Here is a 115,343-nt window from a genome sequence, read left to right on the forward strand (position 1 = left end):
GCAAATATTTATCTAAACAACCTGGCTGGTAACGCGTTTGGTGAATTTGCGTATGTGGATTCGAATGGGAATTTGGTTTTCCAGCAGTGTTTTGTTGCGGGGACGTTGGTTCATACGAAGACGGGACTCAAGAAGATCGAAGAGATTCAAGTGGGTGACGAGGTTCTTACAAAAGACGAAGAGACTGGTGAAGTGTTCTACAAACCCGTAACGGAGACGATGAACCATGACGGAGACGCATTGTATGAAATCAGTCTTGGAACGGGAGAAACGATCGTTAGCACTTGGAATCACCCTTACTTTACATCGAAATCGGGTTGGGTGAAGGCGAAAGATCTTTTACCTGGAGATCAGTTGATCGGAACGAAGGGAGAGTATATTAGCGTATCGGATACAAGAGAGCTTTCACAAAGTGAGAAGGTTTACAACTTCGAAGTGGAAGAAACACACAGTTACTTTGTGGGAGAGAAGGGTGTTTGGGTTCACAACTATGAGAACACAAGCGCGTATGAACTTTCGCAAGGTCAGAATCGAATGGATACGAATCAAAAGATATTCGATGCTATGCGCACAACGTTGCCAGCAAATGACAAGACTCTAATTGGGAATTTGCTGGATGCGCGGAAACAAATCGCAGAAGGGGATTCGAATCGAATCAAAATTGCCCAAGAACAAGCAGCTCAGGATCCGGAATACAAAAGACTGTCTGAAAAAAATACAGCGTCGAAAAAGGCGTATGATGCGCTGAAAGTGTCGGTGGACAATGCGATCCGATTGGCTCCAGATGATCCGAGTACTAAAAAGCTTAATAGTCTTTTGAATAAAATCAAGGCGGATATCGATACTTCACAAATAGGAATGCAGAATCGAGTGGCCGCGTTAGCTGATAAGATCCCGAACTCTCAAGCGCTTGCGGGAAGAATTTTGTTACAAGCGACTCAGGACTTGAGTAAAGATTCCAATTATCTGAAGAATATAGACGAGATTGCAAAACTGAGAGCGCAAAAAGAAAATGATATTACGGGATCGATCTTAGGGTCGACTTGCGGAAGCCTTTGTGTGGATACCTCGGTGATTGACGGAAAGATCGCTCAATTAGAGTCTCAGAACGCGGCGTTACTTGAAGGTTACAAGAAGGCAAACGAAGCAAATATCGCCTTGTATCAAAAGACGCTTGGAACGGATGGGTTAAAGAGGATAGACAATACGATTTCTAACCTACTTCAAAGTTCGTTACAGACGGGTTTGAAGGCAGCCTATTCGAAGCTGGATAACGGGAATTTCCCTGCAGGAAGTATCTTTGCAAACAATAACGTAACGCCGCAAGTGGAGGCGGTTCAAGGAGCGAATTATTTTGATCCGACCAATGGAATTGCAAGAAGCATTAATGAAGGAAGCCCTGGTAATCCGCGAAATGCAAACGGAATGCCGTATCAAAGTGAAGTAAACGATGTAATCGCAAATCGTTTGAATCAATCTCCGCCTGGAACGATGAATGCAACAACGTATGCGGATGCGTTAAACGCGCCGTTTAAAAAGCTACCTGCGGTGACAGATGCGAATCGAAGTCAGATGGGCTTGAGTATGACAGAGCCGAGGTTAAACAATCAGGGACAGAATAACAGTATGGCGGTTCAAGCGTCTGTGATTATGGATGTAATTCGTAGCGGTGGAAAAGACAATTTTCAAATGGATCCGCAGTTGAAGTCGCAATTCGACCAAGCAACGAATCAGTTTAATAATGACAGATCGAATCTGCAGAGTCAATTCCAGAACGGCTCGCTTACACTTGCTCAATACAATACGAAGTTAGATACATTACAGAAGAACTTCAACGCATCGGACGTGATCGTGAGGGGCAAAGAGTTTCAAGCGATCAAGGACTGGGTTTTTTCCGGTAACAGTTCGATGCAGCTTGGTAACGCGATGGCGGCGGCGATTTGTAAGATGAATACGAATTTTACCCAAGCGTATTTAGACAACAAAACAAACCTGAGTTTTGGAGAGTATGTGATCAACAAGTTCCGCAATGCTGACGTGAGATTTAACGGTAACAATGCGCCGATCTATGACATGAACGGCTTTCGCGGTTATGACACGAAGATCGTGAATGCGGTGGATTCGAGCGGCAACCGGATCTCGAACAACTTTGAAGGGATGAAGGTCGATCCTACTACTGGAAAAGTAACCGGAATTGTAAACCCGTTAACCCCGGATACGATCTCGAATACGATTTCGCATCTAAAGCCTGGATCGATTGTTCAGATCTATTGGGATACGGATATTAATGCGGGTCCGAATCATTTTTCTTTAGCAGAGGTTGGACCCAACGGGGAGTTGTTTGATTTGAACAATAATGGGGAAAGAAACAATGGGGCTGCGTCAATAATAGATAAGACAAAGCTGATTTACGGAATTTATTACAATCAGAGTAATGTAAAATAACGAGAAAAAAAGAGGAAATGGAATATATGCAGAAGCTATTTAACATTGTAACTTTATCGGTAATGCTTTTGATCAGCGTTGGGTGCAAAGGAAAAGAACCTGAAAAGTCGGATTTTGAGAAATACAATAACCCTAATTTTAAACTTTCGGATCATCCGAAAATTCAAGGGGTTTACATAATTGCAAAATCGGAAAAGCTATTGGAATATTTTGGAATATTAAAAGGAAATGAATCTTTATATACTGATGAGTGCACTGAATTCGACTCTCAGAAGAGTTTATTAAAGATTCGCCCTATAATGAAAAAGAAGGATGTTGAGATTAAAATAATCAATTTGATAGATGATAACCTTTATTTAAGCGTAGGAGAAAAGGTCGTAAGAGCGAAATTATTTTACAAAGATGAAAACTTGGCTCATTACGTCGTATATCCAATTGATAAGCGAACAGATTTAAAGGATCCTGAGACTTTGAAAGAGCTGCAATGGGGTGGTGCAAATATTCGTAACTACTTAGCATGGGGACAAGGAGGAATTGCTCCAGAAGGTTATTACGAAGAGTGCATTAAGCGTCGTGAAGAAATGTATGAGTCATCGGAAGTTGAAGCGAAACAAACCAAAGGTATGGGACCGATGTAAAGATGAAGAAAGAGCTTACAATTTTTGTGTTAGCAATGATGGTTTTGACAAGTTGCAAGGGGAAAGAACCTGAGAAGTCGGATTTTGAGAAATACAACAATCCAAATTTTAAACTCTCCGATTATCCAAAGATTCAAGGCGTATATACGATGACTCCAGATGATTTTTTACAGGCTCTGGGGGTCAATGTTTCTTTTGGAGAGGTTTGTGCTGAGTTTGTTCCTGCAAAAAATACATTAAAAATGCGTTCAGGACTGGAAGGAAAAGATCAAGAAATTCAAATCATCAATGTGATCGGTGATGAAATGTATTTCAGTGAAAATGGAAAAGTGCTGAAAGCTAAGTTAATTTACAATGATTCCGGAAAGTTAAGAAAATTTGAAGTTTACAAATTAAATGAATCTGATCCGAGAAAGGCTTTAGATTGGGGACAAGGTCCAAAGGGTAACTATGAAGAATGTTTAAAGCGTAAGGATGAAATTATGGAAAATAACAGACAGGAAGCTGAGCAACTGAAAGGCATGGAAGCGATGTAAAGATGAAGAAAAAATTTATACTATTTATATTAGTTGGCGCTTTGTCTATGACAAGTTGCAAGGAAAAAGAACCGGAGAAGCCAGATTTTGAGAAATACAACAATCCGAGTTTCAAACTTTCAGATCATCCGAAAATTCAGGGTGTATTTACAATGGCTCCTGATAAGTTTTTGCAGGCTTTGGAAATCAACATTTCTTTAGGAAAAGTATGTTCAGAATTTATTCCGGAAAAAAATGTGTTACGAATGCGTTCTGGATTTAAAGGAACAGATTTAGAAATTAAAATTATTAATGTGATCAATGATGAATTGTTCTTTTCTGCAAATGGAAATGTAGTTAAAGCGAAACTGATTTATAAAGCAAACGGTGAGTTAAGAAAATATGAAGTATTTTATATAGGAGAAACTGATCCTAAAAATTCATTAGCGTGGGGTCAAGGTAGTGCAGCTCCTGCCGGTTATTATGAAGAATGTTTAAAGCGTCGGGATGAGATTATGGAAAATGACAGACAGGAAGCGGAGCAACTGAAGAGTATGGAAGCGATGTGATCATTAAGGATCATATCAATTCACTGAGGCTCGCAAAAACTAAAATTACAGATGAATTTCTAATATAATGAATCTCTGAATTAGCATGAACTCAGTTTTTAACTCAAAACCGATTGTTTTGAAAAAGAAATCAGAAATCGAGTTCTGATGATTCGCGGGATTCAAGAAGTTCGAACCCAAATAGTGTGGTTTTCGAAGTGAAATTTTAACTCAATGGCCGGCGAGAGCATAAAGGATAAATTAGGAATTTATTATTAACAATAAATAAGGAGTAAAATTTGTGAGTTATTTAAAGAAAAAGAATGTTAATGCGATCTGTTTGGTGGTCGCATTTTTGTCTTTCGGAGCTTTGTTAACGAGTTGCGATGAAAAAAAGATACAATGCCAGAGGCGATTATGCAACTGCTTGTAGTGAACTCCGCACCGAAGACTATCAATGTGTCAATCGGATCGTGTGCACTTTGTAGCAATGTAATTCTCCGTCTATATTCTGGCGCGGATTGTACGGGGAGTGCCGCTCAAACAATATTGAGTGTTACACCGGGAAGCACTCGGAGTTTTCCAGAACAAGTTTCCGGTCAATATAGCTTACAAGTATCAGACAATACAACGACGCTTTGTTCGAATACGATAACTACGAGTGGATTTAAGGGAACTCCTTATTGCCAAGTGTCTTATTCCGGAACAACGCTTTCTCGTGTTAACTGCCTTTTCTGAAAAAAGCTGTTACATCTTTTAACCTCTATTGGTCCGATCTTCCGTAAGACGATCGGACTTTTTTGTAATGAAGAAGAATAATATTTAATAAGGAATGATGATGAAAGAGGAAAATGTATTTTATTTTCTCGTTGGAGCTGCAGCATTGGTGCTTTTCACAAGCTGCGTAAGTTTTGGACAGGACAAGGTCGAATCGGCGAGCATAATCGCTCCACAAAAGAAATTGGAAAAGACGTATTTCGTTTACACGATAAAAAACTACAATGCTTTCGGAGTCGACATTGGAGTTGGAAAACTTGAAACGGATACTTTTGAAAAAACGATAAAGAGTGAAATTGATTCATGCGCGTGTTTTAAGGAATATGAAGTCGTTTATTTAAAAGAAAACAACAAAGAGCAACTACCAAAAGATAAGAGTGTGATCTTCTATGATATAAACTATAGAATTACTTCGAATGCCGGCCTAATAACTTTGTTGAACTTTTTAAGCATGGGAACATTGGGAATAATTCCTTCCGGATATCGATTTGAAGTTACTGCGGATATTAAACTTCTAGATAAAAAACAGCAGGAAGTTAAAACTCAAACCTACAAAAATCAGGCAATATTGGTAGGCGGAACGTTGATGATATTTGTAGCACCATTTCGAGAAAAATCTCCGTATATCCTTGAAAAGATAACCACTAATTTCTTATCCGCTATTGTCGGTTCGAATTTGATCGCAATAGTTAAATAAGCAAAGCTGAGGCTCGCAAAAACTAAAATTGCAGATGAATTTCTAATATAATGAATCTCTGAATTAGCATGAGCTCAGTTTTTAACTCAAAACCGATTGTTTTGAAAAGGAAATCACAGTCCAAAAGTAGAATTGAGTGATATTCGGTTCAATTTTTAGAAATGAAAGGAGAGTCAGCCCATGGGTAGGCTGACTCGTTTTCAGAATGAGTTTTCAAAAATCAAAGAACGTTAAGCCACGTTTTCGTAGGAATATGTATGATACAGACCGCCGAGAACGGGAGTAGAAACGAGTTTCATATTACCGTCGTTTGGCGGTTTCAGAATCGGGGAAGGCACAGGCGAATCTTTGTTCAAGGCGATATGAGTTCGATGATGATTGTAAAAATCAATAAACTCGCCTAACTTTTTTTCCAAATGGTATTGACTGATTGGAATCAAGAAATCCAAAAACTCATTCCTACAAGTTTTAACCCAACGCTCTGCATAGCAGTTTTGCCAAGGCGACCGAACGGCCGTCTTCTTGTGTTTAATTCCAATCCGTTCTAAGTATTTAGAGAACCTTTTTCCAAAAATTGACTCGTTGTCGGACAAAAAATATCGAATCCTCTTCTTTCCTGATTTACTTTGTTTGCGAATTGCGTATTTCAAAACTTTACGCATCCACTTAGTGGTAGGATTCGTATGAATGTCAAAGTGAATGATCTGCCGTGTGCCAATGTGAAGAAAGAAAACTACACGAAAGATCTTTCTAAAATTAGAAGAATAAACGGAGAACGTATCCGAGACGACCATCGTATCCGCGTGAAAAGAGTAGAACCTTTTCCAGGAAAGACGTTTTTTAGGATCGGTAGGACGTTTTGGAATATATTTTGAAACGGTTCTTTCGGAAAGGTTATGACCTAACTTTAAAAGCAAACCGTGAAGCTTAGTAGCGCCCCAGATTTTGTTTTCTTTTTCGACTCTGCGAATGAGTTTGATTAAGTTCCAAGGGGTATTTGGTCTTCCTTTTTTCTTTCTCTTAGAGATCATTTTCCAAAAGATTTTAAATTTATTCTTTCTCCATTGGAGAAGAGTGTTGGGAGAAACGATGATCAGATTGTTCTGCGGAGGGCCTTGTGGGAACGATTCCGAAATTTTCCTTTAACAGAAAATTTCTCTTTTGTAAATCATAATTCCAACCCGCAAACGTTGTCGTACCTACGACAGACAACGTTGCGGCGTGTGCCGTTTTACAGTCTCTCGAACAGCCAGGTCCGCAGTTGATCTACGGGAATTCTTTCCTGGTTCATGCTGTCCCGCTCGCGAACGGTGACCGTATTGTCCTTTAGAGTATCATAATCTACTGTTATACAATACGGAGTTCCGATCTCGTCCTGTCTGCGATAGCGTTTTCCGATCGCACCGCCGTCGTCATATTCTATGTTTCCCAGTTTGGAGAGGTCCGCAAAGATCTCTCTGGATTTTTCGGGAAGTCCGTCCTTTTTCATCAGAGGGAAAACCGCCGCTTTCACGGGAGCGATTTTCGGAGAAAAACGAAGCACGGTTCTGGTTTCTCCGTCCGGAAGTTTTTCCTCTTCGTATGCGTCGGTCACGACTGCGAGAAAAAGTCGATTCACGCCTAACGCGGGTTCGACGACGTACGGAACATACTTCTGATTGTTGACCTGATCCTGATACTTCAGATCTTCCCCGGAAAATTTTTGGTGTTGGTTCAGATCGTAATCGGTTCTCGAAGCGATTCCCCACAATTCTCCCCAACCGAAGTTGTATTTGAATTCGATATCGGAGGTTCCTTCGCTATAAAACGAGAGTTCTTCCTTTTCGTGTTCTCTGACTCGTAAGTTTTCCTTTTTGATTCCCACTTGTTCCGTGAGCCAGCGCATACAATAGTCGACCCAGTGTTTGAACCATTCCTTTTGTGTTCCGGGTTCGCAGAAGAATTCCATTTCCATCTGTTCGAATTCTCTCGTTCTGAAAACGAACTGACGCGCCATGATTTCGTTTCGGAAGGATTTTCCGATTTGTGCGATTCCGAACGGAATCTTTCTTCTCGTGGTGGAGACGACGTTTTTAAAATTCAAAAAGATCCCTTGTGCGGTTTCGGGTCTGAGGTAGATATCCAACGCGTCTTCCGCGCTCGCTCCGTGCGAAGTTTTGAACATCAGGTTGAAGTCTCTGGCTTCGGTAAACGTTCCGCGTTGGCCGCAATTCGGGCAGGCGAAGTTGCTTTCCTTGATGACTTGGTTCATCTTTTCGAGAGTTAAGCCGTTCGCAAAACCCTCTCCCTTTTGATCCTCGAGGAACTTGTCCGCGCGGATTCGGGTCTTACAATTTTTACAATCGATCAGCGGATCGTTGAAGTTGGAAACGTGCCCGGAGGCTTCCCAAACTTTCGGGTTGAGGAGAATGGAGGAATCCAAACCCACCACGTCTTCCCGAAGATGGACAAAATATTTCCACCAGAGTTGTTTTAGGTTTTGGAGAAGTTCGACCCCGTAAGGACCGTAGTCGAAGGTATTGGAGAGTCCTCCGTAGATTTCGGAACCGGGATAGACAAACCCTCTACGCTTGCAAACGGATACGATTTCCTTCAGAGAGGAATCGAGACTTTCTTTCTTTTCCATGAGTCCAGAATTCTGTGCCGGACTTCGGAATAAAGTATTTTAATTCTCGACTTGAAAGGATTTCTTGTTTGCCTAAGCTCCCGATTCGGGTCCAATGGTTGATAGAAATCCGTTTTGCAACGTCCAAGGAGACCTTGCCTGAAAAAGAAACTAGTCATCTTCGGCGTCAATTTCTTGTCCTGGAGTTCCCCCTTTCTCGGGCTGGGAATTTTTTTCCCGCTCGGAGTCCTCTTTGCCTTTCCGAAAGGACGGGAAGTCCGTTCCTCCGCCTTCGGCTCTTTGCTCTTCCAGATTTTTTGCTGGGGCATTTTGTATCCTTTGGAAGTTTCCGCGATCTTATTTCCGGTCGTGGAAGCCTTCGTGCGCGCGCTCGTAATGGATTTGGGAGAATGGCTGATCGGCTTTTACGTTCTCGTCGGCCTCGTGATTCTCGTTTCCCATTCCTTTTATCTGAAGAAGCAAAGAAAACGCCGATTCCGATCCAATCCTTCTTCGCATCCTCGCGAAGAAAAGATCGAAAGAATTCATTATAAAATTCTGGTGCTTCTCGCAGCGGGTTATCTGACTTCGAGACTCGTCTTTCAAGATCCGTATCGATTGGAATACGGACAACTCGGGATCTTAGAAGACAGTTTTCTCTATTTCTTTTCCGTGTTGATCGCGGGAGATACTCTCTTAAGCCGAGGAAAACAATTCTTTCTTTTCCGAAGACCTTGGAAACTTTTCGAACGTCAGGCGAGAGCGGCGCGCAGGATCGGCTTCGAGGGAGAAGGGGGAGTCCGCAAACAAAGATACGCGAAGGTTCGCGACTGGCTTTTCCCGGGATGGGGGCATATCTATATCGGAAATCTTTGGAAAGGATTTTCGATTCTGTTTTTATATCTTCTGCTGTTGCTGTTTTTTGCGACCGCGTTTTTTTCCTGGCTCGAACCCGCGGATGGAATCCGGTTTCTCATGTCGATGGGACTCAAACCCGGAATCGCCGATAAGAAATTTTTCGCGGTCACATCGAGTGTCGTTCCGATTCTGGTTTTTCTCGGAGGAATCGTCGGCATTCACATCATATCCAAGTTTCTTTTGAACCGCGCGTTCCGGGCCGAACCGGAGGACAAAACTCCCCGAAGCACATTTATTAGCAATTTATCATATAGTATTTTGCTTCACTTCATTCTTCTTTCCTTGATCCTGATCATACCGGTCACGCTTCAACGGAAGAAGGAGCAAAAGGAAAAGGAAAGACAACGAACGCACTTCACTCCGGAGAATTTGGAATTCTACTTTATCGACCCCAATCTTCCGAACGAGGTCGAGGGTTTGAACGGAGGAGTCGTTTCCGGAACCGAAACCCCGACGCAAAAGGAAGGGGATAAAATTCCGGACGACAAACCCGCGGACGAAGGACGCGTCAAAGGGGAAGTCAAACAGGTCCGCGGAAAAAAACTGCCTTCCACGTATTCGAACTACATCTCCGCGAAGATGCGCGGTCCCGAATCGTTTATGGAATATTGGAGAAGAGCTCCCCGCAATTATTCTTCCGTGGTCGCCTATACGGTGACCCCCGATGGAGAAGTCGTGGACGTGGATTTGGTCGAAGCCTCGGGTTATCCCGAACAAGATCAGATGACGTTGGAGCTTATCGAAAGTCTTTCCCCTCTCATGCCTCCGCCCGGAACGAAAGGGTATGTCCGAGTTACGGAACTTTTCTGGAACGGAAGCATCGATCCGGAAGCGATGCCGACTCCGTTGCAGAAAGAACTCGTCACGATGTATGACGGGCGTTATATGGAGGAGTTATGAGTTTCAACGTCGCGCTCCTCGGGTTTTTATCCGTATTGCCTTGGGGATTTTTTTTGATTCTTCTTTTTCCGGGTAAGAATACGCAGCAGAGAATCTTTCTGATTTTACTCGCGCTCTTTCTGGGATATCTTTCCACCGAGATCGTTTTGAAGCTGCATCCGATCTTTTGGCCGGACGTAAAAATCGCGGCTCCGAGACGCGGAGGACATATACTCACTCAGACCGCACATATCGCGTTTATTCAAGCCGGGATGATGGAAGAATTCTGCAAGGGAATTCTCATCTTGTTTGCAGGACTTCTCTTCGCCTTTGATTGGAAAACATACGAGTTCAAAAAGGAAATGGTTTTGATCGGAGGATTTGTCGCTCTCGGATTCGCGGGAGTGGAAAACGCGAACTACATCTTCAACGCAAAGGAAGAAGATCGAATCGCGATGTTCGTAGGGCGGACGATCCGATCTTCGAACGCGCACTTCCTCATCAATCTCTGTTTCGCTCTTGCGTTCATAAAATCGAACCGCAAAGAAACGAGGGATCGTCCTTTGGCTTTGTTTCTCGCGTTTTTGCTCGCGGTATCGCAACACGGACTTTTCAACTTCTTCGTGCTTCCTCAATCGAGATTCGGCGGTTGGCTTTCCACCGCTTTGTTCGTGGGAATCTGGGTTTGGATCGTGAAAGACTTTCGGACTTTCGTTTTGGAGAATGAAATCCGGAATGACACAGCGGTCGACGCGGAAATCTTGGATGAGACCCGAGAAGTAACTTGAGATACAGAGAAATCATTCTAAGTCTACCCAAAGAAATCGCAGACGACTTCACATCGTTTTTGGACGAAGCGGGGGTTGCGGGATATTACGAAATTCTGTTTGACCGCGAAGTTCCGAGAGCCCCGCACGAGGAGATCATTTCGGACGATACGAAATTCCGCGTCTATCTCGCGGAAGAAGACAAAGAAAACGAAATCAAAATTCATATCTTTCTGAAAGCCAACGCGGGAGAATCCTTCTTTCTCGAATCCCGTTGGATCGAAACCAAAGAATACGAAGAAGCCTATAAGGAATTCTACAAACCTTTCACGATCGGTTCGTATCGCGTCATTCCCACTTGGGAAAAAGATACGGCCGTCAGCACGACTCCGCAGGGAATTCTTCCTTTGCTCATCAATCCGGGGCTTGCCTTCGGAACAGGACATCACGAAACCACTCGTCTCGTTTTAGGGAGAATGGGAAGCCTCGGTTTAAACGGAAAACGAATCGCTGACGTGGGAACCGGCTCCGGGATCTTGAGCGTCGCCGCCGCGAAGTCGGGCGCATCCGAAATTCTCGCGGTGGACGTGGACCCGAACAGCGTGCGTTCCGCGACGTTCAACCGGGACGACAACGAAATTTCTCCCGAGATTCTCGTCGTGGAAGAGGGCGGTTTCGATCACGAGGGGGTTCAGGGAAAAGAATGGGATCTTCTGATCGCCAACATCACATTCGCAGTATTAAAAGCGAATATTCAAAAAATTGCATCTGTAAAAACGAATCATTTCCTCTTCAGCGGAGTCATCACCGAACGTAAGGAAGAGTTTTTGGAACTTCTGAAAAACGAGGTGGGGGGAGAAGGAGTTTTCTTTCAAGAAGACACCGGCTGGGAATTGATCGAATGGAAAAGAAAAGGATAAATCGATGAAACACTACGACGTATTCGGAGTCGGCAACGCACTCGTGGATATTTTGGTTCCCACGGAGGACGTATTCATTCAACGTCTCGGATTCGACAAAGGGATCATGACCCTGGTCGACGCGGAAAAACAGGCGGGCGTTTTAACCGCTCTGGAAGGAAGTAAAAAGGAACTTCGTTCCGGAGGAAGCGCGGCCAACACGATGATCGCGCTCGCGAATTCCGGCGGAACCGGAACGTATATCGGAAAGGTTTCCAAAGACACATACGGAGAATTCTATAAGAAGGACATGGAAAACGCCGGAATCCTTTTCGACGTCGCTCCGGAAGACAGCGGACATACGGGAACTTGCGTGGTTCTCACAACCCCCGACGCGGAACGGACCATGTTGACCCACTTGGGGATCTCCATCACATTACAAAAATCGGATGTGGATTTGGACAAACTCAAGGCTTCCAGCATTTCCTACATCGAAGGATATCTCTGGGACGGACCCGGAACCAAAGAGGCTTCTCTTTTAGCTATGGAAGAATCCAAAAAGAACGGAGTCAAAGTCGCTTACACGTACAGCGATCCTTTCTGCGTCAACCGTTCCCGTGAGGACTTTATTCGCTTAACAAAAGACTACTTCGACATCGTATTTTGCAACGTGGAAGAAGCGAGAGCCCTTTCGCAAAAAGAGGATAAGCTCGAAGCGTTGAAGTTCATCGCGGGTCTTTCTCCTCTCGTATTCATGACCGACTCCGCAAACGGAGCTTACTTTGCCGAGAACGGCGCGATTACTCATGTCGACGGATTTCCCGTTAAACCGATCGATACGACCGGTGCGGGGGATTGTTTTGCCGCGGGAGTTTTATACGGACTGACTCACGGTTTCAATCTCGAGAAGTCCACCCGTTGGGGAAATTACGTTGCTTCGAGAATCGTGCAGGAAATCGGTCCGAGACTCGGCATCAAATTGATGGGACGTCAAGACGAGATTTTGAAGTAAGACCAGATCCAAATAATGTTCGTGTTTGTCGTAGTTCCGACAAGCACGAATGCGAAAATTCTACTTTACAAAAGTTGAATTCTCTGTTAGAGAAAAACTCTCCGAAGTTTTCCCGCAAAGCCCGCCACCTGTGGAGCGCCCCATAGGAAGCGACACATTGAGTTTTTGGGCGATTCTTGAAGATTTCGTCGGAACTCGGACGAAAAAGGTCCCCACTTGCTGTGTAACTGAAGGTCGGAATACAATCTATCGGCGCTTTGAATTTATCAATTTGAAACGAAACCGTTGTTGTGTTGTTGCTTTTCTGAAAGGGCGAAACAAACTAAGAAGGCGGTAAAAAAATGAAAATGAATTCTTTCATACGCTGTTTGAAGATGCCAGCTTAAATCCGCGTTTGTTACCACAAAAAAAAGATCATAAAGGAGCGAAAGCATCGCAAGAAGAATAGCTCCGTACCGAATTTCCTTTTTCCCAAAAAACAAAGAATATGCAAAAATTACAATGTACAATCCGTACGTTGTCTTGAACTGGAAACGGATTTTTTCTGCGATAACTACTCCCCAGCGATCAGTTGAAGTAAGATTTTCCAGTAATTTAATAAATGAACCTTTTGAATTTCCGCTTTGGATAAAGTCGCTCGGTAGAGCTGAAGCGGAACTCATCTTCTGAAAAAAAACGAAGAAAATCGCGATTGCAAAGCCGATTAAGAAGAATGATAATTTTCTATAACAATCCTTTCCATCAATCGTATAGGACTGAATCATAAAAACTCCGAGCAAAATGATCGCTAAAACAAGACCTTCGTTTTTCCAAAAGGAAAGGGCACCGAAAAAAAATCCGAAAGCGATTCGTTGCGAGTTGAATTGTAAATAGCGGATTCCAACTTTCTCGATCAAAAAATAAATGCAAAAAGCGAAGTAGATGGATAGCGGAAGATCGGCGCAAAGGTCGGTAGAAAGCATCAGCCATTTGTAAAAAGTGCAATAAATAAAAAGGGTGAGAATGGAAATTCCTAAGGACGTTCTTATTCTTGTGATAAAAAAGAACCCGAGAAAATAAAAATAGAACGAAGTCAACACCTGCAGATTCGGAGTCCAAGCACCCCAAAGAATTCCGATGAAAGACGCGAACAACGGGAATCCCAAAGGATAATCTGGGTGCGGCCATTCAATTAGATGAAATTCAATTTTTTGTCCTGCCAAGAAGCGAGAGACGAAATACTTCGTTTTCGGAGACCACATCGCCCACGCATCCCACATTCCCAGCGGTTCTATCGAGGTTCGAAGCTGAAAGAAGTAAACGGAAAAGCTTATCATTAGGATCGTAAAGACCAGATACACTCTGGATGAAAGGATGCGGTTTGAGTTAGGATTATCTATCTTAAAGATCTTAGAGAATCTTAAGATTGCTACGATGACGATGATTGTAAGCAGAACGAGAAAGAAGACGGAATTTAATTGCAGGAATGAAAATGATAGTAAAAGGATAGGATAACAAAGAATAGGGATGAAAAATAGACATAAAAGAAATATATACATAAAATTGAATGTTTTTTATAAGCGAATTATTTGAGTGTCTTCCGAAGGATTGATGTTTTCGTGTTCGGTAATTGCCGCTGCAGGGCAGGGGATTAAAGCGAATTTCGAAATTGCAGGAATGTTTATAACGGTTTCAGGATAGGCTGACGGTTTAAAAATGATGATTGTTCGTTTATCGCAACTAAAGTTTTCGGAAGCAAATCTGTCGTTAATTTGATTATAGATTTTTATCGGTAAATTGATTTCTACTCCACGGATATTTTCCGCAAATATCAAGATAGATTTGAGTTCCTTGTAGTTTTTAAATAGGACAAATCCAAAAAGAAGTATTAGAAATGAAGATTTGAATGAGACAATGAGGTTTGCACGTAAATATGAAATCAATGATTTAGAGTCCTTAGTTTCTATTTTTGCACTGAACGAAAGCGGGTCATAAATGGGACGGTCTGCATTATTACAAGGGAAGTTGTAATTCCCTGTCAATAGAAATTCGGGCTTTTACGAAATCGGTTTGATTCCGCCGTTACGGACAACTCAGGTTGACTTGAACTTCCGAACGAGGCGCGTTTTCCGGAACTACGAACGTGGTTTCTCGGACCACTGTTTCGGGATAGCCGTCCACCCTCGCGAGATCCCCTAAACACTGGATTCTATATTCTCCGGGATGAATGTATTTCATTCTCGTTGCGCCGCCTTGTACGGGAGAAGCGATCAACGGAAGCTTGCCGTCGATACCGGTCTCACCTAGGCGGTAAACTCCATAGTAGTGGGTCGTGGAAGCGGTTCCGCCTAACACCGTCAAGCTGGACGCGATCTCGGGACGGATAATTCTCGAACGAAGCAGAAGGCCTCCGCCCATATCCGATTCTCCCTTATGATTGCTGTCGGCTTTCCAATCGCTGACTCCGACGAGGGTTCTCACTCCCCCGACGCTCGAAACGTAAGAATGCACCATCAGATTTTCTTTGAGGTTCATCCTTACTTCTAAGATATACGGATCAAATCCGGGATATACGAGCATATCCTGATCTCCAGCGTCCGCGGTATACAACGCGGGGAATACGAGAGGGGGGAATATCGTCTTAGCGGTTGAGTCGGCTCCGGGTTTGTAGCTCAAACGGGGAACGATATTGATTCCGGGTACGCGATAGTTGTCGAATAAGGTCAGATTGGAAAAAGTCAAACCGGGTTCGGTCGCCCAAGCCGTAACCAAGGATCTCAAATACAAACCGGTATAATAGAATTGAACGGGTCCGTTTCCGAACGCGCCCCAATCCGTCGCAGAAGTCGGATCGTTGGAAGGATACGTAACTCCTTCTCCGTTGAAGAATTGAATGGCTTTGACTTCTCCGTCGTTGAGACGGCAGGAGTTCGAGTTGGTCGTATACGGAACCGTGCAGAATACCTGACGGTTCGGAGCGATCTCGTCCCAAAACTTCTTCGTGTCCTTTACGTTCTTGATCAAACTCAGATTGTAAAGACCTTCTTCGTATTTGGTGGACATACGGATTTCTCCGATGTCGATAAAGATCGGAAGATTCTGCGCCAGAGGAAGACCCGATAAATCATATACGGGATCGAATCCTTCTCCGCTCGTATCCTGGTAAAGTTGACCGGTCCCGCCCGAGTAGGCTTCGAATCCGATCGGATTGTCGGTCGCGTATGTTCCTTTTACGAGAAGAAGCATTCTCTGGTTGAAGAGGGTACTGATCACCGGATTTTTCGTTCCCTTTCCGTTCCAGTCGCCGACACGGCAAAAGAACATTAGAAAACTGGAAAGTATCAGGATGAATGGAAAATAGGATCGTTTCATAGAAATACGCTCACCATCAAACCGAATTGAAAGAATTCCGTGTCCACAACCCGATAGTAGTTCGGGTTGTTCAGCCTAGAATCCGCGTAAGGACTCGCATAATAATACTTCGATTCTTCGGGTGCGTCCAGCTGCGATTCGTAGATCTTATTGTAATCGATCCGAATTCCGATTCGGATCTTTTTTCCGGCGACAAAGCTCGTTTCGAGACCGACGAGCATCATCGGATCCCAACGGGACGTGTTGGAAGGCCTTGCGACTACGAAGGCCTCTCCGCCTCCCGCGCGCAGAATGAACGAAATCGGAAGATCGATCGGAATCTTATAACCTAACGCGAGATAGACGGGAATCGTAGTCAAGGCGCGTTCGGTAGCGGAAAGATAGTTCGCGTAGAACGCTCCCATCTCGAGATAAAAGATCCAAGGCCAGGGAATTCTAAAAAAGAATCCGCCTCCAAGCGTGGTATCCAGATATTTCTGCGTCTCGGTTCCGGGCCAAGGATTGGAAGCGCCGAGCCAAACTCCGATCTCGGCCTTTCGGTTATCGTGAAAGCCTTCCTTCTTTTCTTCCTCTTCTTCCGCCGCTTCGGCTTCCTCGTCCTCTTTGGCGATCACTCCGCTGGAAGGAAGGTTTCCCGATTGAGCCGAGGGTTTCGGAATGAAATCGGTAAAGAATTTATTTTTACCCAGGTCGGGCTGATACCCGCCTAGAAGTTCGAACACGTCCAACTTCTTCGGAGACGCGGATAGGATTCCCGGTACGATCGTGAGCAAAACGAGGATCGATGATTTGGGGGAGATTCGAAACCGGGAAAACATACTTATTATTGAAAGTCCCGAAGAGAATACATCGTATCGATTTGCGGATGCGAATCGTAATACGCTCTGATAAAATAAAGTCCGTGAGGTGGAAGAGTGATACCCGCGATCGTTCTGTCTTTGGAGGAAATGATATCCAGAACGTTCGTGTCTTGTCGTTTGCCGTTTGCGATTTCCAGAAGGGTACCCGTAAGAATCCGAATCATATTGTGAAGAAAGCCGTTTGCTCGGATCCTTATTTTTAAGAGACCGTCGAATTCCGCGCTCCGTTCCAGTCCCGTATCCAAAATCGTCCGAACCGCGGAACGATTCTTCATGGAAGCGACTTTCGCTAAACTGCGGAAATCGTGTTCTCCCTTTAATAATTCAAGTTCGGCTTCTAAGCGCGGAACGTCAATCTTATGTTGATACCAGAAGGCCCGATTTTTCCAAGTCGGTCTCGGATACTTCGTATTGAGAATGAGATATTCGTATTCTCTCGAACTGCAGGAAAAGCGAGAGTCGAATTGTTCATCCATTTCCATCATGCTCAGAATGGAAAGCCCCGGATCGGTGATGGCGTTCATACTCAAAAGAAATTTGCTGAAATTCTGTACGGTCTTCGTGGTCTTGAAATTCACCATCATTCCGCGGGCGTGAACTCCGGTGTCCGTTCTTCCGGCTCCGCTGATCGCGATCTCTTCTCGAAGAAGGATGGTTGCGGCCTTTTCGAGATTCTCCTGAATGCTGGGTAGATCTTTTTGAGTTTGAAAACCGTTGAAACAAAGTCCGTCGTATTCGACGAGGAGGGCGTAGTTTATTTTTCTCCTCCCATTTCCTCGATGAGCTTGTTGTATTCGTCGTAGAGTTCTTTCGCCATGTCGATGATGACGGAAGGTTTGGATTTGGATCCCTTTCCCGAACCGTAGAGTCTGGAAAGAGTCCGCTTGGCTCTGACTAAAAGATTGAGTTTTGCCGCGGGTTCGGATGCGAGTTCGTCTTTGAACTTCATCGTTAGATAGGCGGAAAGATAAATGACTCCGTCAAAGGCCCAGTTCTTATCCGTGTCCGGACCTAAGAGATACGAAGCCTGATCGACCGGTTCGGAACCGCTCTGCATGATCTCCATCGTATCCGTGTACCAGCCCGCCGACTTTTGGTAAAGCAGGTCGCGCACCTTATCGAATCCCATGCTCGGGAAGTCGTTGTTCAGATCGTCGAAATACCACGCTCCTCGAACGGCGCAAACCGCCTTCTTCGGAGTGGGAGCGACGGTGACCTTTCGATTTTGATAACATTCGATCGCGAGAAGATAGGAAGCCGCTCCGAGAACCAGGTTGCGGTCCTGATAAAAATCCAAAGGCCCGAGAATCTTTTCCAGATTGGAACGTCTCGTATCGGATTGGGAACGGATCTTTTCGTTTTCCTCCGCGTCTAACGCGGACCAATCCTTGGAAAAGGAAGAATACAGACAACGGGGACAAACGCTGATGACATAATCATTCGGACTCACGCGGCCGAACTTTTTATTCTTTTCGTAAAGTCTTCTGAGTTCGATCGTGAGTTTACCGGCGATCAAACGGCCGCCGCCCTGAAACATGTTCTCTTTCTGATGAACTTCGTGGCAGATCGGACAAACCGTATCTTCCTTTGCACGAAACGAGATCTTTTTTCCTTGTGCGAGAGCGCTGGCTGTCATAGTCTTATCTGTGAAAAACCCGAAAAAAACAGGGACGGGCTGTCAATTCGGACACCATTCTAACCGATAGAGTAGGAAGAAAAGCAATAATTTCCCGTTGCCCGTGGCTTATAAGCCCGTAAAGAAGGGATAAAGGTTAACCGATGAAACGACTGATTCTGATTCTAATTGCGATCTCCATTCTTCCCGTATCCGTATTTGGGGAGGCTGTTTCCAGCAAAGCCTACAAAAAGAGGGTGGAATTACTCGTATATCTCCGAGCCATCGAACCGCTTGTTCGAAACTACAAAGGGGAAGTTCCGGGCGGACAGAATCAGCAAGGTGCAGGCGGGCAAACGGCTCCGGCTAACAACCAGCAAGGCGGCGCTCCCGAACAAGACGGAGACCGCGTCCGAAAATACAAGGAACTCAAACGACTTTATCAAGAAGGACTTCAATACTTCTTCGAAAACAATCACGTAAACGCATACCGCAGATTTTTGGAAGCGCAGCTCGGAACCGAAATGCTTCTGGAAGAATTGTCTCAGTATTACGTGGAAAGAACGGACGAAATCTTAAAAGCCGCGATCGAAAAGAAGAATCAGAACAATCCGGAAGACAGAAATCTCGTCGACATCGCGATCGAATGGAGTAAGAATTCCTTCATCGTGCGCGACATGACGGCGAACCGCGAATCTCCTCTTACGAGAAGAATGTACAACCCGAGAGATTTCCATTACGTTACGAACAAATACGCGATCGAAAAGAATATGGAAACCGGTTATAAATTTTTAGGTCTTGCAAAAGAAGCGCGTAACAACGCACTCAAGATCGAAAAACATCTGGAAAAACACCAGAAACTTCAACCGAGCCATAGAAAACATAGAATCGAACATTATCTAGCGGCGATCCAACTCTGCAGGGACGCAAGAGCGAACGCGATCAATATCTTTAAACTGAAATATCCGTACGACAATTATTATCTCTTTAAGAGCGACGCGAAAACCGAAGCGATCAAAGACGATGAAGGAAAGGCGGGATCTTCCGAACCGGTCGTGTTGAACGGAGTTACCTACGACTTTTCTCAAAACCCGACGTTGGAATACGATCATAGAATGAGCCCCGTGTTCGACAGAAGAATTCCGGACGAATACCGCAGAGACGCCGTGGACGTTTTGGAAAAGATCTACGACGACGAAGTCAAAAACAGAATCTTCCTGAAATGGGATCCTGAAAAACGCAAACAGTTGATGGGAGACAAAGCTCCGAACAACAAGTAACCGTTTTACGAAAGAACGCAAATCAGGCGTGGAAATTCCTCGCCGGTTCAAAGGTTAAAAAGCAAACCTTCGTTCATTTTGAAAGAATCTCCATCGAACCTCTGAATCGTGTTCGGTAAAAAAAAAGCCCGCAAACAAGCGGGCTTTTTCTTTTGAAAACTAGCTTTTCTAAAAACGGATTCCTTCAGAAGATTGCTTCCGATGAACCCATTGAAATTTATGGAAAGCCGTTTGGGCCGCTTTCCGAAATCGTATCGTCGAATCGTTCTGAAAACCTATTTAATCACATTGCCCCTCGTCTTTAGTTTTGCATTTCCGAGTTTGGTTGCGGGACTGTTCTTCGCTTTGATCGGAAATCAAAAGAAAAAGAACGCCGCCTTTTTGAAAGGTTCCGCGGTTTGGGGAGACGCGATCCGCTGGATGACGGGAACCCGTTTCTTTCGAATCGGAGAATTTCAAATTCCCACGAAAGGACACATGATCTTTGTGAACCACGTCAACGAACTCGACTTCCCGTATGATTGTCTCGTGATCAACAAACCGTATCTCGCAAACCAAGTGATAAAAAAAACCCTGATCGCGTATTGGTGGATGAAGGCGATGGGATCGCAGGTGTTCGAATCTTCCAAGGCGGCGACGATCGCGGTCTCGGTAAGAAACCTTCTGAAAGGATTGAAGGATGCTTCGTTTATCGTTTATCCCGAAGGTCATAACTCCTACAGCGAAGAAATCCAGCACATGCAGAAAGGGATGATCAAACTCGCTTGGGATAATAAGATTCCGGTCGTGATCGTTTTGAAATCAGGGCTCACAGGATATCAAACGATGTCGAAAGGATTCGTCGTCGCTTACAAACAGATCGGAACCTACGATCCGACCCAATACGGAACTTGGGAAGAATTCAAGGATTTCATACATGAAACGATGGACCGCGAGAAAAAAGCGTTAGACGCGCTTTTGAATTCCGAGGCCAAAAAGGAATCGGTACCCGCTTGATCTCCAAACTTCTGATCGCAAACCGCGGAGAAATCGCGGTGCGCGTCATACGCACTTGTCAAAAACTAGGAATTAAAACCGTGGCCGTGTATTCGGACGCGGACAAGGATTCTCCGCACGTAAAACTCGCCGACGAATCGGTCTATGTCGGGGAGCCGAGTCCGGCTTCTTCTTATTTAAATATTTCTAATATTCTTGACGCGATCCGCAAGACGAAAGCGGAAGCAGTGCATCCCGGTTACGGATTTTTGTCCGAAAAACCGGATTTCGCAAAAGCGTTGGAAAAAGAGAAGATTCTGTTTTTGGGACCGACTCCCGAATCGATGGAACTGATGGGAGATAAGATCAATTCCCGGATCAAGATGGAAGCGGCCGGAGTTCCGGTCGTTCCCGGATACAACGGACAAAACCAAGATCCGAAGGTGCTTCAAAAAGAAGCCGAACGGATCGGATATCCTCTGATGATCAAGGCTACGGCCGGCGGAGGAGGAAAGGGGATGAAGAGGGTTTACAAACCCGAAGAGTTTCTTTCTTCCCTCGAGTCCGCTCAAAGAGAAGCGCAGAAGGCTTTCGGAGACGGAACCGTCTTTATCGAAAAATACATCGAAACACCGCGGCATATCGAAGTGCAGGTGTTCGGCGATAAACATGGAAACGTAATGCACTTGTTCGAACGCGAATGTTCGATTCAAAGAAGACATCAAAAGGTGATCGAAGAATCTCCCGCGCCGAATCTTCCCACGTCGCTTCGGGATGAAATCTGCAAGGTCGCTGTCAAAGCCGCGCAGTCGATTCAATACGTCGGCGCCGGAACGGTGGAATTCATTCTGGGTAAGGACGGAAAATTCTACTTCCTCGAAATGAACACGAGACTTCAAGTAGAACATCCCGTAACGGAATACATCACGGGACAGGATCTGGTGGAGTGGCAGATTCGAGTCGCCGAAGGAAAAAAACTTTCCGATCTCACCGGTGGAAAAGAAATCACGCAGAACGGTCACGCGATCGAAGCGAGGATCTACGCTGAAGATCCCGAAAATAATTTTTTACCATCCACGGGTATATTAGAATATATTGAATTTCCCGATCGGGAGTTTTTACGGGTGGACACGGGAGTGGAAACCGGCTCGGAAATCACCGTGTATTACGATCCGATGATCGCCAAAATGATCGCTTGGGGAAAAACGCGGGAAGAATGCGCCGCTCGTTTGAAAGAATCCGTCGAGTCCACGGTGATCTTCGGACCCGTCACGAACACGTTCTACTTATCCGGAATTCTTTCCCATGAAGAATTTAAGAAGGGTCTGACGCACACTCATTTTCTTGAAGAACAAACGATTCTTTTCGCCCCCGAACGAGAAGTGCAAGCCGACGCGTTTTCCTTTGCGGCCGCGGCGTTGTCCGAAAAGAAAAAATCCCAAGGAATTTGGGAAGCCGTAGGGCAGGGAGGTTTCTGGTGATCGAAGAGAATTTTCGTTTTAGACATAGGGAAGAAGAGATTCCCGTTCGAGTTCGATCCAATTCTCCCGGTGACACGTCCGTATCGATCGTGTTAGACGGTGTCGTTCACGACTTTCGGATTTCCAGAAATTTTCAGAGCGAAGGCAACGGACTTTTTTCGGGTCCGGGCAATCACTGGAGAATTCTCCGGAAGGGAAACCAGATCTTTATCCACTACAAAGGCTGGAATACCAAAGTCGTTTTGTCCAATCGTGAAATTCATCTGGAAGAGGGAAGCGGCGGTTTGATCAAAAGTCCGATGCCGGGCAAGGTCATCCGTGTTTTGGTTTCTCCCGGAGCTGCGGTTAAAAAAGGAACCGTGCTAGCGATCGTTGAAGCAATGAAGATGGAAAATAACATTCTTTCTCCGGGCGAAGGAACGGTGGAAGAGGTGTTGACGGGAGAAGGTTCGATGGTTTCCCAAGACGACGTGATTTTGAAATTGAATCTGGGATAGGGCCGTTTTCGATTTTTTCGGGACGTACGATTCATTTTTACGTCCTCGGTTGATTCGATTCGTTTTCATTGTTCGGAGAAGATCGAAAGGATTTCGAAAGGAAATTGAAAGCAGAAAAATCTTTGCGAACCTCCGGTCTTGTTTTCTTCTCCTCACTTTTGTTCCTTGTTTTATCCTGTTTGGAAACGAAAGAAGCGAAGAATCCGATTCCGCTTCGAGACGAACTCCGTTTCGAAGAAGCGGAAGAATTCTTCGAAACACATCCAGAGTTTATTTCCAACGGTTTTGATTTTCCGGTCGGTGCGCCGAACGCAAAAGGGTATTTCGATCTGCAACCCTTTGGAAAGAATTTTCATCTCGGAGAAGACTGGAACGCGATCGGTCGAAACGACTACGGAGATCCGGTCTATGCGGTTTCCAACGGAATCGTAAAGTTCGCGGGAGAGGAAGGACCGGGTTGGGGGAACGTTCTCATTCTCACGCATCGACTTCCGGACGGAAGATGGATCAATTCCTTATACGCGCATCTTTCCAAGATGCACGTCGCCAAAGGAGATAAGGTTAAAAAAGGAAAGAAGATCGGACAAATCGGAGACGCAAATCGGCGTTACGGACCGCATCTTCATTTTGAAATGAGAGAAGACTTCTTTCTTCCCACCGGACCGGGGTATGGGAAAGACTCGAAAGGTTATCTCAGCCCGAAAGAATTCATCCGCAAACACCGCAGACTGAAAACGCCGCACCATAGTTCCCGCAAAACAACATAAAGACTAACACCGTTTCGGTTTTCGTTTGGAAAGATATAATTTCCTTGTGTTTGAATCGAAATTCGATCGGAATTCTCTCGTCACAATCGATGTCTCCTCTTTTCCAAGGTATTATACCAATTGTTATGAATAACCGGAATTCGACCCTAGTTTTCCTAACGTATTTCCCGATTCTTGGAAAAATCCTATTGACAGCATGTCCCCGAACCGTTTCCGTTTTGTTCTGAAATATAGAAACAGGAAATCCATGAAGAAATTTCTGAAACTCGTAAGTATTGCAACCTGTATGCTCGTTCTGACCTTAACCGCTGGGTCGGTGTATGCGCAAAACAAAGAGGATTGTTCCAAGCTCGCGTTTGTGGATTACAGCGATCGAAAGCCAAGAACGGATCTGCCCTTTGAAATCTCGGAAATGAGACGGTTGAGACCCGAAGACATCTGTAAAAAGAAAGAAGGTTGGTTCCCGACAGGACTTCCTCTTTTGAACTCCGACCCGAACGTGGGCGTCGGTTACGGGGTCCGCGTATTCTTGATCAACAACGGAAAAAAGTCCGATCCGTTTTTTGAATATACTCCTTATCGTTTTCGAATGTTTGTGCAGTATTTTAACACGACCAAAAACAGACAGTATCAGGACATCAGCTTCGACGCCCCTTATATCTTCGATTCGAAGTGGAGATTGCGCGGAGATTTGATCTATGATACGAATCCAAACACGTTGTATTACGGGATCGGGGAGAAGTCCCTTGAAACCCTCTCGTATCAGGAAAGAAACCAACCCGGCGGAGAAGTTGTACGAAACGCAACGTATCACGATCGGGAAAAGAATATTTATTTCACAAGACCCGGCGGTCCGGGAGATCCGGTCGAGTTGCAGGGAGGGAATTATTCGGGACTTCCTGCCAACGACGCGTTTCGCGTAACGGATCGGATGTACAACCGATACGATATCCGTTCTCCTCAGGCGAATATCAGCGGCGAGCATATCTTCTTCGGAGGTTTGGTTCGTACCGTAGCGGGACTTCGCGTTTCGCAAAACATCGTAAAGACCTTTGACGGTCAGTTCGTAAAGAGTACGGATCCTTTGACGGAAGGAACCCCTTTCAGTAATTCGGGTATGGCTCCTACGGGAAAAACCAAAGTGACCGAAGACGCGGAAGCGGGAAGAATCATCGGCGCCAATGGTGGAAACGTAAACTCGGTCCGCTTCGGTCTGGTATTGGATACCCGGGATTTGGAACCGGACCCGAACCGAGGGATTTTCCTGGAAGCGACGTATGAAAAGGTCGCCAAGTCCTTGGGTTCCGACTTTCAATATTCGAAATATTTCACTCAGATGAAAGTCTTCTACAGCCCGTTCCCGAAAACGTTTGATAAACTCGTAATTGCGGGCCGCGGCGCTTTCGGTATGACCGATGGGGACGCTCCTTTTTTCGAATATAGAAACCTTTGGTCGACCGAAGGCGGGATTACCGGTCTCGGAGGTTTAAGAACCTTACGCGGTTACAAACAGGATCGTTTTTCCGGTAGAGCGATGGGATGGGGAAACGTTGAAGTCCGTTGGAAGTTTTTCGATTTCACCGTTGCGGGTCAACACTTCGCATTGAACCTCGTTCCGTTTGTGGATTTCGGTCGGGTTTGGAACGATGAACACAACGTAGGACTCAAAGATTATAAATATTCCCGAGGTTTGGGATTTCGAATCGCATGGAATCAGAGTACGATCCTGATGTTGGATTACGCGGTTTCCAAGGAAGACAAACAGATATTTATGAACTTTAACCACATTTTCTGAGGAAATCATGAAAAAATATAAGAATATTCTAATACTCAGTATTGCGCTTTCTTTCTTTGCGAATTGCGAGGAAAAACTGGACGATACGACTCTGGGCTTTATCAATGAGGACGCGAAAGTTCTTCTTGCGGGAATGGTTTTTTTCAGTCCCTATACAGCTGACCCAGCGTCCGGAACCATAACGAATAACACGACCGGACTTATGTGGAAAATCTGTACGCAAGGACAAGTTCTTCGCGTGGGACAGAACGGAACATACGACTGCGAAGGAATCAACAACACTTCGACCGTGATCGGAAGATACGGAGCGGCTTTATTTCAATATTGTTCCTTGAATCTTAACGATTGCAACTCGATCGCATTGCCTCCGGTTCTCGTCGGACAAAATCCGGGATTTACCGGAACGAGCGAAGCTTATACTTCCTGCAGTGCGGACCGTACGGCGGGCCGTTCGGATTGGAGACTTCCCACCTATCCCGAGTTAAAGGCACTGACAGCATCGGGAAGTTTGAACGCGCTTCTCTTGAAGTTCCCGAACACCGTAGAGGACTACTACTGGTCCTCATGGGCGAAGGAAAATACGGTGGATACCGCTCGTGCGGTCAATTTCGGAGCCACTCATTTCGGAGACGATACCGAGTTTGCGAAAACGAGCAGATACTTCGTTCGTTGTGTAAGAAATCTTCCTTAAGAAAAGAATTCCTCATTTCGTTTAACAACGAGAACCGACTCGCCTTTTGACGATGCGCAAAAGGCGAGTTTTTTTGTTTCTGTTGAAATGTGAGCTTTTTGTCATATTCGGTTTGACAGAGTCGGCGGGTCGGTTAGAAATTCACAATCTTCCGGTGCAAAACTTATGAAACGTTCGAAGAAGAACACAAAGACGAATTCTTTTCTTTCCGAGATTTTTGGCAAAGAGGGAAATTTCTTTCACAACCGATTTCTTTCCAAGACATTCGCGTTCTTGTTTTGCATCGGATGCGCTTTGATTTCCTTCTTTGAAGTTTCCGCTCAGGAGAATTTTTCGGGCTGTGATAAGCCGGAGGAAAGAAAGGATCTTCCGTTTAAAATCGACCGCGTTAAACAGATGTGTAAAAAAGATCTGGATAACAAAAAGGAAGGCTGGTATCCGACGGGACTTCCTTTGATCAATTCCGATCCGAACGAAGGGATCGGCTACGGAGTTCGGGCGTACGCATACAACAACGGAAAGAAGTCCGATCCGTTTTTCGAATATACTCCGTATCGTCTTCGTTTTTTCGCGCAATATTTTAATACGACTAAGAACGCTCAGTATCATCAGCTCAGTTTGGACATGCCGTATGTCGCGAACACGCAGTGGAGATTGCGCGCGGACGCGCTTCTCACGATTACTCCGACCACCTTGTATTTCGGAGTGGGGGAATCCACGTTAAAGCCGCTCACGTATCAGGAACGCAATCAACCGGGCGCTCCGCAGGTCACGAACGCGCAATACGGTTCTCAGGAATCCGCGTTTATGTATCAAAGACCGGGAGGTCCCGGCGATCCGATCGAACTCGGCGGAAGGACGTATTCCGGAATTCCGGCGGGTCCCGCGTTCAACGTGACCGATCGTATGTACAACCGTTATACGATCCAGACTCCCCAGTTGAACTTCAGCACGGAGCGGTCCTTCTTTCACGGAACGGTGCGTCTCGTGGCGGGTTTTCGTCTTTCGAATAACATCGTGCAGGCGAACGACGGTAAGTTCGTAAAATCCATCGACCCGATTTTTGACGGAACCCCTCTCAGCAATTCGGGAGAGGTGCCCAACGCAAAGACGAGATTGACCGAAGACGCGGAAGCGGGAAAGATCCTCGGTTATCACGGCGGCTTTGTGAACACCGCTAAGGTCGGTTTGGTTTACGATACGCGCGACTTTGAACCCGATCCGAACTCGGGCGTCTTCCTGGAAGCGACGTATGAAAAGGCGACCAAAACGATCGGTTCCAACTTCGACTTTCAGAAATACTTCGGACACGCGAAATTCTTTTATAGCCCGTTTCCGAAAACCTTCGAAAAGCTCGTTCTCGCATCGCGTTTCGGTTTCGGAATTTCGGACGGAGACGTTCCGTTTTTCGAATATAGAAATCTTTGGGGAACCGAAAACACCGTGTCCGGTCTCGGGGGCCTTCGAACTCTCCGCGGTTACAAACAGGATCGTTTCGTAGGACGCGCGATGGGCTTCGGAACGGTGGAAGTCCGCTGGAAGTTCTACGACTTTTCCGTAGGCGGGGAATACTTCGCGTTGAACCTCGTTCCTTTTTGGGATTTCGGCCGCGTTTGGAACGACGAACACAAGGCCGGTTTACTGGATTACAAATACTCCCAGGGTTTGGGATTGCGGATCGCTTGGAACCAAGCGACGATCATCATGATCGACTACGCGGTTTCAAGGGAAGACAAACAGCTTTTCGTAAACTTCAGCCACGTATTCTAAATTTCTAATATTCTTGTGACGACCGAAATTCGACGCGATTTGCGCTAAGGATGTGGAGCGTGCGCAGCAGTCGTCTCCTGGGAGACGACCGGAGGCCTTTGGCCGAAGCGCGGAACAAGCCTGGCCTGCGTTTTTTCTTTCGAATATCGTATTCCGAAAATTGCAAGCAGGAGCGCCCGAACTTTCTCAAAGCGAAATCTTGTCGTTTCTCATTTCCGTATCGATTCTGGAAGGATTTCTGTTTTCGGGATAATCCGTGGAAAAGTGAAGTCCTCTGCTTTCCGTTCTCGATAACGCGGATCGGATGATGAGTTCGGCCACGATCACGAGGTTTCTGAGTTCGATCAGCGGATTCGTGATGATCGTTCGGTTGTAGTAATCCTTCACTTCGTCGTAGATCAGATCCATTCTCCGTTTCGCTCTTTCCAAACGGAGATTGGAACGGACGATTCCGACGTAGTTGCTCATCGTGTTCTTGATCTCGTTGAGATCGTGCGAGATCAAGACCCATTCTTCGGTGTTGACCATTCCTTCCTTATTCCAAGAAGGAATTTCCTCGTGAGCCTTTGTGAATTCCGGTTTTTCCTTCGCGATCCGTTTTGCGATCCGATTCGAGAACACCAAACATTCCAAAAGGCTGTTGGACGCGAGACGGTTTCCTCCGTGGACTCCGGTGCAAGCCGTTTCTCCCGCCGTGGATAGATTCGGAATGGTCGTTCTTCCGTCCAAATCGGAGGCGACCCCTCCGCAGAGAAAGTGCGCCACCGGAACGACGGGGATTCGATCGGTAGTGATGTCGATTCCGAGTTCCTTGCATTTCTCATAGATGGAAGGGAAGGAATCTTTGATTTGATCGGAAGGAAGATGTGTGACGTCGAGATAGACGTGCGCTTCTCCCCGTTTTTTCATCTCCGAGTCGATGGCTCTTGCGACCACGTCCCGCGGCGCCAGGTCGGCCATCGCGTGATACCGTTTCATAAACGGTTCCCCGTCTTTGTTCAAGAGAATCGCGCCCTTGCCTCGTACCGCTTCGGAGATTAAAAAAGAATCCCCGTCCTCGTGATAGAGCGCGGTCGGGTGGAACTGATAGAATTCCATATTCTTGATGAGGGCTCCGGCTCTGTATGCGGAGGCAACTCCGTCCCCCGTCGCGATCTTAGGATTGGTCGTATGGGAATAAACCTGACCGGCTCCTCCGGTCGCGAGGATCGTTTCCTTAGCGAGAATCGGAAACACTTCCCCCGAATGATTGGAAAGTACGTAAGCCCCGTAGCAAACGAGCCCTTTCTGTTTCAGATGGTGAGGGGTGATGAGATCCACAAGAGTATGATATTCTAATATTTGAATATTCGGGTTTTGTTTGACGACCCCGAGAAGCGTTTTTTCGATTTCCCTTCCCGTTCTGTCGTGCGCGTGGACGATCCGGTTTTTTCCGTGTCCGCCTTCCCGGGAAAGATCGAATTTTCCGGAAGGTTCCAGGTTGAACGGAACGCCGTAGTTCAGGAGTTCTTTGACGAGGGGAGGACCTTCTTCCACGAGGACTTGAACTGCCGCCGGATCGCAGAGCCACGCTCCCGCTTCGAGAGTGTCCTTTATGTGGTCTGAAAGTCGATCGCCTTCGGCAAAGACGGAAGCGATTCCGCCTTGCGCGTAGTTCGTGTTGGATTCGTAGTCCGATTTTTTTGTGACGATGAGAACGGAGCCGTAGGGAGCGAGTTTCAAGGCCGCAAAGAGGCCCGTGATTCCGCTCCCTAAGACTAAAAAGTCCGTTTTGATACGGGGCATGTTACTTCTTTTTTTGCGTGTTGATCAGTGCTTCGATATAATCCAAGGAACGAATCAATTGATAGTCCGGTTTGATCGGATCGTTCTTATGCGCCGCGATGAACTCGGCGGATTTTCCGTTCTTTTGAACCCATGCCTCGAGTTTTTTCACGTCAAAGGAACTCTTTTCCTCCGCTTCCGCGGGAAGTTCAGAAAGGTGATTCCACATGTTTTCCTCGCGGAATCGGAACGGAAAACTTCCGTCTTCTTCGGAGGAAATATCGATGTCCGGTTTTACTCCCACGACCTGAATCGTGTTTCCGGACGGAGAATAATAACGAGCCTGCGTGAGTTTGATCAAGTAGTCGTTTCCGAGAGGCATCAGTTTCTGAACCGTCGCTTTTCCGAAGGTTCTTTCGCCGAGAATCAAACCTCTGCCGTGGTGTTTGATCGCACTCGCTACGATCTCGGAAGCGGAAGCGGACTTCGCGTTGATCAGAACGGCTAACGGTAAATTGGTGATGTCCTTATTCTTCGCATACGCGTCTTCGGGACTGCGGTTCGGGCTTTTTGTGGAAACGATCAAACCCTTTTCGATGAACATATCCGCGATGTCGATCGCGAGATCCAGATAACCGCCCGCGTTGCTTCTCAGATCCAAGATCACCGCTTTGAGTTTGGTTCCTTTGGCTTGCGCTTCTTTTTCGAGTTCTCTGTACTTATCCACGAGTTCCCGGTCTACGGAAGGACCGTCTTCCGATTTCACGAAACCGGTGAGTTTGATGTAACCGATATGTTCGTGACCTTCGATCAACTTGCTGCTCAGGTTTTTGATTTCGATCGTATCGCGTACGACTTCGATGTTCAGAGTTCCCGGAACCCCCTTTCTTTGAATCGTAAGGGCGACCTTGGAACCTTTTTTTCCTTTGATCTTTTCTACGACCTTATCCAAAAGAATTCCTTTGATCGACTTTCCGTCGACTGCGAGGATCACGTCGCCGGAACGGATTCCTGCGTTGACCGCGGGTCTTCCTTCGAGAGGATTTTCGACGACGACTTCCCTGTTTCCGCCGCCCGAAAGAATCGCGCCGATTCCTTCGAAACTTCCGTCTTGGATTTTCGCCATGGATTCTTCCCAAGCGGATCTTAAGAATACGTTGCTATGAGGATCGAGAGAGGAAAGATAACCGTTCGCCGCCGCGAGCATCACGTCGTTCATCGTAAACGGTTCTTTCGTTTTTTCCTCCGATTCTCCGAACGGATCTTTCAACGGAGAATCCTTGTATTTGTCGAGATTGGTTTCGATGAACGCGAGAATTCTATCAAAATCTTTTTTACTAAAACCGGTTTGTTCCCACTTGGCGGAAAGAACGTTCTTGCGGATCTTTTCGCGCTCCACGATCTTTTTGACTTCGTCGTCGCTGACCTTGGCCTTGTTCGCGTCCTCTTTCAGTTTGCGGTCGCGGATCTTTTCGACTTCGGCGTAGTCCGGATCGAAAAGAACGAAGGAATCATCCGTTGAAATTTTGAAAGTTTTGCCCGGAAAAATTTCGTCTTTCTCTTCGTATTTCTCTCTTTCCTTGAAATAACTTTCGGGATAGAGATAAATGGAATGAGGAAGGGCTAAAAGAGCGTAGATGGCGGCTTCCCGATACGCGCGGTTTTTATCGATGTTTTTGTCGATGTAATACCGGGAAACGGTACTCACCACGTTATCGAAATCCTTGAGGGTAAAGTCCGCCTTGACCGGGGACTTGCCGGATGTAGGCTCGCAGTACAGGATAAAAATGGTCAAAAGAGTGGAAAGTAACAACGAAAGAGCGGCAGATCCTTTTTTCAAACTCGTGTCCCTCGGATTTCAGGAAATTTTCGGTTCATTCTCTATTCAAATCTCAAAGTGTCAATCCCTTTGGGGTCGAAGTTTCGTCTTCGTCCTGTTGATTTTCGGATTCTCGTGTTCAACGGTTTCCATGCCCGGCTCGGGAAGATTCGCGCTCGAGATGATTCAAGAGCAGGCGATCTTGGAATTTTACGGAACTCCGGAAGAAAGAGAATCGTCGATCAAACTTCTTCGCTCGAGTTGCCGTTCTCTTCATCCCGAACGAGCCTTGTCCTGTTACAATCTTTCCGTTCTTCTGAGTTCGTCCAAAAATTATCCCGAAGCGTTGGACTACGCGCTGCGAGCAAGGAAGGCCGATCCGACCGACACTCTCTATCGGGATCAGGTTTTCCAAGTCGCTTATTATTTGGAGTTGGAACAGGGAGAAGTTCTCGCGGCGGACGAAGTGGAAAAAAGATATTTTCGCGCGATCAAGAACTGCAAGGAGGGAAAAAAGAACGAAACCCTCGCCGATCTGATCGTTCTCGCGGCCTTGAAGGAAATCGGAAGAGAATCCTTAAAAAAAGGAATCTTCTCCGAATGCGTGGGAGAAGCGGAGGCTCTCGTAGGAGTCAAACCGAACGAAGTCAATTATACGAAAGAATATTATAAATTTCTGGAGAATTCCCATCCGTATAAGGAAGTCTGGGACGTGAGCGGCGCGGTGCGCAAACAAACCTTGGAAAAGATGCAGATCCCGAACCAAGACGCGACCAAACATTGGAAGGAATTCCGTCAATCGGTCCGATCCAAAAACAAAACTCTTGCCGCAGAACAATTAAAGAAATTCAAAGAAAGTCTGGAAACGATTTCGCAGAAAAACCAGCACGCAAAGAATCTCGCGATTCATCTGAAAAAAGCGGCGTATTATTTGATCCAGGGAGATCCGAACTTCGAAGGATTCCGTCATCTCACGAAAGAGCTTGAAGATAGTCCTTAACGCTCCGATCGATTCCGATTTCAAGCGCTCTTGAAATCAATCGATGACCGATCGAAACTTCCAAAAGACCGGGAAGTTTCGAAAAGAGAACGAGATTCAAATGATCCAAATCGTGACCCGCGTTGATTTCCATCTTTTGACGGAGGATTTCTTCGGCGGCGGGGACGTATCGGCTTTCGAAGGTTTTTTTTCCGTCCGCAGGAGAACGATCGAATTCTTCGGCAAACGGTCCCGTATAAAATTCCACTCGATCGGCTCCGGAAAGGTGCGCGAGTTTCAGGTTTTCCAAATCGGTTTCGACGAAGAGCGACGTCCGAATTCCTTCTTTCTTTAGAATTTTAGAATATTCTTGAACTATTTCCAGATCCTTTCGGAAGTCGAAACCGTGATCGGAGGTGATTTCTCCGGGAGTTACGGGAACCAAGGTCGCTTGATCGGGTCTCGTCTTTAACACCAAATCCAAATAGCGGGGGGAGGGTTCTCCTTCGATATTGTATTCGATTTTCGTTTTGTTTTTTCGGTTATAGGAATCGATGAATTCTTTCAAAGCGAATACGTCGTCCTTGCGGATATGTCGTTCGTCTTCCCTCGGATGAACCGTAATCCCTTGAGCGCCCGCGTTTAATACAAGTTCCGCAAAATACAAAAGATTCGGAATGTTTCCTCCTCTTGAATTTCTGAGGGTTGCGATTTTGTTGATGTTTACGCTCAATTTGGTTTTCAAAGAGTTTCTCCCGAACGGTTCTTATTCTAAAAAGAAGAACCGGAGTTTTTCCGAATATCGAAAAAAAAAATAGGGAATCCAAGATTCTTTTCCTTGCAATTTTTCCGAATATCGGTTAGGGTTTGCGCCCGAGTTTCAAGGCGAACATTAAATAATATTTCTGCTTGAAGGCGGATAACTCTCGCAGAGCATGGTCAATTCCGATGGCAACTGGTAAAAAAACTGCATCCAAGAAAACTGCCTCGGCCGCGGCTAAGAAAAAGGCGACGGCTAAAAAAGCTGCGCCTAAAAAAGCGAACGCCTCGGCAAAAAAGAAAGAAGAAATCATCAAAAAGGCTCTTTCGAGTCCGGCTTCCAAGGCTGCGGGAACGAAAAAGACTTCTTCTTCCAAAGGAGTGGCCCTCAATCCACTCGGAAAAAAATGGACCTGTCATACTTGCTCCACGAAATTTTACGATCTCAATAAAGAAGAAAAGATCTGTCCGAAATGCGGAGCCGATCAGAACAAACGTCCCGTTACCCGGACTCGCACGGTTCGCCCGAGAGTCGTAGAGGAAGAGGAAGTAATCGAAGAAGATAATCTGATCGACGACGAAGAAATGGAATTCACCGAAGAACCTCTGGAAGAGGCTTTGGATGAAGACGACGATGCGGAAGAAACGGAAGAGTAATCTCTTCCTTGGCGAAGCCGATTCTCATTCTTACCGCTCCGACCGGAGCGGGTAAAACCTCACTCATCACCGAACTCGATCCGACGCGGTTCGAAATTCTTTCCTTCGATTCCAGACAAATCTACAAAGAAATGCCGATCGGAACCGCGGCTCCGACGGCGGAACAACAAGCCAAGATCCGCCATCATCTCGTGGAAGTTCTTTCCCCGGCGGAAACTGTAGACGCGGGTCTTTACAATCGTTTGGCGGAAGAAGCGCTTCGCGCCGTTTTGGATGCGGGGAAGATTCCGGTCTTCACCGCCGGCACTGGATTTTATCTCAAAGCGTTTTTGTTCGGAATGTTTCCGGTCCCCGATATCGACGAAGAGATTCGGGAAAAAGTTCTTTCCATGAGCTTGGAGGAAAAGCGGATTCTTTTGGAAAAATTGGATCCGGATTCTCTGAATAAAATCTTTCCGGGAGACGATTACCGATTGGGCCGAGCCTTGGAAGTCAATCTGATGGGAAAAAAATGGTCCGAGATGAGGATCGATCCCAATACTTCCGCGATTCATAAGTTCGATCTGGAGATCGCTTTGGGTGTGTTTCTGGATTTGGATAGGAAAGAACTTTACGAACGGATCAATCAAAGAGCCAAACAAATGATCGAAGCGGGGATGGCCGAAGAGGCTTGGATGATCCGAGAAAGGTACGGCGAAACCTGTCCCGGTCTCAAGTCCTTAGGCTATAATTTTGCACTTGAAAATAAAAAAGGAAACTCCAATCTAGAGACATTCCTCGCGGATTTAAGTCAATCTCACAGGAATTACGCCAAAAGACAGGTCACTTGGTTTCGTAAGGAAGCCTACGTTCAACCGATGGATCGGTCCGAAGCGCTGGAACGTATCAAACATATAAAGTAACGGAAACAAAAAAAGATGTCTGCTAAAAACAATATACAGGACCAACTCTTAAACACTGCCCGTAAGGATAAATTAGATCTTACAATTTATCTTTTGAACGGGGTTCCCTTGAAAGGTAAGGTAGTAAGTTTCGATAATTTTACGATCGTACTCGAGCAGGAAAACAAACAGAGTCTCGTGTACAAACACGCGATCTCTACGATCATTCCTTCTAAGATCATCAAACTTTACACCGAGGAAACCAAAGACGCAGCGCAAGGATAATGCGATTTTGGTCTAAGTTTATCTGGATCCTGATACTCGGATCCGCAGCGACTCTTCTTATCTTTTGTATTTTCCCGCTCAAAGAGGGAGAGTCTCTTCTCGTCGTGGACGGCTCTGAAGAAATTCTGGAATATACTTCCGGACCGGGCTACGTATTCGAATGGAAGAAACTTCTTCCCTGGCAATACCAGGTTCTCCGTTTTCCGGTGCATTCCCGAATTGCGAGCGTGACCAGCAACGTGGATTTGTCCTCCGGAATGTTTCCGGAAAGTTCCTCCGAGGGGAAGGTCAAATTTAAACTCGAAATCCGTTACTCTCTGGATCCGGGCAAAACTCCTCAGTTTCTGGAAGCCGCCGGAATCGAAGAGGAAAAGATCCGTTCGTACATTCAAAAAATCGTATATTCAATTCTTCGCAAAAAGACCGAAGAATTTCTGGTCAATCCGAACGCTCTCAAAACCAATCTGGACAATTATCTGAGAACCTCGTTCGCCGCGGATCTGCTCGCGGACGAAGCCGCGCTCAAAACGGCCAATCCGAGAATTTTGGATCTGCAGGTTCCGGAGCCCGCTCTCATCACCGGAGTTTACAGAAATCAGAATTTGATTCTCCAGAAAAAACTGGAACTCGTAAACGCGCTCGGAAAAGCGGAGTCGTTCAAGATCGAAGACGACGCGAAAACGTCCGCGCTTCTCAAACGTTTGGAAAGAACCAAAGACTTCGTGACCAAAAATCCGGACATGAAAGAATTCCTATTGTACGAAAGTTTATCCGACAACGTGGAAGTGATTCTTCTTCCGTCGGAAATGATCTTGGGAGAAATCCCGACTTCGAAAAAGAAAAAGAACTCGAACCCGAAACGACCCAAAGAGGTAGAATGAAACAGGACAAACCGGTAGTATTGATTATGGCGGGAGGAAAGGGCGAACGTTTCTGGCCTCGTTCCCGCGTATCCACTCCGAAACAACTTCAGAAAGTCTATTCCAACAAGACTCTTCTTCGCGAGACGTTGGAACGCGCTCTTACGATCACTTCGATCGACCGCATTTATATAGGAACCAATGCCAGTCTGAAAAAATCGATCCTGGCTCAGGAAAAGAATTTCCCCGAAAAGAATTTCATCATCGAACCGGAAGGAAAAAACACCGCGCCGATCATCGCTCTTGCATCCCTGTATTTCCGCGAAAAATACGGAGATCCGCTTCAAGTCGTATTGTCCGCGGACGCATGGATCAATCCGGTGAAAGAATTCACCAAAACGATTTCCAAAGCTTTGGAACAAGCGGAGAATCATCTCGTGCTTCTGGGAATCAAACCGAATCGTCCCGAAATCGGTTACGGTTACATAGAAGCCGGAAAATCGACTGACGGATGTTTTGCGGTAAAATCGTTTTACGAAAAGCCGGACGTGAAAACCGCCCTCAAATACATCAAAAAGAAAAACTTCTACTGGAATCCCGGAATCTTTCTTTGGAAGACATCCACAATATTAGAAGAATTTAAAGCGTATTCTCCCAAGATTCTCGGACCTCTCGAGGAACGATTTCCGTTTAAAAAAGCGGGAGAACTTCCGGCGGCATTCAAAATCATCCCTTCCGATCCGGTGGATATCGCGATCATGGAAAAAAGTTCCCGCATTCGAATGGTGGAAGCGAGTTTCGGTTGGGACGACGTGGGCTCTTGGACTTCTCTCGAAAGGGTGATGCCGGGAGACGGAGACGCAAACAGGCACATGGGAAAGACGATTCTCTTTCACAAGTCTTCCGGAAACATCACGCAGACTCGAAAGGAATTCACCGCGATCCTCGGCGTGAACGATTTGATCGTCGTGGAAGAGGAAGACGTTCTGTTTATCAGCACGAAAACGGGAGTAGGCGACATCAAAAACCTGGTCGCGGAACTCCGTAAAAATAAAACTTTACAAAAGTACACGGAATAGTTTTCTGACAGGAAGGAAATCTAAGGAGTTCTGAATGCCTTCAGGTAAGAAAAGAAAGCGCAGAAAGATCGCTACTCATAAAAGAAAGAAAAAGAGAAGAGCGAACAGACATAAGAAGAAAAAGTAATCCGTAGATCCTCCTTCCTTTCTCCGGGCGTTCGTCCCGGATTCAAGCTAGAGACATCATAGGACTGTTAAGCCCATTTCCGATTCGACCGATACAATCGGTATGGGCTCATTTCAGGATTATTCCATTTTTCGCAGGTGGTGGAAAAAAGAATCACCTCCTGCGAGAGGTTACACGAAATCATACTCCGCCACTACGCCGACCGGCGATATCCTACAGGCGGATCTCAACTTCCATGAAAAGAAAGTTCGTTTGACTCTCGAAATTGCGGGAGAGAACGGAAAGATTTACATCGCCACCGTGAAAGACGGGGAAGTCATTCAGGAAAAAGATCTCTCTTCCGGAAGAATGGTTCCCATTTACGCGAAGCTCGCTCCGTTTCAGGAAGTCTTCTCTTGTTTGCCGGACTCGGATCTATTGAACACGCTCGGCGGTTTGTACGGAATTTCCAAACAGCCGCTCGGTCACGTAGAGGAGAGAGCTCCTCGGCCTTGGGAAACATCCAATCGCTACGATCATATTTTCGGAATCAACCGGGAACGTTCTTGGTGGCAAAGAATCTTTTCCAGAAATCGTGAATACAAAGAGCCTTGGATCGTTCGGGTCAAACGAAGATTTTGGAGCGAATTGCAAGACCTTGCTTTGGGAGCTTGTTCCGCGATCGGAATTTATTACGCGTATGTCGATTTCTATCTGTTGGGATTTTCGCTCGCCGTTTTCGGTTTGCTTTTTGGCGGTTTAGACTGGATGCTGAGAAAAAGAAATCCGCTCTTCGTAAAAGTACTGCTCTTTATGAGTCTGGGATCTTACTTTTACTACGTCGGATATACCCGTTATTGAGGTAAATCATGTCATCCGAAATCGACCACCAATACATTCTGTTCAGTTTGGGAGACGAGGAATACGCGATCCCCATTTCCCTCGTAGACGAGATCATCAAGATAAATAATTTAATCCGAATTCCCAAGGCGAAGACATACTTTGCGGGAATCATGGACATTCGCGGAAAGGTCGTGAAGATGGTGGATCTCGCCGTGAAACTCACCGTTCCGAGAGAAGGGGAAGTCGCATACGACCGAGCGATCGTAGTCAAGGTCGGCGGTCAATCGGTTGGAATCATCGTGGACAAGGTGGCTAACGTGGTATTGTTTCCTCCCGAATCCATCAATCCTCCTCCGCCTTCCGTAAAAGGAATTTCAGGAAGATACATCACGGGAATCGGAAAGAAGGACGATCGTTTTATCATCATCATCGACGTGGAAAAGATTTTGGGAGCGGAAGACCTGGCCGAATTGGGAAGCAATGTCGTATGAAACGGGAAATTTCCGAAATCGGAATCGTTTCGATCGAATCGGTTCTCGACGGAGTTCATTCGGTTTTTTAGATTCTTTTCATTTAATACAGTCGAAGATTCTTTTTTGGTTATGCCTCGGCCTTATAGGTTTCGGGGCATTTTCTATTTCTGCGGACGAGCAGGATCGAAGATACGATTCCTCGAATTTATACGATCCCCCTTCGGTAAGAATCACCGAACAGGATTTAACCGCTCTCAAACAAAATCTTCAGGATCCTTCCAAGGACGCGGTTTCCGAAATTCAAAAGCTGCTCGAGAGATATTATTCCCAGTTCATCGATTTACGAAGAATCGAGGAAGAAAAACGTCTCGGAAAAATTTTCGACGAAAAGACGAACCGAAACACGATCCGTCTTTTGATCTTAGGGATGTTTTCAAAACTCACTCCTTCCGGAATGATGCGGGATTCTCCGATTCTGTTCGAACTGCATCTTCTTCTTTCCAAAGAATACGATAAGAAGAAACAGAACGCAAAGGCGATCGAAGCCGCGTTAGCCGCGATTCGATACCGCGACTTCTCCCATACCGAAGAGGAATTTTTGGATGAAAGAAGACTCGTCGAAATTTACGATCCTGCGGAAAAACAAGCCGCGCTTTCGCATCGCAAATCCAAGGAGAATTGGGAGAAGTCCAAAAAAGATCTCAAAGACTCGAAGGATTTTTATCATCTGTTCGAATCGAATCTGATTCGGGGAAGGGAAACGAAAATCACCGAACGCTCGCAAAACGGACAAACGTCCGAACGGACTTTGACGCCGAGCGAACTCCCCGCGTTTAAGGAAAGAATTTCACAAAACGAAAACGATCTCAAATCCAAGGAAAAGCAATACAACGATTCCAAGTCGGGTTCGTACGAGAACTTCCGAAAGAAAAAATCCAAAGAAGACGCCGAGGTCGTTTATTATTTGGCGAACTTGGTCAAACAAGCGGAGAATGAAAACAAGGAACGGTTGAAAGTCGTGAACAATCTTTCGGTGGCGGGAACCGGAATCTTCGTTCTCTTCGATTACAAACGAAACACGGACTTTTATGCGACGGCGGCCCTTTGGGAACTCGCGACCAAACTCGATCCGACGATGAAGGAACCGGTTCTCGATCTTGCGAAGGAATTAAAATCCTCCGGCAAAAAAGCCAAGGCCATCGACTTCTTTAAAAAGTATCTAGAACTTGCGCGCGCAGAACGAACGGAAGAATCCAAACTTGCGGAAACGTATTTTTCGATCGCTTCCCTTTATACGGAACTCAAACAGAACGTTTTGGCTTCCTCGTTTTACGAACTGTATTATAAGGCAGAGACCGATCCCAAAAAGAAAGTTCCGTTCACATACGAGCTCGGTTCCTTTTTCGAGAATCGTACCGGCGATCTCGAACGCGCCGCATTGTATTACGGAATATGGCTCGGAGATCATCCGAATCCGGAAAACCCGAATCTTCCGTTCATCGACGTTTGCGAACTTCGTCGTCAGGAATTTTTGGCTCAATTCGGTTCCTCCAAACTGCAAGCGTACCGCCGCAAACCGAAGGAAGAAAAGTTTTTGTTAAACGAAGCGATCCGTTCCTATGAGAAACTCCGGGAGATCCATCAAAAAGAGGAGAATCAAAATTCTATCCTGAAAAAGGAAATGCTCGCGATCAAACGGAATCTTTTGGAAAGAACGGACGATTCTACGATGGCGGAATATCGAATCAAGAGCATGGATTTTCAAGCTTCGACCGCGCGTCTCGGAGTCGTTCGAACCAAATTGAATTCTACGCCCGTGACTTTGGCGATGAAAAAGCTATCGGTTCTTTTGGAAGAGGAAAAGGATTTTCTTTCGGCGAGAAAACTCTACGAGGACATCGTAAAGATCGGAAATCCGATCGAGGTCAATCTTTCTCTGAAAAACATCGATCGGATCAATAAGATTCTGGAGGACGGGATCAAACGCGAACCTTTATAATTTCATAAAGTTCGAATGGAGTCAAATCTCTCCGATCGTTTGTTTATTTCATCGCCTTTTCGATATCGTCGTCGGTGGGCGAGGTCGGCTCTTCGGAATAAGGAGCGGCCTGCGCGGATCGCACTAAAAATTCCACCTCGTCGATCACGTCTCCTTCATACGCGATCTTGAGAAGATATTTCCCCGGACTCAATCCTTGAAACGAACCTTCGATGGTTTTGGAAATCGGATTCGGTCGTTTGCGCAAGACGTCCATCTCGTTGTATCCGAGTTGAAACCGGCTCAAGCTTACGTAGGTTTCCGCCGTTTCGGGAACGGATCTGGAAAATCGGTAGATGTAACGGATGGTTTTGTCGTCCGGAAAAATCAGATTCTCCCTTGTGATCGTGTATTCGCCGACGGTCATGATCTTCTTTTCGAGAACGTTGAACTTATCCTCGTCGAGCAAGGCCCAACCGAAATCTCCCGTCGGTTTAAAACAGGCGGTCGCAGAAACGAAGAACAACGAAAAGGCGAGAACGCGGATCGACGCCGCAAAATATTTCCGTAGAGATTCGATCCGGCCTGTGCGCGCGGATACATGCGTAACTGCGGAAGCGGTTAAGGAAGGAGTTTCAAACATGGAAAGAAATTTCATTTTTCTCCCAAGGAGTTGGAATCGATTACGCGGCCTTGTCCGGAAACGTCTTTTTCCTTAGGCGGTTGTTGCCCGTAATTCGGAGGAACGTTCGTATAAAACGTTTTCCACTGAGGACCGGTGGTGCGGCGCTCTGCCGGGTTCGTAAAAAAACGGGAGAGAAAGCGGTACACCAAATAGGTCATCAGAATAAAAAGAATCAATTTCATAGAGTTACTTATTCTAATCTGACCCTGGTTTTGTTCCCGGCAATCGGAAAAAACGGATTCTTTTAGATAAATCCGTTCTCGTTGTACATGTATTGTTTGAGGTTTTTATTCTCTTCTTCCGTCTTTTCGATCTTCGCTTTTACGGCGTCTCCGATGGAGATGATTCCGATCAAAAGTCCGTCTTCCAAGATGGGCATGTGACGGATTCTTTTTTTGAGCATGATGGAAAGAAGTTCGTCCACGTCGTCTTCGGGAGTCATCGTGGTAAGGGAAGTGGACATGACTTCGGAAACCGATTTCTTAAAAAAGTCCAGACCCAATTCCGCGGAAAGATGCAATACGTCTCTCTCGGTGAAAATTCCTTTCAGCTTTCCATCGGTTAAGATCATCACCGATCCTATATCGTATTTGGTCATAAACTTGACCGCGTCCATCACTGAAGTTTCCGGTTCCACCGAAAGAAGTTTTCTGCCTTTTTTTGCCAGGATCTGTTTTATGTACATTACCGTCTCCGTATCGGTCGATACAATTGTTTCGCATTCCTCAATGGGTGTGATTTGCAATCTATCTCAAGTTCTTAAAACGTCCAGAAAATTTGTTACCTTTGTATCTCATTAAAAGTTAGGGGTTTTCGGCCTCGGGTTCAAGAATTTTTCCGTCGAAAAGCTTAATATCTTTTGAATAAAAGCCTCGTTCCGGGTAGAATTCTTTCGTTGAAATTGAAAAATGGTTTTCAATTCGCGTATACTCCTACATTTTTTTCGCCATAGGTCGCACAGCTCAGAATGAATCCCAACGATAAGAATTCCGGTCCTTCGATCCTCATCGTGGACGACGAATGGCTGATTGCGTTCAACCTTCAAGTTTCTCTTCAAAAACTGGGGTATCTGATCGCTGGCACCGCAAGAACCGCGGACGAGGCTTTGGAAGTCGCGGAACGAACGAAACCCGATTTGATTCTGATGGATATCCGTATCGAAGGGGAACTGGACGGGATTCAGGCCGCGGAACGAATCCAGAAACGAATGGATGTTCCGGTCATCTTTATGACCGCGTTTGCGGACGAAGAAACCTTCAACCGAGCCGTGGACAAGGCTTCCATGTTCGGCTATATCTCCAAACCCTTCCAACCGCAGGCTCTCAAAAACTCCATCGAAATCGCACTCAAACAACAACAAAGATTCGGAAAGGCTAGGGAAGAAGGAAAGGAATTCCGGGACGTAATCCAAAACATCGGAGAAGGGGCGATCTCTCTCGACCGGGAAGGAAAAATCTTATTTATGAATCGGACCGCGGAGGCTCTGACGGGCTGGTCTCTTGCGGACGTGCAGGGTGAAAGCGGCGATAAGGTATTGAGCCTTTCGACCGACGACGGAGAAAATCTCCGTACAAAAATCGGAGGAATCAAACCCGATCACGTGAAATACATTCCTTCTCTTTTGACTCGGAAGAACGGAAGTCGGATTCAAGTCGCGTTTCGAGTTTCTCCGGTTCGGGACGAGGAAGGAGACATCGCCGGTTCCATCATCACTCTTTCGGAACTTTCCTCTCTTTCCGTTTCCGAGAAAGAAATTTCCGAAATGGAAAAGGTCATTCAATCCGAACGAAGACTCGATTCGATTCAGAAACTCGCGGCGGGACTCGCGCACGAAATCAACAATCCTCTCATGGGGATCATCAACTACGGACATATCATTCGCAATCACAAGGGCGGGGACGCGGACACGAAGAACTACGCGCGTCTCGTCATCGAACAAGGGGAAAGAATCGCGGCGATCATCCGCAATCTCGTGTTGTTCTCCCGAAAAGATCCGGAACAGCCGGTGCAAACGAACGTAAAACAACTCGTGGGTTCGGTGGAAGGAATGATCTCCGAAATGCTCAAGTCCCAAGAGATCCAATTGGAAAAACAAATTCCGGAAGACTTGGAAGTGTTGCTCCGGCCGAATCAGATTCGCGAAGTCCTTTACAACATTCTGTATTACTATTCCGAAAATCAAAAAAAGGCTTTGATCCACCTGAAAGCCGCCGTGGACAACGGAGATGGCGAGCCTTCCACTTTAAAGGTTTTGGTTTCGGGAAAACTCGATCTGAATCTCAGCGAAGAAAGCCGCTTTGAACCGTTCGAAAACTTTCGTTCCAACGACGCTCGGATCGGGATGGGACTTTCGGTTTGTTACGGAATTCTTCAGGCGAACCGGGGACAACTTCTTCTCAAAAAATCCAATGCCGGTTGGGATTTTATCATTCAAATCCCGGTTTAAGTGAGAATTCAGATTCTCCCTCGAAACGAAATCGCACAGATCGGGGACTCAATTTAACCGTTTTCGTTCGCATTTTGCGACTGAAAATCGATGGAAAAACCAGGTGCAGTGAAAAAACCTGTATCCAACATTCAAATCGAGCAAGGAACTTAGGAATGATTGATAAAATCAAAGCCGCACTGGGTGCAGAAGCGGACTCACTTTTAAACCATACTTGTAAAACGATTCCCAAGGAATCATTGAGCCTCCCAGGCGCCAACTATGTAGACGATATTCTTTCCAAAAGCGATCGTAACAACTCCGTCCTCAGAAACTATCAGGCGATCCTGAATACGGGAAGACTTGCCGGGACCGGTTATACTTCCATTCTTCCCGTGGATCAAGGCATCGAGCACAGTGCGGGAGCTTCCTTTGCGAAGAACCCTGCGTATTTCGATCCTGCGAACATCGTAAAGCTCGCGATCGAAGGCGGTTGCAATGCGGTCGCTTCCACGCTCGGAGTTTTGGGACTCGTTTCCAGACAATACGCGCACAAGATTCCTTTTATCGTAAAGATCAACCACAACGAACTTCTTTCGTATCCGAACAAGTTCGACCAGATCCTTTTTGCAAACGTAGAACAAGCGTTTGATATGGGAGCGGTTGCGGTCGGAGCGACCATCTATTTCGGTTCGGAAGAATCCTCCCGTCAAATTCAGGAAATTTCCGAAGCGTTCCACAGAGCGCACGAACTCGGACTCGTAACGATTCTTTGGGCTTACTTAAGAAACGACGGATTCAAACCCGACAAGATCGACTATCACCTCGCGACAGACCTTACCGGACAAGCGAACCACTTAGGCGCTACGATCCAAGCGGACATCGTAAAACAAAAACTTCCCGAAGTTTTTGCGGGCGGGTTTAAGGATTTGAAATTCGGTAAAAAAGACGATAGAATGTACACCGCTCTTTCCGCCGATAACCCGATCGACATGGCGCGTTACCAAGTGGCGAACTGCTACATGGGAAAAGTGGGTCTGATCAACTCCGGTGGAGCTTCCGGTGAAAACGACCTAGGCGACGCGGTAAAAGCTGCGGTCGTAAACAAAAGAGCGGGCGGAATGGGACTGATTTCCGGAAGAAAGGCGTTCCAAAAACCGATGAAGGACGGAGTCGCTCTTTTGAACGCGATTCAGGACGTTTATCTCTCCAAGGACGTGACGATCGCCTAATCGCCTCGTCACAAACGTGTTCGATTTTACGTTAAAGCGAAATTAGAACATTCAAATAGAAAGATATTCTTTTGAACCGGCTTCGGTCGGTTCGAAGGAAAAGAACGAATACTCCGCGCCTGCCGCGGAGTATTTTGTTTCATACAAATCAAGTGAACGCTTTTACGAAAGCGTTTCAGGGTCGATCGAAAGATTAGGGCATTCTACGAAAAAAAGAAGGCGCTATGAACGTTAAGCAAGATTTTTCGAGCGCGGTGGGAAACACGCCGCTCATTCTACTCAAAAGTTTCAGCGAAGAAACCGGCTGTAAGATCTACGGAAAAGCGGAGTTCCTCAATCCGGGAGGTTCCGTCAAGGATCGGGCCGCTCTGTATATCGTCGAAGACGCGGAACGAAAGGGAATTTTGAAACCGGGCGGAACCGTCGTGGAAGGAACCGCGGGAAACACCGGAATCGGACTCACGCATATCTGCAATTCGAAGGGATATAAAACCCTCATCATCATACCTGATACGCAGTCCCAGGAAAAGATCGATCTGCTTCGAACTCTCGGTGCGGAAGTAAGAACCCTTCCCGCAGTTCCGTACAAGGACCCGAACAACTACGTCAAGGTTTCGGGAAGACTTGCGGAAGAAATGGAGAATGCGGTTTGGGCCAATCAGTTCGACAACCTCGCCAACCGCGAAGCGCATTACAAATCCACCGCGCCCGAAATCTGGGAACAAACCGAAGGAAAGATCGACGCGTGGATCACGTCACTCGGAACCGGAGGAACCTACGCCGGAGTTTCCCTCTTTCTAAAAGAGAAGAATTCCAAAATCAAAACGATCGTGGCCGATCCATACGGTTCAGGAATTTATAATTTCGTAAAGAAGGGAGAAGTTCTTGCGGAAGGAAGTTCGTTCACCGAGGGAATCGGAAACGGAAGAATCACGGAGAACATGAAAGACGCTCCGATGGACGACGCGATCCGCGTGACCGACGAAGAATGTCTTCAAGTCGTTTATCAATTGCTTCATAAAGACGGATTGTTTCTCGGCGGTTCCACGGGAATCAACGTGGGCGCCGCCGTGAAACTCGCCAAAGAACTCGGACCGGGCAAAACCATCGTAACGGTGTTATGCGACTCCGGTGCGAGATACCAGTCCAGAATCTTCAACGAAGGATGGCTTGCTTCGAAGGGATTTTCCGTTCCGAGCCGTTCAACTCAGAAAAACATCGAATAGAGAACCTGACCGCCCACATCGAGGCTTTTGGAACCGCCGGCGATTTCCTTGTAAACCATAGGATTGCCGCGGACCCCGAAACCTTCGGTGACGGGTTCTCCCGTAGGGCTTAGAATCACGTTGTTTTGCGCCCAAGTCTTTCCCGTAAAATAAGCGTGCGTCAGCTGAATCAGATACACTCCGATCGCGACCCCGATCGCCGCATGTTTCGCGTTTTTGTATTGCGATTCGTCCGATCGAATTCCGTTCAAGGAATTGATGTTTTTGACGAGAGTGATCTGGTTGTATTGATCCATAAGACCGGCGGGTAAACCGGAAGTAGGGATCAAGTTCGTCGTAAACTGCGTTTCGAGAATCTTTTCGATCTTTTTGTTATACGAACTCGCTCTGTCTTTTTCCGCCGCGTCGAGACCGATGTAGGAAATCAAAGAAATGAAGAATAACGTCGAGTAAGTGGAACTCCAGCCTTCCTGTTTCATAAGACTGTGACCCCAGCCCGGAAGGATCGCGGATTTCCAAACGGGTTCCCAGGGATTTCGTTTCGCGGAAATATAACGTTCCCAGTCGCCGTCCCGTTCTTCGAGGTATTTTTCCATCATCGCGAGACGTTTTTGAACGATCTTGTAGCTGTTCTCCTTGATCATCTGTTCCAAATAGAAAGTGTCGAGTTGTTCTTCCTTCTCGCTCTTCTTTCCTTCCTTGTTCAGCTTCTTTTTTTCCGCTTCGATGATCTTGGCGATCTCCTGTTCGTCCTTGATCTCTTTGAAAATGATCTTGAGAATTTTATTTTTTGCTAATCTTTCCCGCTTTCCGTCCTTGATGATCGTGACGGTTTCGGGGTCCTGATCGATTACGGTCGCGTAAGTCCGTTCGCCCGTTTTCAAAAGAATCGTTTCCGCAAAGAGCAAACTCGGCAGAAAGAATAAAACAAATCCGATACGAAACGGAACGGAAAGAGGTTCGGAAAAAAACTGAACCAAAAGCTTCATAAGAATACTATTTCCTGTGGATCAAAAATAATCATTCAGTATTAGTAAAGAAATTATAAATGCAATTTAATTTAGTCTTCTCTTCGATTTTATTTGATCAAAATTCAAGGATGAAAAAAGGATAGAAAGAAAGGAAACAAAACGTTTCGTCTTACAAGCAGGAAAAGAAAAAACGCCTTTTTATCAGATGCGCGGAACGTCCAGGGTCGTATGTTATGAAGAGAAGATTCGAACAAAAAATAGGGATCGTGTTGATCGGGATTTTATTTCTCTGCGGAACTTTAATTTCCAAAGAATCGGATAAAAAAGAATCCGAACGAGGTTTGGAAACTTCTTCCAAGCCCGCCGCGCAAGGCTGTTGCCGGATTAAAATGGCGGGGGGCGGATACGATTACTTTATGAGCACCGAAGAAGAATGTGCCGGTCACAAACAGTTTCATTCGTTTATGAAGGAACGAACCCTTTGTTTCGAATCCTATCCCGATCGGGATTGAAAGACTCATCCGTTGGACGGATCCTAGATCGAACGCTAACGTGGAAACGAGCGTATAACGCGGTCGTTTTACAAAGGACGATTTTTTCGGCGTCCAATTAAGGAAAGAAGCGGATTTTTACGCGGAATCCGTTTTCTTTTTCGACTTCCATTTCACCGCGAAGCTGCATACAAAGAGCTTCGATCAAATTCATTCCTAAAGAATTTCCTTCCTGAGGGTCTTTGTCCGCAGAATCCTTGCCGACTCCGTTATCCGCCACTTCCAACGTCAGATAACCCGAAGCCGATTTTTGAAAAAGAATGGTGATCAATCCTTTTCGTTTATCGGGAAATGCGTGTTTGAAAGAATTGGAAAGAAGTTCGTTTACGATCAAACCGCAGGGAACCGCCTTGTCCATGGGAAGAAAAATTTCTTCGATGTTGCAGTCGGATTGAATTCTCCCGTCGCTCGGACCGTAAGAAACGAAAAGATGATTTACCAACGAATTCAGATAATCTTTCGCGTGAATGACTTTGTAAGTGCTTTTGTGAAACAGATAATCCTGAACCATCGCCATGGATTGAATCCGATTCATCGCGGAAGCGAACGCTTTTTTTGCGGGCTCGGATTTTGTCTTTTCCTGTTCCAAGGTCATCATCGCGAGAATGAGTTGGATATTGTTCTTAACCCGGTGTTGGATTTCCCGAAAGAGAGTTTCCTTGTCGTTTAACGATTCCGTAAGCTGCGATTCCGCTTCGGTGCGGATCGAAATTTCGCTCTGTAGTTTTTTGTTCGTTTTTCTTTGAAGAAGGATCAGTTGTTTTTGTTTGCGGATGCCTTCCGCGAGTCCCCGTAAAATCGCTATGATGGAAAAGGTGAGAATTCCGCATAAGAAGGTGAAGTTTGCGCCGACCACGAGGATTTGAAACGGAGTTTCGTTTCCGATCCAAATTCTATAATGGGCGAGAAGCGCTCCGGAAAATACGCAGACCGAAGCGAGCGCCCAACCCCACAACGCGATCGTAGGACTTAAAAAGATTCCGCAAAAAACGGGAATCAAAAAGAACCAAAGAATTCCCGCGCCTCCGAGTCCGATCTTGGTATAAAGAAGACAACCGAGGATAAAGATTAAACCCAAAAGAAAATACGACTTCGGTTTATACAATTTGCTCGGTAGAAGCAAAAGAAACCATATAAGAAGAAGCGCAAGCGTATCGATGATGACGACTTCTCCGAGTCCCTGAGTCCAAGCCAGATAGACGCTCGGAACGTAGATTAAAAATCCGAAACAGGACGAAAGAAGCAATAGAACGTGGATGATGTTTTTTTTCCAAGCGTTCGGATGGATGGAATTCGGGGAGGGAACCTTGAATAAATCTTTGATACGCAGAAGAAGGCTCATAGTTGACCCGATGCATCCGAGGGCGCGTCTCTCTCTTTTTCTGAAAGATAACAGATGTTCGAACTCGATTCCGGAAAAATCTCTCTCATAGAATTTTTGTCTTGAGTTTTTTTAAATATGTGAGCAAATGCTCATTATTCTGAACCAGAGAGAGTCGAAGCCATTTATAGATAGAGAAGGTCATTTTTTCCCTTGCAACCCTTCTCGATTGATTCACAAATGAGCATCCTATTTCCAACAAACCTCAGATTCAGTATACAATAAAATTCCGGAAAACCCGGGGGTTCAATCAAAAATGAAAAAACCAGGTTTCGAAATCAAAAAACTTCCCTATCTTACGGCTCTGTTAATGGTCGGAGTCTCGTTGGGAATTCTCGTTTCCGCTTGCTCCGGGGAAAAGAAGGATGAGATCGAGGGTTTCGCTCACGTATTGATGATCGATAACTCCTTTTCTCCTCCGATGCAGAAAATTCCCGTCGGTGGAATCGTCGAGTTCGTCAACTCGGGAAACAATCCGCATAACGCAATTGCTGTCGATAAGAGCTGGTCCACCGAAAAGACTTTCGGAAACATCGTGATGGCTCGCGGCTCCAAAACGAAAGTAACCTTTCCGAAAGAAGGCGTGTTTCCGTATTTCTGTTCGTTTCACGCGACTCCCGACGGTAAAAACGGAATGGTCGGAGACGTCGTCGTCGGAGACGTTCCATACAACCCTGCGGCTAAAGCGGGCAAGTCTTGGAAGAACGTTGCGCAATTTTCAGGAACCACGCGTAAGGTTCCTTCTCAATATCCTACGATTCAGAACGCGGTGGACGCTGCAAGTCCGGGAGATTTGATTCTCATCAGCGAAGGCGTTTATTACGAAGAAGTCACCGTTACGACTCCTTCGATTACGATTCGAGGCGTGGATCGGAATAAGGTCATCATCGACGGTCAGTTTCAAAGAGGAAACGGAATCATGGTCGTTGCGGCGGACGGAGTCGCGATCGAAAACATGACGGCGAGAAACGCTTCCTTGAACGGTTTTTATTGGACCGGCGTGAAAGGATATCGAGGTTCTTACCTGACCGCTCACAACAACGGCGACTACGGTATTTACGCGTTCGACTCGATGAACGGAGTCATCGAACACGCGTATGCTTCGGGTTCACCGGACTCGGGTGTGTATATCGGTCAGTGTTATCCTTGTAAGGCGATTCTTTACGACGTAGTTTCGGAACACAACGCGCTCGGTTATTCCGGAACCAACTCCGGCGGAGAACTCTATCTCATCAGTTCTGTTTGGAAGAATAACATCGTAGGTCTCGCGCCGAACACGCTCGATCGGGAACTTCTTCCTCCCGAAAGAGAAACGACCATCATCGGAAACCTGGTTTACAACAACAATAACCCGAAGGCTCCGATCGCGGCTCTGGAATATCCTTCCTTTGGAAACGGTATCCTGATCGCGGGCGGTCTTTCCAATATCATCCGCAAGAACGTGGTGATCGATCACCAAAACAACGGGATCGTGATTCTTCCCAACTTGGATGAGAAGTTTTGGATTTCGCATAACAACGTGGTGCAAGACAACATCGTCTACAACTCGGGTAGAGCGGATATCGCTCTCGTGGGTCCGATGAGTACGGGTAACTGTTTCTCGGGCAACGAATACAGAACGGAACTTCCCGCCTTCCTTGAAAAATGGAACGGTTGCGGTTCGTTCTTGAGGCTTCCGATGGGAGGAGATCTTTCGATGATGCTCGGCGCACTCGGTTTGATGGTGCAGGCTTCCGGCGGAAAATTCCCTTCCGGAAACTACAAAGAACAACCGATTCCGGGTCCTCAAGTCAATATGCCGAACGGAGCTTCCGCTCCGGTAAAACCGGCTTTGACCGCGTTTGAAGACTTCAACCTGGATTTGAACAAGATTCACCTTCCGAAAGAAGCGGAAGAAGTTTTGAAAACGGTTCCGAGAAAACCCGCGCCGACCACAGGGGCGATCACTCTCGTAAAACCGATCAGTCTCTTTCCGTTCTTCTATCACTGGTTGGGATTCTTGCTTCCGTTCGCGATTTATATCTGCTGGACTTCCATGTCTCTGTTCGATCTGAAAGACAGAACGGATTTGGATCAGAACAAAAAACTGTCCTGGATTTTGGCGATCACATTGATCCCGATCCTCAGTCCCGCGGTTTATCTGCTCGGAAGCGGCAACAAATACCCGACTTGGTTCAAACGAACCTTGGTTTGGGGAGGAATCGCGGCATTCTTCCTTTTGGCGGCTTACACCGGACTTTCTTTGATGAACGGCGTGGGAACCAAAACAATCAGTTAAGAAGTTTAGAATATTCAGAAATTATCATAGGAGAAAAAACATGGAACAAACTGTCATCGGCGGCCCCGGATTCTTCGCTTTATTATTCAACTTTTACGGATACTACTTTCCGTTCATCCTCTACACTCTTCTTGCGCCTTTGGCGCTTGCGGATCTCGTAAAAAGAGAGGATGTGGACGCGAAATCCGGTTCGATCTGGACCGGAGCGATTCTTCTGGTTCCGATCGTGGGAGCCGGAGCGTATTTGGTCGCGGGAGGATCGAAGGTTCCCGCTTGGTTGAAAAATGCCCTCGTTTACGGGGGAGTGGGGTTTTTGGCGCTGATCATTCTCATCACATCGGTAGCCAAATTCTAAAAAAGTGAACCGCAAACAGTTTCTCAAATGGATGGGGATCGGCGGAGCCGGTTTGGCCGCGGGCGCCGGACTCAGTTCGATCGGAGACGAGGATGGAAACGGGGGACTTCTTTGTAAGGTTCGCCCCGGAATCGTGGGTGTGAATAAGGAATCCACGATTCCCGGAAATCCAGGCAACAACTCGTATGGGAGCATGGTGCATCCTCCCTTTCATACCAATCCCGCTTTTTTGAATCGGATGGAATTGAAGAATCACGAAGTTTCTTCGGGTCCGATTTTGAAACAACATTTGAGCATCGTAGAAATGCCTTTGACGGTCGCGCACAACACGGTCGTCAAGGCTTGGACTTTCAACGGAATCGTTCCGGGGCCCGTCGTTCGAGCCAAGCTCGGACAAAAAATGGAGATCACTCTTCGAAACGATTCCGAACATCCTCATTCGATTCACTTTCACGGAAGTCATGATCCGAACGAAGACGGTTGGGAACCGATCGTTACTGGCGGCGAAAAAACATACAAAATCACCGCGGGGCCGATCGGATTTCATCCGTATCACTGTCACGTTCCTCCTCTTGCGAGTCATATGGCAAAGGGTTTGTACGGCGGTTTGATCGTGGATCCTCCCGGCGGACGTCCTCCCGCACACGAATTTATGCTGATTCTTTCCGGTTGGGATCTTGCGGATAAGGGGAGAAACGATATCTTCTCTTGGAACGGAATGTCCGGTTTTTACGATCGATATCCGATCAAAGTTCCCGTTGGTCAAAAGGTGCGATTGTATATCGCGAACCTATGCGAATACGAACCAGTCGCTTCGTTTCATCTGCACGCGCAAACGTTCGACGTATTTCGGACCGGAACCAGACTGGTCCCGGACGATCATACGGACGTCGTTACGCTCGGACAAACCGAACGGGTCATCGTGGAATTTACTCTTCCGAAACGGGGGAGATATATGTTTCATCCGCATCAGACAAAGATGGCGGAAAACGGCGCTATGGGATGGATCGTCGCGGTCTAATAAGATGACGTCTAACGTGCAAAAGACTTCGTAAGGCGAACGGTCAGAAGAAGAACGTTTATCGCGCTCTTGCGAACGGAACGTTTAGGAGAAGGTTTTGAAGGAAAGAATTCTTTTTACCAGTGTTTTGATTTTCGGAATCGGACTCGGTTTTTTCGGATGGAAACTCTGGAAGTCGAACTTGGCCGTAAATCAAGAACCCGTTTTAGTGGAAGAATGGTCCACATCCGTTTTAAAGAATACCGCGAATTCCGAAGTTCTTCTGCGCGAAATTCCCGGTAAACTGAAACTCGTGTATTTCGGTTTTTCCCATTGTCCGGACATGTGTCCTCGTGCGATTTTGGATATGTCCGCCGCAGTCAAAGAACTCGGAGAAGACGGTCGGAATCTGACGCCCGTCTTTATCAGCGTGGACCCGGAACGGGATTCCCCCGAACTACTTGCAAAATACGTAAAACAGTTTCCCGGTGAAAGGCTTGTCGCATTAACGGGAGAAAAGTCCAAGCTTGATGTTTTGCAGAACGCATTCGGTGCGATTTCGAAAAAGGTGAGCAATCCGCAAGTGGCAGGGGGTTATACCGTCGATCACACCGTATTTTTATACGTGCTTGACGATCAAAGCAGAATTCTCGCTACGTTCCCCGGTGGAACGGACGGTAAAACTCTCGCAAAAGACATTAAGAAATTCTTATAGATCCCGGCAGAGACAAGATCCGTCAAAGCCGTCGGTTTGCGGTAGCGAGCCGTGGACGGCGGACGCGGACATCATATCGATTTGGTTCTTCGACTTTCGGTCTGATCTTTTTTGCAAGCGATTTCCGATCCGCAGATTGTTTGTCGGTAGAATTGATCGGTGCCTTTGGGAATTGTTTCGTTTTTCCAAGAATGTGGGAACTCCTTCATTTTATTGAAGAGTTCTGAGTTTACGGTTCGCGGCTTTGTCGTTTGCATTTTCAGGCCGATTTTCCAACTTCGTTGGAAGCCTTCGATGAATGGCTCCGCCCATCTCCGGCTATCTCGCTTCCTGCGGGTCGCTCGATATATCGTAAAACGCGAATCCAACGGCAGCCACAATCAGCAGAAAACTCACCGCGTGATTCCATCTGATTTTTTCCTTTAAAACGAAAGAAGCGAACACGATAAAAACTGTGATCGTAATGATTTCCTGAAGAATCTTCAATTGAAACGCGTTGTATCCTTCTTCGCCGTAACCGATTCGATTGGCCGGAACCATGAGCATGTATTCGAAAAGGGCGATTCCCCAGCTTAAGGCGATCGTCAGGGGCAAACTCCAACCGTGAAAGAATTTCAAATGCCCGTACCAGGCAAAGGTCATAAATACGTTCGAACAAAGAAGAAGGAGAAAGGTTTTCATGATATGTGCTTCCTAACGCTCTTTTCCGAAATTCCGGGTAGAGTTGTGCGTTACGGACAACTTTCCAAGCCTTTCCTTTTTTTCAATCCGGGAAATTCGTTCGGAAAAGCGAAGCGTCGCTCGGAAGAAGCATCTCGATCGAACGAAGTGACTGAAAGTTTGGCGGATTCTTTGCCAAAACCAAATTGCGCTATGCGAATTCAGATCTTCTTGTCGGAAGATTGCAAAAAAAGACCCCGGAGAACTCCGAGGTTGAATATAGGGTTTTAGACTTCAGGTAGTATAACGAAACGCCGGAGGGCCGTTTCAGGCCCAGCGTCGGCTCAATGTGAAATTATTCGGAACGAACCTCGATCTTTTTGGTAAGAGGTTTTCTTCTCGGAAGAGTCAGGTTCAACACGCCGTTTTTATATACGGCGGAGATCTTGTCTTCTTCCACGGACTCGGTTACCGTAAACGATCTTCTGTATTCGCCCGTGCGGAACTCGGAATATCTCAGTTCACCGGGAACGTTTCTTTCGGACGTTCTTCCGGAAATCGTAAGCTGATCCTTTTCAAGCTGCACTTGAACATCCTTTTCTTCCACTCCGGGAAGATCGGCGATCAGATAGATGTTCGTTTCGTCGGAGTAGACATCCACTCTCGGAGTAAGAATTCTCACTCGTTCCTTTTTTGTTTCCTGCGAAGTTTGATTCTCCTCAGCCGTATGATTTTCTTTGTGCAGAACTGCGTTTGTCATAGTCGGTTCTCCTTTATTTACTTACTTGGTCTGGATTTGAATCTTACGCGGTTTTACGCTTTCCCGAATCGGAAGGCTAAGAATCAAAACTCCGTTTTTGAATTCAGCGGTTGCTTTTTCCGAATCCACTTCGGCCGGAAGTTCCAATGCTCTTCGGAATTTTCCGTGAAACCGCTCCACACGGTTTGCGTTTGCAGTCGCATAGGAATTTACCGGAGCCTCTCCACTGAGATCCAATCTGTTTCCACTGACGGTGATCTGTAGAGCTTCCGGATCGATGCCCGGAATCAGGGCAGTTATGGTGACTTCGTCGGTTCCTTTATGGATGTTTAAGGCCGGATAGGCGCTTCCACCTCTCGCAGGAAACTGATCCCAAAAGCCGGAAAACTGATTTTGCAGTTTGTGAAGGTCTTCAAAGATTCTAAATTCGTTCATCATTCTTATTTCCTCTTTAGCAATCTGAGTATTAGAGTGCCAAATTGATAAAAAAGTTCCAGCATTTTTTTAAAAAATTAGCACTCTTTTTTTGTGAGTGCCAGGTTGGAATTGGGAACGAAATGGAGGGAAGATTCGGTCGGGGGTTGGCTTGGAAGGTCAATATGTCGAAGGCTTCGTTGTGTTTTGATTTACGTGTAGGAACTCATACGCGCATTACTGGATTTCAGAAGAATGTGGGAGCTCACAGGATGCGAATCCGTTTGAATTGCGAAGGATATAGGAACTCCTTCACATGGTCCTGGTAGAAGAAAGTGTAGGATCTCATACGCGCCTCTCAGCTTTCGGAAAAATGTGGGAACTCATACAAATCGAATTGTTGCTTGAAGAATCGGTTTCGCGAAGAATTCTCCGCTGTTCGATTAAGCGCTGCGTTTATGCGACAGTTGTCTAAACGCGCAGCGCGCACCCGTCGAGCACGAACAGTCCGAACCTGCGAACTCGATCCATTCTTCTAAGGACCCGGAACGATGAAAAAGGCGAATTCCATTTATCACGATCTCAAGCCGAAACGAATGGATTGGATTTTGGCGGCGATTTCCCTCGCGTTCGTTGCAATGGGAATTTTCGTTCTTCCTAAGAATTTAAACGTCGGGATTGTCACGACCGCATTCTTCGGGGTTTGCGCGGGAACTTTTCTGACGACGATACTTCGAAAATTACGAGAAAGCAAGTTTCAAAGCATCTCCGTCGACGCGATCGGAGGAGTCGATATCAAGCCGTCGCGTTTGCGAATTTGGATGATGGCTTGTTTATTGATGTTTCTCGGAACGATCCTTGCCGTCTTCGGAGACAATTATCCTTTTTTGATGAGGATTCTTGCCTATGTCGTTGCGGGCTTTGGATTCTTGTTGGCCATTCTCGTCGTGCTCGGAAAAGTTCCGGTAGGTTTTCTTCGATTCGATTCGGACGGTTTTCGAATCGGAAGGAGCAAATGGACGGTCGTTCTTCCTTGGGACGAAATTGCGGACGTACGCGCGGGTGAATTCAACGGCAACGCCGCGGTCTTTCTTCTTCTGCGGTCGTTCGATCGAATCAAAACCGAGCCGGAAGAATTCTATGACAAAGCGATCCAAGAAATCCTCTCGAGTGAGGGATGGATCGGATCTCATTTTATGATCTTAACTTCGAATTACGGAATGTCTTCGCCGATGCTTGCGGAAGCGATCGAACGTTACAAGAGTCAGCCCGGGGCTCGGCAAGAATTGAATCGACTGCGGATTGAAACGGAATTTGGATCGGCATCACCTTGAAGCCGCGTGTTGTCGAAAGGCCGGCTTCAAGGTGTTTTTAGAACGAAAGGAAGAATCGAAACGAATTATCTTTTTTTCGATTTCTTCTTGGCGGTTTTCTTTTTAGCTACCTTCTTCTTTGCGGTCTTCTTGGGAGCTTTTTTCTTCGCTACTTTCTTTTTGGCCGCTTTCTTCGCGGTCTTTTTCTTTTTAGGAGCGGACTTCTTCTTTGCCGCTTTCTTTTTCGCAGCCTTTTTCTTGACCGCCTTCTTCTTAGCGGCTTTCTTAACCGCAGCTTTCTTTGCGGCAACCCGTTCCACAACTGCCTTGTCGCCTTCGTTGGAGCGGAAGAAGGTCTTTTCGAAATCGCGATTCTTAAAAGAAACCAAAGCGCGGCCGATCAGTTCGTCGATATCGGAAGTTTCCATTCCTTCGTTCGCGGATTCGATGTAGTCGTAGGAAAGATGCGCGAGGCCGCAACGAAGATAGCTTGTCAGTTTATCTTGAGAAGCTCCTTGGCGAGCGAGTCCGTGCAGCCAATCTCTGAGAATTTTTTCTCCGAGTTCGAAGTTGGCTTCGGGTTGTGCGGACTTTCCGGTTTTACGAAACTCTTCGTTGAGTCTTTGGTGAACGAGGGAATAATCATCTTCGAAAGCTCGATCGAGGATGCCGTCTTCGATGAGCCTTGCGTCCAATTTTTGGACAATAGAGGAATCGGCCATAGTGTTAGAATCTCCTGAAATTACGGGGCAGAAATTGGATATAGTTTGTTCGAAGAATCCTTTCTGCAAGAAAAAACTGAATCGATGTTTAAAATGATCTCCTAACTTAAGAATCCATTCTCCAGTGATTCGATCTTTGAATGATTCAGAGGTTTCTTATATAGAAACGAACGAGAGCGGAACGCTTTGTAAGATTTGCAAACATCGTTTCGATGCAAAGAATTGAATATGAGAACCGGGCTTGGAGGGGAGGGGCTCGCACTTGCGGAGCTTGTCTTTGATCGTTTCTTTGTAAATTCGTCGTTCCGGTTAGATCGATCGGATGAATCATTCATACAATGGATTCGGGAAAGGAAGTTTGGATTCGAACGATTGGATCGATCAATCCATTGGGCAGTTAAGAGCTTTTATTCCGACTTTCTCCGCGAAGGAATTCTCTTTTCTTAGGCGGTTCGTCATAGGGGATTGATCGTTTTTCCGTGTTTTGCGGTTCCCGCTTCTTTTCTAACTTCGTGGTTATGGAACGAGGGGAGAATATCGTATTCCTTGCGATTTCGTTTTTAGTCAGAATGTTTCCTCGCTTCTCCCTTCCTAAAAGATAACTCGAGAAAGTTTCTTAGAATTTGGGAAATTTCCGAAACCCTTGTCTGTTCAAGAGTTGAACAAATTTTCTTGACAGGCTGTGTTTGCAGCCTTTTTATGAATCAAGATTTTCCAATTTTGGGACTGACCCGGCGAAGCTATGCCTGGGAACACCGTTCCGCCCCCATTTTCCTCGTATTTTTCCACCTTTTTGAGTGTTTCATTATGGATGACGCGTTAAGACACAAACTTCTGAGAATCTTGGAAGAAAATCCCGAAGTCAATCAGAGGGAAATCTCCGAGATTTTGGGGATCAGCCTAGGCAAGGTGAACTATTGTCTTAAGGCTTTGATGGATAAGGGTTGGATCAAGGCGAAGAACTTTAAGAACAGCAAGAATAAACTCGCATACGCGTATTTTTTGACTCCTATGGGAATCGAAGAGAAGGCCCGCATCACGGTTCGTTATCTGAAAGTAAAGATGCAGGAATACGAACATATTCGGAAAGAGATCGAAGAGTTGAAGAAGGAAGTAGGGGAAGAATAGGCGATGGATAAGAACGCAAAGATTTACATCGCCGGTCATAGGGGTCTTGTCGGCTCCGCGATCGAACGGGTTTTGAGAAGCGAAGGTTACCAGAATATCATCGGTAAGTCGCATGACGAATTAGATCTTACAGAACAATCGAAGGTGAACGAGTTCTTTGAAACTCACAAACCGGAATACGTGTTTCTTGCCGCGGCAAAAGTGGGAGGAATTCACGCAAACAATACGTATCCCGCAGAATTCATTTTTTCAAATCTTCAAATTCAGAACAACATCATCGACGCTTGTTATCGTTTTCAAACGAAGAAGCTCGTCTTCTTGGGTTCTTCCTGCATTTATCCTAAGTTCGCACAACAACCGATGGACGAAGGTCAGTTGCTCGACGGTAAACTCGAACCGACGAACGAACCGTATGCGGTCGCTAAGATTGCAGGAATCGTAATGTGTCAGAGTTACAATCGTCAATACGGTACGAACTTTATTTCCGTTATGCCCACCAATCTCTACGGTCCGGGCGATAACTATCATCCCGAAAATTCCCACGTTCTTCCCGCTTTGATCCGCAGATTTTACGAAGCTAAGATGCAGAATCTTCCCGAGGTCGTCGTTTGGGGAACCGGTAAACCCTTAAGAGAATTCTTATATTCCGACGACATGGCCCGGGCCTGCGTATTTCTCATGAAAAATTACGACGTCGACGGAGATCCAAAAGGCGGTGAACACGTGAATGTCGGTAGCGGCATCGAAGTGAGCATACGCGAACTCGCGGAAACCGTAAAGGACGTCGTCGGTTATCAGGGACTTTTGACCTTCGATCTCACGAAACCGGACGGAACTCCGCGCAAACTTTTGGACGTTTCCAAACTTCACAAGATGGGTTGGAAACATCAGGTGGAATTGCGGGAAGGGATTCGGTTGGCGTTCGAGGATTTTTTGGGTTCAGGCAAATTATAAAGTTTTTAATTTTATATTTAGCCGAAAAAGAAAATTCGAATTGTTGCTAAGACATAGAGTTGTGGTTCGTAAGTCTGCTAATCTCTAACGCGTTGAAAAAATAGATTTTAATTAAATTCTTACGAGCGAAATTCTATAAAGGTAAGTTAATATTCATGGAAAAGAATGTAAGTCAATCAAGTTCAGATCGTTTAAATATTTTCGATGATAGCATATCGCTTACACAAATCATTAAAACTATAATCGTTAGGAGAAACTGGTTTTACGTTATTTTTCTTTTTTGTAGCTTAGTTTTTTCGCTTATTGCATTTTCGAAGAGGCCAGTTGAAAAAGCAAACGAACAGACTTTTAAATTTACCACGTATCTTTTTGTCGGATCGTATTTAGGAGATAATGCGCCAATCGAATCATTTTATTCAATTGAGTTTGCGATACGAGAAATTTACAGTAAGAACGCTAATCCTAATTATCCTCTCGAGATCGAGAATGATCCCATGAAAACCGGAAATATTATTGCTATTTCAACGATTGCCCAATCTGAAGAAGAAGAAAAAATTACCGAGTTTCATAAGCAGATTGTTTTGCCGATATTGGAGAGACATGCGAAATTGTTTGCCGATTCTGAAAATAATTCAAAGACGGTAGGAGGCGAATATTTGACTAAATTTTCAGGTCTTTCAACCAGTATATTAAAATATGCTCAAAAAGTAAGATACGAACCTGCGCCCAATAGGATTTGGATCCGAATTTTGCAAATAGGTTTTTTTGTCTCTTTTTTATTAGCATGCATTGGTATCTTCGTTTTGGAATACGTTCTTCAAATAAAGAGGGCCTTGGCGGAGGAATTAAACTAACGATTTTGAATTTGAAAAACTAACTTCAATAATGAAATTACTTTGGTTTCTTTGTATATTATCCTTCTGCTTTAGCTTTCCGCTTCAAGTTGGATTCATGAGCGATAAGCCGGCTTTAATTCCGTATGTAATTTTATTTATTATATATCTAATTAAGTTAGCCAATACTAAAAAAAAGAATATTTCGAAATCATCTGGAGCGATTTCGAAATTCATTTTGCTCTACTCGTTTTTAATAATATTTCATTTTATATGGCAAGTGAGTTTCGAAGTTATTGAATTTCAAGAAGGATTAAGAGTTTCCTTTCTTTTTCTGGCACCGGTAATTATTTACGATATCTTTCGAACGAATATTTCCTTACCGGAAATTAAAACGATCTTTGTTGCAATTATTCTTTCAGGTTTTTTCTCAGGGTTGTTCTTTGTTTACGATAGCATTAGTAAATTAGCATTTAAAAGATTAACCGTTTATTCCATTGAGGCTGCGAATTATGTGAGTGAAAAACATAGATTAGATTTTGGAAACGACGGTTATCGTGATCCTTCGGGACGTAACTTACTTAATAATCGAAGTTTTGGACTTCTTGAGACGCATGCCGTTTCTAGTACTTGGATTGCGTTTGCGGCGTTTGCAGCACTTTCGCTATTGCAGGGCCATAGAAAGAGACTAAGATTCGGCGTTATTTTGATATCTTCTCTGATGATATTGATTGGATTGAATTTTACAAGTATAGCAGCTTTCGGGCTTGTTCTTCTTCTTTTAGAATTTAAAATGATATCTCTTTTTTCTAGTAGGATTTCGAAAACAAATTTGAGGCGGATTCTTCCTTTTATCCTGTTTCTATGTTTCGGTATATTGCTTGCTATACTTTTTTTTCCTGATCGTTTTTTGCTTTTCGTTGAAAAAAACTTAACCTTCCAGTTTTCTTTAGCTTTCTCAGGAGTTGGTGCAAAAAAAATGACTTTTATCGAGTCTTTGTTTTTTGACGGCTCGCAAAAAATATTAGAATCGATAATAAAGTTTCCCCCGTTACTTTTAGTGGGTGAAGGATTCAGCTCTTTTGGAGCCTTGAAGGGAGGCGATTACGGTTTTGTGGATACATTTTTACGTTTTGGAATTCCTTTCTCTGTAATTCTGATATTCTTATTGGGAAGGATTACTTGGAATATTTATCTATTCGAAGTAAAACAGAAATTCGAAAATAGTTTTGTCGAGTTTCGAATTTTAAGGTTTGTTTCGTTTGTTCTGCTTTTTTTGGCCTTTATGGATTTACATTACTCTACTTGGCATGCAAAATCCGTTTTACCAATCATTTTTATCGCTTTAGGTTTATATACGAGATTCTATTTGCTATTAAAAAATGACTGCTCTGCTCAACTTGCAGAGTGCGAACGATGCAATTGAGTTATTTAGTTAAAGCAAATTGATTGAATCCTTTTCTAAGTTCTGTTTTCCTTTGAACAGCTTATCTGCAGTTTAATTTTCGTCATTCGAAACAAAGACGGAATGCTTTTTATCATAAAAATTCAATTTGTTCTAATTAATCGCAATTAATCGAAACGATGGAATTCTGATTCATGACAATCTTCCCAAAAATCGGCTACATTAACAAGATCTGGTTTCTTCTTTCCGAAAGGAGAAAAAGAAAAACATATTTTATGTTTTTCTTAATATTCTTAAGTATGTTTTTTGAATCGTTCGGAGTAGGGATTGTCGTTCCTTTGGTTTCAGTTTTAACGGATGCTAAACTTTTATCAGATAGTACGCTTTTTGTTTCTATTCTCAATCGCTTAGGGAATCCAAAGACTGAAGTATTGATTTTATATGCAATGGCTGCGATGGTCTTTGTGTATTCGATTCGAACGGTTTTTTTAATTTACTTAGCTTGGAGCCAGTCAAAATACGCATCTGAATTTCAAGCGGAACTTTCGAACGCTTTGTTTTCAAAGTATCTACGCCAACCATATTTGTTTCACCTCAATCGTAACTCAGCGGAATTAATACGCAATACATCAACCGAAGTGTCTAGTCTGGTTTCAATGGTTCAGCAAGGATTGGTTCTTGGAACGGAGTTAATTACTTTATTTGGAATTTCGATTTTGTTGATGAGTATGGAGCCTCTTGGATCAATCATTGTAGTGGCGTTAATGAGTGTTGGCGGTGGCGTACTTTTCTTTCTGACGAAGAAGAAATTGTTAGAATTAGGTTTAGCGAGACAGGATTCGGAGGCCGCTAGATTAAAACATTTTCAACAAGGTTTAGGAGGAGTCAAAGATATAAAATTGTATGGGCGGGAAATCGAATTTTTAAATCAATATAAGGCTCAAGTAGAGCGAGGTGCAAAAGTAGTACGAAATTATACTACGCTATTGGCATTACCTAGATTGTGGTTGGAATATATAGCGATTATCGGTCTTGCAGGATTAGTAACCGGAATATTAATTCAAGGTAAGCCGATGTCCGATATCGTCGTGTTAATTACATTGTTCGGTGTCGCAGCATTTCGGATAATGCCTTCGATCAATCGTATTCTTATTATTTTACAGAATATTAAGTTTTCACTTCCTACTATCGATTTAGTATATTCAGAGATGACCGAAATCACGAATGAATCAGATGAACATTCGGAAAAAAGTAAGATTCAGTTTAACTTTCAGATCGAAGCAAAGAACATTTGTTTGAGCTTTGAAAATCATGAAGTAATAAAGGATCTCTCTTTATCGATCAAAAAAGGAACAACCGTCGGATTCATTGGAGAAAGCGGCGCAGGAAAAAGTACCTTTATAGATATGCTTTTAGGACTTTTAGATCCGACTAAAGGAGAAATCTATATAGACGGGGTTCCTATCTCCGAAGGGAAACGAAGCTGGCAAAATCTGATCGGATATGTTTCTCAGTCCATATATTTAACGGATGATACTCTTCGCAGAAATATTGCGTTTGGCCTATCGGAGGATCAGATTGATGAAGGCTTAATTATGAATGCAGTGAGGCTTGCGCAATTAGAGACATTTGTACGAAATGCTCCTAAAGGTTTGGATACCGTCGTAGGTGAACGAGGAGTTAAACTCTCTGGAGGCCAAAGACAACGAATCGGAATTGCAAGGGCACTTTATCACAATCCATCTGTTTTAGTTTTAGATGAAGCGACGAGCTCTCTAGATTTAGAGACCGAAAAGGGCGTTATGGAAGCTATTAATGTGTTACATGGGAAAAAAACGATTCTCATTATCGCCCATCGCTTAAGCACATTAGATAATTGCGATGTTATTTTTAGATTAGAGAAAGGAAAGCTTGCGGAGGAAAGAGTTGTGAATATGACTCAAAATAATAAATGATACCGTACGGAAGACAAGCGATTTCACAAGCAGATATCGATCTGGTGGTTCAAGTTTTAAAGAGCGACTTCTTAACGCAAGGACCTATGGTCCCTCAATTCGAATCGGTTGTCGCAAAAAATTGCAATGTAAAGCATGGAATTGCGGTAAATAGCGCGACCTCAGCTCTTCACATTGCGTGTTTAGCCCTTGGAGTTGGTCCGGACGATATTGTTTGGACAAGTCCGAACAGCTTTGTGGCGAGCGCGAACTGCGCCCTTTATTGCGGAGCCGTGGTAGATTTCGTAGATATCGATGAAAAGACTTATAATCTTTCTGTTTCCAAGTTGGAAGAAAAATTGGAGCAAGCTGAAAAGCTTGGTAAACTTCCCAAATTGGTCATTCCAGTTCATTTCGCCGGTCAAGCCGCCGAAATGGAAAGCATTCATATGCTTTCGAAAAAATATGGATTCAAAATTATTGAGGATGCCTCACACGCGATCGGAGGAAAATATAAGGGTGAACCTATCGGAAATTGTAAGTACAGTGATATAACGGTTTTTAGTTTTCATCCAGTTAAAATTATCACAACGGGTGAAGGTGGAATGGCTCTCACAAATAACGAAGAGCTATATTCTAAAATGTATAGATTAAGAAGTCATGGTATTACAAGAGACATCGCTCAAATGACTTCCGATCCTGACGGCCCCTGGTATTATGAGCAATTGGAATTAGGATTCAATTATAGAATGCCGGATATTCTTGCCGCTCTTGGCGTAAGTCAGCATAATAGACTACAAGAATTTATTACTAAAAGGCACGCTTTAGCAAAACGATACAATGAGATTTTAGCAAATAAACCGGTTGAACTGCCATGGCAGCATCCTGATTCATACTCTTCCTTCCATCTTTATGTAATACAATTAGATCTTGATGAATTGAAGCATACGCAAACGCAAATATTTGAAAGATTTCGAAATGCTGGAATATTGGCCAATTTACATTATATTCCAATCTATCGGCAGCCTTATTATCAAAAGATGGGATTTAAACGAGAGGATTTTCCTAATATGGAGAAATACTATGGCAGAGCCGTTACCCTGCCTTTGTTTCCGGATTTGACGGAGGCCCAGCAAGATGAAATTGTAAACCGACTTATGACGCCAATGGGGCATCAAACTTTATTTTGATTCAATGAACTTTCCCGAATTGGTTTTAGGTACTGTACAGTTTGGTTTAAAATACGGAGTTTCCAATCGACAGGGTAAGGTTGATGAAGCAGAAGCTGAAAAAATCTTAGACCTTTCTTTTGCAAATGGTATTCGAGTGTTGGATACAGCAATCGCCTATGGCGATAGTGAATCCATATTAGGCAAATTGAATCAGGGGCGCTTTGAGGTTGTGACAAAGCTTCCTTCGATTCCAAAGAATTGTTCGTCTCCAGGAAGTTGGACCACGGATTCTATTAAAGAATCTTTTGAACGTCTGAGAATCCAGAAATTAAAAGGACTTCTTCTTCATGATCCGTCCATTTTGTCCTCTCAATTCGGTAGAGAAGTATATTCAAGAATTCGTGATTTTATCGACGAAGGAAAGATCGAAAAATTTGGGATTTCGATCTATTCCTATAGAGACCTTGAATTAATTCCGGATTTCGTAAGCTACGATATTATTCAGACGCCAATGAACGTATTCGATCGAAAATTTTTGACAAGTGGCTGGCTGGAAAAAATGAACACGGATGGAATTCTCATCCAAGTGCGATCGATTTTCTTGCAAGGTTTGTTATTGATGGAATCTTCGAACAGGCCACAGTATTTTTTTCCCTGGAACAAGCACTTAGAGCAATGGGATAAATGGCTCCAGGATAATAAGATCGAACCATTGGAGGCATGTATCAAATACATCCAATCAATTCAAGGTATTTCGCAAATTGTCTTCGGCGTCGAGTCCGTTTTTCATCTGCGCGAAATTCTATCCTTTTGTCAAAAAAAGAACGAGATACTTTTCCCAAATTACCTTGCCTCAGAGGATGAAGGACTAATAAATCCATCCCTTTGGAAGCTAACATGAAAATAATAGCCATTGTTCAAGCTCGAATGGGATCGACACGATTTCCGAATAAGGTAATGCAAACTCTTGCGGGAAAGCCTATGATCGGTATTCTCATCGATCGTCTCTCGCGAGCAAAAAAAATCGATCAAATCGTAGTCGCGACTTCTTTAGATGCTAAGAATGATGCACTGGTCGCTTATCTTGATCAAATAGGCGTTTCTTCTTTTCGCGGAAGTGAAAATGATGTTCTTGATCGATATTACCAAGCGGCGATTCTTTATAATGCAGATATCGTGATCCGAATCACTGGTGATTGTCCTTTGGTGGATCCCGATCTCGTTGATCAACTCGTCGAGTTGTTTTTTTCAAAGAGAAACGATTATGTTTCGAATATAAACCCGCCGACTTTTCCTGATGGAGTGGATATTGAGATATTTTCAATGGAGGCATTGAAAATAGCGCACTCTGTCGCAATCAAGCCGTTTGATCGTGAACACGTGACTCCTTTTTTACGCGAAAACGAACAATTTTCGAAAATGAATCTCACCCATGAGGAAGACCTTTCGCATCTTCGCTGGACCGTTGATGAAAAAAATGATTTAGAAGTGGTTAAAAATATTTTCGACCATTTTGAACCGAGAATCGATTTTAACTGGAAAGATGTAATTAAACTCTATCAATCCAAACCGGAATTATTCGTATTTAATAAGGATATAAAAAGAAACGAAGGAAGTACAATGGGAAAAGGACAAAAACTATGGAGGAAAGCGAAAACACTGATTCCTGGTGGAAATATGCTCCTTTCCAAACGCGCCGAAATGTTTCTTCCTGAGCATTGGCCAACGTATTTTAGCAGATCAAAGGGTTGTTCAGTTTGGGATTTAGATGAAAAGAAATATACGGATATGTTTCTAATGGGGGTAGGAACCAACACTCTCGGATATGGCCATCCAGAAGTGGATAATATCGTATTGGAAACTATTCGAAAAGGTAATATGTCGACGTTCAACGCTCCGGAGGAAGTCGAGCTTGCGGAGAAACTCATTGAGATACACCCTTGGGCGAATATGGTACGACTTGCAAGAACCGGCGGGGAGGCGAATGCAATCGCGATTCGTATTGCACGAGCCGCATCCGGAAGGGATAACGTTGCAATCTGCGGTTATCATGGTTGGCATGATTGGTATCTTTCAGCAAATTTAGCTGAAGATGATAGTTTATCCGGACATCTCCTGCCCGGTCTCGATCCGAATGGGGTTCCCCGAAATCTCAAAGGAACCGTTTTTCCATTTTTATATAACCGTTTGGATGAATTAGAAAAATTAATTAAGAATGAGCGAATCGGCGTTATCATGATGGAAGTTTCTAGAAATAAAGGTCCCGATGCCGGATTTTTAGAAAGCGTGAGAACGTTAGCTACTAAAAATGGAATCGTATTGATTTTTGATGAGTGTACCTCCGGCTTTCGTCAAACGTTCGGTGGCCTTCACAAACAGTATGGTGTTGATCCAGATATGGCGATTTTTGGAAAGGCACTTGGAAACGGGTATGCAATTACTGCGGTTATTGGTAAACAAAACATTATGGAAGTGGCGCAGTCTACTTTTATCAGTAGTACTTTTTGGACCGAAAGAATTGGTCCAAGTGCCGCAGTAAAAACTCTCGAGGTTATGGAAAGGATTCGTTCTTGGGAGACTATTACTAAAATCGGACAAAATATTACTGAAGGTTGGAAGTCTTTATCTTATATACATAAACTCGATTTGGAATACTGGGGTCTTCCTGCCTTATGCGGTTTTACGATTAAAAGTAAAAATGCCTTAGCTTATAAAACGCTCATTACTCAGGAAATGCTAAAGCAAGGATTTCTTGCTGGGACTTCCGTGTATGCTTGTATCGAACATACCGAAAGCGTAATCAATGAATACTTTGAAAAATTAGATCCAATCTTTAAAATGATTAGTGAATGTGAAACAGGTCGGGATGTTTTCGATTTATTGGATGGCCCGGTTTGTCACGCTGGTTTTAGTCGATTAAACTGATTCTTTTCAGTCCTTAAAATTTCGTGATTTATATATTCACCGAATATTTTCAAAAAGCGGGGCTCGGGCATTTTCGAAGATGTTCAGCACTTGCGGATCTATTCAGAGAAAAAAACTTTTCTGTTGAACTTATCATAGATTCAGATGTTGCTGATTTTTTGGACACTAATGTTTCGTTTTATAACTGGACTTCGAAAGGGATTAAGGATTGGCTTAATAAGCGCCCGCAAGTGATTATCATTGATTCTTATCAAGCTAGCTTAGCCATATACGAGCAAGTGATAGCTACAGGAATCCGATTAATTTGCATCGATGATTTTAATAGATTAACTTATCCTAAGTCAGCGATAATCTATAATGGAGGATTAGGTGGAACAATCTATAACTATCGAAGTCGATATTCGAAAGTTATAGACGGCCCTGAATACGTACTATTACGAAAACCATTCTGCGTCAATTTGCAAAAACCAAACATTCCAGAAAAAATAAGGACGATTCTAATATCAATGGGTGGAAGCGATCCAAAAAATACCACTCAAAGGATCTTGTTGATTTTGGATCGCTATTTTCCAGAGATCGATAAAGAAGTTATTGTCGGACCTGCGTTCGAGGAAGCCCACTTGAATACAAGTCGGGAAAATACTCGTACTATTTTTCATAAGAATTTAGGCGCAGAAGAAATAAAAAATCTTATGCAATCCGCCCATTTATGTATTTCGGCGGGAGGACAGACCACTTACGAATTAGCTAGGCTCGGAATTCCTATGGTCTTAATTAAAACTGCTGAAAATCAAATAGGGAATCTTATTGGGTTTCAGAAACTCGGAATTATCGACGAATATTTGAACGCTGACGACGATCAATTCGAAATAAAGTTAAAAAACGCAGTTTCTTTTGCATCTTCTTTTGAGTTTAGGATAAGGATGAGTCAAATTCTTCAGGAAACCTTTATTGATCATTCGAGTAAAATTGTTGAAGCGATTTTGGGCTAAATGAAAACCTTCGTATTTTGTGGATTCGGTAAGCTTGGGTTTCTCTGTCTTTCTAAATTATGTGCAGAAGGTTATATTCCTCTCGCTGTCTTAACACATAAAGACATGGGAGCGGAGTCAGTCGATTTGTTCGCTGAGCAAAAGTGTATTCCTGTATATTATGGAGATCTGAGAAAGGATTCTCTTCTTTTTCAATATATTAGTAATTTAGAATTTACTTATCTGATTAGCGTGAATTATCGTTACATTATTCCGCAGGTCGTTTTGGATAAAGCTAAGTATCCGTTGAATTTGCACGGATCTTTGTTACCTAAGTACAGAGGGCGGACACCTCATGTTTGGGCCATTATTAACGGTGAAAAAAAAACAGGCGTGACATGTCACGTGATGGAGCAGAGTGTCGATACGGGAGCGATTTATAGACAGATCGAACTTGTTATTGATGAGACCGATACCGGTTCGGACATTTTAGAAAAGTTTTGTTTTGTTTATCCCATTTGTTTGATGGATGCACTAACTCAGATTTCGCGCGGTAATCCGCCTAAGCTTCAGGATCATTCGTTTGCAACGTATTTCGGGAAAAGAACGCCGGATATGGGATATATTGACGTAAATAAAGAAGTCAATGCTGTCTTGAATTTTATTCGAGCTCAAGCTAAGCCTTATCCTGGAGCTTATTTTTATTTACCGACTGGTCGGAAAATTGTGATTCATGCGGCAAAAAGAATAAACAGAAATGATGCAGATACTCATGACATCGGAATGATTTTGTCTCAAGATTCGAATTACATACTCAATCTTCCTGATGGAAAAATACAAATCACTGACTATGAGATTCAATGATCTATGAAATTTGAATTCAGTAAAAATAAAAAACCGTTTATAATCGCGGAAATGTCGGGTAATCACAACCAATCCTTGGAAAAGGCTTTGGAAATAGTGGATGCGGCGGCAAGTGCCGGAGCGCATGCACTCAAGATTCAGACTTATACGGCCGACACATTGACAATTGATAAAAAAGACGGTGAGTTTTTTATATCTGAGCCAAATAGTCTTTGGAAAGGTCGGTCGCTTTACGAGTTGTATCAGCAAGCATACACCCCATGGGAATGGCATAAACCCATTTTTGATTATGCGAAGCAAAAGGGTATGCTTTGCTTTAGCTCACCTTTTGATAATACTGCGGTTGATTTTCTTGAATCTCTCGATGCTCCTGCATATAAAATTGCGTCTTTCGAGAATATAGATTTGCCATTGATTAAAAAAGTAGCGCAAACTCAAAAGCCGATCATTATTTCTACCGGGATGGCAACCGTGGCAGAAATTGCCGAGGCTGTAGAAACAGTCCGGAACACTGGAAATAAAAATCTTACACTTTTAAAGTGTACAAGTTCATATCCGGCGAGTCCTGAAAATACTAATTTGCTTAGTATACCCGTTATGCGAGATCTATTTCAATGTGAAGTGGGCTTATCCGACCATACTATGGGGATAGGAGTTGCAGTTGCGAGCGTTGCTTTAGGTGCAACAGTAATAGAAAAGCATTTTACACTTAATCGCCAGGATGGGGGAGTTGATTCGGTTTTCTCCTTGGAACCGGATGAATTGCATGCCTTAGTCGTCGAAACCGAACGAGCTTGGTTATCGTTGGGAAAAATTGAATTTGGCCCTACGCAAGAGGAGAAGAAGTCCCTAATTTTCCGGAGATCTCTGTATATAGTGAAGGAGATGAAAAAGGGCGAAAAGTTTACTTTTGAGAACGTTAGAAGCATCCGTCCAGGATTCGGTTTACCTCCAAAATATATCGGACAAATTATTGGAAAAACTATCCAGAAGGATGTTCCGCGCGGGACTGCGCTTACTTGGGAATTGCTAACTTAAGGATTATTAGATGTCTAAAATTTCAGTAGCTATCGTCGGTGGCGGATTAAGCGGTTCTCTACTTACGATTCAATTTCTTCAAAACGCTAGAGATCCGATTCAAGTCTTTTTAATCGAAAAATCTAGAAAGCGTTTAGGAAGAGGAATAGCTTATTCACCGAATTCAATATACCAAAAGTTGAATGTGCCTGCATCTAGGATGAGTCTTTATGGGGACAAGCCAAAGCATTTTTGGGATTGGTGGCAGGAACATAAGAATAATTATTTTTATTTAGAAGAACACTTAGAATTAGATTCTTTTTTTCCAAGATTTATTTTTGGAGATTATGTTGAATATGAGCTTAATAGATCGATAAGGAATAAGCCGGAATTTGTAGATTATAATTTTATTAACGATAACGCCTTTGACGTCGAAAAGGAAAACGGCAAGTGGAACGTTTTTTTAGACTCAGGCTCGCAGGTACATGTAGATATAGTGATTTTAGCAACTGGTAATATCCCACCTGGAGATCCAAGTTTTCTTTCAGCCGAAGTTCTAAATAGTAAGAAGTATGCTAATAATCCATGGGACGATAATTTATATGAGAACATTCGCGGAACGGAAGCAATTGGCATCTTAGGATCCGGTCTTTCTATGGTCGATGTATTAATGTCTTTGAATCGAAAAGGGTTCGAAGGTCAAATTATTTCTTTGTCTCGTTCCGGTAAATTACCGAAAGTGCATGATCGAATAGGCAACAAGAATCCAACTGAATATACCAATTTTCATGGGGATCTCAGAAAGGACGTAAGTGAATTTCGTCATTGGCTAAAAGAGAACGAAGGGATTTCTTACGCGAATATACTAGATGCGTTTAGACCGCTTACGCAACGAGTTTGGATGTCTTGGTCAACGGAAGATCAATTGCGATTTTTAAGGCACATAAGACCGTATTGGGAATCTTTTCGACATCGAATTCCCGAAGATTCTATGCAGATCATAGACGAATGGATTAACGCTGGAAAACTGAAGTTTGTCCGTGCACGGATTAAAAGCGTTAAGATTGTAGATGAGTCAATAGGAATTATATATAATGAAATTCATTCATCCAATCATTATATTCAAGTAGATCATTTAATTAACTGCACTGGTCCTGAAACAAAAATAAAAAAATCGAACAGTCTTCTGTATTCAAATCTTCTTGAGAAAGGTATTATTAAGAATGCAAAGAACGATTTAGGCTTTTTGACGTCTGAGGGGGGAGTCGTAATCGACTCTAAAGATAAACCTGCAGAAAATTTGTTTGCACTCGGCCCATTACGAAAAAATGAATTTTGGGAGTCAACGGCCTTAAAGGAAATCCGGGATCAAAGCAGCGACCTTTCAAAGAGAATTTTGGAACTTGCATATTTGGAAAACAAAGGCAGGAAGACGAAATTCGACATCTTTTGTACAGATTTGCTTGCGACAATTCCTAATGTAAAAAATTTATCTACCGTCCTTTCAATTTTTAAAAAATATTCGAAAGAGGAAATTATTCATACAATCGCGAATTCGATTGGTTGGATCCGTCCGGAGGTCGGTTATAGTCGCTTGCGATTAATGACTCAGCCGTATGAAATTTTAATGATGGTTTGGGCACCGCAAGGGGAGACATCACTTCATAAACATGTTAATTTCGGTGGTGCCCTCGTGGTTTTGCAAGGCTCGCTTGTTGAGATGAAATACACAGTTCGTTCGGGTCGAATTGCACTTGCAGATGAAAAACTCTTGAAAGAGGAAGAGTGTGAGTTGGAAAACGTGGATGGGATCCATATGGTGAAAAACCCAAGTTTAAATTCATATGCAGTAAGTCTTCATATTTATCATCCAACTATGGACAGCTTAACTTCAATGGAAATTTATGATTTGGAAAATAATATAGTCGGTGTCTTAAACGAAAGGGCGAAAACCGCTTCTTGGAAAGAACCGGGTTCTAGTTTTAAATCGATTACAAGTTTGACGGTTTCTTAATTATAGACTATGGAACAGAAAAAGATCGTCGCGACAATTGAGGCGAGGATGACATCTTCCCGGCTTCCTGGTAAAGTGTTGATGAAGGTACTAGGAAAACCGATGCTCGGATATTTAATCGATAGACTTAAGGCAGTATCGTCCATAAATGAAATCGTATTAGCCACCACAGTAAATTCTTCGGATGATCCTTTGGTTAAATTCGCTGAGTCAGAAGGTATTTTCGTTTATAGAGGCAGCGAGGACGATGTTTTAAGCCGTGTGATAGGGGCCGCTCAGTCAAGAAGAGCAGACATTATTGTCGAGATTACTGGAGATTGCCCAGTGATAGATCCTGATATAATTGAGCAGTGTATACAATTATTTAAATATAACTCAGCTCTATATGTTGGCAACGCACATATTAGAAGTTATCCTGACGGAATGGACGTTCAAATATTCGCTCTGAAGGATTTGGTTCGGTCTGGATCTATGACTCAGAATCAACTTGATAGAGAACACGTTTCTTTGCACATGAGGAATAATCCTGAAATTTTTCCACACCTCCATCTTATCGCTCCACCTTCTCAATATTGGCCTGAACTCGGTCTAACTTTGGATGAGAAAGAGGATTTCGAATTATTAAAGAATATCATCGAGCACTTTGATAGAGAGAATAATCCATATTTTAGTTGTTTGGATATTATTCGGTATATTAAAACAAATCCAAGCTTAGAAGAAATTAATAAAAAAATAAAACGGAAGGGTGATACTTGAAATTTCGTTCTTTTCTGATCGGGCTTGGCCAAATTGGCATGGGTTATGATTACGACAAAGATCCAGATGATTTTCAGATAACACACCTTACGGCATTATTGCATCATCCAGATTTCGAGTTAGTGGGCGCCTACGATCCGATCGAAAGTGCAAGGGTAAAATTTCAGCAAAAAACGAACCTAAAGGCCGACGTCGATTTACGGCAGGGCTTGATACGAACAAATCCTGATTTTATCATCATCGCAACTCCTACTAAAACTCACTATGAAATAGTTGAGGTCATCTTAAAGAACGTACAGCCGAGCTTTCTTCTTTGTGAAAAACCGATTGCATATACAGTCGAGGAAGCAAAAAAAATAAAAGAACTTTGCATTCGAAAAAACGTTCGCTTGTTCGTAAATTATCAAAGAAGATATTTTCCTTCTTCAAAGGAAATAAAGCTTCGGTTAGAGAAAGTAAATTCTTCGAGTGGATTTATTAAAGGTGTTTGTTGGTATTCGAAAGGGCTGATTCATAATGGAACTCATTTTTTAAATTTATTACAATATTGGCTTGGATCGATAAAAAATACTTCAGTTATTCGTAAAAATCGATTTTGGGAAAATTCAGACCCTGAGTCGGACGTCTTATTTTCATTTGAAAAGGGAGATGTGTTCTTTTTGTCTTCAAGAGAAGAAGACTATTCGCATTATTCAATTGAATTAGTTACGTCAGAAGGAAAGTTAAGTTATTTGCGGGGCGGAGAAGAAGCATTTTGGCAATCTAAGATATTCGATCCAATTTATCCTAAATATACCATCCTAAACGATAAAAAGGAATATTTTTCGAACGATAGCAGTTATTCGCAACGTTACGTTTTGCAGGAGCTTACGAAGGCCATGCAAGGTAAAGAAGCTGAGTTTTGCGATGCAGAATCTTCTATTCAAATGACTAAGATATTAAATCAAATCACGGATTCTCCCATATGAATGAAAAGTTAGCCATTCACGGCGGTAAAAAAGTTATTAATTCGGAATTGAAACGTTACAATTCCATCGGAAAAGAAGAGGTCGAAGCTGCCAAGAAGGTCGTAGAGGGCGGAAATCTTTCCCAGTTTCTCGGTTGTTGGGATCCTGATTTTTATGGTGGACCGAAGGTTCAGGAATTTGAAGAGGCTTGTCGAAAATATTTTCAAGTCAAACACGCGATTACGGTGAACTCCTGGACTTCCGGTTTGATCGCGGCGATCGGAGCGATCGGAATCGAACCGGGCGACGAGATCATCGTTAGTCCGTGGACGATGTCTGCTTCCGCGACAGCGATTCTTCATTGGAATGCGATCCCGGTGTTTGCTGATATAGAACCCGAGACATTTTGTATCGACCCGAAATCTATCGAGGCGAATATTTCTCCTTATACAAAAGCAATTCTGGTTGTGGATATATTCGGTCAATCCGCGGATATGGATGCGATTATGTCGATTGCCAAAAAATACAATCTTAAGGTCATTAACGATACTGCTCAGGCTCCCGGTTCTTTTTACAAGGGAAAATATACGGGGACATTGGGAGATATCGGAGGATACAGCTTAAACTATCATAAACACATACATACCGGAGAAGGCGGTGTGCTTGTGACGAATGACGATTATCTTGCGGAAAGAATGCAATTGATTCGTAACCACGCCGAAGCGGTTGTAGGTGATAAGGGAGTCACCGATTTAAGCAATATGATCGGCTATAACTTTCGACTGGGTGAAATCGAGAGTGCGATTGGAATCGAGCAGTTAAAAAAATTAAAAAGTAAGGTAGATTCTCGGATCAGAGCGGCGGAACGATTTACAAAAGGAATCTCGAACTTAAAAGGCCTTAAAACTCCAGTAATTCGGAAAGATTCCACGCACGTTTATTATATTTATCCCATTCTGATCGATGAGGATCAATTGGGTCTTCCTAAAAAGAAGATTTACGATGCGCTCATTGCAGAAGGCATTGCGGATCTTTCCATGGGGTATGCTAATCTTCACTTGTTGCCTCTCTATCAAAATAAAATTGCGTACGGTTCGAAAGGCTTTCCTTGGACTTCGGATATCTGTAAGAGAGATGTTGATTATTCGAAAGGTATTTGCCCCGTTGCGGAAGGGTTTAATGATCGGGGTTACTTCGGTTACGAAATGTGCGTTCGTGACTTATCGGATGCGGACGTGGATTTACTGATAGAAGCCTTTCAGAAAGTATGGAGTCAATTGGAGTCGTTAAAATGATTTACTCCTTTTTGGAGGATTATTTTGTGCGGACTCTTTTGGAGTCTGATCTTTCTGGTCCGTATCCTTTCTGGTTCGAAGATCAGGAAATTACCCGGTACAATTCGCATGGGAAGTTTTTTAAAAATCGATCCTATTTCGAAGAATATTATAGATCCTTAAATTATGAAGATCGGCTCGTTTGGGCGATTTGTCATAAATCAGACGGTCATATCGGAAATATAAGTCTTCAGAATATTTCTTTTATCGACCGAAACGCGGAGTTTGCTGTGATACTCGGCAATAAAGCGCATCATGGGAAAGGCGTTTCGTTTCAAGCCGGAAAAAAACTTCTTCATCACGGATTCGAAAAATTGAACCTTGAAAAAATCTACTGCGGTACGGCTTCCGAAAATCTGCCCATGCAAAAATTGGCCTTGTCTCTTGGAATGAAAGAGGAAGGACGGAGAAAAAAACATGTCTTTCTAAATGGTGCTTACCAGGACGTGCTGGAATACGGAATTCTCGTAGAAGATTGGCTTCGTTTTAAAAAGGAATCCGCTCTTTGATCGCTGTTGTTTCTCACGATGCTGGCGGAGCAGAAATCCTTTCCAGCTATGTAAAAAAATTTCCGGCGACATACTCCTTCGTCTTGGAAGGACCAGCTCTTTCGGTATTTCAGAGAAAACTTGGAAAAATTTCTGCGGAATCCCTAGTTGACGCGGTTAGTAACGCGGATGAAATACTTACAGGCACGAGTTGGCAATCAGATCTTGAAAAACAAGCAATCGTTTTAGCGAAAGAATCAGGTAAGAAGTCCGTTAGCTTTTTGGATCATTGGGTGAATTATCAGGAGCGCTTTTTATTTCGAAATCGAAGAGTTCTACCGGATGAAATTTGGACCGGTGATGAAGATGCGTTCGCTCTCGCCCAAAAGACATTTCCTGACTCAACCATCAAACTGGTGAATAATCCTTATTTTGAATCCTTAGAAGCTGAACTTCTCTCAATCAAAGTGAAAAAACAGGATAGAATGGGTGATCGGCTTCTGTTCGTTTGCGAAAATATCCGGGATCATGCAGCGACTACAAAACTGCAAACAGGACAGGATGTTTGGGGTTTTACAGAGGAGGAAGCGATTCATTTCTTTTTTGACAATTCAAGTAAGATAACGAGCCGAATGGAATCCTGTACTTTTCGACCACACCCTTCGGATCCTTCCGGAAAATACGATTGGGTTATAAGGGAATATCCGAATTTTGATTTAGAAGTATCCAATAAGCAGACGCTTTTCGAACAAATCGTCGAAGCCGATATCATACTCGGATGCGAAAGTATGGCGATGGTTATCGGACTTTTGGCAGGAAAAAAAGTGATCAGTTGTATTCCACCAAAAGGAAAAAAATTGAGCTTACCTCAAAAAAGTATAATTGAATTGAGATTTTTAAATTAGTGATTGAATAGAAATAAGGATTCCGATGGGCGAAAACTTAACATGGCTAACTCATAACGTCACCAAAGAAGATAGATCGAAGATTAAGCAACAAAAACCGTGTCTTTTATGGGTAACCGGGCTCAGCGGGTCTGGAAAGTCGACGATCGCAAATGCTCTGGAATCGTTTTTGAATGAAAAAAAATATCATACTTTTCTTTTAGACGGAGATAACCTTCGTTATGGGTTAAATAAAGATTTAGGCTTTACCCAAGCGGAAAGAACGGAGAACATCAGAAGAACGGGAGAGGTTGCCAAATTATTCACGGAAGCCGGGATAATCGTGATCGTTTCTCTGATTTCCCCGTATAGAGCTGATCGACAGTCGGTACGAGAATTGTTTCAAGACGGTGAATTTATCGAAATTTATCTTTCCACTCCCTTGGAAATCTGCGAGAAACGGGATCCGAAAGGGCTCTATAAAAAAGCTAGAGTCGGTGAAATCCCGAATTTTACGGGAATCAGCTCCCCGTATGAATCTCCGATTAAACCTGAAATCAATCTTGATACGAGCAAACAGACGATCGAAGAAAGCATAAAAAAGTTATGCTCTTATTTATACGAAAAAGAAATTATTCAAAGCTAATTTAATTTATTAATATAGACTAATATGACTGATTTTAACGAATTAATTCAAAAAATCTCCAATTTGGACCGGTGTCACGCAGGGCCGGAAATGGAAAAGGCCTATGACGAACTTGTTTCGTTTTATCCGCAGGCAAGAAAAATTCAATACTCTTCTTCCGAGAAAATTTATCACTGGGAACTTCCGCCTTATTGGGAATGTAAATCTGCGACACTTACGGGGCCGGACGGTAAAATTATAGCTTCGAGAGCGGATTCTAATCTTTCCATTTACAGCTATTCCCCACCCTTTGAGGGAGAATTGACCTTAGAAGAATTAAAACCTCACCTTTTTACTAATCCGAAAAAACCAAAAGCGATCCCCTTTCACTTTCGCAATCAATATCGGCATCGAAATGCGGAGTGGGGGTTCTGTTTACCGTTTGAAATTTACGATTCTCTAAAGCCGGGGACTTATAAAGTAAAGATTGAAAGTAGTTTCGACTATAACGGAAAAGTCACTCAGGTAGATTATTGCAAGGAAGGTAAAAGTCCTAAAGAGATCATCTTTGTAGGACATTTCGATCATCCTGATCAGGTGAACGACGGATTGTCCGGATGTATCGCTTCGTTTGAAGTCGTTCGTAGATTACAGGAAAAAACTACGAAATACTCATATCGTGCCTTTGCCAGCGTTGAGATCGTAGGTTCGGCTGCATATTTGCATCATGAGAAAGAAATTGCAAAAAATCTAAAAGGCGGATTGTTTTTGGCTTTAGTTGGTATCAAACAAGAATTGATCTATCAAAGTAGTTTTTACAATCAATCCGTGATTGATCGTGCTGTTCGGAACGTTTTGGATCCTAGACAAGAGAAAAATATTTTCTTTTCCCATCGGGAAAAAATCGGAAACGACGAAAATGTTTTTGATGCAGTCGGATACGAAATACCGATGGGCACATTATTGCGTTGGCCATTTGATAACTATCATACAAGCGACGATAATTTTCAAAATTATAATCCTGATGCGACGGAAGAAATCATTCAAAAAATTCTTCAGGTCATCGATATCATTGAAAACGACGCGATTGTCTTTCCGAAGTTTAAAGGAATTCCTTCCTTAGCTAGTCCTGAAATAAATCTCTATTTATCCCCTACGAATATCTCGCAAACGAAAGATAACTCTGCAAAGGATCGTTACGGTTCAAGACTTACGGACGACATATTAAAATACGTGGAAAGCGAAGCCGATTTATTGTATCATTTTATGAGAATTGCACTTCGTTTAGCGGACGGTAAAAATACGATCTTAGATATTTGTGAAAAAACGAAAATGCCGTTTAGTTTCGCCTATTGGTATATCAAACAATTGGAAGAAAAGAATTTAGTCGAATTAAAGGAAGTTGATATATTATGATTTTTGTAAGCGGGATGTTTCGTTCCGGGACTACTTTCTTCGCCCGATTGCTCAATAAGACTAAAGAAGTTTCTTTCGCTTCGGATCCGTTTTTTGCGGTCTTCAAAGAATTTCGCAACACGTTATCGAAGGAAAAAGCTCATCAGCTTGATCCGAATGCCCCTTTGGAAGATTATTATTTTGAGGAAAGCAAAAATGTTTTCTTTCACAGTTTGCAAAATAAATCGCTTTCAGAGCTAAAAATCCCCGATCTTGCTTATTTGAAAGAATTTACAGAAAATTCAAGCAGACCGTATTCGGAACTTCTTTCCAAAAGAATTCCCGAAATATTCGCAGAGACTTACGGTGAATTCTTAAAAAAAGGAAGCGATCTCATTTTAAAATCGTACGGTTCGAAACAAGTCGCAGGATTTAAGGAGGTATGGGCGAACGAATTTGTTCCTCATATCATCGACTTATTCGGGGATCAGGCGAAAATCATTCAAATCGTAAGGGATCCGCGCGCGATTGTAGTATCCAATTTTTATTCCGAAGGTCGTTATCCATTATTATTCTTAGGAAGACAATGGCGTAAGCTCGCTTCCTTATCGTATTACTATTCCAAGAAGTATAAGAATGTTTTGAATATTAAATACGAGGATTTAATCGGTTCTCCAGAAAAAACGATCCGAGAACTTTGTTCGTTTTTAGAAATCGAATTTCATCCTTCTCTCTTGGATACAAACGACATTAAAGACGGAAACAATCAGAAGTGGAGTCAAAATTCGACATTTCAAGAAAAATCTTCTGAAGGCTTTAATCAAAAATCCATCAATCGATGGGTAGAAAAGATAAACCCGACTTCTCGAAAAGCGATTGAATTTCTGACTTATCCGGAAATGAAGCTCTGGGGTTATTCCTCTTTCGAGTATTCTCCAGGTGAGCATCTCAATTCCGATATTTTAAAAGATGAAAAGGATAAACTTGCCAAGTGGATTCTTCCTTATTCGGAATTCAATTTTCAGAATGAAATGAATAAAGAGACGGCTAGACTCAAAAGTCTTACTCAAGAGATAGAACCAAAAATGCAAAGATCTTATTTTCTTTACGAAGAAGTTTACGAAGCGTGTAAGTCCACTTTGTAGAAATGAAATATTGTAAAATATGTCTACAGCCCGATACGAGGGTAAACGATACCTTTTCAGAGACAGGAAACTGTTCCGCATGTGAGAATCATTTTTCGCAGAGGAACGTTAACTACTTGGAACGCTTCGATATACTGAAGGAAATCATTTCGAAGTATCCGAGGAATAAAGGGAAACATTTCGATTGTATCATCGGAGTGAGCGGGGGTAAAGATAGCACGCGTCAAGCGATTTGGGTACGTGATAAACTAAAGTTAAAACCGCTTTTAATCTGTTTGAGCTATCCGCCGGAACAGGTAAGTGAACTTGGTGTTAAAAACATTTCTAATCTAATTAATTTAGGATTTGATGTCGTGTATTCAGCGCCAGCTCCCGGTGTTTGGAAACAGTTGATGAGAGAGGCGTTTTTGCGTTTTGCGAATTGGGCAAAATCAACCGAACTCGCTTTATATAGTTCCGTCCCGAAAACTGCCTTGGCTTACGAAGTTCCTTTAATTTTCATTGGAGAGAATCAGAGTTTAAGAGATAGAAAGACGATCTTACCGGATCGTCCTTGGGAATACAATAATCTGATGTCGATGAACACACTCGCAGGAGGCGATTTGTCATGGATGCGGGAGTCCGGTTTCTCGGAGCAAGATTTGATCGCTTACGGCTTTCCGGATGCCTCCGAAGTGAAATCGGGAAATCTCAATGTGATAGATTTGGGCTGGTTTATCGGAGATTGGGATAACCTTGGTAACGCTAAATTTTCTACCGCTTACGGAATTGGGATTCGAGAAGATAGTATCGAAAATATCGGCGACCCGATGGGAGCGAGCGCTCTCGACGAGGATTGGGTAACACTCAATCAGATGATTAAGTTTTTTAAATTCGGATTCGGTAAGGTTACGGATTATGTGAACGAGGACATCCGTGCTGGCAGAATGACTAGGGAAAAAGCTATTCCAATCGTGGAAGCTTTCGACGGTGCGTGTTCCGCAAATTACATCGAGAGTTTTTGCGAATATATCGATATCGGAGTGGATCGATTCTGGGAGACTGTACTCTCGAACGTGAACCGTAATCTTTTCGAAGTGGATTCGTCGCGGAAAGTTCGCCGCAAATATAAAGTTGGTGTAGGACTTTGAAAAGAATCAAAGTGGCAATTTTGGATTATGAGGTCGGAAATCACAGTTCTGTGAAGAATTGTTTGGATCGACTGGGTTTAATCGCGAATGTTACAAGCGATGTTTCGGAATTACAAAAGGCGGATCTTTTAATGCTACCTGGAGTCGGTGCATTTAATACTGCGATGTCGAATCTAAGCCGACTTCGGCTCGTTGACTATTTAAAAAATTGGGTTTCCGAAGGCAGACCTCTCCTCGGAATCTGTTTGGGAATGCAGATCCTTTCCTTGTCTTCTACCGAAGGTCATTGGGAGAAGGGTTTGGAAATGATTTCCGGGAATGTAAGATCTCTTTCAGATCAAAATGGTTTTCATATCGGGTGGAATGAAATCAATCTTACCCAGCCGGACTCTTTTTTTTCAAAATTTCAAGGTGGTTCTTTTTACTTTAATCATTCATATGCATTTGAAGCGGATTCGGAAGGAGTGGTTTGCGAAACTAAGTATGAAAGAGTTTTTCCTTCGATCGTAAAACACGGAATGGTCGTGGGCCTGCAGTTTCACCCCGAAAAAAGTCAGGATCTTGGAAAAGATCTTCTTTCGAGTCTGATACGCGAGATGGTTCATGGGATTTAAAAAAAGAATCATAGGTATGATCGTCGTCTTGGGCGATCAGGCCGTTCAGTCCTTCGGATATCGACGTTATCTTCCTTTGGGAAAACCATCGGTACTTGCGGAGAATTTGGATCGATGGGGAGCCGATGAAATAATCGTCCTCAGCATCGATCGTTTCCGCTCCAATCTAGGACCCAACATAAAAATTTTACAGTCGATTGCGGAAGTTGTTTCAACTCCGATCGCTTACGGAGGAGGAATTCGAAACTTAGAGGACGCACTTTCGGCAATCCACGCAGGCGCTGATCGTCTGGTTCTGGATCAAATCTTTCATTTCAATCAGGATGAAATTTCAAAAATAGCAGAAGTAGTCGGTTCACAGGCAGTCATTCTCAGTTTACCAGTCGTCTTAAGGGAAAATACTCTTTTTCATTTGGACTACTTATCCGGCAAATTAGAAATATTGAATCCAGAGACCGATACGTTCTTAAAAAGAAAATCTGTTTCGGAGATATTTCTCGTGGATTACGAGAATGAAGGAAAAAGAAATTCCTTCAACGAGTCGTTGCTTGAATACTTTAAGGAAATTCAATCCGTCATAGCGTTTGGGGGAATCAGCGAACCGGATCAGATGTCGAGAATATTGGGAAAATCTCAAGTTTCTGCGGTGGCTTGTGGAAATTTCCTAAATTATCGAGAGCATAGCATTCAAAACTTCAAACAAGACTTGGGGAACTTAGTTCGAAAACCCGTCTATAAACCCTATTCTTCATAATGAATATTAGAGAAATTAAATTTTGTAAACGGTGTTTGTATACAACCGACCATCCATTCGGCTTAGTATTGGATCATGAAGGTATCTGTTCTGGATGTAGAATCCACGAAGAGAAGGACAAGATCGACTGGGAGGAACGAAAGTCCAAAGTTTTAGAGATCGTCGAACCGTTTCGAAGTAAGTCCGGAAAAAATTACGATTGTATCGTTCCCGTTTCCGGCGGTTACGATTCCTACTATACAGTACATCTTGTAAAAAACATACTCGGACTTCATCCTTTACTCGTTACATATAATAAGTATTACAACACTCCGACGGGAATATGGAATTTATCCAATCTGAGAAGAAAGTTCAATCTTGACATTCTGATTCAGAATGTAAATCCGGAATCGGTCAAAAGAATAGTAAGACGAACCTTTGCTGAATACGGATCCATTTATTGGCATTGTATAGCGGGACAAACCGTTTTTCCAGTGCAGACTTCCATTCGTTATCGAATTCCGCTCGTAATTTGGGGTGCTCACCAAGGTTTGGAGCAAGTCGGAATGTTTTCCCATTTACACGAAGTGGAAATGTCCCGACGCTATCGGAAAGATCACGATCTTTTCGGAGTAGAAGCGGACGATATGTTGAGCATTTTCGGAAGCATTACGGAGGAAGATATTTGGCAATATCGGTATCCTGATGATTTTGATTTACACTCGAACGGAACTCGTGGAATTTATTTAGGGAATTATTTTAGATGGGATCCGAAAGCTCAACACGAAGAGATGATCCGTCTCTATGATTATCGCACCGCTACATTTAGTAGAACTTTCGATCAGTATGATTTCGTTGATTGTTTCAATTACATGAATTTACACGATCTTTTAAAGTTATATAAGACTGGTTATTCAAAGGTGACCGATCATGCAACTCGAGAGATCCGACACGGTCGAATTACGAGGGAAGAAGGCATTCGATTGGTTCTCAATTATGAAAACCGGGAGATTGAGTCGCGTAGTATTTTTCAGGACTGGCTGGGCCTTGACCCATTATCAACTCAATTTCTTATGGATAGACATCGAAATCTGAATTTTTGGGAAGAGACTGGTTATAGAAAATGGCAATTTACTGGACCTTCTACTTTCTTTTCTTCTACTTCTTCACAAAATTCGGAAATTCGATATATTTCGAATCCAGGTCAAGAGAATAAAAATCAATATATAACAATTGGGAAAGGTTATCCTTAAACCACTTAAAATGAAAAAAAGCATACTCATTCACGTCGATGCTTTACGAAGAGAATATTCATCAGCTTGGCTGTTAGGTGAAGCTTTCAAAAAGAAAGGTTTTCGAGTTTTTTTAACTTCGCGGACATCTACGGATTATTTTTTACGAATCTTTCGACCCGATATCTTGATTCTTTCCCACCCGTTCGTGATTCCTCAAGCAAAAATACGAGCATTGAAGCAAAAGGGAACACGGATTTATGTGGCGGAAGTAGAAGGTATCGTTCGAGTCGATCATGACATTGCCGCAACGTATCCTGAATATGTGGAATTTTCAAATTTCTCGAAAATTTTTGTTTGGAACGATTGGAGCAAGAAATGGCTGCAAAAAAATCGAAAGGTCGACTCGGATCAGATCGTAGTGTCCGGGTGTTTACGAAACGATCTAATCCAACACATTCGAAAGAAAAAGTCGGAGAAGAAAATAGGGATTCTTGGTAGATATGAATTGATCAATCCTTTCGATAGTAGACATCCGTTTGAAAATCTACGAACTATGGAACAGCGACATATAGAGAGATGGCACGTTGACTTGGATTCTTTCTTAATTGTACGGGATTTGACTCGTTTTCTGATTGAAAAAGGTTATAAGGTATCCTTCCGTCCGCATCCGAACGAAAAGATCGAGAGCTATTCCATTTTTAAAAAATTTTTCGGTCCGTCTTTTGAAGTTGATACGGACTTTGATTACTACAGTTGGTTACAAGGTTTAGATAAGGTAGTAGGTACGGTCTCTTCGGCATTTTTGGAACCCTATATGGTTGGAATTCCGGTGTTATGCATTGATAAACTCTTCGATTATAAAGGACCTCCGAATTTAGAAGAGTGGAGGAAAAGAACGAGGGAAGGAAGTTACGTTCCGGGCACCGTCAAAGAGTTACAAAAGTTATGTCTGGATGAAGCTTTGGCTCCGTTGCAATCCAAAAACTTAGATAAGTTTATTTATGATCTGTATCAATTACAAAAGAATGCGGTATCCGACGTTCTAAGTATAATCGTGGATAGGATTGCGGCGGAGAATAATCCGGAAAGCGATGAAAATAAGATTGGAAATTTGTTTCAAGGATTCTTTCGTTATATTCTTGATGTTGCGGTTTTTTTTCGGGCTCAATTACAAAGAAAGGGTGCGTGGACTCCGAATAATATTAAACAATATGATTATAATGTTTTATTGCATAAACCGAACGAGTTTATGAAGAAAGTAAAATCGGAAACTCTCGGTTGAATGTCTGTCCAATTCGTAAACAAAGCCTTGTTTTTGGATCGAGACGGAATCATCAATGAGGAAACAAATTACGTCCATAAAATCGAAGAAGTCATTTTCGTAGATGGGATTTTCGATTTAACAAAAGTCGCAAAATCTAAGGGCTATAGAATTTTTGTTATTACGAATCAAGCAGGTATTGCACGAGGATATTATTCGATTCGGGATTTTATGAATCTGAGTGGATGGATGAAAAAAGAATTTATAAAAAACGGTTCTTCGTTGGACCATATTTATTTTTGTCCATTTCACCCGGAGCACGGAACGGAGAGTTTTAAAAAAGAAAGTATATTAAGAAAACCGAATCCTGGAATGATACTCAAAGCCCAGAAACGTTTTTTTTTAAGTTTAGAGGACTCGGTATTGATCGGGGATCGATATACGGATTATCTTGCAGGAAAATCCGCGGGAGTAGGGACAAATTTGATTTTGACCGAAAAGGAAGATGAACTTCGTTTCGTTCCCGCCCAATCAAGAATCCAATCCTTAAACGAGGCGATTTTGTATCTTTAAAAATGAAAATAGATATTCCTTTATTCATCTTAGCGGGCGGGTTTGGAACCCGTCTCCAATCCGTAGTTTCTGATGTACCAAAACCCTTGGCACCGATTGAGAAAAAGCCGTTCTTACAATATCTTTTAGAACGTTGGATCGAACAAGGAGTCTCAAATTTTATATTTCTTCTTCATCATAAAGCAGAGTTAATCGTTCAATTTGTCCAGGAATTTCAGAAAACGAGTCAGGCTGCTTTTGATTTTTCCATTGTGAGGGAGGCAGTTCCGTTGGGAACCGGCGGGTCCGTAGCTAATGCCGTTCGTGTGTTAGGATTGAGCACGGATTTTTTCGTATCAAATGCAGATACGTGGTTAGGCCCAAACACAATTCAAAGAATGAATCATTTACCAGACTGCGGTATCGGTATAGTTAAAGTTAAAAATACGTCGCGTTACGGTTCGGTTGAATTAAGAAACGAAAAAATCGTAAAATTCCGAGAGAAAACGCTCAGTTCCGGAAGCGACTGGATCAATGCGGGCATTTATAAATTAAATTCGAAAATTTTTGAAAATTGGAACGGACAACCGTTTTCTATGGAATCAGAGTTGTTTCCCAAACTCATCGCAATCAACGGATTGAATGCGATCAAATTGGAAAACGAATTCATCGATATTGGAATTCCTGAAGACTACGCTCAATTTCAAAAATGGATACAATCCAATAAAGATTTTTCTCTATGAACATAGAACCATTCTTAATAAAACAAAATTCAACGTTACGCGAAGCTTTAGCAAAAATCGAAGAAAATCGGCACGGTATCGTGTTCATAACCGATGATTCTCTACAAGTAGTCGGCGTTGCTACGGACGGAGATATTCGAAGGCAACTGTTAGCCGGATTGAATTTGGATTCGCAAATCATAAATTGCGCCAATAAAAATTTTGTTCGAGCCTCTGAAAAATCCACGAGAGAAAAGTTATTGAAGCAGCTGGATTCTAAAATACGCGTAATACCGATCTTGCGTGAAGACAATACGTTACTTTCCTTCGTGAGTCGGGATGATCTTCCGTTTCAGGAAGAAGAAAAAGTTTATGCGAGGGCACGCTCTCCTGTTCGAATTAGTTTCGGTGGCGGTGGCTCCGATCTGACGCATTTTTTCAGCAGTGATCGCGGTGCGGTAATAAACACCACTATTTCTCTTTATTCTCATGCGACTTTGCGAATTCGTGAAGACAATAAAATCATCATTCATTCGAGGGATATCAATTCTTCGATCGAGTTTAATGATTTTGATTCGGCAATTCAAGCAGAAGGAAAGTTTCGTTTAATTCAAGCGGTAATCAAAGTTGCAAAGCCCGATTACGGATTTGAGTTATTCATATATTCCGACTTTCCGATGAATTCTGGCTTAGGCGGATCTGCGGTGGTCGCCTCGGCAATTCTCGGATGTTTCAATCAATTTCGAAGAGACAAATGGGATCATCACGAGATCGCCGAATTGGCTTTTCAAGCCGAACGATTGTATCTGGGGATATCCGGTGGGTGGCAGGACCAATACGCTACCGTATTCGGAGGTTTTAATTTTATAGAGTTTCAAATGGAACAAAATATCGTTCATCCATTAAGAATCGCAAGGGATAGTCTAATCGAATTGGAAGAGAGTCTTTTGTTGTGCGATACAAAGACGACGCATGATTCCGGTAATATTCATGACGACCAAAGAGTTCACATGCAAAAAGAGGATATCAAAAAGAAAGTGCATGAGAATGTCGAACTAACATATGAAATGCGTAATCATCTTTTGCGAGGACGGTTACTGCAATTCGGAAGATGTCTTCACCAAGCTTGGGAAATCAAGCGCGGTCTTGGAAATAAGATCACTAATAGTTCGTTAGATTCTATATATTACGGTGCGAGAGAAAATGGTGCGATTGGGGGTAAACTTTTAGGCGCCGGCGGAGGTGGATTTTTTGTCTTTTACGTTCCTCCGTTCGCCCGAAACGGTTTGATGGATTGGTTGGAAGAAAAGGGATTGGGATACAAACCGTTTCGTTTCGATTCCGAAGGTCTGCAGACATGGATGGTTCGTGAAAAAAGAAATCATGAGGACTCAAAATATTAATATGATACAAATTGGAAATCATTCGATCGGAAATGGAAAAACGTTCATCATTGCCGAGATCGGTAATAACCACAATGGGGATTTAAAGAAAGCTTTTGAGTTAGTCGATATCGCCGTTTCTGTGGGAGCCGATTGCGCGAAATTTCAAATGAGACATTTGGATCAGGTTTATCGAAAGCGAAGTTTGGAAAAGTCGGGAGAAGACCTTGGAACGGAATATATTCTTGATCTACTACAAAGATTCGAATTAAACAAAGAGGATCATCGGAAGATCGCTGAATACTGCCAAAAAAAAGGAATTTTGTATCTCTGTACGCCTTGGGATCCTGCCAGTGTTTCTGTATTGGAATCTTTTCCTGTACCCGGATATAAAGTCGCTTCTGCCGATCTAACGAACGTCTTTCTGTTAAACGCTCTCGCCGAGACGAAAAAACCTTTGATTCTTTCCACCGGAATGAGTAGAACAGAAGAGATACTGTTTACGAAACAATATCTGGATTCTAAAAATGTGCCTTTCGTTTTTTTACATTGCAACAGCACGTATCCCGCACCGTTACATGATATTAATCTTAAATGGATGAATCAATTGAAGGAATTTCATCCGTATTTCGGTTATTCGGGTCATGAAAGAGGAATTGCCGTTACTTTAGGCGCAGTTGCATTGGGGGCGATGGTCATTGAGCGTCATCTCACGTTAGATCGAAAAATGGAAGGTCCTGATCACGCAGCAAGTTTGGAAGAAAAAGAATTCAAAACTTTGATTGAAGGGATTCGAGATATCGAGCAGGCGATCGGAACTTCGAATTACGAAAGAGCGTTGAGTCAAGGGGAGATGATCAATCGCGAAAATTTAGCCAAAAGCCTCGTGGCCGCTAGAGATTTAAAGAAGGGGACCATATTAACACAAGACGATATTCGTGTGTTAAGTCCCGGTCAGGGACTTTCGCCGCAGAGCTATGAAAAATTGTTAGGTAGATCCTTACGAAGAGAAATGCGTGCGGAAGATTTCTTCTTCCCGTCGGATCTTCAGGATATCCGAATTGAACCGAAACAGTATAAATTCTCACGCCCTTGGGGAGTCCCGGTGCGCTATCATGATTTTATCGAATATTATTCGCGGGTGAAACCGGACTTATTCGAATTTCATCTTTCCTATTCCGATATGGAACTGAATCCTTCGGATTTCTTGAAAGGAACGTACGATTGTGATTTCGTGATGCATGCCCCTGAGCTTTTTCAAGGCAGTCATCTTATGGATCTCGCGACTCCGGATGACGATTACAGAAAAATCTCCATTCAAGAAACCCAAAGAGTAATTGATATTACTCGATCTTTAAAACAATTTTTTCCGAAAACGCATCGGCCATTGATCGTAGCTAACATTGGCGGTATCTCGATGGATGCAAATATCGATAAGAAACTCTTGCCTGATTACTATAGAAGATTCGGCGAAAGTTTAAAGGAGTTGGATACCGAAGGTGTTGAAATTATACCGCAAACGATGGCCCCTTTTCCTTGGCATTTTGGTGGCCAACGATATCAGAACATTTTCGTTCATATCCAGGAAATCGAAGAATGGTGTGCGAAATTAAATCTTCGTATGTGCTACGATGTCTCGCATACGATGCTGACTTGTAATAACTTCGGATACGATTTTTACGATTTTTCCAAAAGAATCGCACCCTTTTCCGCGCATATACATATGGGTGACGCTAAGGGATTGAACGGCGAAGGGTTACAAGTTGGAGACGGAGACATTGATTTTCCGAGGCTCGGCAAAATTTTTGCGAAATACGCTCCAAAAGCTTCCTTCATTCCCGAGATTTGGCAAGGCCATAAAAACGGAGGAGAGGGTTTTTGGATCGGGTTGGAAAGATTAGAAGGTATTTTATGACAAACATTTCCGCAATTCAAACAATCATCAAAGATTCCATTTCTACAAAGGAAAAGATTCTAAATTCTTCGGAAACTCTAAATGCGATTTACGATCTATCGCACTTATGTTTGAAATCTCTAAAGGCAGGCGGAAAGATAATTTTTGCCGGAAACGGAGGAAGTTTTGCCGATTCTCAACACTTAGCGGCGGAGTTCATCTCGCGATTACAATTTGATCGGGACCCATTGCCATCGGTAGCTTTAGGGACTAATAGCTCTTCAACAACGGCTATAGGTAATGATTACGGTTACGATCAAGTTTTTGTGCGAGAGCTGAAGGCAATTGCGAATCCGGGTGACGTATATATTCCAATTTCAACAAGCGGAAACAGTAAGAATATCTTAGAGACGATTCCGGTCGCGAAAGCAAAAGCATTGGAGATTGTCGGTTGGACTGGTCAAGGCGGTGGGAAGCTTAGTGAGATGATCGATTGTATTAAAGTTCCCTCCAGTCGGACTGAGAGAATTCAAGAATGTCATATTATGATCGGGCATATTGTTTGTGGTTTGGTGGAAACCGGATATTTCGGAAAGCAATTATGAAGATCTGTTATGTTTGTGAGAACGAGTCTTTTACTCTACGACCTGGTTCTGTTCGCGATAATTCCAAATTAGATATTTTGGAATGTACAAATTGTGGATTGGTTTTTCTTTCCGAACATACTCATATCAAAGAAACTCATTATGAAAATTCGGGAATGCATGGCGGGGAAGTTATTTCTGAAACAGAATGGTTAAAGGAAAATGAAAAGGACGACGAGAGAAGATTCCGCTTTTTAAAATCGAAATTATTGAATAAAAGATTATTAGATTTCGGTTGTGGTGTTGGTGGATTTTTATTAAAATCTAAATCCATTACTAATCAAAGCGAAGGTGTTGAACTAGAGCTTCGCCTGCAACCCTATTATTCGAAGTTCGATCTGAAAGTATGGAAAAATTTGGATGAAGTTTTGGAGTCGAAGCAGGCATACGATATCATAACGGCATTTCATGTTATCGAGCATTTAAAAGATCCTATTACGGTGATACGATCTCTGATTCAATTATTAAATCCAAATGGAGAATTGATTATTGAGGTTCCAAGTTCAAACGATGCATTGTTGACCCTGTATAAGTCCGACGAGTTCTCGCATTTTACATATTGGAGTCAGCACCTATTTTTATTCAATAATGAGACCTTTAAACGTTTAATTCAAAAGTCAAAATTAAGACTCAATTGGCTGAAACAAATTCAAAGATATCCGCTGTCTAACCATTTGTATTGGCTTTCTAAAGGCCAACCAGGCGGTCATAATGTATGGTCCTTTTTAGACAATGAGACCATTGGAAGAGAATACGAATCCCAGCTTGCATCAATTGGTCTTTGCGATACTATAATCGCATCAGTGAGTGTTTAAAGGAATATATGTATAAAAATTTGTTAGGCGTAATGCAGGGGCGATTATTACCCAAATATAAAGGACGTTATCAAGCGCATCCGATCGGTTATTGGCAGGACGAATTCAAACTGGCCGCTGAAATTGGATTGGATTGTATCGAATTTATTTTAGATTTTAATGAGTTCGTCGAAAATCCGTTGATGAGTGGATTCGGAATTTCCGAAATCGAAAAAGAAATGGAAAACTCTAAGGTTACGGTCCGATCGATCTGTGCGGATTACTTTATGGAGGCTCCTTTACATTCTTCGGATGATACAATCGTATCTCAGAGTCAATCGGTTCTGAAAACACTTCTCGATCATAGCAAATTACTTGGTGTAAAAGACATCGTAATTCCGTGTGTGGATCAGTCTTCGTTGACCAGTGAGAATGATAAAGATCGATTCGTAAAAAATCTCCAACCTTTACTTGAAGTTGCGGAAAAAACGGAGATTAATCTTTCGCTTGAAACAGATTTAGCGCCTGAGCCTTTTGCAGAACTCTTGGCTCGATTTACGTCGAATCGAGTGACGGTCAATTACGACATTGGAAATAGCGCTTCGTTCGGGTTTGATCCTCAAAAGGAATTGGCCTGTTACGGATCCAAAATTTCAGATATCCATATTAAGGATCGAGTATTAGGAGGAGGTTCGGTGATTTTAGGAAGCGGTAACGCAAACTTTGATCTTTTTTTTGAAACCCTTCGCGAATTTAATTACGAGGGGCCTTTCATTATGCAAGCGTTTCGTGACGATGAAGGTCTCTCCATTTTTAAGACTCAATTACAATGGATCAAAAGTAAAATTGAGGAATTTAGAAAGTAATGAATACAGTTGCGATAATCCTTGCGCGCGGCGGATCCAAGGGATTGCCAAGAAAGAATATTCTGAATTTTAATGGGAAACCATTGATTGGATGGACGATAGAACAATGTTTGAATGTAAAAGGAGTTCATTCCGTATGGGTAAGTTCTGATAGCGAAGAAATTCTTAAGATATCAGAAAAATTTGGAGCAAAAATTTTAGAACGCCCTATCGAATTTGCAAATGATACTGCAACGTCCGAATCTGCTTGGATACACGCGATTGAGACCGTCGAATCAAAATTGGGACGGGTAGACGTCGTAGTCGCTCCACAAGTGACTTCACCTCTTCGAGAGAGTTCGGATATCGAAAAGGCCCTTGCCCTTTTTCAAGAGAAGGGTTACGATTCAATGTTTTCGGCTAGTGTCGCTGAAGATCTTTATTTTTGGGAGAAATCGCAAAGCGGCGAACTCAATAGCGTAAATTACGATTGGAAAAATCGAAAACGTAGACAAGACCATTCTCCGCAGTACATAGAAAACGGATCGTTTTACATTTTTACGCCGGACACGATCCGTAAGAATAACAATCGTTTCGGAAGCAAAATCGGAATGGTAGAAATGGAATTTTGGAAAATGTTTGAAATTGACTCAGCTGAAACTTTCCAGCTTTGTGAAGCCATCATGAATAATTTTTTAATCACTAAAGTAAAAAAAGAGAACATATAAAATATGAATCAACCAAGTAATCAAGAAAGCGGAAGAGTTGTCTATTTTAACGGGCAGCTCGTTCCTGAATCCCAAGCAAAAATATCCATTTACGATTCCGCTCTCATGTTCGGCGATATGGTTTTCGAAATGACCAGATCTTTCAATAAAAAGCAGTTTAAATTGCGTGAACACTTGGAAAGGCTTTATGCTGGGGTGAAAATTCTTCGTATCCCGCTTTCTATTTCAATCGAGGAGTTGGAAAAAAAATGTTACGAAACGATTGAAGCCAATGATTCCCTCTTTGCCACGGACGACGAACATCGTCTCATGATCGACGTTTCCAGAGGAACTCTTGGGATTTATCAAGGAGTGCAAGGACTTCATAAGGGGCCTAACGTCATCATTGCGGATTTTCCTCTCCGTTGGACTGTAGCTTCGATGGGTAACCTTTTTGAAACTGGAATAAATGCAGTGATCACGTCGCAGAGAGCCATCCCGGGCACGTTACTGGATCCTAAGATTAAGAACAGAAGTAGAATTCATTATCTAATGGCGAATATCGAAGCTTCTATGATCAGTGGAGATAATAATTGGGCGCTACTACTTGATCCGGACGGATTCGTGGCGGAAGGTACGGGAGATAATTTCTTTATTATAAAAGATAAAACGATCATTTCGCCAGAAGGAAGAAACATTCTACGCGGAATTTCCAGAGAATACGTGATGCAAGAATTGAGTTCTCAATTGGGTTATAAGGTCGTGGAAAAAAACTTCGAACCTTATGATGTATATACTGCGGACGAAGCATTTATGACGGGCACTCCATTCTGTATGCTTCCGGTTACTCAGCTCAACGGAAATCCTATCGGTAAGGGAATTGTAGGGGAGCGATTTACGGAGATTCTGAATCAGTGGTCAAAAAATGTTGGAGTGGATGTCAAAAAGCAAATTCAGGATTGGAACAGTAAGGATTCTACTTCGAATTCGGACGCACCAACGCCGTATCGATTTAAAAAGTAAGAAAACAAAAATTGGAACTAGGTCTACGAAATAAACGAGTATTGATAACGGGTGCAAGTAAAGGAATCGGACTTGCTACCGCTAGGTCTTTTTTAAGGGAAGGGGCTCGTGTGGTGTTGCTCGCGCGATCGCAGTCGTTATTGCAATCGATAAGCGACCAACTTTCAAAAGAATTTTCGATTTCAAATGTGATTCCGATTTCTGCAGACGCTACAATTCCTGAAGATTTGATTCGTGTGCGAAAAAAAATCGAAGAAACGATTGGCGGATTAGACATTCTGATCGCAAACGTCGGAGACGGTCGAAGTTCGGCAGATCCACTTCCTAAGTCCGATGTTTTCGCTCGTTCATGGGCGATCAACTTTTCATCTGCGGAAAATACTGTTAGAGAGTTTCTCGAATCTTTGGAAAAATCTGAAGGCTCCATCCTTTTTATTTCTTCCATCGCGGGAATAGAATCCATCGGTGCTCCGACGGATTATTCCATAGCAAAATCGGCTTTAATCGCATTATCCAAAAATCTTGCACGTAAGTTGGCCCCTAAAATTCGGGTTAACTGCGTGGCGCCGGGGAACGTATATTTTCCCGGAGGAAGCTGGGATGAGAAAATACAAAAGGATCCGGAAAGAATTGCAAAACTTTTGGAAATGACCGTGCCAATGAAACGATTCGGCAAACCGGAAGAAATCGCAGACGCAATTTTGTTTTTAACTTCAGATCGGGCAAATTTTATAACGGGCTCTTGTTTGGTTGTCGATGGGGGGCAAACGGTTAGTTTACATTGAAAGATATGGATTCATTATTCAGTTTAAAAGATAAAGTGGTCGTGATCACCGGCGCGGCAGGGTTGCTCGGAACTAAGCATGGGGAAGCGATTGCGAGTAGAGGAGGAATTCCTGTTCTCTTAGATATCAATCGTTCCTCTTTGGAAAAGCTAACAACGGATTTGAAGGGCCGTTTCGGAATCCAAGTTCATGGATTTCAGGTGGACATTACGAAAGAAGAAGAGGTTCAAAATTGTTCCGCCGAAGTTTTAAAAATATACGGAAAGATCGACGGGCTTATCAATAACGCAGCGAACAATCCGAAAATAGAAGATTCCTCTGAGAAAAATTTCTCACGGTTGGAAAATTTTCCGACCCAAGTTTGGATTTCGGATTTGGCGGTCGGTTTAACGGGTGCTTATCTATGTAGTAAGTATTTTGGATACGCCATTTCGCAAAATGAAAATGGCGGAAGTATATTGAATATCTCGTCCGATTTGGGATTGATTGCGCCGGACCAGAGACTCTATCGGAAAGAAGGATTATCCGAAGATCTTCAGCCTGTAAAACCGGTAACGTATTCCGTCGTTAAGGCCGGTATAATCGGACTTACTCGTTACTTGGCGACCTATTGGGCTGATCGAAAAGTTCGCTGTAATGCAATCTGTCCGGGTGGAGTAGAAAATAATCAAAGTCCTGAATTTCTGAAAGAAATCGCATCTCGAATCCCACTAGGTCGTATGGCACGGCCCGATGAATATCAAGGTTTAGTTGTGTTTCTTTTGAGTGAAGGATCAAGCTATATTAATGGATCGATTATTGCAGCCGATGGTGGAAGGACCGTTTGGTGAAAAGAACTCTTATTCTCACTGCGATCGAGGAAACTTGGCCGAGTTTCGATACTCCAGTCATTTTCTTGGGAGAGTGGTGTAAGATTTATAACAGGCGCGAAGTCTGGGAAAAATACGATTCGCAAACATTTTCGTATCATTGGGATGATCGCCAAAAATTTAAGAATGATTATTTCAAATTACAGAATCTTTATGAAGACATTCTTTTACCGGAAATTACTCGAAATCTAAATCAGATTCACGGGATCGATCGGAGTTTGGAATTCTGGCGAATCGTTGTCGGTCCTTGGCTTGGGTATTTTACGCATATTGCATTTGATCGATATGAGACTGTTCGATCAACTGTAGGTCTTCGGGAAACTTTAACATTTCCTAATTTACATGATTTTGACGTTGATCAAATTACACCGAACGATTCTTCGGATTTTTTTTTGCTCCATATTATAGATCACTGGAATCAATATCTCTATGAGAAAGCATTGGAGTATCTTGTTCTTGAAATAGATAGAAAAAAAAAGTGTCTATTGTCTAGGAATCAAAATCAAAAAAGACGGAAACAAACGGTAACTGAGAAAGGTCGCGAGGTTCTAAAAGATATATTTTACGCTCTTACGTCTTTTTCCATTTCCGATACTGAAGCATATTTTATCTCCGATTATTTTCCAGGAAAGGTGTCTTTTTTGCTCCAGTTGAAATTAGGTCAAATTCCGAGACGACGAAGAAACTTGGAGCTTGAATCTTTCAAATTTCAAAAGAGCGTTAGAGACAAATGGCAAATTTCGGATTCACAACCTGGTTTCGAAGAATTTATAAAATCTTTACTTCCATTGCAAATTCCTAAAGTTTATATCGAAGGTTTTAATTTGCTTCAAGTTGAAGTTACGAAAAGAAATTGGCCGAAAAAACCTCGATTGATCTTTACAAGTAATAGTCATATCGGGAACGATTCGTTCAAACTCTTTGTGGCCGAGAAAAAGAGGGAAGGAACTCCTTTAGTTTTATCTCAACATGGGGGTTTTTTCGGGATCGGTGAACTTTCTTTTTTAGAAGATCATGAAAAAAGAATTGCTGATCGATATCTTACGTGGGGTTGGGCTGATTCGGATCAATCGAATGTGTATCCAACTGGTTGCAATAAATTAACTTCTTTTACGAAAGTCAAAACGGATAAGGATGGAGATGCTATTCTTGTTTTAAACGGAATACCGAGATATAGCTATTACATGTATAGCATACCGCAAGCCGGACAGCATTTGCTCTACATGGAAGACCAGTGGAAATTTGTTGGTGGGTTAACTCATGAAATTCGCCAAAAACTCTCAGTGAGACTTTATCCGCAGGATTATGGCTGGTGCCAGGAACTTCGATGGTTGGAACGTTTTCCTGAATTAGATTATATGAATAAAAGTATTTCTCTTGAGAAAGTTATAGATAAATATCGGATCTACATTGCAACATATAATGCGACAACTTACCTTGAATCTTTCTATCGAGATATTCCTACCATTATTTATTGGAATCCAAATCATTGGGAAATTCGAGAAGAAGCAAAGCCGTATTTTAGTTTATTGGAGGAAGTGGGTATCTTTCATTCGAGTCCTGATTCTGCCTCGAAATTCTTGAATAGACATTGGAATCAGATTGATTTGTGGTGGAATCAACGGAACGTTCAGAAGGCAAAATTGGAGTTTCTTGATCGATATTGTAAAAAAATCGAAAATCCAATTCGTGAATTCTATTCGAGATTACAATTTGAAGTTCAGAGTGAGTCTTAATCTATTATCGAATTAACAGATATTCTTCTGCGTTCCGTATAAAGTGGATAATACTTTCAAAATAAATGATCTTTCTTATAGTGTAGACAAAATAAAGCCTTGATCGATTTAAATCGAATCTTTGAGTATTGTAAAATCCTTAACTTTAACTTTAACTTTAACTTTATTTATGATTATAGTAGAATTTTCCGACGAACGTGAGTTTTTAACTCATTGTTTGAGAAAGATAAAAGAAATTTCTGATAAGAGCATTCAAGTTCAAAATTCTTTTCGTATAGTTCTGACTGGAGGGGACACTGCTAAACTACTTTACTCCCAATTGAAATATTTAGAGACCGATTGGTCTAAGTGGTATTTTTATTTTGGGGACGAAAGATGCGTTTCGATGGATCATCCCGATTCAAACGCTCTTATGGCCGATAAGAGTTTGTTTGAATTTACTCCAATAAGAAAAGAACAAATTTTTAGAATTCCAGGGCACCTTGGGGCAGAGCAAGCAGCCTTCGAATATGCAAACTCTATTCGAACTATAATTTCTTTTGATTTAGTTCTGCTGGGGTTGGGGGAGGACGGACATATTGCGAGTCTTTTTCCGGGATGTGATTTATCAACAGATAAAGATGTCTTAACAGTACATGATTCTCCAAAGTTACCAAAGGAAAGAGTGAGTCTTTCTTTAAAAAGAATGAATTTGTCGGATAATATTCTTATTATAACTAAAGGAAGAAATAAAACGGAAATTATAAGAAGGATAAAACTGGGCGAGAAGTTGCCAGTTACTTCCCTTTTGCCTAAGAAGACATTAGAGCTTTATTATTTTTCGGGTTAATCGCTTTATATTTTCTGTCCTCTCGAATTCTAAATCCTAAAAAAGGTAAACAAAGTTATGGATCTATTAGAGAAAGCAAAAGTTTTTTCAAAGTCATTTCAACAAGAATCAATCGAGGCGATTCAGGCTTTAGACTTGGAAGCTATTTCGCAAGTTGCCGTCGCTCTTTATGAAGCAAAAGAGAACGGCAAAAACATATTCTTTTTTGGCAATGGGGGCAGTCACGGAATCGCTTCTCACTTAGCCTGCGATTTTGGAAAGGGAACCAAGAATTCCGGTAAAAAAAATCAAAAGTATTATAAAGTTTTTGGTCTGGATAATGCGGCTTGGCTTACCGCACAAGCAAACGATGGGAAAGAACCGTTTATTCAAGGAAATTATCCTGGAACATATACTCACGGATATGATGGAGTATTCGTCGGTCAGATGGAGAACTTTATAAATCCAGGCGATATAGCTTTTGGTATTTCGAGTTCCGGCAACAGCCCAAATGTAATCAATGCATTGTTATTTGCAAAAGAGAAAGGCGCTAAAACGATCGCGATGGTTGGATTTGACGGTGGCCAAGCTTTGAAAATTGCAGACATGGCGTTGTTCGTACCTTCGGAAAAAGGCAAGTATGGCATTGTGGAAGGGGTTCATGAAGTAATCCATCATCTACTTTACGAATTTGCAGTTTTATTAGAAAAATAACATGAACTCAGTAAAAGAAAAACTTAATTCTGGGGGATTCACAATCGGATCCTGGATGCAAATTCCAAACACCTCTATAGCAGAAATTTTAGGGAATGCAGGTTTTGATTGGGTCGCTTTGGATCTAGAACATGGCGCTTTTAGTTTACATCTGCTTCCTGATATTTTTAGAGCAATTAGTCAAGGCGGAAGTCTTCCTTTTGCAAGAGTCGCTGAGAGTCGCCCCAAGGATATTAAGCAAGCATTGGATGCCGGAGCTAAAGGGATTATTGTTCCTATGATAGAGTCTTCGAAGCAAGTTGAGGATTTTCTAAAATGGAGCAGTTATCCGCCGAAAGGAATTCGAGGGGTCGGCTATTCTAACGCAAATCTATTTGGAAAACGCTTCGATTCTTATTCGAAAGAAATTAATTCTAATTTAGTCCGTGTGATTCAAATTGAAAACATAAAAGCTGTTAAGGAAATTGATGCGATACTTTCGGTAAAGGGAATTGATGCGATGATGATCGGACCCTACGATTTATCCGGATCAATGGGACTGACTGGTCAATTTGATCATCCTGAGTTTTTGAAAGCGATAGAGACACTCCAAAAGGCTGCTGAAAGGAATCGCGTCCCGTTGGGAACTCATGTGATCCAAACGGATTTCCAAAAGGTAAAGGACGAAATACGCAATGGTAAAAAATTCATTGCTTACTCGACCGATGCAATCATGTTAAATACACAGGCTAATCTTAATTTTAATGAATTAAATAGTTTAGAATAAGAAATCAGAGAATTTTGGAATAAGGTATGAAAACGATAGCAGTATTACCTGCAAGAATGGCTTCTTCAAGGTTTCCTAATAAACCGTTGGTAAAAATTTCCGGATTGGAGATGATTGAACATGTTCGAAGACGCGTTGAAATGTCTTCGTCCATAGACGAAGTAATTGTTGCAACTTGCGACGAGGTTATCAAACAAAGGGTGGAGTCATTTGGCGGAAAAGCGGTGATGACCTCCGACGTCCATCGAGGATGTATCGATCGGGTTGCCGAAGCTGCCCTTTATGTTAAGGGAGATATTATCCTTGTTGTTCAAGGCGACGAACCTTTGATTCTTCCTTCTATGTTGGATGATTTAGTTAAGCCGTTGTTGGATGATCCATCCATTTATTGTACTAATCTGGTTACACAAATTATTGATGAGGAAGAGTTTCAAAGTCCTAACGCCCCCAAAGTCGTAGTCGATAAGAATTGGGATTTACTATACGCATCTAGAGAGCCGATTCCTTCACGGAAAAAATATCCGAATGAAGATTACTTAAAGTTAAAACAACTAGGAGTAATTGCGTTTAGAAATGACTTTCTAAAAACTTTTGCTCATTTGGCGCCAACTCCTCTGGAGATTATTGAATCGGTGGATATGAATCGCGCCGTTGAACATGGGTATAAAGTAAGAATGGTTCTTACAGAGGGTGTGATGATCGGAGTAGATGTTCCTGATGACGTTTCCCGAGTAGAATCGGTGTTTCAAACAGATTTATTACTACCGAAATATTTATAAGAATAATTATGAATCAACTCAAAGTCGGAATCGCGGGTTATGGTGTAGTTGGAAAACGTAGACACCAATTTATAAAGCAAAATCCTAATTTAATTGTTACGGCAATCTGTGACAAGAATTTGCAGGACGGTACGGATCTATCGGAAAATTTGAAAGTATACCAAAAATTCCAAGATTTAATTCAGAAGGAAGAATTGGATATTTTACTCGTCTGTTTGACGAATGATGTCGCCGCTGAAGCAACTATTCTTGGATTGCAAAAAGGCCTTCATGTCTTCTGTGAAAAACCACCCGGTAGAAATGTTCGGGAAATCGAAAAAGTTCGCGAGGTTGAAAAACAATTTCCAAGACTCAAGCTGAAATACGGATTCAATCATAGATACCATGATTCAATTAGAGAGGCGCTAAAAATTGTAGCATCAGGTAAAATGGGAAAGGTTATTAACATTCGTGGAATCTATGGAAAATCTGCGATTGTAAATGTTTCCGATGGATGGCGAGCTAATAGGGAAATTGCAGGCGGCGGCATTTTATTGGATCAAGGGATTCATATGGTCGATTTAATTCGTCTGTTTGCAGGCGAAATGGACGAGGTCAAAAGTTATGTTTCCAATAATTACTGGAATTTAGACGTGGAAGATAATGCTTTTGCTTTGATGAAGTCTCAGTCGGGAGTGATCGTTCAATTTCAATCTACGGCAACTGAATGGAGACATCGATTTAATCTGCAGATCAATATGGGAGAAGGAAGTATCGTTCTTGCAGGGATTCTTTCCGGCTCGAAATCTTATGGACAAGAAACGCTTACGATCTATCCGAAAGATTTGGAATCCGGCGGAAATCCAAGAATTGAAACCATCAATTATCTGGAAGACAATTCTTGGAGAGATGAAATAAATGAATTCACTGATCATATTCTAAAAAGTGAATCTGTAAAAACAGGTTCTAGCTTAGATGCATATCAAACTATGAAACTCGTCTATCAGATTTATCATGCAGATCCAGTCTGGAGAGAAAAGTATCAAATAGAATTTTAATATTTTTCGATATTCATGAATCTAAAATGGAAGACACAAATTTTACGGATCGCCGAAAGTATCGCATACGAGGCCGGTCAAAAGTTAAGAAAGAGAAGTCATTCTTCTAAATTAATTCACACTTCTGATATTCATGATGTAAAGATTGGAGCTGATTTAGAGGCGGAACGTAAAATCATCAAAGGTCTTTGTAAAAATTTCGATTTTCCGATTCTAAGTGAAGAGTCGGGAGAAATGAGCGAATCCATTTTTGCTCGTTCGGATACCGAATTTAAATGGATCGTAGATCCTTTGGATGGAAGTTTGAATTACGCTAAAGGGATTCCGTTTTGCGGGATTTCAATAGGGCTTTGGAATGCCGAAAACGCAGTTTTAGGAGTTGTTTACGATATTTTTAGGGATGATCTTTATTCTGGAATCGTCGAATCTGCTGCTTGGAAAAATAGAAAAAAAATTAGAGTTAGTGCTCTAAATTTAAAATCTGAATCGGTTCTGTGTACTGGAATTCCGATTAAAGACAACTTTTCAAAAAAAAATCTGAGCTCCTTTGTCTCCGGATTTCAACACTATAAAAAAGTTAGGTTGTTAGGTTCAGCTTCCTTATCTCTATGTATGGTCGCATCCGGTGCTGCGGAGGTTTATCAGGAAAATAACATTCAGTTGTGGGATGTAGCAGGTGGAATTCCTATTGTCCTTGCCGCTGGCGGAAAAGTGGAAAGAAGAAAAACATCCGCGGGAGAATTTACTTATAATGTTTTAGCTTCGAACGGCTTGATTTGAAATGATAATTGGCCGAAAAAGAAGCTAACGATTAGTGCTCATGTCTAAGGAAGATAATACAAAAGTCTTAAGCAAAGAAACCGAATTACGATTGGAAAGAATGCTTAATAATCAGTGCAATCCTTATATTAAAATTACTTTTTACATTTTATTTTGTCTCTCTTATATTTTAAATATCGAATAGATCTCATTTGCCGAAAGCTGGACTGATCAGGTTTTGTCATATAGCGCTTAAGAATGACGTCAGAGTAAAAGGATCTAAAAAGAATATCGTGAATATCGTTAACATACTAAAAAAATACAAGCTGCGCGACTTGGTCATTTACCTGATTTCGGAACTATATTTAGTTTACGTACGATTTGTGAGTAGTTTTACATTCCTCATTAAATCCTTTATTTGGAATATTAGAATCGGCAGAGCTTCATCGGTCTTTGGGAAAGTCATCTTTTATAAATTTCCGGGCAGTGTAATTCAAATTGGCGAAAGATTTACTTCTATCAGTGATTCATTTCGTGCTAGCGCTTCTACGATTTGTGCACCTACAAGATTTAAAACTCTTTCTCCCTCTGCTCAGATTGTTATAGGGAACAACGTCGGAACGAACGGTTTGTCCATTACTGCAAGGTCTAAAAAAATAATCATAGGAGACGGGGTTATGTTTGCTCCCAATGTTGTGATTATGGATTCTTCCTTTCACGCTCTTTGGCCTCCGGAAAATCGGCTAACCAATCCGGAATTCGAATCGGATGAGGACGTTATCATTGGCAAGAATGTCTGGATTGGAAGTCAAGTGATCATATTAAAGGGCGTAAATATTGGAGCAAATTCAGTGATCGGAGCCGGAAGTGTCGTCACAAAATCGATTCCTGAAAATTGTTTGGCAGCCGGAAATCCGGCGAAAGTGATTCGGATCTTAACATAGAAACGATATATTTTTAATAGTCTTAGCAAATGAAAGAAAACGAAATACGTCCTAAAGAACTTCTCAACCGATATTTGAATCTTGTAGAGTCGGATTCAAAAAAGCTGGATAAGACGCAATTTTTAACGATCCCTTGTCCTGCTTGCGGATCCGAAAAGCACAGAAAGCATATTCAAAAAAATGATTTTGATTACGTTTTGTGCGAACGTTGCACCAGCTTATTTTGTAATCCTAGGCCTTCCGAAAGAATTTTGGAGGATTTTTACAAAACGGCAGAATCCTCCCGGTTCTGGTCGGATGTTTTTTTCCCCACGGTCGCGGAGTCGCGACGTGAAAAATTATTTAAACCGAAAGCGGAAAGAATATTCGAATATTTTAAAAAAGAAGACTTTCAGCCTTCAAAAATTTGCGACGTTGGATCAGGCTACGGCATCTTTTTGGAAGAACTTCGTCGCTTCTTCGGAGATTCCGAGATTTTTGGAATCGAACCTTCTCCGGAGATGGCTGAGATTTCCAAAAAGAAAGGAATTGAAACGCTAAACACAACAGCGGAAGGTTCCTCGGAATGGAGAGAGCGATTTGATCTGGTTATTTCTTCGGAAGTAATTGAACATGTTTTTTCCGTTTCGAAATTTATCGATTCGATTTTCAACTTGGTTAGACCTAAAGGGTATTGTTTGTTGACCGGTCTCGGTTATGAAGGTTTTGATATCCTTACCCTTCAGGGTGAGTCGAACAGTATTTTTCCACCGCATCATCTTAATTTTATGAGCGTGCGAGGATTTGAAATCGCGTTCAAAAATGCCGGTTTTTCCAAGGTGGAAGTTTTTACTCCAGGCGAATTAGATGTGGATATCGTTTTGAATAGCGCTATCGAAAACGAATTCGTACGGGTGTTGAGAGAAAGAGGAACGGATGCGATTTCCGAATTTCAATCTTTTCTAAAAAAACATAAATTAAGTTCGCACATTTGGATCTTTGCGAAAAAGTAATATTACAAATTCTGCAGCAAAATATTAGTATAACAGATTATTATGAAATTAAATAAAATCTTTATTTCTACGTATCCCTTCGGTTTTTATGATCCGCAGCCAATGGAAATTCTTAACGAAACAGGTTGGGAGATTATTACGAATCCATTGAAGCGAAAATTGACTCCTTTAGAGGTGTCTGAATTTGCGAAAGATGTCGACGGAATTATCGCAGGCACAGAGGATTTGGCGCCACTCATTCATAAGAATAAGAATCTGAAAATTATTTCGAGAGTTGGAATCGGTTTAGATTCTGTTCCGCTGAATCTGTGTAAAGAAAGGGGAATCGCCGTTGCTTATACTCCTGATGCTGTTACTATGGCCGTCGTAGAATTGACGATCGGCCTTATGGTTTCCGTGACTAGAAAAGTATTTTTAGCTCATCACGAATTGAAAGCCGGTGGTTGGTCCCGATTTACGGGAAAAAGGTTGGGTGAATCGACGATCGGAATCATAGGAGCCGGTAGAGTCGGTTTAAATGTGATTCGGATTTTATCCGAATTTAAACCGAAGATGATTTTGATTAACGATTTGAAAGATAAAAAAAAGGAAGTATCCGAGCTCTTGGATTCCAAAAAAGTTTCGTATCGTTTTGTGGAAAAAGAGGAGATTTATTCCGCTTCTGACGTCGTTTCTTTGCATATACCTCTTTCTCATAAGACTAAAAACCTCATAGGAAAGAAGGAATTAAATCTTTTTTCCAAGGATTCTTTTTTGATCAATACAGCGAGAGGTGGTATTGTGAACGAAAGCGATTTATACGATGCTCTGAAATCCAGTCGAATCGGCGGAGCTGCGATTGACGTTTTTGAAATAGAACCATATAAAGGAAATCTAATGGAGCTTGATAACATTATCCTCACTCAACATATGGGATCTTGCTCTTATGACTGTAGGCTTTTAATGGAAAGAGGCTCCGCCGAAGAAATCATTCGTTTCTTTAGAGGAGAGGCTTTGTTAAATCCGGTGCCGGCCGAAGAGTATCAAAACCAGATTGTCTAAGTCCGTTTTAAATCAAGGATCCGTTTTAATTTGGGATCTTTCAGGTCCGTGTTCTCTTGAATTTTCAGGTTCTGTTTATCTTTGGAAAGAATATTCGGAAAACGTTTCAGAAAGAAGAATTTCAATACCTCAATACGTTGACCGGAATCGGCTTCGTCTACGCGATAAATACAATTCTTTATTATATCAATTAGGTGAAATTCGATTTAATAGTAAAAGAATCGTAGATTGGCTGGAAATCCGTCCTAATTTTAGTTATTGGTGGATGACTTTGATTGTGGAAAGCAATTATGGCAAGTCTACTTTTATGACTAACTTGGTCAAATTATTGGCTTTGGAAGAAATTTTGGCAGAGGGAAATGTTTCTGAAATCTCTCTGAGCTCCCCGGACCGAAATTTGCAAAAGATCTTTCGCGAATTTTGTAAGAGAAGGAAGATTCTATTTTCTTTATATTCCAATACGGATGTTCGAATCGATTCTGTTTTTGACGTTAGGTTTATATACCGGAATTTGCCTAACTTTTTAAAAGCAGGTATAGCCTTTTTTCGCTATTTACGTTTAGTTTGGAATTTGCGAAAACAAAAAATTTCACGAGATAAAATACAAGATTGTGATCGCATCATTTTCGATTACTTTTTTCATTTGCGATTGGATTCTAAAAAGCCGGTTCTATTCGGTTCAAATTATTGGGCCGACTTGGTGGAGGTTTTTAGAAAGGCCAAAGTCAGAACGTTTTGGTCTCACATCTTCATTCCCCATCCTCAAATTCCTAATTCCCGAAAAGCTGTTTCCATTTTGAATGAATTCAATAACGATCGGAATGAAATTCATAATTTTCTGGAAGGCAATATCGATCTCATCGTAATGGTAAAAACCCTTTGGGACTATTTGAAGATCAATTTTATTCGATACTTCATTCGAAACGTTAGATTTTATTCCAAAACCGAGATCTTATCTTTTGATCTTTGGCCCATTTTGAAGCAGGATTTTTTGGATTCCTTAAGTGGTTCGACATCGATTCAGAACTTATTTCTACTCAATCTAATTGAAAAGAATTTAGAGAACGTTTCCGGAAGAAAAATAGGAATTTATCTTCAGGAAAATCAGGCCTGGGAAAGAGCGCTGATTTATTTCTGGAAGTCAAAGAATCTCGGGCCACTGATCGGTGTTCCGCACGCCACTGTGCGATTTTGGGATCTGCGATATTTTTCAGATTTTAGAAATTACAATCCAGACCTTAAAAACCCTATGCCTTTGCCTGATCACGTTGCCTTAAACGGTATCGCATCCTTGAACGCTTATAAAGAAGGAAAGTATCCGCAAGATCAGATCGTGGAAGTAGAAGCCCTGCGTTATTTGGAGATCGGACAGAATCGGACGAATACGAAGAGTCTTAACAAAAAGGATCTTACAAAAATAAAAATTCTCGTTCTTACGGACTATGTTCATAACGTAACGAAATTTCAAATGAAAATGTTAACTGATGCAATGCCTTTTTTGAATCGTAAATTCGAATTTATTCTTAAACCGCATCCCGCTTGTCCCGTTTACGAGGAAGATTTTCCTGGTCTCAATCTGACTGTTTTGGACAAACCGGTCGCGGATTTATTGAAGAATGCAGACGTCGTTTATACCAGTAACATCACGTCGGCGGCAGTCGAAGCATTTTGTTCCGGAATTCCCGTTATCTCAGTATTAGACGGCAATTCGCTGAACATGAGCCCACTCCTCGGATTGGATCGCGTCTCTTTTGTTTCAACTCCTAAGGAACTTTCGGACGCTTTACAAAGTGACTTTAACTTCTTTATAGAAAAGGAAAATACTTTTTTTTGTCTGGATAGAAGTTTAACAAAGTGGAAGAAACTTCTCGTAATCGATTGAGGTAATGAAAAATGAAAACTGTTATTTTGTGTGGAGGTCTTGGAACTCGTTTGAGTGAAGAGACTAACGTTAGACCGAAACCGATGGTTGAAATAGTCGGAAAGCCGATTCTCTGGCATATTATGAAGGGTTATGAAAAGTTCGGTTATAATGATTTTATTTTAGCGCTCGGTTATAAGGGCGAAGTAATTAAAGATTACTTTATGAACTATCATGCCCGCATGAGTGACCTGTCCATTGCGTTGAAAACTGGGAAAATTACTTATTCGAATCCGACTGCTGAAGATTGGAACGTGACCCTTGCAGATACTGGTGCATTGACCATGACGGGAGGTCGACTTCGTAGATTGAAAGATCAGTTGAAGGACTCCGGTACGTTTATGCTCACGTATGGCGATGGTTTGTCGGATGTAGATATAAAGTCGTTGGTTAAATTTCATAAATCTCACGGTAAACTGGCTACTATAACAGCCGTTAGACCTCCGGTTCGATTCGGTGAACTTTCGATAGTTGACAATCAAGTGAAACAGTTCCAGGAAAAACCTCAAGCAGGTGAAGGCTGGATTAACGGGGGTTTTTTCGTATTTGAACCGGAAGTGATCGAATACATTAATGATGATACGGTAATGTTGGAAAGGGCTCCTTTGGAAAGATTGGCAAACGACGGTCAACTGATGGCTTATCAACATAGCGGATTTTGGCAGTGTATGGATACGCTGAGAGATAAACAGACTTTAGAGGAACTTTGGAATCACGGCAAGGCGCCTTGGAAATAGGATTGAGGTCCGATGTACGGAAATATTTATAAGGGAAAAAAGGTATTGATTACCGGGCATACCGGGTTTAAAGGTTCTTGGTTAGTCGCATGGTTGAAAGAACTTGGTGCTGATGTTGCTGGATATTCGGTCGATATTCCGACAAATCCAAGTCATTTCGAGTTGATGAAATTAGAAACCAAGGTTCGTCATTTTTTGGGGGATGTTAGAGATAGAGATAGATTAGCGAACGTAATCGATGAATTCCAGCCGGAGATCATTTTTCATATGGCCGCCCAAGCTTTGGTCAGAGAATCTTACCAAAATCCAATAACCACTTTTGAGATCAATATCATGGGAATGGTGAATCTGTTAGACGTAATTCGTACTAAGACGTTTGTCGAGACCGCAGTATTGATCACAAGCGACAAAGCTTATCGAAATGACGAATGGTGTTGGGGCTATCGTGAAACGGATGTTTTGGCGGGACATGATCCGTACAGCGCATCTAAAAGTTGCGCGGATATAGTAGCTAGTTCTTTCTATCGATCTTTTTTTAAAGATAGTTCAATAAGAGTGGGAATTACTCGAGCCGGTAATGTGATCGGTGGGGGTGATTGGGCAAACGATAGGATCATTCCGGATTGTATTCGTGCCTGGTCTAAGAAAGAAACGGTAACGATTCGAAGTCCTCTCGCAACCAGACCCTGGCAACATGTACTGGAACCGTTGAGCGGGTATCTGAGTTTAGGGGAAAAATTATACAAAAAACAGGGTGGTTTGAACGGAGAGGCGTTTAACTTTGGTCCCGATGCCAACGTGAATGAGACCGTCTTAGAGCTTCTTAAGAAAATAAAATCCATTTGGCCTGATATAAGTTGGGTTGTTCCAGAAGGACAATCCGAAAGTGGAAAGGAAGCTAAACTTTTAAAATTATCCTGCGATAAAGCTTTATTCCATTTGAATTGGAGGCCAGTTCTTAGGTTTGAAGAAACCGTTTCATTTACCGTGGATTGGTATAAAAATTGGATTGATAAAAAGGAAGATATTCTCGCATTCACGAGCGGACAAATCCAATCTTATGTAAAGCTCGCCACCGAGCGCGGTTTGCAATGGGTTCGTTGAGATGAAAGATACGATGATTGAAGGGGTCTTTTTAGCCCCCCTTAAAGAAATCGAAGATCCGAAAGGATCAGTCCTTCATATGCAGAAATGTACGGATGAGGGTTTTACAACATTTGGCGAATGCTATTTTTCCGAAGTAAATCCAGGATCGGTAAAAGCATGGAAAATCCATTCTAAACAAACTCAGAATTTAGCGATTCCTGTGGGTCGAATCCTTTTAGTACTTTACGATCCAAGAGAGACGTCGGCTTCTTTTTCAAAAATTATGGAAATTCAGTTAGGAAGACCGGATGCTTATTATAGAATTAAAATTCCATATGGGATCTACTATGGCTTTCAATGTATTTCTTCCCAGGTAGCATTGATTGTAAACTGTGCCGATATACCCCATGATCCTCAAGAAAGTAAAAAGTTGGATATAAATGATTCTGCAATTCCATATCGATGGAGAAGTTAATCATTAAACTGAGATTGCTTATAACGGGCGCTTCCGGGTATTTAGGCGGACGTATCTTTCAAAATTTCGCTGAAAGACAACAATTCGAAATTAGACTACTTTCCAGAAGTTATTTCAATATAAATGATTTTGATAATGTAGACCTACGATGTATCGATTGGAAAAATTCAACTGATTTAGAAGCAGCGTGCGAAAGAATGGATACGGTAATCCATTTAGCAGGTATGAATGCAGCGGATAGCGTTCAAAATCCCATCGAGGCTTACGAAATAAACGTATTGAATACGATTCGACTTTTAGAAGCGTCGGTACGAAAGGGGGTAAAAAAATTCATTTATTTTTCAACCGCTCACGTTTATTCGAATTCATTAAACGGCGAATTTACGGAAGAAAGTTCCGTGAAAAATTTTCATCCTTATGCTGCCACTCATAAGGCAGCTGAGGATATAATTAGATACTACGCGTCTTTGGGCAAAATTGATTCGTATGTTCTGAGATTGTCCAATGCCTACGGACCTCCAGTTTCCACTCATACCAATTGTTGGAGTTTACTCATTAATGATCTATGTAAACAGGCCGTAACCGATAAAAAACTAGTATTAAAATCGAATGGTCTTCAAAAAAGAGACTTTATATCAATTTCGGACGTTATTCAAGCCCTTGATTTACTCCTAATCGATAAGACCTCCCCAAGTTCCGGAAAAATTTTTAATCTTGGGGGAGATTGGTCGATATCGGTTTGGGAAATGGCGCAACTCATTCGAGATAGAGCAGAAATGATTCTTGGATTTAGACCTTCTTTAGAAAGAAAAGAAGAGGGGAAGCTTGAAGATACAGCAAGTTTTCGCTTTAATATTGAAAAAATAAAGACTTTCGGTTTAAAAATTACGCAAAATAAAATGAAAGAAATCGATGATTTACTTTTCTTTTGTAAACAGCATTTTCAACAAAATATAGAATCTTAAATTATGGAAGAAGTTTTAGTTAGCGTCGTAATCCCCACGTATAATCGTGCTGATGATTTAAAACGGGCGCTAAATTCAATTATCCATCAAACGCATAGAAATTGGGAAATTCTCATCGTTGATAACTCTTCCGTTGACCATACGGATGATATTGTAAAATCTTTTGACGATCCTCGAATACGATTGTTTAAAGTTCATAATCAAGGTGTGGTGGCTGTATCTAGAAACTTAGGGATTCAACGAGCAAAAGGGAAATACATTGCTTTATTGGATTCAGACGATTGGTGGGCTCCAGAGAAATTGGAAACATCCGTTTATTTTTTAGAATCTAAAAATTTCGATTTGGTCTATCACGATTTATATAAGGTTAAATCCCTTTTCCAACACTTTTATTGGAAAAGAGAAAGAACCAGAAAACTAAAACCTCCTATTTTCCAAGATTTGATTATTAACGGAAACGGGATTAATAATTCTAGCGTAGTTGTACGCAAATCTATTATCGATCAAGTTGGGAGTTTAGACGAAGAAGCGGATCTTGTCGCCGGTGAAGATTACGATTTCTGGTTAAGGATCTCCAGGATCACCGATAAGTTTTATAGAATTCCTCGACCTCTTGGATACTATTGGATCGGGGGCGGTAATCTTAGCAATCCGAAGCGTACTTTAAATGTACTTCGTATCTTGCAGAGCAAATATCAATCAGATTTCGACAAATATGTTCTTAATGAGAATCGGACTCCATGGTGGTTTTATAAAACAAGATTCTTGGTTCACTTGTCCCAAGGTAATTTAGAAGATGCAAAAAATGAAGTGTCGTTTCTAAAAGCGGCGTCCTGGCGAGTAAAGTGGAAATACGTTGCTCTATTTCAATTTAAGAGTCTGTTTAGTTTTCTTTGGTTTAAATGAAGTTAGTATTTTTATTCGAATTTTAGATCGTTAATATTGAGAGGCAAAATGCAAAATTTAAAAGAGATTCGGGTGTGCACAAATTGTGCAATGGACACTACTGATCCTAATATCACATTTGATGAAAAGGGCGTGTGCAATCATTGTTTAAACTTTTTCCAGAATATCAAACCGGAATGGGATAAAAAATTAAATACTCCCTCTTTACTGAAGGATATGATAGAAAAGATTAAACTTTCCGGTAAAGGTAAGGATTATGATTGCATTCTTGGGATCAGTGGAGGCGTGGATAGTTCGTACCTCGCTTATTTAGCAAAAGAAAAATTTGGCCTTAGGCCTCTTTTATTCCACGTGGATGCCGGATGGAATTCTCAAGAGGCGGTCAATAACATCGAAAAGATTGTAGACGGTTTAAAATTGGATTTGATAACTGAAGTTGTTAATTGGGAGGAAATGAAGGATCTCCAGTTATCCTTTTTTAAAGCGGGTGTTCCTCACTTAGATACGCCTCAAGATCACGTATTTTTTGCGTCGCTCTACAATTATTGTGCTAAACACGGATTCCAATATATTCTAAACGGCGGTAACTATTCGACTGAATGTATACGCGAGCCCCTTGAGTGGCATTATCATGCTTCCGATTTGAGACAGCTGAAAGACATTCATAAAAAGTTCGGAAAAAGAAAGTTGAAAACCTTTCCTCTTGCCGGAATATTCAAATATAAAATATACTATAGAATATTCAAAAGATTGAAAGTAGTTCAGCCATTGAATTACGTTCCTTATACTAAGGAAGAAGCCATCAGAGAACTGGAAACCAGATTCGGTTGGAAAAGATACAGTCATAAACACTATGAATCGCGATTTACGAAGTTTTACGAGGGGTATTGGCTACCGAATAAATTTGGATACGATAAAAGAAAAGCGCACTACTCTAGCTTGATTCTTACGAATCAAAAAACAAGAGAAGACGCGCTCAAAGAAATCAATCAAAAACCATATGATCAACTTTCCATCTCAAAAGATTTCGATTATATTGCATCCAAGTTGGATATTACTCGAGAAGAGTTGGAAAAGCTGGAACAATTAGAGAATAAATCGTATCGAGATTATAAATCGACAAGTGGTTTGATTAGTCTTGGAACTAAAATATTCAGAATGCTCGGAATCGAAAAAAGGGTCATTCAGTGATTGGAATTTTAGATTACGGAGTCGGAAACCTAAAGGCTTTTGCAAATGTCCTGAAAGGGTTGAATTTTCATTACAAAATCGTTAAAACCGAACAGGAACTTAAGAGCTGTGAAAAGATCATTATGCCTGGTGTGGGCTCTTTCGATAGTGTGATGGATAAGTTGACCGAATCCGGTATAAAAGATGTGCTCTCCGATCTGGTAATAAATAAAAAGATTCCGGTACTCGGAGTATGTGTGGGAATGCAAATACTAGCCTCTTCAAGTGAAGAGGGAACTAAATCCGGACTGGGTTGGATAGAAGGAAGGGTGAAAAAATTTAGTTTTGATCCATCCCATTCTTACCTTACGATTCCGCAGATTGGCTGGAATGAAGTCAGATCAACGAGAGAGAATCGACTTTTAACAGACTTGGAGAAACATCCGCGTTTTTATTTTTTACATTCTTATTATATGGAATGCCATGATAAGAAGGATGTTATTGCTACTGCGGATTACGGTGGGGATTTTGCATGCGCTGTCAATCGCGAGAATATCTACGGAACTCAGTTTCATCCCGAAAAAAGCCATCACAATGGAGTCGCATTAATCCGAAACTTTGCAAGTTTATAATATATGTTAAGACCTCGAATTATACCAGTGTTACTATTACAAGAAAATGGATTAGTCAAAACGACTAAGTTCGGCGATGAAAGATATATCGGAGATCCTTTAAATGCCGTTAGAATTTTTAACGAAAAAGAAGCGGATGAACTTGCGGTGTTGGACATATCGGCGAGTAAGGAAGGGAAAGAGCCGAATTATCGTTTGATCGAGCGTCTTGCTAACGAATGTAGAATGCCTCTCTGCTACGGCGGTGGAATTAAGAATTTAGATCAGGCGAATCGAATTTTAAGTTTTGGTGTAGAAAAAATTATCGTAAGTTCTCTTGCGATTGAAAATCCGAAAATGATATCGACGATGGCTGCGTATTTAGGAAGTCAGAGTGTAGTCGTTGCTATTGATTTTAAGAAGGCAATGCTGTCTCGAAAATATGAAGTTATGATTCATAACGGAACGAAAAAAACGGGAAAGCATCCGGAAGATTTAGTCAAGGAAGTTATAGAATTAGGGGCCGGTGAAATTTTACTGAATTCTATTGATCGGGATGGGACGATGAGCGGTTATGAAATCGAAATCATTAAAAAAATTCGAAACATTTGTACGGTCCCCATTACTGTTCTCGGTGGGGCGGGTTCACTGGATCACATTAAGAATTTGATCCAAGAGTTAGGAATTATAGGTGTTGCTGCAGGCAGCCTTTTTATTTATAAGGGAATACATAAAGCAGTATTAATCAATTATCCAAATGGAAAGGATAAAGAGGTTTTATTTTCATAAAAATCGGAAGTGGTTTTTACCCTAACCAAGTATGGATTTTTAACGCGTTGATCTCGCATTATGTATTTTCTAACTCGTTTTTGGCCCGTGAAAGTATATTCGTTTTTAATGCTAAAAAGGGAATCCGCTAACTACTGCTGAATTAAATCGTCTTTGTTTATTTAATAGTGCATATGAAAGTTTTATATATAGCCCCTCTTCCTCCACCAATCAATGGACATTCCTTGGTAAGTAAGGAATTTTACGATAGTATCTCTACTAATCATAATGTCGAAGTTATCAACTTAAGAAAACAAAGTTTAAAAGAAGGAATGGATTCAATACAAAGATTGATTGAAATCTTTAAGGTTTTGATTCGGACTTTTTTTAAGAAATCGAAATCGGATGTTGTCTATTTTACGATTTCTGAATCGCTCGCTGGAAATCTAAAGGATCTTTTGATCTATATTATTTGTTTTAGTTTACTTTCAAAGATGTATATCCATTTACATGGAGGTAGTTTAAAGAGGCTCTTATTCGATAAGTATCCCTGGGTATTCCGGCTCAATAGGTTTTTTATCAAAAGAGTCGGAGGAGTGATTCTCTCGGGAGATTCTCATTTGGAAATTTTCGAAACTTTTGTGGATCGTAAGAAAATTTCGATTGTTCCCAACTTTGCGCAGGATTATCTTTTCCTTTCCGAAAATGAAATTCGACGGAAATTTGAAAAAACGAGTCCTATTAGATTATTGTTTATCAGTAATATGATTCAGCTCAAAGGATATCTGATATTGCTGGAAGGTTTTCTCGCAATGGAAGCCGACCTTCAGAAAAAATACTACCTTGAGTTTGCAGGAAGATTTGATACAGACGAAGAAAGATTGATTTTCGAAGAAAAAATCAAAGTTAATAAAAGCATCCATTATCATGGGTTGATCGACGATTCTAAAAAGAAGGAGTTATTCGAAAAGGCGCATGTTTTTTGTTTACCTACTATGTTTTTTGAAGGTCAGCCGATCTCCATCCTAGAAGCTTATGCTTCCGGTTGCGCGGTAATCACGACCGGTCAGAGCGGAATTTTGGATATTTTTACAAACAGAATAAACGGGTTTCAAATTCAGGAGAATTCAAGTGAATCAATAACAAAAATTCTTTCTGAATTGATTTTGAAAAAAGAAAATCTATTAAGAATTGCGTTGAATAACAACAAATCTGCGACGGAGAAATATAGAGTGGCTACATACACTTCCAATCTTCAGAACGTGATGGGCTTATAATCCGATTCCTAAATTCATTCGATGAATAAAATAACGAGGTTTTTCCTTTGAAAAAAATATTAGTTACCGGCGCCGATGGCTTCATCGGCTCTCATTTGACTGAAGCGTTGGTCAGATCTGGATTTGAGGTAAAAGCGTTCGCCTATTATAATTCTTTTAATACTTGGGGATGGTTAGATTATTGCTCCGAAGACGTCAAGGGCAAATTCGAAGTTTTTACCGGCGACGTGCGCGATCCGAACGGTGTAAGAACGGCGATGTACGGTATGGATGCAGTGTTGCATTTAGCGGCTCTTATCGGCATCCCATATTCTTATCATTCTCCGGACACCTACGTGGATACGAATATCAAAGGAACTTTGAACATATTGCAAGCCGCGAGGGATTTAAATTTAAGTAAGGTTATACATACATCTACCAGCGAGGTTTATGGGACCGCTCAATTTGTTCCCATCACAGAGGACCATCCTCTGAAAGGACAATCTCCGTATTCGGCAAGTAAGATCGGGGCTGACCAGTTGGCTTATTCTTTTTATTCTTCCTTTTCGACGCCTGTGATTATCGTTCGGCCATTCAATACCTATGGTCCTCGTCAGTCGGCAAGAGCGATCATTCCGACTGTAATTACTCAGTTGTTGAGCGGAAAGACAAAAATTCAACTGGGTTCTACAAGCCCAACTCGAGACTTTAATTACGTGACCGATACCATTAACGGTTTTATTTCCGCTTTAAATTCTAAACAAGGACTTGGGGAAGTCATTAATATCGGTAACGGTTTCGAAATTTCTGTCGGTGATACAGTTAAACTCATCGCAAACATTATTGGTAAGGATGTGGAAATTATTTCTGATACCAATCGGATTCGTCCCGAAAAGAGTGAAGTAGAGCGGCTCTGGGCTGCGAATCAAAAAGCAAAG

112 protein-coding genes (1 of these 112 running past the window's edge) are annotated in these 115,343 nt (G+C 42.6%); 92 read left to right on the forward strand and 20 right to left on the reverse strand.

Going from position 1 to position 115,343, the window contains the following annotated elements; translation table 11 throughout:
• The 5 genes from DLM76_RS18235 to DLM76_RS18255 form a co-directional block, all read left to right on the forward strand.
• Positions 1–2,445, forward strand: a 2,445-nt coding sequence (locus DLM76_RS18235) for a polymorphic toxin-type HINT domain-containing protein (RefSeq protein ID WP_174714648.1), incomplete at its 5' end; no start/stop codon positions are given.
• A gap of 26 nt (positions 2,446–2,471) precedes the next feature.
• Positions 2,472–3,083, forward strand: a complete 612-nt coding sequence (locus DLM76_RS18240) for a hypothetical protein (RefSeq protein ID WP_118966099.1) — start codon at positions 2,472–2,474, stop codon at positions 3,081–3,083.
• 2 nt (positions 3,084–3,085) lie between these two features.
• On the forward strand, positions 3,086–3,619 hold the full coding sequence (locus tag DLM76_RS18245; protein ID WP_118966100.1) for a hypothetical protein: 534 nt from the start codon (positions 3,086–3,088) through the stop codon (positions 3,617–3,619).
• 2 nt (positions 3,620–3,621) lie between these two features.
• Positions 3,622–4,167, forward strand: coding sequence for a hypothetical protein (locus DLM76_RS18250; protein WP_118966101.1), 546 nt, complete (start codon positions 3,622–3,624; stop codon positions 4,165–4,167).
• Positions 4,168–4,984: 817 nt separating this feature from the next.
• Positions 4,985–5,620, forward strand: a complete 636-nt coding sequence (locus DLM76_RS18255; RefSeq protein WP_118966102.1) for a hypothetical protein — start codon at positions 4,985–4,987, stop codon at positions 5,618–5,620.
• Between the two features lie 230 nt (positions 5,621–5,850).
• On the opposite strand, the gene DLM76_RS18260 is transcribed toward DLM76_RS18255, so the two are convergent.
• Both DLM76_RS18260 and DLM76_RS18265 read right to left on the reverse strand, forming a co-directional pair.
• Entirely contained in the window at positions 5,851–6,756 is a 906-nt protein-coding gene (locus tag DLM76_RS18260) for an integrase core domain-containing protein (protein WP_118966103.1), read from the reverse strand.
• Positions 6,757–6,851: 95 nt separating this feature from the next.
• Positions 6,852–8,246 (reverse strand): glycine--tRNA ligase, encoded by a 1,395-nt coding sequence (locus tag DLM76_RS18265; protein ID WP_118957431.1) that lies wholly within the window; start codon positions 8,244–8,246, stop codon positions 6,852–6,854.
• 174 nt (positions 8,247–8,420) lie between these two features.
• Here DLM76_RS18265 and DLM76_RS18270 point away from each other — a divergent pair, with 174 nt between their 5' ends.
• Genes DLM76_RS18270 through DLM76_RS18285 form a run of 4 tightly spaced genes read left to right on the forward strand, consistent with a single transcriptional unit; the run spans position 8,421 to position 12,700 of the window.
• Entirely contained in the window at positions 8,421–10,043 is a 1,623-nt protein-coding gene (locus DLM76_RS18270) for an energy transducer TonB family protein (protein WP_118966104.1), read from the forward strand.
• A complete protein-coding gene (locus DLM76_RS18275) occupies positions 10,040–10,810 on the forward strand; it encodes a PrsW family glutamic-type intramembrane protease (protein ID WP_118966105.1) in 771 nt (256 codons plus the stop codon). Before DLM76_RS18270 ends, DLM76_RS18275 begins: the two co-directional genes overlap by 4 nt.
• Complete coding sequence (locus DLM76_RS18280; protein ID WP_118957428.1) at positions 10,807–11,709, forward strand: 50S ribosomal protein L11 methyltransferase; 903 nt, start codon at positions 10,807–10,809, stop codon at positions 11,707–11,709. The genes DLM76_RS18275 and DLM76_RS18280 overlap by 4 nt, the downstream gene beginning before the upstream one ends.
• Positions 11,710–11,713: 4 nt before the next feature.
• Positions 11,714–12,700 carry an adenosine kinase gene (locus DLM76_RS18285; RefSeq protein WP_118966106.1) on the forward strand — a complete coding sequence of 329 codons (987 nt, stop codon included), beginning with the start codon at positions 11,714–11,716 and terminating at the stop codon, positions 12,698–12,700.
• Positions 12,701–12,966: 266 nt separating this feature from the next.
• On the opposite strand, the gene DLM76_RS21485 is transcribed toward DLM76_RS18285, so the two are convergent.
• The 6 genes from DLM76_RS21485 to DLM76_RS18315 form a co-directional block, all read right to left on the reverse strand.
• The gene (locus tag DLM76_RS21485; protein ID WP_147455807.1) at positions 12,967–13,464 is read right to left on the reverse strand and encodes a hypothetical protein; all 498 of its coding nucleotides are present in this window, start codon (positions 13,462–13,464) and stop codon (positions 12,967–12,969) included.
• 789 nt (positions 13,465–14,253) lie between these two features.
• Complete coding sequence (locus DLM76_RS18295; RefSeq protein WP_118966108.1) at positions 14,254–14,721, reverse strand: hypothetical protein; 468 nt, start codon at positions 14,719–14,721, stop codon at positions 14,254–14,256.
• Between the two features lie 40 nt (positions 14,722–14,761).
• Positions 14,762–16,051, reverse strand: coding sequence for an LIC11270 family surface protein (locus DLM76_RS18300; protein WP_167450797.1), 1,290 nt, complete (start codon positions 16,049–16,051; stop codon positions 14,762–14,764).
• Positions 16,048–16,869 carry a hypothetical protein gene (locus DLM76_RS18305; protein ID WP_118957426.1) on the reverse strand — a complete coding sequence of 274 codons (822 nt, stop codon included), beginning with the start codon at positions 16,867–16,869 and terminating at the stop codon, positions 16,048–16,050. Before DLM76_RS18305 ends, DLM76_RS18300 begins: the two co-directional genes overlap by 4 nt.
• Before the next feature lie 5 nt (positions 16,870–16,874).
• Complete coding sequence (gene truA, locus DLM76_RS18310) at positions 16,875–17,759, reverse strand: tRNA pseudouridine(38-40) synthase TruA (RefSeq protein ID WP_346725446.1); 885 nt, start codon at positions 17,757–17,759, stop codon at positions 16,875–16,877.
• Positions 17,666–18,547, reverse strand: a complete 882-nt coding sequence (locus DLM76_RS18315; protein ID WP_118957424.1) for a DUF2225 domain-containing protein — start codon at positions 18,545–18,547, stop codon at positions 17,666–17,668. The genes truA and DLM76_RS18315 overlap by 94 nt, the downstream gene beginning before the upstream one ends.
• Before the next feature lie 143 nt (positions 18,548–18,690).
• On the opposite strand from DLM76_RS18315, the gene DLM76_RS18320 reads away from it, so the two are divergent.
• From DLM76_RS18320 to omp85 (DLM76_RS18355), 8 genes are all read left to right on the forward strand, one after another.
• Complete coding sequence (locus DLM76_RS18320; RefSeq protein ID WP_118957423.1) at positions 18,691–19,806, forward strand: LIC11274 family protein; 1,116 nt, start codon at positions 18,691–18,693, stop codon at positions 19,804–19,806.
• Between the two features lie 201 nt (positions 19,807–20,007).
• Positions 20,008–20,802 carry a lysophospholipid acyltransferase family protein gene (locus DLM76_RS18325; protein WP_118966110.1) on the forward strand — a complete coding sequence of 265 codons (795 nt, stop codon included), beginning with the start codon at positions 20,008–20,010 and terminating at the stop codon, positions 20,800–20,802.
• On the forward strand, positions 20,799–22,262 hold the full coding sequence (locus tag DLM76_RS18330; protein WP_118966111.1) for an acetyl-CoA carboxylase biotin carboxylase subunit: 1,464 nt from the start codon (positions 20,799–20,801) through the stop codon (positions 22,260–22,262). The genes DLM76_RS18325 and DLM76_RS18330 overlap by 4 nt, the downstream gene beginning before the upstream one ends.
• Positions 22,259–22,759 carry an acyl-CoA carboxylase biotin carboxyl carrier protein subunit gene (locus tag DLM76_RS18335; RefSeq protein ID WP_118957420.1) on the forward strand — a complete coding sequence of 167 codons (501 nt, stop codon included), beginning with the start codon at positions 22,259–22,261 and terminating at the stop codon, positions 22,757–22,759. Before DLM76_RS18330 ends, DLM76_RS18335 begins: the two co-directional genes overlap by 4 nt.
• A gap of 179 nt (positions 22,760–22,938) precedes the next feature.
• Positions 22,939–23,526, forward strand: a complete 588-nt coding sequence (locus DLM76_RS18340) for a M23 family metallopeptidase (protein WP_429946437.1) — start codon at positions 22,939–22,941, stop codon at positions 23,524–23,526.
• Positions 23,527–23,773: 247 nt separating this feature from the next.
• Positions 23,774–25,321: an Omp85 family outer membrane protein gene (gene omp85 / locus DLM76_RS18345; protein ID WP_118957419.1), complete on the forward strand. Its 1,548-nt coding sequence runs from the start codon at positions 23,774–23,776 to the stop codon at positions 25,319–25,321.
• Positions 25,322–25,328: 7 nt separating this feature from the next.
• Positions 25,329–26,012: a surface adhesin Lsa25 gene (lsa25, locus tag DLM76_RS18350; RefSeq protein WP_118966112.1), complete on the forward strand. Its 684-nt coding sequence runs from the start codon at positions 25,329–25,331 to the stop codon at positions 26,010–26,012.
• A 165-nt stretch (positions 26,013–26,177) separates the two neighbouring features.
• Positions 26,178–27,782 (forward strand): Omp85 family outer membrane protein, encoded by a 1,605-nt coding sequence (gene omp85, locus DLM76_RS18355; RefSeq protein ID WP_429945305.1) that lies wholly within the window; start codon positions 26,178–26,180, stop codon positions 27,780–27,782.
• 186 nt (positions 27,783–27,968) lie between these two features.
• Here the strand turns inward: omp85 (DLM76_RS18355) and nadB are convergent, their stop codons facing one another.
• A complete protein-coding gene (gene nadB / locus DLM76_RS18360) occupies positions 27,969–29,567 on the reverse strand; it encodes an L-aspartate oxidase (RefSeq protein WP_118957417.1) in 1,599 nt (532 codons plus the stop codon).
• 1 nt (position 29,568) lies between these two features.
• On the reverse strand, positions 29,569–31,386 hold the full coding sequence (locus tag DLM76_RS18365; RefSeq protein ID WP_167450798.1) for a S41 family peptidase: 1,818 nt from the start codon (positions 31,384–31,386) through the stop codon (positions 29,569–29,571).
• Between DLM76_RS18365 and DLM76_RS18370 the strand changes: the two genes are divergently transcribed.
• Entirely contained in the window at positions 31,334–32,365 is a 1,032-nt protein-coding gene (locus DLM76_RS18370) for a hypothetical protein (RefSeq protein ID WP_118957416.1), read from the forward strand. The genes DLM76_RS18365 and DLM76_RS18370 overlap by 53 nt on opposite strands.
• Here the strand turns inward: DLM76_RS18370 and DLM76_RS18375 are convergent.
• Complete coding sequence (locus DLM76_RS18375; RefSeq protein ID WP_118966114.1) at positions 32,337–33,089, reverse strand: pyridoxine 5'-phosphate synthase; 753 nt, start codon at positions 33,087–33,089, stop codon at positions 32,337–32,339. The genes DLM76_RS18370 and DLM76_RS18375 overlap by 29 nt on opposite strands.
• Before the next feature lie 203 nt (positions 33,090–33,292).
• Here DLM76_RS18375 and DLM76_RS18380 point away from each other — a divergent pair, with 203 nt between their 5' ends.
• The 8 genes from DLM76_RS18380 (at position 33,293) to DLM76_RS18415 (ending at position 40,286) form a co-directional block, all read left to right on the forward strand.
• Positions 33,293–33,760, forward strand: coding sequence for a TIGR02300 family protein (locus DLM76_RS18380; RefSeq protein WP_118957414.1), 468 nt, complete (start codon positions 33,293–33,295; stop codon positions 33,758–33,760).
• A gap of 8 nt (positions 33,761–33,768) precedes the next feature.
• The gene (miaA, locus tag DLM76_RS18385; RefSeq protein ID WP_118966115.1) at positions 33,769–34,662 is read left to right on the forward strand and encodes a tRNA (adenosine(37)-N6)-dimethylallyltransferase MiaA; all 894 of its coding nucleotides are present in this window, start codon (positions 33,769–33,771) and stop codon (positions 34,660–34,662) included.
• 15 nt (positions 34,663–34,677) lie between these two features.
• Positions 34,678–34,926, forward strand: coding sequence for an RNA chaperone Hfq (hfq, locus tag DLM76_RS18390; protein ID WP_118957412.1), 249 nt, complete (start codon positions 34,678–34,680; stop codon positions 34,924–34,926).
• On the forward strand, positions 34,926–35,807 hold the full coding sequence (locus tag DLM76_RS18395) for a hypothetical protein (RefSeq protein ID WP_118966116.1): 882 nt from the start codon (positions 34,926–34,928) through the stop codon (positions 35,805–35,807). Before hfq ends, DLM76_RS18395 begins: the two co-directional genes overlap by 1 nt.
• Positions 35,804–36,865 (forward strand): mannose-1-phosphate guanylyltransferase, encoded by a 1,062-nt coding sequence (locus DLM76_RS18400; RefSeq protein WP_118966117.1) that lies wholly within the window; start codon positions 35,804–35,806, stop codon positions 36,863–36,865. The genes DLM76_RS18395 and DLM76_RS18400 overlap by 4 nt, the downstream gene beginning before the upstream one ends.
• Positions 36,866–37,094: 229 nt before the next feature.
• Positions 37,095–37,832, forward strand: coding sequence for a hypothetical protein (locus DLM76_RS18405; RefSeq protein ID WP_118966118.1), 738 nt, complete (start codon positions 37,095–37,097; stop codon positions 37,830–37,832).
• A gap of 8 nt (positions 37,833–37,840) precedes the next feature.
• A complete protein-coding gene (locus tag DLM76_RS18410; RefSeq protein ID WP_118966119.1) occupies positions 37,841–38,305 on the forward strand; it encodes a chemotaxis protein CheW in 465 nt (154 codons plus the stop codon).
• On the forward strand, positions 38,295–40,286 hold the full coding sequence (locus DLM76_RS18415; RefSeq protein ID WP_118966120.1) for a hypothetical protein: 1,992 nt from the start codon (positions 38,295–38,297) through the stop codon (positions 40,284–40,286). Before DLM76_RS18410 ends, DLM76_RS18415 begins: the two co-directional genes overlap by 11 nt.
• A gap of 43 nt (positions 40,287–40,329) precedes the next feature.
• Here the strand turns inward: DLM76_RS18415 and DLM76_RS18420 are convergent, their stop codons facing one another.
• From DLM76_RS18420 to DLM76_RS18430, 3 genes are all read right to left on the reverse strand, one after another.
• Positions 40,330–40,923 carry an LIC_12238 family plasminogen-binding lipoprotein gene (locus DLM76_RS18420; RefSeq protein WP_241548297.1) on the reverse strand — a complete coding sequence of 198 codons (594 nt, stop codon included), beginning with the start codon at positions 40,921–40,923 and terminating at the stop codon, positions 40,330–40,332.
• Positions 40,920–41,132, reverse strand: coding sequence for a hypothetical protein (locus DLM76_RS18425; RefSeq protein WP_118966121.1), 213 nt, complete (start codon positions 41,130–41,132; stop codon positions 40,920–40,922). The genes DLM76_RS18420 and DLM76_RS18425 overlap by 4 nt, the downstream gene beginning before the upstream one ends.
• Before the next feature lie 62 nt (positions 41,133–41,194).
• Positions 41,195–41,635 (reverse strand): CBS domain-containing protein, encoded by a 441-nt coding sequence (locus tag DLM76_RS18430; protein WP_118957405.1) that lies wholly within the window; start codon positions 41,633–41,635, stop codon positions 41,195–41,197.
• 282 nt (positions 41,636–41,917) lie between these two features.
• Here DLM76_RS18430 and DLM76_RS18435 point away from each other — a divergent pair, with 282 nt between their 5' ends.
• The 3 genes from DLM76_RS18435 to DLM76_RS18445 all read left to right on the forward strand — a co-directional run bounded on the left by DLM76_RS18435 (position 41,918) and on the right by DLM76_RS18445 (position 45,833).
• Positions 41,918–43,396 (forward strand): ATP-binding response regulator, encoded by a 1,479-nt coding sequence (locus DLM76_RS18435; protein WP_118957404.1) that lies wholly within the window; start codon positions 41,918–41,920, stop codon positions 43,394–43,396.
• A 155-nt stretch (positions 43,397–43,551) separates the two neighbouring features.
• On the forward strand, positions 43,552–44,607 hold the full coding sequence (locus DLM76_RS18440) for a class I fructose-bisphosphate aldolase (protein WP_118966122.1): 1,056 nt from the start codon (positions 43,552–43,554) through the stop codon (positions 44,605–44,607).
• Between the two features lie 224 nt (positions 44,608–44,831).
• Entirely contained in the window at positions 44,832–45,833 is a 1,002-nt protein-coding gene (locus tag DLM76_RS18445; RefSeq protein WP_118966123.1) for a cysteine synthase A, read from the forward strand.
• Here the strand turns inward: DLM76_RS18445 and DLM76_RS18450 are convergent.
• Positions 45,815–46,822 (reverse strand): LA_0442/LA_0875 N-terminal domain-containing protein, encoded by a 1,008-nt coding sequence (locus DLM76_RS18450; RefSeq protein WP_118966124.1) that lies wholly within the window; start codon positions 46,820–46,822, stop codon positions 45,815–45,817. The two genes, DLM76_RS18445 and DLM76_RS18450, sit on opposite strands and share 19 nt — an antisense overlap.
• 215 nt (positions 46,823–47,037) lie before the next feature.
• Between DLM76_RS18450 and DLM76_RS18455 the strand changes: the two genes are divergently transcribed.
• Entirely contained in the window at positions 47,038–47,316 is a 279-nt protein-coding gene (locus tag DLM76_RS18455) for an LIC_11321 family protein (protein ID WP_118966125.1), read from the forward strand.
• 97 nt (positions 47,317–47,413) lie between these two features.
• On the opposite strand, the gene DLM76_RS18460 is transcribed toward DLM76_RS18455, so the two are convergent.
• A complete protein-coding gene (locus tag DLM76_RS18460; protein ID WP_118966126.1) occupies positions 47,414–48,697 on the reverse strand; it encodes a sensor histidine kinase in 1,284 nt (427 codons plus the stop codon).
• 295 nt (positions 48,698–48,992) lie between these two features.
• On the opposite strand from DLM76_RS18460, the gene DLM76_RS18465 reads away from it, so the two are divergent.
• From DLM76_RS18465 to DLM76_RS18480, 4 genes are all read left to right on the forward strand, one after another.
• Positions 48,993–51,014 (forward strand): plastocyanin/azurin family copper-binding protein, encoded by a 2,022-nt coding sequence (locus DLM76_RS18465; protein WP_118966127.1) that lies wholly within the window; start codon positions 48,993–48,995, stop codon positions 51,012–51,014.
• 40 nt (positions 51,015–51,054) lie between these two features.
• Positions 51,055–51,369 (forward strand): PLDc N-terminal domain-containing protein, encoded by a 315-nt coding sequence (locus tag DLM76_RS18470; protein WP_118957397.1) that lies wholly within the window; start codon positions 51,055–51,057, stop codon positions 51,367–51,369.
• A 31-nt stretch (positions 51,370–51,400) separates the two neighbouring features.
• A complete protein-coding gene (locus DLM76_RS18475; RefSeq protein WP_118966241.1) occupies positions 51,401–52,390 on the forward strand; it encodes a multicopper oxidase domain-containing protein in 990 nt (329 codons plus the stop codon).
• Positions 52,391–52,487: 97 nt separating this feature from the next.
• Positions 52,488–53,084: an SCO family protein gene (locus tag DLM76_RS18480; RefSeq protein ID WP_118966128.1), complete on the forward strand. Its 597-nt coding sequence runs from the start codon at positions 52,488–52,490 to the stop codon at positions 53,082–53,084.
• A 318-nt stretch (positions 53,085–53,402) separates the two neighbouring features.
• On the opposite strand, the gene DLM76_RS18485 is transcribed toward DLM76_RS18480, so the two are convergent.
• The 3 genes from DLM76_RS18485 to DLM76_RS18500 all read right to left on the reverse strand — a co-directional run bounded on the left by DLM76_RS18485 (position 53,403) and on the right by DLM76_RS18500 (position 54,939).
• Entirely contained in the window at positions 53,403–53,765 is a 363-nt protein-coding gene (locus tag DLM76_RS18485) for a DMT family protein (protein ID WP_118957452.1), read from the reverse strand.
• A gap of 334 nt (positions 53,766–54,099) precedes the next feature.
• Positions 54,100–54,504, reverse strand: a complete 405-nt coding sequence (locus DLM76_RS18495; RefSeq protein ID WP_118966130.1) for an Hsp20/alpha crystallin family protein — start codon at positions 54,502–54,504, stop codon at positions 54,100–54,102.
• A gap of 21 nt (positions 54,505–54,525) precedes the next feature.
• A complete protein-coding gene (locus DLM76_RS18500; RefSeq protein ID WP_118966242.1) occupies positions 54,526–54,939 on the reverse strand; it encodes an Hsp20/alpha crystallin family protein in 414 nt (137 codons plus the stop codon).
• A gap of 530 nt (positions 54,940–55,469) precedes the next feature.
• On the opposite strand from DLM76_RS18500, the gene DLM76_RS18505 reads away from it, so the two are divergent.
• Positions 55,470–56,252, forward strand: coding sequence for a hypothetical protein (locus tag DLM76_RS18505; RefSeq protein WP_118966131.1), 783 nt, complete (start codon positions 55,470–55,472; stop codon positions 56,250–56,252).
• A gap of 65 nt (positions 56,253–56,317) precedes the next feature.
• Here DLM76_RS18505 and DLM76_RS18510 read toward each other — a convergent pair whose 3' ends face one another.
• Positions 56,318–56,953, reverse strand: a complete 636-nt coding sequence (locus DLM76_RS18510; RefSeq protein ID WP_118957390.1) for a hypothetical protein — start codon at positions 56,951–56,953, stop codon at positions 56,318–56,320.
• Between the two features lie 807 nt (positions 56,954–57,760).
• Between DLM76_RS18510 and DLM76_RS18520 the strand changes: the two genes are divergently transcribed.
• From DLM76_RS18520 to DLM76_RS18800, 57 genes are all read left to right on the forward strand, one after another.
• Positions 57,761–58,081: a MarR family EPS-associated transcriptional regulator gene (locus DLM76_RS18520; RefSeq protein WP_118966243.1), complete on the forward strand. Its 321-nt coding sequence runs from the start codon at positions 57,761–57,763 to the stop codon at positions 58,079–58,081.
• A gap of 3 nt (positions 58,082–58,084) precedes the next feature.
• Positions 58,085–59,035 (forward strand): GDP-L-fucose synthase family protein, encoded by a 951-nt coding sequence (locus tag DLM76_RS18525; protein WP_118966133.1) that lies wholly within the window; start codon positions 58,085–58,087, stop codon positions 59,033–59,035.
• Between the two features lie 155 nt (positions 59,036–59,190).
• Positions 59,191–59,889 (forward strand): hypothetical protein, encoded by a 699-nt coding sequence (locus tag DLM76_RS18530; RefSeq protein ID WP_118966134.1) that lies wholly within the window; start codon positions 59,191–59,193, stop codon positions 59,887–59,889.
• A gap of 97 nt (positions 59,890–59,986) precedes the next feature.
• Positions 59,987–61,294, forward strand: a complete 1,308-nt coding sequence (locus DLM76_RS18535; protein WP_241548298.1) for a hypothetical protein — start codon at positions 59,987–59,989, stop codon at positions 61,292–61,294.
• A 173-nt stretch (positions 61,295–61,467) separates the two neighbouring features.
• Positions 61,468–63,228 carry an ABC transporter ATP-binding protein gene (locus tag DLM76_RS18540; protein WP_118966136.1) on the forward strand — a complete coding sequence of 587 codons (1,761 nt, stop codon included), beginning with the start codon at positions 61,468–61,470 and terminating at the stop codon, positions 63,226–63,228.
• A complete protein-coding gene (pseC, locus tag DLM76_RS18545; protein ID WP_118966137.1) occupies positions 63,225–64,397 on the forward strand; it encodes a UDP-4-amino-4,6-dideoxy-N-acetyl-beta-L-altrosamine transaminase in 1,173 nt (390 codons plus the stop codon). Before DLM76_RS18540 ends, pseC begins: the two co-directional genes overlap by 4 nt.
• Before the next feature lie 4 nt (positions 64,398–64,401).
• A complete protein-coding gene (locus tag DLM76_RS18550; RefSeq protein ID WP_118966138.1) occupies positions 64,402–65,280 on the forward strand; it encodes an aldo/keto reductase in 879 nt (292 codons plus the stop codon).
• The gene (locus DLM76_RS18555; protein WP_118966139.1) at positions 65,277–67,304 is read left to right on the forward strand and encodes an aminotransferase class III-fold pyridoxal phosphate-dependent enzyme; all 2,028 of its coding nucleotides are present in this window, start codon (positions 65,277–65,279) and stop codon (positions 67,302–67,304) included. The genes DLM76_RS18550 and DLM76_RS18555 overlap by 4 nt, the downstream gene beginning before the upstream one ends.
• Positions 67,305–67,327: 23 nt before the next feature.
• The gene (locus tag DLM76_RS18560) at positions 67,328–68,296 is read left to right on the forward strand and encodes a PseG/SpsG family protein (RefSeq protein WP_118966140.1); all 969 of its coding nucleotides are present in this window, start codon (positions 67,328–67,330) and stop codon (positions 68,294–68,296) included.
• Positions 68,297–69,139: a methionyl-tRNA formyltransferase gene (locus DLM76_RS18565; protein WP_118966141.1), complete on the forward strand. Its 843-nt coding sequence runs from the start codon at positions 68,297–68,299 to the stop codon at positions 69,137–69,139.
• A gap of 3 nt (positions 69,140–69,142) precedes the next feature.
• Positions 69,143–70,177, forward strand: a complete 1,035-nt coding sequence (gene pseI / locus DLM76_RS18570; RefSeq protein WP_118966142.1) for a pseudaminic acid synthase — start codon at positions 69,143–69,145, stop codon at positions 70,175–70,177.
• 10 nt (positions 70,178–70,187) lie between these two features.
• On the forward strand, positions 70,188–72,170 hold the full coding sequence (locus DLM76_RS18575; protein WP_118966143.1) for an FAD/NAD(P)-binding protein: 1,983 nt from the start codon (positions 70,188–70,190) through the stop codon (positions 72,168–72,170).
• Between the two features lie 9 nt (positions 72,171–72,179).
• Positions 72,180–72,926 (forward strand): cytidylyltransferase domain-containing protein, encoded by a 747-nt coding sequence (locus tag DLM76_RS18580; protein ID WP_118966144.1) that lies wholly within the window; start codon positions 72,180–72,182, stop codon positions 72,924–72,926.
• On the forward strand, positions 72,923–73,894 hold the full coding sequence (locus tag DLM76_RS18585; RefSeq protein WP_118966145.1) for a Gfo/Idh/MocA family protein: 972 nt from the start codon (positions 72,923–72,925) through the stop codon (positions 73,892–73,894). The genes DLM76_RS18580 and DLM76_RS18585 overlap by 4 nt, the downstream gene beginning before the upstream one ends.
• A complete protein-coding gene (locus DLM76_RS18590; RefSeq protein ID WP_118966146.1) occupies positions 73,891–75,168 on the forward strand; it encodes a DegT/DnrJ/EryC1/StrS family aminotransferase in 1,278 nt (425 codons plus the stop codon). Before DLM76_RS18585 ends, DLM76_RS18590 begins: the two co-directional genes overlap by 4 nt.
• The gene (locus DLM76_RS18595; protein ID WP_118966147.1) at positions 75,165–75,716 is read left to right on the forward strand and encodes a GNAT family N-acetyltransferase; all 552 of its coding nucleotides are present in this window, start codon (positions 75,165–75,167) and stop codon (positions 75,714–75,716) included. Before DLM76_RS18590 ends, DLM76_RS18595 begins: the two co-directional genes overlap by 4 nt.
• Positions 75,713–76,600, forward strand: a complete 888-nt coding sequence (locus tag DLM76_RS18600) for a glycosyltransferase family protein (RefSeq protein WP_118966148.1) — start codon at positions 75,713–75,715, stop codon at positions 76,598–76,600. Before DLM76_RS18595 ends, DLM76_RS18600 begins: the two co-directional genes overlap by 4 nt.
• Before the next feature lie 25 nt (positions 76,601–76,625).
• Positions 76,626–77,225, forward strand: a complete 600-nt coding sequence (cysC, locus tag DLM76_RS18605; protein WP_118966149.1) for an adenylyl-sulfate kinase — start codon at positions 76,626–76,628, stop codon at positions 77,223–77,225.
• A 24-nt stretch (positions 77,226–77,249) separates the two neighbouring features.
• Entirely contained in the window at positions 77,250–78,620 is a 1,371-nt protein-coding gene (locus tag DLM76_RS18610; protein ID WP_118966150.1) for a DUF4910 domain-containing protein, read from the forward strand.
• Entirely contained in the window at positions 78,617–79,744 is a 1,128-nt protein-coding gene (locus tag DLM76_RS18615) for a sulfotransferase family protein (RefSeq protein ID WP_118966151.1), read from the forward strand. The genes DLM76_RS18610 and DLM76_RS18615 overlap by 4 nt, the downstream gene beginning before the upstream one ends.
• Before the next feature lie 2 nt (positions 79,745–79,746).
• Entirely contained in the window at positions 79,747–80,874 is a 1,128-nt protein-coding gene (locus DLM76_RS18620) for an N-acetyl sugar amidotransferase (protein ID WP_118966152.1), read from the forward strand.
• Positions 80,871–81,488 carry an imidazole glycerol phosphate synthase subunit HisH gene (hisH, locus tag DLM76_RS18625; RefSeq protein ID WP_118966153.1) on the forward strand — a complete coding sequence of 206 codons (618 nt, stop codon included), beginning with the start codon at positions 80,871–80,873 and terminating at the stop codon, positions 81,486–81,488. Before DLM76_RS18620 ends, hisH (DLM76_RS18625) begins: the two co-directional genes overlap by 4 nt.
• Positions 81,478–82,242 (forward strand): HisA/HisF-related TIM barrel protein, encoded by a 765-nt coding sequence (locus DLM76_RS18630; protein WP_118966154.1) that lies wholly within the window; start codon positions 81,478–81,480, stop codon positions 82,240–82,242. The genes hisH (DLM76_RS18625) and DLM76_RS18630 overlap by 11 nt, the downstream gene beginning before the upstream one ends.
• Positions 82,242–83,474, forward strand: a complete 1,233-nt coding sequence (locus DLM76_RS18635) for an N-acetyl sugar amidotransferase (protein WP_241548300.1) — start codon at positions 82,242–82,244, stop codon at positions 83,472–83,474. The genes DLM76_RS18630 and DLM76_RS18635 overlap by 1 nt, the downstream gene beginning before the upstream one ends.
• Complete coding sequence (locus tag DLM76_RS18640; RefSeq protein ID WP_147455808.1) at positions 83,455–84,738, forward strand: glycosyltransferase family protein; 1,284 nt, start codon at positions 83,455–83,457, stop codon at positions 84,736–84,738. Before DLM76_RS18635 ends, DLM76_RS18640 begins: the two co-directional genes overlap by 20 nt.
• Positions 84,739–85,290, forward strand: a complete 552-nt coding sequence (locus DLM76_RS18645; RefSeq protein WP_118966156.1) for a D-glycero-alpha-D-manno-heptose-1,7-bisphosphate 7-phosphatase — start codon at positions 84,739–84,741, stop codon at positions 85,288–85,290. It begins immediately after the preceding gene.
• 2 nt (positions 85,291–85,292) lie between these two features.
• Entirely contained in the window at positions 85,293–86,012 is a 720-nt protein-coding gene (locus DLM76_RS18650; protein WP_118966157.1) for a sugar phosphate nucleotidyltransferase, read from the forward strand.
• The gene (locus tag DLM76_RS22050) at positions 86,009–87,394 is read left to right on the forward strand and encodes a GHMP family kinase ATP-binding protein (protein ID WP_118966158.1); all 1,386 of its coding nucleotides are present in this window, start codon (positions 86,009–86,011) and stop codon (positions 87,392–87,394) included. The genes DLM76_RS18650 and DLM76_RS22050 overlap by 4 nt, the downstream gene beginning before the upstream one ends.
• Position 87,395: 1 nt before the next feature.
• Positions 87,396–89,288 (forward strand): N-acetylneuraminate synthase family protein, encoded by a 1,893-nt coding sequence (locus DLM76_RS18660; RefSeq protein WP_241548301.1) that lies wholly within the window; start codon positions 87,396–87,398, stop codon positions 89,286–89,288.
• Entirely contained in the window at positions 89,285–89,872 is a 588-nt protein-coding gene (locus DLM76_RS18665; RefSeq protein ID WP_118966159.1) for a D-sedoheptulose-7-phosphate isomerase, read from the forward strand. The genes DLM76_RS18660 and DLM76_RS18665 overlap by 4 nt, the downstream gene beginning before the upstream one ends.
• The gene (locus tag DLM76_RS18670) at positions 89,869–90,726 is read left to right on the forward strand and encodes a class I SAM-dependent methyltransferase (RefSeq protein ID WP_118966160.1); all 858 of its coding nucleotides are present in this window, start codon (positions 89,869–89,871) and stop codon (positions 90,724–90,726) included. The genes DLM76_RS18665 and DLM76_RS18670 overlap by 4 nt, the downstream gene beginning before the upstream one ends.
• Positions 90,727–90,734: 8 nt before the next feature.
• Positions 90,735–91,571, forward strand: a complete 837-nt coding sequence (locus DLM76_RS18675; protein WP_206610260.1) for a sugar phosphate isomerase/epimerase family protein — start codon at positions 90,735–90,737, stop codon at positions 91,569–91,571.
• Entirely contained in the window at positions 91,571–92,278 is a 708-nt protein-coding gene (locus tag DLM76_RS18680; RefSeq protein WP_118966161.1) for an acylneuraminate cytidylyltransferase family protein, read from the forward strand. Before DLM76_RS18675 ends, DLM76_RS18680 begins: the two co-directional genes overlap by 1 nt.
• A 105-nt stretch (positions 92,279–92,383) precedes the next feature.
• Positions 92,384–93,280, forward strand: coding sequence for an aminotransferase class IV (locus DLM76_RS18685; protein ID WP_206610261.1), 897 nt, complete (start codon positions 92,384–92,386; stop codon positions 93,278–93,280).
• A gap of 41 nt (positions 93,281–93,321) precedes the next feature.
• Positions 93,322–94,065, forward strand: a complete 744-nt coding sequence (locus DLM76_RS18690) for an SDR family NAD(P)-dependent oxidoreductase (protein ID WP_241548302.1) — start codon at positions 93,322–93,324, stop codon at positions 94,063–94,065.
• A 5-nt stretch (positions 94,066–94,070) separates the two neighbouring features.
• Positions 94,071–94,895 (forward strand): SDR family oxidoreductase, encoded by an 825-nt coding sequence (locus DLM76_RS18695; protein ID WP_118966247.1) that lies wholly within the window; start codon positions 94,071–94,073, stop codon positions 94,893–94,895.
• Positions 94,892–96,670, forward strand: coding sequence for an LIC12162 family transferase (locus DLM76_RS18700; protein ID WP_158586402.1), 1,779 nt, complete (start codon positions 94,892–94,894; stop codon positions 96,668–96,670). The genes DLM76_RS18695 and DLM76_RS18700 overlap by 4 nt, the downstream gene beginning before the upstream one ends.
• 169 nt (positions 96,671–96,839) lie before the next feature.
• Positions 96,840–97,499 carry a 6-phosphogluconolactonase gene (gene pgl, locus DLM76_RS18705; protein WP_118966248.1) on the forward strand — a complete coding sequence of 220 codons (660 nt, stop codon included), beginning with the start codon at positions 96,840–96,842 and terminating at the stop codon, positions 97,497–97,499.
• Between the two features lie 57 nt (positions 97,500–97,556).
• Complete coding sequence (locus DLM76_RS18710; RefSeq protein WP_118966165.1) at positions 97,557–98,192, forward strand: SIS domain-containing protein; 636 nt, start codon at positions 97,557–97,559, stop codon at positions 98,190–98,192.
• Between the two features lies 1 nt (position 98,193).
• The gene (locus tag DLM76_RS18715) at positions 98,194–98,958 is read left to right on the forward strand and encodes an HpcH/HpaI aldolase family protein (RefSeq protein ID WP_118966166.1); all 765 of its coding nucleotides are present in this window, start codon (positions 98,194–98,196) and stop codon (positions 98,956–98,958) included.
• Between the two features lie 26 nt (positions 98,959–98,984).
• Entirely contained in the window at positions 98,985–99,737 is a 753-nt protein-coding gene (gene kdsB, locus DLM76_RS18720) for a 3-deoxy-manno-octulosonate cytidylyltransferase (protein ID WP_118966167.1), read from the forward strand.
• Between the two features lie 8 nt (positions 99,738–99,745).
• The gene (locus tag DLM76_RS18725) at positions 99,746–100,774 is read left to right on the forward strand and encodes a Gfo/Idh/MocA family protein (protein ID WP_118966168.1); all 1,029 of its coding nucleotides are present in this window, start codon (positions 99,746–99,748) and stop codon (positions 100,772–100,774) included.
• Between the two features lie 15 nt (positions 100,775–100,789).
• Positions 100,790–101,554, forward strand: coding sequence for an inositol monophosphatase family protein (locus DLM76_RS18730; RefSeq protein WP_118966169.1), 765 nt, complete (start codon positions 100,790–100,792; stop codon positions 101,552–101,554).
• 272 nt (positions 101,555–101,826) lie between these two features.
• Positions 101,827–102,477 (forward strand): acyltransferase, encoded by a 651-nt coding sequence (locus DLM76_RS18735; RefSeq protein WP_118966249.1) that lies wholly within the window; start codon positions 101,827–101,829, stop codon positions 102,475–102,477.
• A gap of 29 nt (positions 102,478–102,506) precedes the next feature.
• The gene (locus DLM76_RS18740) at positions 102,507–103,469 is read left to right on the forward strand and encodes a class I SAM-dependent methyltransferase (RefSeq protein WP_118966170.1); all 963 of its coding nucleotides are present in this window, start codon (positions 102,507–102,509) and stop codon (positions 103,467–103,469) included.
• Between the two features lie 42 nt (positions 103,470–103,511).
• The gene (locus DLM76_RS18745) at positions 103,512–104,510 is read left to right on the forward strand and encodes a phosphoglycerate dehydrogenase (RefSeq protein ID WP_118966171.1); all 999 of its coding nucleotides are present in this window, start codon (positions 103,512–103,514) and stop codon (positions 104,508–104,510) included.
• Positions 104,503–106,392, forward strand: a complete 1,890-nt coding sequence (locus DLM76_RS18750; protein WP_118966172.1) for a TIGR04326 family surface carbohydrate biosynthesis protein — start codon at positions 104,503–104,505, stop codon at positions 106,390–106,392. The genes DLM76_RS18745 and DLM76_RS18750 overlap by 8 nt, the downstream gene beginning before the upstream one ends.
• Positions 106,393–106,403: 11 nt before the next feature.
• Positions 106,404–107,168 carry a glucose-1-phosphate cytidylyltransferase gene (gene rfbF / locus DLM76_RS18755; RefSeq protein ID WP_118966173.1) on the forward strand — a complete coding sequence of 255 codons (765 nt, stop codon included), beginning with the start codon at positions 106,404–106,406 and terminating at the stop codon, positions 107,166–107,168.
• Positions 107,169–107,180: 12 nt separating this feature from the next.
• Positions 107,181–108,272: a CDP-glucose 4,6-dehydratase gene (rfbG, locus tag DLM76_RS18760; RefSeq protein WP_118966174.1), complete on the forward strand. Its 1,092-nt coding sequence runs from the start codon at positions 107,181–107,183 to the stop codon at positions 108,270–108,272.
• 1 nt (position 108,273) lies between these two features.
• Positions 108,274–108,729 (forward strand): dTDP-4-dehydrorhamnose 3,5-epimerase family protein, encoded by a 456-nt coding sequence (locus tag DLM76_RS18765; protein WP_118966175.1) that lies wholly within the window; start codon positions 108,274–108,276, stop codon positions 108,727–108,729.
• A complete protein-coding gene (locus tag DLM76_RS18770; protein ID WP_241548303.1) occupies positions 108,717–109,694 on the forward strand; it encodes an SDR family oxidoreductase in 978 nt (325 codons plus the stop codon). The genes DLM76_RS18765 and DLM76_RS18770 overlap by 13 nt, the downstream gene beginning before the upstream one ends.
• A 3-nt stretch (positions 109,695–109,697) precedes the next feature.
• Entirely contained in the window at positions 109,698–110,600 is a 903-nt protein-coding gene (locus DLM76_RS18775; RefSeq protein WP_118966176.1) for a glycosyltransferase family 2 protein, read from the forward strand.
• Between the two features lie 48 nt (positions 110,601–110,648).
• The gene (locus DLM76_RS18780) at positions 110,649–111,791 is read left to right on the forward strand and encodes an N-acetyl sugar amidotransferase (protein WP_118966177.1); all 1,143 of its coding nucleotides are present in this window, start codon (positions 110,649–110,651) and stop codon (positions 111,789–111,791) included.
• Positions 111,788–112,402 (forward strand): imidazole glycerol phosphate synthase subunit HisH, encoded by a 615-nt coding sequence (gene hisH / locus DLM76_RS18785; protein WP_118966178.1) that lies wholly within the window; start codon positions 111,788–111,790, stop codon positions 112,400–112,402. Before DLM76_RS18780 ends, hisH (DLM76_RS18785) begins: the two co-directional genes overlap by 4 nt.
• A gap of 3 nt (positions 112,403–112,405) precedes the next feature.
• A complete protein-coding gene (locus tag DLM76_RS18790; protein WP_118966179.1) occupies positions 112,406–113,170 on the forward strand; it encodes an AglZ/HisF2 family acetamidino modification protein in 765 nt (254 codons plus the stop codon).
• Positions 113,171–113,343: 173 nt separating this feature from the next.
• Positions 113,344–114,426: a glycosyltransferase family 4 protein gene (locus DLM76_RS18795; RefSeq protein WP_118966180.1), complete on the forward strand. Its 1,083-nt coding sequence runs from the start codon at positions 113,344–113,346 to the stop codon at positions 114,424–114,426.
• Positions 114,427–114,473: 47 nt separating this feature from the next.
• A protein-coding gene (locus tag DLM76_RS18800) for an NAD-dependent 4,6-dehydratase LegB (RefSeq protein WP_118966181.1) crosses the window boundary here: on the forward strand, positions 114,474–115,343 show its 5' portion. 129 nt of this gene lie beyond the right edge of the window; the window shows 870 of its 999 coding nt (coding positions 1–870); the start codon lies at positions 114,474–114,476; its stop codon lies beyond the right edge, outside the window.

Origin of the sequence: Leptospira yasudae (genome assembly GCF_003545925.1) — a bacterium.
Taxonomy (GTDB): domain Bacteria; phylum Spirochaetota; class Leptospiria; order Leptospirales; family Leptospiraceae; genus Leptospira; species Leptospira yasudae.

Excerpts from the sequence above, each read along its gene's own strand:
- DLM76_RS18240 (WP_118966099.1), top strand. The coding sequence starts at position 2,472 with ATGCAGAAGCTATTTAACATTGTAACTTTATCGGTAATGCTTTTGATC.
- DLM76_RS18245 (WP_118966100.1), top strand. The coding sequence starts at position 3,086 with ATGAAGAAAGAGCTTACAATTTTTGTGTTAGCAATGATGGTTTTGACA.
- DLM76_RS18250 (WP_118966101.1), top strand. The coding sequence starts at position 3,622 with ATGAAGAAAAAATTTATACTATTTATATTAGTTGGCGCTTTGTCTATG.
- DLM76_RS18255 (WP_118966102.1), top strand. The coding sequence starts at position 4,985 with ATGAAAGAGGAAAATGTATTTTATTTTCTCGTTGGAGCTGCAGCATTG.
- DLM76_RS18265 (WP_118957431.1), bottom strand. The coding sequence starts at position 8,246 with ATGGAAAAGAAAGAAAGTCTCGATTCCTCTCTGAAGGAAATCGTATCC.
- DLM76_RS18275 (WP_118966105.1), top strand. The coding sequence starts at position 10,040 with ATGAGTTTCAACGTCGCGCTCCTCGGGTTTTTATCCGTATTGCCTTGG.
- DLM76_RS18285 (WP_118966106.1), top strand. The coding sequence starts at position 11,714 with ATGAAACACTACGACGTATTCGGAGTCGGCAACGCACTCGTGGATATT.
- DLM76_RS21485 (WP_147455807.1), bottom strand. The coding sequence starts at position 13,464 with ATGATTCAGTCCTATACGATTGATGGAAAGGATTGTTATAGAAAATTA.
- DLM76_RS18300 (WP_167450797.1), bottom strand. The coding sequence starts at position 16,051 with ATGAAACGATCCTATTTTCCATTCATCCTGATACTTTCCAGTTTTCTA.
- DLM76_RS18305 (WP_118957426.1), bottom strand. The coding sequence starts at position 16,869 with ATGTTTTCCCGGTTTCGAATCTCCCCCAAATCATCGATCCTCGTTTTG.
- DLM76_RS18315 (WP_118957424.1), bottom strand. The coding sequence starts at position 18,547 with ATGACAGCCAGCGCTCTCGCACAAGGAAAAAAGATCTCGTTTCGTGCA.
- DLM76_RS18320 (WP_118957423.1), top strand. The coding sequence starts at position 18,691 with ATGAAACGACTGATTCTGATTCTAATTGCGATCTCCATTCTTCCCGTA.
- DLM76_RS18325 (WP_118966110.1), top strand. The coding sequence starts at position 20,008 with ATGAACCCATTGAAATTTATGGAAAGCCGTTTGGGCCGCTTTCCGAAA.
- omp85 (WP_118957419.1), top strand. The coding sequence starts at position 23,774 with ATGAAGAAATTTCTGAAACTCGTAAGTATTGCAACCTGTATGCTCGTT.
- lsa25 (WP_118966112.1), top strand. The coding sequence starts at position 25,329 with ATGAAAAAATATAAGAATATTCTAATACTCAGTATTGCGCTTTCTTTC.
- omp85 (WP_429945305.1), top strand. The coding sequence starts at position 26,178 with ATGAAACGTTCGAAGAAGAACACAAAGACGAATTCTTTTCTTTCCGAG.
- nadB (WP_118957417.1), bottom strand. The coding sequence starts at position 29,567 with ATGCCCCGTATCAAAACGGACTTTTTAGTCTTAGGGAGCGGAATCACG.
- DLM76_RS18370 (WP_118957416.1), top strand. The coding sequence starts at position 31,334 with ATGGTCAAAAGAGTGGAAAGTAACAACGAAAGAGCGGCAGATCCTTTT.
- DLM76_RS18380 (WP_118957414.1), top strand. The coding sequence starts at position 33,293 with ATGGCAACTGGTAAAAAAACTGCATCCAAGAAAACTGCCTCGGCCGCG.
- hfq (WP_118957412.1), top strand. The coding sequence starts at position 34,678 with ATGTCTGCTAAAAACAATATACAGGACCAACTCTTAAACACTGCCCGT.
- DLM76_RS18395 (WP_118966116.1), top strand. The coding sequence starts at position 34,926 with ATGCGATTTTGGTCTAAGTTTATCTGGATCCTGATACTCGGATCCGCA.
- DLM76_RS18400 (WP_118966117.1), top strand. The coding sequence starts at position 35,804 with ATGAAACAGGACAAACCGGTAGTATTGATTATGGCGGGAGGAAAGGGC.
- DLM76_RS18405 (WP_118966118.1), top strand. The coding sequence starts at position 37,095 with ATGGGCTCATTTCAGGATTATTCCATTTTTCGCAGGTGGTGGAAAAAA.
- DLM76_RS18410 (WP_118966119.1), top strand. The coding sequence starts at position 37,841 with ATGTCATCCGAAATCGACCACCAATACATTCTGTTCAGTTTGGGAGAC.
- DLM76_RS18415 (WP_118966120.1), top strand. The coding sequence starts at position 38,295 with ATGTCGTATGAAACGGGAAATTTCCGAAATCGGAATCGTTTCGATCGA.
- DLM76_RS18420 (WP_241548297.1), bottom strand. The coding sequence starts at position 40,923 with ATGAAATTTCTTTCCATGTTTGAAACTCCTTCCTTAACCGCTTCCGCA.
- DLM76_RS18425 (WP_118966121.1), bottom strand. The coding sequence starts at position 41,132 with ATGAAATTGATTCTTTTTATTCTGATGACCTATTTGGTGTACCGCTTT.
- DLM76_RS18430 (WP_118957405.1), bottom strand. The coding sequence starts at position 41,635 with ATGTACATAAAACAGATCCTGGCAAAAAAAGGCAGAAAACTTCTTTCG.
- DLM76_RS18435 (WP_118957404.1), top strand. The coding sequence starts at position 41,918 with ATGAATCCCAACGATAAGAATTCCGGTCCTTCGATCCTCATCGTGGAC.
- DLM76_RS18440 (WP_118966122.1), top strand. The coding sequence starts at position 43,552 with ATGATTGATAAAATCAAAGCCGCACTGGGTGCAGAAGCGGACTCACTT.
- DLM76_RS18445 (WP_118966123.1), top strand. The coding sequence starts at position 44,832 with ATGAACGTTAAGCAAGATTTTTCGAGCGCGGTGGGAAACACGCCGCTC.
- DLM76_RS18450 (WP_118966124.1), bottom strand. The coding sequence starts at position 46,822 with ATGAAGCTTTTGGTTCAGTTTTTTTCCGAACCTCTTTCCGTTCCGTTT.
- DLM76_RS18455 (WP_118966125.1), top strand. The coding sequence starts at position 47,038 with ATGAAGAGAAGATTCGAACAAAAAATAGGGATCGTGTTGATCGGGATT.
- DLM76_RS18460 (WP_118966126.1), bottom strand. The coding sequence starts at position 48,697 with ATGAGCCTTCTTCTGCGTATCAAAGATTTATTCAAGGTTCCCTCCCCG.
- DLM76_RS18465 (WP_118966127.1), top strand. The coding sequence starts at position 48,993 with ATGAAAAAACCAGGTTTCGAAATCAAAAAACTTCCCTATCTTACGGCT.
- DLM76_RS18470 (WP_118957397.1), top strand. The coding sequence starts at position 51,055 with ATGGAACAAACTGTCATCGGCGGCCCCGGATTCTTCGCTTTATTATTC.
- DLM76_RS18475 (WP_118966241.1), top strand. The coding sequence starts at position 51,401 with ATGGGGATCGGCGGAGCCGGTTTGGCCGCGGGCGCCGGACTCAGTTCG.
- DLM76_RS18485 (WP_118957452.1), bottom strand. The coding sequence starts at position 53,765 with ATGAAAACCTTTCTCCTTCTTCTTTGTTCGAACGTATTTATGACCTTT.
- DLM76_RS18495 (WP_118966130.1), bottom strand. The coding sequence starts at position 54,504 with ATGACAAACGCAGTTCTGCACAAAGAAAATCATACGGCTGAGGAGAAT.
- DLM76_RS18500 (WP_118966242.1), bottom strand. The coding sequence starts at position 54,939 with ATGAACGAATTTAGAATCTTTGAAGACCTTCACAAACTGCAAAATCAG.
- DLM76_RS18505 (WP_118966131.1), top strand. The coding sequence starts at position 55,470 with ATGAAAAAGGCGAATTCCATTTATCACGATCTCAAGCCGAAACGAATG.
- DLM76_RS18510 (WP_118957390.1), bottom strand. The coding sequence starts at position 56,953 with ATGGCCGATTCCTCTATTGTCCAAAAATTGGACGCAAGGCTCATCGAA.
- DLM76_RS18520 (WP_118966243.1), top strand. The coding sequence starts at position 57,761 with ATGGATGACGCGTTAAGACACAAACTTCTGAGAATCTTGGAAGAAAAT.
- DLM76_RS18525 (WP_118966133.1), top strand. The coding sequence starts at position 58,085 with ATGGATAAGAACGCAAAGATTTACATCGCCGGTCATAGGGGTCTTGTC.
- DLM76_RS18530 (WP_118966134.1), top strand. The coding sequence starts at position 59,191 with ATGGAAAAGAATGTAAGTCAATCAAGTTCAGATCGTTTAAATATTTTC.
- DLM76_RS18535 (WP_241548298.1), top strand. The coding sequence starts at position 59,987 with ATGAGCGATAAGCCGGCTTTAATTCCGTATGTAATTTTATTTATTATA.
- DLM76_RS18540 (WP_118966136.1), top strand. The coding sequence starts at position 61,468 with ATGACAATCTTCCCAAAAATCGGCTACATTAACAAGATCTGGTTTCTT.
- pseC (WP_118966137.1), top strand. The coding sequence starts at position 63,225 with ATGATACCGTACGGAAGACAAGCGATTTCACAAGCAGATATCGATCTG.
- DLM76_RS18550 (WP_118966138.1), top strand. The coding sequence starts at position 64,402 with ATGAACTTTCCCGAATTGGTTTTAGGTACTGTACAGTTTGGTTTAAAA.
- DLM76_RS18555 (WP_118966139.1), top strand. The coding sequence starts at position 65,277 with ATGAAAATAATAGCCATTGTTCAAGCTCGAATGGGATCGACACGATTT.
- DLM76_RS18565 (WP_118966141.1), top strand. The coding sequence starts at position 68,297 with ATGAAAACCTTCGTATTTTGTGGATTCGGTAAGCTTGGGTTTCTCTGT.
- pseI (WP_118966142.1), top strand. The coding sequence starts at position 69,143 with ATGAAATTTGAATTCAGTAAAAATAAAAAACCGTTTATAATCGCGGAA.
- DLM76_RS18575 (WP_118966143.1), top strand. The coding sequence starts at position 70,188 with ATGTCTAAAATTTCAGTAGCTATCGTCGGTGGCGGATTAAGCGGTTCT.
- DLM76_RS18580 (WP_118966144.1), top strand. The coding sequence starts at position 72,180 with ATGGAACAGAAAAAGATCGTCGCGACAATTGAGGCGAGGATGACATCT.
- DLM76_RS18590 (WP_118966146.1), top strand. The coding sequence starts at position 73,891 with ATGAATGAAAAGTTAGCCATTCACGGCGGTAAAAAAGTTATTAATTCG.
- DLM76_RS18595 (WP_118966147.1), top strand. The coding sequence starts at position 75,165 with ATGATTTACTCCTTTTTGGAGGATTATTTTGTGCGGACTCTTTTGGAG.
- cysC (WP_118966149.1), top strand. The coding sequence starts at position 76,626 with ATGGGCGAAAACTTAACATGGCTAACTCATAACGTCACCAAAGAAGAT.
- DLM76_RS18610 (WP_118966150.1), top strand. The coding sequence starts at position 77,250 with ATGACTGATTTTAACGAATTAATTCAAAAAATCTCCAATTTGGACCGG.
- DLM76_RS18615 (WP_118966151.1), top strand. The coding sequence starts at position 78,617 with ATGATTTTTGTAAGCGGGATGTTTCGTTCCGGGACTACTTTCTTCGCC.
- DLM76_RS18620 (WP_118966152.1), top strand. The coding sequence starts at position 79,747 with ATGAAATATTGTAAAATATGTCTACAGCCCGATACGAGGGTAAACGAT.
- DLM76_RS18630 (WP_118966154.1), top strand. The coding sequence starts at position 81,478 with ATGGGATTTAAAAAAAGAATCATAGGTATGATCGTCGTCTTGGGCGAT.
- DLM76_RS18635 (WP_241548300.1), top strand. The coding sequence starts at position 82,242 with ATGAATATTAGAGAAATTAAATTTTGTAAACGGTGTTTGTATACAACC.
- DLM76_RS18645 (WP_118966156.1), top strand. The coding sequence starts at position 84,739 with ATGTCTGTCCAATTCGTAAACAAAGCCTTGTTTTTGGATCGAGACGGA.
- DLM76_RS18650 (WP_118966157.1), top strand. The coding sequence starts at position 85,293 with ATGAAAATAGATATTCCTTTATTCATCTTAGCGGGCGGGTTTGGAACC.
- DLM76_RS22050 (WP_118966158.1), top strand. The coding sequence starts at position 86,009 with ATGAACATAGAACCATTCTTAATAAAACAAAATTCAACGTTACGCGAA.
- DLM76_RS18660 (WP_241548301.1), top strand. The coding sequence starts at position 87,396 with ATGATACAAATTGGAAATCATTCGATCGGAAATGGAAAAACGTTCATC.
- DLM76_RS18665 (WP_118966159.1), top strand. The coding sequence starts at position 89,285 with ATGACAAACATTTCCGCAATTCAAACAATCATCAAAGATTCCATTTCT.
- DLM76_RS18670 (WP_118966160.1), top strand. The coding sequence starts at position 89,869 with ATGAAGATCTGTTATGTTTGTGAGAACGAGTCTTTTACTCTACGACCT.
- DLM76_RS18675 (WP_206610260.1), top strand. The coding sequence starts at position 90,735 with ATGTATAAAAATTTGTTAGGCGTAATGCAGGGGCGATTATTACCCAAA.
- DLM76_RS18680 (WP_118966161.1), top strand. The coding sequence starts at position 91,571 with ATGAATACAGTTGCGATAATCCTTGCGCGCGGCGGATCCAAGGGATTG.
- DLM76_RS18685 (WP_206610261.1), top strand. The coding sequence starts at position 92,384 with ATGTTCGGCGATATGGTTTTCGAAATGACCAGATCTTTCAATAAAAAG.
- DLM76_RS18695 (WP_118966247.1), top strand. The coding sequence starts at position 94,071 with ATGGATTCATTATTCAGTTTAAAAGATAAAGTGGTCGTGATCACCGGC.
- pgl (WP_118966248.1), top strand. The coding sequence starts at position 96,840 with ATGATTATAGTAGAATTTTCCGACGAACGTGAGTTTTTAACTCATTGT.
- DLM76_RS18710 (WP_118966165.1), top strand. The coding sequence starts at position 97,557 with ATGGATCTATTAGAGAAAGCAAAAGTTTTTTCAAAGTCATTTCAACAA.
- DLM76_RS18715 (WP_118966166.1), top strand. The coding sequence starts at position 98,194 with ATGAACTCAGTAAAAGAAAAACTTAATTCTGGGGGATTCACAATCGGA.
- kdsB (WP_118966167.1), top strand. The coding sequence starts at position 98,985 with ATGAAAACGATAGCAGTATTACCTGCAAGAATGGCTTCTTCAAGGTTT.
- DLM76_RS18725 (WP_118966168.1), top strand. The coding sequence starts at position 99,746 with ATGAATCAACTCAAAGTCGGAATCGCGGGTTATGGTGTAGTTGGAAAA.
- DLM76_RS18730 (WP_118966169.1), top strand. The coding sequence starts at position 100,790 with ATGAATCTAAAATGGAAGACACAAATTTTACGGATCGCCGAAAGTATC.
- DLM76_RS18740 (WP_118966170.1), top strand. The coding sequence starts at position 102,507 with ATGAAAGAAAACGAAATACGTCCTAAAGAACTTCTCAACCGATATTTG.
- DLM76_RS18745 (WP_118966171.1), top strand. The coding sequence starts at position 103,512 with ATGAAATTAAATAAAATCTTTATTTCTACGTATCCCTTCGGTTTTTAT.
- rfbF (WP_118966173.1), top strand. The coding sequence starts at position 106,404 with ATGAAAACTGTTATTTTGTGTGGAGGTCTTGGAACTCGTTTGAGTGAA.
- rfbG (WP_118966174.1), top strand. The coding sequence starts at position 107,181 with ATGTACGGAAATATTTATAAGGGAAAAAAGGTATTGATTACCGGGCAT.
- DLM76_RS18765 (WP_118966175.1), top strand. The coding sequence starts at position 108,274 with ATGAAAGATACGATGATTGAAGGGGTCTTTTTAGCCCCCCTTAAAGAA.
- DLM76_RS18770 (WP_241548303.1), top strand. The coding sequence starts at position 108,717 with ATGGAGAAGTTAATCATTAAACTGAGATTGCTTATAACGGGCGCTTCC.
- DLM76_RS18775 (WP_118966176.1), top strand. The coding sequence starts at position 109,698 with ATGGAAGAAGTTTTAGTTAGCGTCGTAATCCCCACGTATAATCGTGCT.
- DLM76_RS18780 (WP_118966177.1), top strand. The coding sequence starts at position 110,649 with ATGCAAAATTTAAAAGAGATTCGGGTGTGCACAAATTGTGCAATGGAC.
- DLM76_RS18790 (WP_118966179.1), top strand. The coding sequence starts at position 112,406 with ATGTTAAGACCTCGAATTATACCAGTGTTACTATTACAAGAAAATGGA.
- DLM76_RS18795 (WP_118966180.1), top strand. The coding sequence starts at position 113,344 with ATGAAAGTTTTATATATAGCCCCTCTTCCTCCACCAATCAATGGACAT.